Genomic DNA, 112,485 nt, shown 5'->3' with positions numbered 1-112,485 from the left:
CGACGCCATCAGGACGGCGACCCCCGAACCCCGCCCCCCGCGTCAGCAGTGCGCCCACGCCCCCCGATCCCGGGCCATAGCGTGCAGTGCCTCCACGTCCGCCGGTTTCAGGACCCCGCCCAGCCGTCCCAGTTCCGCCAGGTCCGTGTCCCGCAGGACGCGTACCTCGCGCGGCGGAACCGTCACGCGCAGATCGGCCGGTCCGACGAGGGCGAGGACCGGGCGGACCTCGGCGGTCAGGGCGTAGGAGGCGCGGTCGGCGGCCGCGCGGGCCCGGCGCAGCAGCGGCCGGGGCTCGTGCCGCCCGAGGCCGACCATCGGGTCGGCGACCAGCACCCGCTGCTTGCGGGCGTACAGCGCGAGGACCGCGAAGAGTCCGCCGGGGCCGATCGTCAGGTGGTGGATCCGGTCGCCGCCGGGCAGCGGGATCGAGTGCAGGGTGTGCCAGCCAGCCCCGTCCAGCCGGTCCAGGGCGTCGCCGACGGCCTGCTCGGCGCCGAGGGCCTTGCGGCGCGGGTCGGCGCGCAGCCGGTGCGCGGGGGCCGGATCGCGGTCGAGGTCGACGAGGAGGGCCTCGCCGGGCCGGTTGGGGGCCAGGTCGTCGTCCGGATGGAGGGAGAGCCTGGCCAGCTCGGCGGGGGTCGGCACCGGGGGCGGGCCGACGGTGACCGGGCCGGCCAGGAAGGGTCCGAGGGCCTCCAGGACGTCCTCCCGGCGATCGTCGCCGATCAGGTTGACCCGGCCGGCCTCACGGTCGTACCAGGCGATGTTGCTGCCGTCCGGGAGGCAGACGTAGAGCCGCTCCTGGCCGTGCCGCCAGGTCGGTATGACGCGCAGTGCGCTCATGCACCATCACCCCAACGACCATGGGAACAGGTGGGTGCTCCAGGGGCAAGAAGGCGGCTACCTTTGGAGGGAGTTGGGCAGGCCCGAGGCCTTGTGGAGGCGCTGTTGCGGACCCGCAGGAATGCACCCGATGTACCGGCCCCCGACAGTGCGTGGAGCGAGGTCGTGCCTGGTCTGTGGATGGGCGGGCATGAGTTTCGCGGGCGCACGGGGCGAGTCGAGTTCGCCGTCGTAGGACACGAGTTCGATCTGGTGCAGACGCTGCTGCGGCTGCCCGGGCACGGACCGGATCCAGGGGTCGAGCACCAGGTGTGGCCGATCCCGGACGGCCCCCTGGACGGCACCCAGCTCGCGGGCGTGATGCGGCTGGCGCAGGCGGCGGGCGACGCGCTGGACCAGGGGCGCAGCGTGCTGGTCCGCTGCTACCACGGATACAACCGCTCCGGCCTGGTCATCGCCCACACCTTGGTACGCCGGGGGCACACGGCCGAGGAGGCCATTCGGCTGATACGGTCTCGGCGCTCGCCCTGGGCGCTGCACAACGAGCTGTTCGTGGAGTACCTCAGGGCCGGGCTGTCGACGGCCAGACTGCTGGAGGAGCTGGCCGAGTAATCGTTTCGGCACTCTCGTCCGGCGGTGGCGGCACGCCTCGCGACCCTGGACGCCCGGTGGCTCCCCCACACCCACCACCAGTACGCAAAAAGGACTTCCCTACGAATATGGTGTACGGGGCAGTCGACCCGTCATGTACCACAGGAGCCCCGTGTCCCTCAGCCGTCCCGTCCGCCTCACCCTCGCCGTCGCCCTGCTGGCCCCGGCGGCCGTGGCCTGCGGCGACAACGGCGGGCTGCGCGGCGCGGGCGCGACCCCGACGGCGACCAGCCCGGCCCGGCTCTGGCCCGAGCTGACCCCGGCCTCCAGCCCCGCCTACAGCATCGACGAGGCGGACACCGAACCGGTCAAGGGCGTCACCGTCCCGGGTGACGACATCCGCAAGGTCGACCCGGCCGCCATCGTCCGGGCCGAGATCGCCGCACACCCCGAGGACTACGACGGTGCCAAGGCGCCGTACCGCGAGACCGCCCGCCTGATGGACCACTGCACCACCGGCGACGACCGGTGCCCCGTGCTGCGGCCCTACTACCGCGACCTCACCGGCGACGGCCGGCCCGATCTGACCCTCGGCTTCCGGCTGCTGCCCGGCGACGCCCCGGACCTGACCGCCGTACGCGTCTACACCGTCGACAAGCACCGGCTCCTGCGGGTGATGAACTGGGAGGACGCCGTCAGCGCGGTCGAGCTGGCCGGCCGGTCGGTGATCATCCGCTCGCCGTCCGACCTCGCGGACTACGAGTACCGGCTCCAGTGGACCTGGGACCCCGACGAGAAGGCGATGCTCCTCACGCACGACGAGATGCTGCGCACCCGCGGCGAGCACCACCCCTCACCGTCGCCGTCCGGGAAGCCGACCTCGTCCGGAAAGCCGTCCCCGTCCGGGAAGCCGTTCCCGAGCGCCTCCCCCAGCCCCTCGGCGAGCCGCGGATGAGGCGCGCGCTCCCCCAGTGGGCCGGCACGCTCGCCGTGAAGTCGGCCGTCTTCATCACGGTGATGTGCTGCGCGCTCGCCGCCCTGCTCGGCGTCCTGGTGCACGTCCAGGTCACCGACCAGACCGTCGGCGAGGCCCGCGACCTCGCCCTGTCCCGGCTGGAGGACGCGACGGAGGCGTACGAGGCCGGCGACACGCTGCTGCCCGGCGCCGGCGTCGACCCCCGGGAACTGCCGCCGCGGCTGCGGGAACTCGCGCGGCGCGGCAAGCGCGGCACCATGGTCGCCGAGCACCACGGGCGGCCGACGATGTGGGCGGCCGGCCCGGCGGACGGCGGGCGGGTCCTGGCCGTGGCCGTCGACTACGGGCAGCAGGCCAGCACCATCCAGGGGTTGGACAGCGCCATCCTGTGGTCCTCGGGGCTGGCGATCGGGGCGACGCTGCTGGTGGGCGCGTTCGCGGTGACGCGGGTGACCGCGCGGCTGCACACCACCGCGCGGGTGGCCCGGCGGATCAGCGCCGGCGATCTCGACGCGCGCGTCGACGATCCGCGCACGAAGGATCCGACGCGGCCGCAGGACGAGGTGGCCGCGGTGGCCGCGGCGCTGGACTCCATGGCGTCGTCGTTGCAGAGCAAGCTGCAGGCCGAGCAGCGGTTCACCGCGGATGTGGCGCATGAGCTGCGGACGCCGTTGACGGGGTTGCACGCGGCGGCGGAGCTGCTGCCTCCCGGCCGGCCGACGGAACTGGTGCGGGACCGGGTCGCGGCGCTGCGGACGCTCACCGAGGATCTGCTGGAGATCTCGCGGCTGGACACCGGGCGGGAACGGCTGGAACTGGACACCGAGGAGGTGGGGGCGCTCGCGCGGCGGGTCGTGCGGGCGTCCGCGACGCAGACCGAGGTGAGGGTCGTACGGGACGCGTGGGTGGAGACGGACCGGCGGCGGCTGGAGCGGGTGCTGGGGAACCTCGTCTCCAATGCGCATCGGCACGGGAAGGGGCCGGTGGTGCTGACCGTCGACGGTCCGCGAGTGAGCGTCCGGGATCATGGGGACGGGTTTCCGGAGTACCTGATCGCTCATGGACCGCAGCGGTTCCGGACCGAGGGCGGGGCTCGGGGGCATGGGCTCGGGCTGACCATCGCGGTGGGGCAGGCGGAGGTCCTCGGGGCGCGGCTCACGTTCGCCAACGCGGCGGACGGGGGGGCCATCGCCGTGTTGAGCCTGCCGACGAGTGAGCCTTTCACACTTGGCCCAACTGGAAGGGCACCCGGCACTCATCACTCCTAACGTGGCGATTAGTCAGATTCGCCCCGTTCATGGAGGTATGCCATGGCCCTGCGCTCCCGTCTCGTCCCCCTCGTCATAGCCGCCGCCCTCGCCTCCGCAGCAACCGTCACTCCCGCCGCCGCCGACGGCGACTGGGGTAGTGGCGGCGGTGACGGGCAGGGCGGCTGGCAGCAGAACAGCTCACAGAGCAGTTCGCAGAACAGCTCACAGGGCCGCCCGCAGAACAGTTCGCAGAACAGTTCGCAAGGCCGCCCGCAGACCAGTTCGCAGGGCCGTCCGCAGAGCAACAACTCGCGGTTCTACCAGGGCGTCGTGACCGCCAACAGCGGGCTGCTGCTGCGCAGTGCGCCGAACCGGTCCAGTCAGGTCATCCGGGTCGCCGCCCGGGGTGAGCACGTGTCCATCTTCTGCCGGACGGGCGGTGAGAGCGTCCTCGGCAACCGGCTGTGGTACCTCCTCGCGGACGGCACCTGGGCCTGGGGCTCGGCGCGCTACATCGCCGTCATCGGGGCGACTCCGCGCTGGTGCTGAGACCCGGTCAGCCCCGAAAAACCATCCAAGGCTCACAAGGAGCCCTATTTGGGTAAGTTCCGGACATGATGCAAGCCGGAGCCGGAACCACCGTGGCGGTGGAGGCACCCGCCCCCGCGGTACGCCTCCCCCGGCGCCGTGGCGTCGAACTCGCCCTCATCGTCGTGGCCGTCCTGCTGTCGGTGTACGGCTACTGCGCCGTGGGCCTCGCCCGGCACGGCACGGTCCCGCCCGGCGCCGCGGGCTACGGCGCCGGGCTCGGCGTGCTCGCGCTGCTGGCGCACTGCGCGGTGCGGCTGCGGGCGCCGTACGCCGACCCGCTGCTGCTGCCGATCGGCGTGCTGCTCAACGGCATCGGGCTGGTCCTGATCTACCGGCTGGACCTGGAGACGCCCGGCGACCGGGCCGCGACCACGCAACTGGTGTGGTCGACGCTGGGCGTGGCCCTGTTCGCCTTCGTGGTGGCGGCCCTGCGCGACCACCGGGTGCTCCAGCGGTACGCGTACGTGTGCGTGGCCGCCGCCCTCGCCCTGCTGACGCTCCCGGTCCTCTTCCCGGCCGTCAACGGCGCCCGTATCTGGATCCGGATCGCCGGATTCTCCATCCAGCCGGGCGAGTTCGCGAAGGTGCTGCTGGCGGTGTTCTTCGCCGCGTATCTGGCGGCCAACCGCACGGCCCTGGCGTACGCGGGCCGCCGGATCTGGTTCATGCAGCTGCCCACCGGGCGGGTGCTCGGCCCGGTGATGGCGATCTGGCTGCTGAGCGTGGGGGTGCTCGTGCTGGAGCGGGACCTCGGCACCTCGCTGCTGTTCTTCGGACTGTTCGTCGTCATGCTGTACGTCGCCACCGGCCGCATCGGCTGGATCGCCGTCGGTCTGCTGCTCGCGGCGCTCGGCGCGGTGGCCGTCGGCTGGCTGGAACCGCATGTGCACAGCCGCGTCGAGGACTGGCGTCACCCGTTCGCGTCGATCGAGGCCGGCCGGGGTCCCAACCAGCTCGCCCAGTCGCTGTTCTCCTTCTCCGCGGGCGGCATGCTCGGCACCGGGCTGGGCCGGGGCCACTCGGTGCTGATCGGCTTCGCGGCGAAGTCGGACTTCATCCTGGCGACGGCGGGCGAGGAGCTGGGCCTGGCCGGTCTGTCGGCGCTGTTCATCCTCTACGCCCTGCTCGTGGAGCGCGGCTACCGGGCCGGCCTCGACCTGCGCGACCCCTTCGGCCGGCTGCTGGCGGTGGGGCTCGCGTCGATCGTGGCGCTCCAGGTGTTCGTCATCGCGGGCGGGGTGACCGGGCTGATCCCGCTGACGGGCATGGCGATGCCGTTCCTGGCGCAGGGCGGTTCGTCGGTGGTCACCAACTGGGCGATCGTGGCGCTGCTGATCCGGGTGAGCCACAGCGCGCGGCGGCAGTACGACGGGAAGGAGCCGACGACGTGACGGTCAGGCAGGGGGTGCCGGAGTGACCCGGCACATCCGGCACGCGGCCTTCTTCTGCGCCCTGCTGCTCGTGGCACTGCTGGTGAACGCGGCGCGGGTGCAGGTGGTGCAGTCCGGTCGCTACGACGACAACCCGGCCAACCGCCGTGCCTCGATCGCCCGTTACGGTCAGCCGCGCGGCGACATCCTGGTCGGGGGCGCCCCGGTGACCGGCTCCCGGGACACCGGGGAGCAGCTGCGCTACGAACGCACGTACGCCGACGGCCCGTTGTACGCGCCGGTGACCGGCTTCGCCTCGCAGGTGTACGGGACGACGTTCCTGGAGCACGCCGAGGACGGGGTGCTGTCCGGGGCGGATCCGCTGTTGTCGCCGTTCCCGCTGCTGGACGACGTGACGCGGGCCCGCCCGCCCGGCGGTGACGTGGTGACGACGCTGAACCGGCGGGCGCAGCGGGCGGCGTACGAGGGGCTGGGCGGCCGTATGGGCGCGGTGGCGGCGGTGGAGCCGGCGACGGGGCGGGTGCTGGCGCTGGTGTCGTCGCCGTCGTACGACCCGGCGGCGCTGTCCGGCAACGACGCGGGGACCGAGCGGGCGTGGGCGCGGCTGAACGCGGATCCGGCGAAGCCGATGCTCAACCGGGCGGTGCGGCAGACGTATCCGCCGGGGTCGACCTTCAAGGTGGTGACCGCGGCGTCGGCGCTGGACGCGGGTGTGGTCACCGATCTGGACGCGGCGACGGACTCCCCGGACCCCTACCGGCTGCCCGGGACGACGACGCGCCTGACGAACGAGGGCGAGGGCTGCGCGGACGCGCCCCTGCGGTCGGCGTTCGAGTGGTCGTGCAACACGGTGTTCGCCAAGCTGGGCGTGGACGTCGGGGTGGAGCGGATGGCGGCGACGGCCGAGGCGTTCGGCTTCAACGACACGAAGGTGCGCATCCCGTTCTCGGTCGCGCCGAGCACCTTCGACACGACCCTGGACAAGGCACAGCTGGCGCTGTCGTCGATCGGGCAGTACAACACGCGGGCGACGCCGTTGCAGATGGCGATGGTCGCGGCGGCGGTGGCGAACGGCGGGCAGCTGCGCACGCCGTATCTGGTGGAGCGCACGACGCGGCAGGGCGGGGCGACGGTGGCGACGGCGGGGTCGCGGCCGGCCCGGCAGGTGATGCGGCCGTCGACGGCGCTGCGGCTGCGGGAGTTGATGGAGGACGTGGTCCGGGAGGGCACGGGCACGATGGCGGCCATCCCCGGCGCGACGGTCGGCGGCAAGACGGGCACGGCCCAGCACGGGGTCGGCAACTCCGGTGTCCCGTACGCCTGGTTCGTGTCGTGGGCGCGGGGCGAGCGGGAACTGGAGCCGAGCGTGGCGGTGGCGGTGGTGGTGGAGGACGCCTCGGCCGACCGGAACGGGATCACCGGCGGCGGGGTGGCGGGGCCGATCGCGCGGGCGGTGATGGAGGCGGTGCTCACTTCCTGAGACGGGGGGTGTTCGCCCGGGGCGCCCCGACCTACCGTTCGGCCATGACGGATGCCGCCACGTACGAACTCGCCCAAGTGAACATCGCCCGCCTCAAGTTTCCTCTGGACTCGCCGGAGTTGAAGGACTTCGTGGACAACCTCGACCCCGTGAACGCCGATGCCGACGCGGCGGACGGATTCGTCTGGCGGCTCCAGTCCGAGGAGGGAGACGCCACGGACATCCCGGTCTTCGGCGACGAGTGGCTGATCATCAACATGTCGGTGTGGCGCGACAGCGACGCCCTGACGGCGTACATGTACCAGGGCCGCCACCGCGGGATGCTCGCCCGGCGGCGCGAGTGGTTCCAGAAGGTCGCCGAGGCGATGGCGACCCTGTGGTGGGTTCCGGCGGGCCACCGCCCGACGGTCGCCGAGGCGGAGTCCCGCCTTCTGCACCTGCGCACGAACGGCCCGACCCCGTACGCCTTCACCCTCCGCACGTCCTTCCCGCCCCGGAGCGCACAGCCGATCACGCTGGAGCTGCCGGACGACCTGGGCTGCTCGGTCTAGGGCCTCTCTTTCGGATCCTGCCGGGGTCGCGGGGTCCGGCAGACCCTAGGCGACCTGGGTCCCGCCGCTCCCGGGCAGTGCCTCCCGTCGTTCCAGCCAGGTGTGCGGCACGTCGGTCACGCCCGTGCGGGCGGCCACGATGCCGCCGGTGATGGCGCAGGTGGTGTCGACGTCGCCGAACCCCTCGGCGGTGCTCCACAGGGCGGCGACCAGGTCCTCCGGGTGCCGGGCGGCGGACCAGACGGCGAACGGCACGGTGCCGTCGGCGCGGATCCGCTGCCCGTTGCCGAGCAGGTCGGACGCCTTCCACGGCTCGGTGGAGAAGGGCACGTCGGCGGCGCGGCGGAGCCCTTCGCGTACGGCGCTGTCCGGGGTCAGCTCCGCCACGCCGGCGATGCTCAGCCGTCCGAGCGCGGAGAGCGCGGCCGCGACGGCCACGGCGACCGCGCCGGCGACGCCCTCGGGATGGGCGTGGGTGACCTCGGCGGACAGGGCGGCCTGTTCGACGACGCGCGGCAGGCCGTCGCGGTGGAACCAGGCGCCCAGGGGGGCCACGCGCATCGCGGCGCCGTTGCCGAGGCTGCCCTCGCCGCCGAACAGGTCGCGGGAGAACTCCGGCCAGCGATCGGGCTCCTGGAGCAGACGGGGCAGCAGATCGTGCATGCCGTGCCCGTAGCCGCGCCCCGGATCGGCGTCGTGACCGAGCGCGAAGGCCAGGGCCAGTTCCCGCCGGCGTATCTCGCCGTACTGGTCGAGGACGCGCAGGATCCCCAGCGCCATGGCCGTGTCGTCGGTCCAGTGCCAGTCGCGCTCCGGGGGCACGCGGCGGGCGCGGACCTCCTGGTAGGCCTGGCGCGGCTCGCGGAAGAGCGGGAACCAGCGCTCGCCGAAGGCGTCGCCGAGGGCGAGCCCTTCGAGGCTGCGGCGCGCGGCGCGTCCGTTCGCGTCTCCGCCTGTCTCCTCGCTGCCTGTCTTCTCGCTGCCTGTCTTCACGAAGTCTCCCTACCCCTGAGTCGACAAGTGCAGCACAGGGGATTGACGGCCTTGCTGACAAGCAGTCTCATAAGGCCATGACGACCCTCACTGACGCCGAGGCGCTCGACGGACTGCGCGACGCCCTCGGGCTGCTCAAGGACCGGGAGCAGGTCGCCGAGCGGCTCCTCGCCTCCTCCGCCAAGCACTCCTTCGACCCGGACCGGGAACTGGACTGGGACGCGCCCTTCGAGGAGGGCAAGTGGTTCTGGCCGCCCGAGCTGGTCTCGCTCTACGACACACCGATGTGGAAGCGGATGAGCGAGGAGCAGCGGATCCTGCTCTCCCAGCACGAGGCCGCGGCGCTGGCCTCGCTCGGCATCTGGTTCGAGATCATCCTCATGCAGCTGCTCGTCCGGCACATCTACGACAAGGCGGCGACGAGCGCGCACGTGCGGTACGCGCTCACCGAGATCGAGGACGAGTGCCGCCACTCCAAGATGTTCGCCCGGCTGATCTCCCGCGGCGGCACCCCCTGGTACCCGGTCGGCCGCGTCCACCAGAACCTCGGCCGCCTCTTCAAGACCATCTCGACGACCCCCGGCTCCTTCACGGCGACCCTCCTCGGCGAGGAGGTCCTGGACTGGATGCAGCGCCTCACCTTTCCGGACGAGCGGGTCCAGCCCCTGATCAGGGGCGTCACGCGCATCCACGTGGTGGAGGAGGCACGGCACGTGCGCTATGCCCGCGAGGAGCTGCGCCGCCAGATGCTCACCGCCCCGCGCTGGTCGCAGGAGTTCACCCGGGTCACCTCGGGCGAGTTCGCCCGCGTGTTCTCGGTGGCCTTCGTGAACCCGGACGTCTACACGAACGTCGGCCTGGACAAGCGGGAGGCGATGGCCCAGGTGAGGGCGAGCGGGCACCGGCGGGAGGTCATGCAGACCGGCGCGAAGCGTCTGACCGACTTCCTGGACGACATCGGCGTGCTTCGGGGTGTCGGACGGCGGCTGTGGAGGTCATCGGGGCTGCTTGCGTGAGGCGGGGTGCGGGTGGTCCGTGGCTGGTCGCGCAGTTCCCCGCGCCCCTTTCGGGTGGGTCCACGCGCCGGCGCGATTACGCTGCACCCATGACCCCCGCCGCCCCGGCCTACCGCCGCCTCTCCGTAGAGGCCCGCCGCGCCCAGCTCCTGCGCGCCGCTCTCGCGGAGTTCGCGCACCGCGCCCCCGAGGAGGTCTCCCTGGACGACGTGGCGGAGGCGGCCGGGGTGTCCCGGCCGCTCGTGTACCGGTACTTCCCCGGCGGCAAGCAGCAGCTCTACGAGGCCGCCCTCAGGTCCGCCGCCGAAGAGCTCCGGCTCTGCTTCGACGAGCCCCACGAGGGCCCCCTCCTCATCCGCCTGAGCCACGCCCTCGACCGCTATCTCACCTTCGTCGACCAGCACGACGCCGGCTTCAGCGCCCTGCTCCAGGGCGGCAGCGTGGTCGAGACGTCCCGTACGACGGCGATCGTGGACGGCGTACGACGGGCCGCCGCCGAGCACATCTACAGCCATCTCGGGATCACGGACCCCGGGCCCCGGCTGCGGATGACCGTACGGATGTGGATCACGTCGGTGGAGGCGGCCTCCCTGATGTGGCTCGACGAGGGCAAGGAGCCGCCGGCCGACGAGCTGCGCGCCTGGCTGGTGGAGCAGTTCATGGCGCTCCTCGCGGTGACGGCGGGCCGGGACCCGCAGACGGCCGACGTGATCGCCGCCCTGTCCGCCGCCCCGTGACCGGGTGACCGACACTGGTGCCGTGAGAAGCGAAGACACCCCCTTCGAGGGCGGCCCGATGGACGGCCGTGTGCTGCCCGTGCTGCTGGGGCCCACCGGCCAGCCGCCCAAGACGTACCGCATCCCGGTCCCGGACGCGGCCGGCGGCCCCCCGACCGTGCTGGTCTACCGCCGGGTGCCGCGCGGCCACAGCAAGCGGCTCGGCATCCCGAGGGGCTGGAAGTACACGTTCGCCCCCGAGGGCAGGGCCACCGGCGGACCGAGGTGGCCGTGGTCCAAACCGGCCACGCGTCCCGGCGCCACGCCGACCGGCAAGGCGGATGACGCCGACGAGTGACCCCTTTGCGCCGAACCGCGCACGCCCGGCGCGCGCGCCGCTCTCCCGCGTCCGATGCTCGCCGTGCGGGGTGGAGGGGCCGCCCCGCGCCGGAGGTGATGACGTGTCAGGAAGGTTGCTGCGCCTGGTCTGCACGGCGGCGATCGCCGCACACGCCGCCCTGGCCCCCGGGGCCACCGCCCTCGCCACACCGAAGCCGTCCTACCCCGGGGCCGCCGTCGAAGTACCGGAGCCGTCCGACCCCGGCACAGCCCTCGCCGCCCCGGACCCGTCGGACCCCGGCACCGCCCTCGGAGTACCGGACACCGACCTCGCCGTGCCGGCGTCGCCGGACGCGTCGGCCGGGGCTCGTTCCGTCGCCGATCTGCTGGCGGATCTCCGGGGGCTGTACCGCGCTGCCGAGCAGGCCACCGAGGCCTACAACGCCACCGAGGAACGGCTGAGGAAGCAGCGCGCCGAGGTGGCCCGGCTGGACGACGAGCTCGCCCGCGCGCGTCTCGCCCTCAGCGACAGCCGGGGGGCGGCCGGCCGGCTGGCCCGACAGCAGTACCAGTCGAGCACCGACATCTCCCCCTACGTCCGCCTGCTGCTGGCCCGCGATCCCCAGCACGCGCTCGACCAGGGTCATGTGATCGGCCGGCTGGCCCGGGAGCGGGCCTCGACGACGACGCGGCTGGAGAGCGACGAGCGGCGCCGTGACGATCTCGCCCGCCGGGCCCGCGCGGCCCTCGACGCCCAGCTCACCCTCACCGAGCGGAAGAAGAGGGAGCGCGACGGCGTACGCGAGCGGCTCGCGGCGGTGGAGGAGCTGCTCGCCTCGCTGAGCGCCGAACAGCTGGGGCGGCTGGCCGAGTTCGAGCGCGGCGGGATCGCCGAGCGGCAGCGGGAGTTCATGGCCTCCGGCTCGCTCGGCGACGACGCCAAGCCGTCCGCCGGGGGCGAGCGCGCCCTGCGCTACGCCGTGCGCCAGCTGGGCAAGCCGTACGAGTGGGGGGCGGAGGGGCCGGCGTCGTACGACTGCTCGGGGCTGACGTCGACGGCCTGGGAACGCGCGGGGACGCCGATCCCGCGCACCAGCCAGGAGCAGTGGGCCGAACTGCCCCGCATCCCGCTGGGCGAGCTCCGGCCCGGCGACCTCGTCGTGTACTTCCCCCAGGCCACGCATGTGGCGATGTACCTCGGCGACGGCATGGTGGTCCAGGCGCCCCGGCCCGGCGCCCGGGTGAAGGTCTCGCCGATCGCGGCCAACCCGGTGCTGGGCGCCGTACGCCCCGACCCGGACGGCGAGCCGCTGCCCCGGTACACGCCCCCCGAGCTGCCCGAGGGCGCCCTGGACGGCTCCGACGAGGGCTACGCGTCCGGCGCCCCCGACTTCGCGTAGTCCGTCAGGCCGGTCCGGGCGGTGTCGATGGCCTCCTCCAGGACCTCCCGGGAGCGGGCCAGGTCGGCCATCAGGCGGTCGATGCGGTCGCGTTCGGCGATCAGCTCCGTGACCAGTTGGCCGTCGGCGCGCTCGTTGGGGCCGCCGTCCTCGTCGCGCATGCAGGGCAGCAGCCGGGCGATCGTGGCGCTGTTGAGGCCGGCCGCGTACAGCGCCTGGACGCGGATGACCCGGTCGACCGCCCACTCACCGAACTCGCGGTGGCCGCCCGGGGTACGCTCGGCGCGCAGCAGCCCCTGCTGCTCGTAGTAGCGCAGGGAGCGTTCACTCACCCCGCTGCGCCGGGCCAGTTCACCGATCCGCACGGCCCGCCCCCTCGCCTCGACGGCTTGAACCTGACATGAGTGTCAGCTTCTACGGTACCGGCATGACGAAGACCACCGAACTCTTCGAGCCCGCCCGCCTCGGCCCCCTGGACCTTCCCAACCGGCTGGTGATGGCGCCGCTGACCCGCAACCGCGCCGGGGCCGACGGGGTCCCGCTGCCGATGATGACCACGTACTACGCCCAGCGCGCCTCCGCCGGACTGATCATCGCCGAGGCCACCACGCCCACCCCGGTCGGGCAGACCTACCCGAACATCCCGGCGATCCACGGCCCGGAGCATGTGGCCGGATGGCGGCGCGTCACCGACGCGGTGCGGGACGCCGGGGGCCGGATGTTCCTCCAGTTGCAGCACGGCGGGCGAGTCGGACACCCCGACAACAGCGGGCTGACGCCGATCGCCCCCTCGCCCGTCGCGCTCCCGGAGACCATCCACACCCCGGGCGGACGCCGGCCCTCCGTCGTGCCCCGCGAGATGACCGCCGACGACATCCGCTCCACCGTCGCCGACTTCGCCTCGGCCGCGCGCAACGCGATCGACGCGGGCTTCGAGGGGGTGGAGGTGCACGCGGCCAACGGGCATCTCCTGCACCAGTTCCTGGCCGCGAACACCAACCGGCGCACCGACGCCTACGGCGGTCCCGTCGACCGGCGGATCCGGTTCGTGGTGGAGGTGGTGCGCGCCGTCGCCGAGGCGATCGGACCCGATCGGGTGGGGCTGCGCGTCTCCCCCGGCAACACCGTCAACGGCATCGCCGAGGGCGAGACCGACGAGATCTACCCGGCCCTGGTCTCCGCCCTCGCGGGCGACGGGCTCGGCTATCTGCACCAGGTGCTCGCCGACCCCGACCAGCCGCTCTTCGCGGAACTGCGGCGGCTGTGGCCGGGCGCGTTCATCGCCAACCCGGTGCTCGGCGCCGGCGGGGACCCGGTCCGCGAGGGCGGGCGGCTGCTGGCAGCGGGGGCCGACCTGATCGCGCTGGGCCGCGCGTTCATGGCCAACCCGGACCTGGTCGAGCGGCTCCGCCGGGGCGCACCCCTCAATCCCGTGCGGGACGCGTACGCCATGTACACGGGTGGGGAGACCGGCTACACCGACTACCCCACCCTCGTCGAAGCCTCCTGATGCGCCGTCAGGAGAAGGACGCCAGGTACGCGGCCGTCTTCTCCGGCTCGTAGAAGAAGTTCTCGAAGTCCGACGGGTCGTCGAAGGCGTTGGCGAAACGGTCCGCCACCGGGGGGATCTGGCCGGCGGCGCCGAGGAGGTTCACGATGTGCTCCGGCGGCGGGGCAAGCATCGCGTTGGTCCACTTGGTGACGTGCTGGGCTGTGGTCCAGTAGCGGTCGAAGGTGGCCCGCATCCACTCCTCGTCGAACTCCTTCTCCCCGCGCTCCAGGATCGAGGCGAGATACGCGGCGGCGCACTTGGAGGCGGAGTTGGAGCCCTGGCCGGTGATCGGGTCGTTGGCGACGACCACGTCGGCGACGCCGAGGACCAGCCCGCCGCCGGGGAGCCGGCCGATCGGGTTGCGCACGGTCGGTGCGTACCGGCCGCTCAACACACCGCCCGCGTCGGTCAGTTCGACCTTGGTGGCCCGCGCGTGCTCCCAGGGGGTGAACCGCTCCATGAGTTCCAGGGTCAGGGAGAGGTGCTCCGCCGGGTCCTTGACGCCGTTGAAGACGTCGAGCGGGCCGCCGGGTATGCCCTCCCAGAACAGGATGTCGGCGCGGCCGGAGGTGGTCAGCGTCGGCATCACGAACAGCTCGCCGACGCCCGGGACGAGATTGCAGCGCACGGCCTCGGTGTCCGGGTGCTCCGGGCGCGGGCCGAGCCCGTGCACATAGGAGACCGCGAGGGCCCGCTGCGGCTCGCTGTACGGGGAGCGCTCCGGGTCACGGGCGAACATCGACACCAGCTCGCCCTTGCCGGCCGAGACCAGCACCAGGTCGTAGGTGCGGGAGAAGTAGTCGAGGTCGGAGACCGCCGCGCCGTGGATGACCAGCTGGCCGCCGCGCTGGGCGAAGGTCTCCATCCAGCCGGCCATCTTCACCCGCTGGTCCACCGACTGCGCGTACCCGTCGAGCCGGCCGAGCCAGTCGATCGCCCGCTGCGTCGGACCGGGGTCGTGCGAGCCGGGGGCCGCCACCGAGACACCGAGACCCTCGATCTTCGGGGCCTGGTGCTCCCAGAAGTTCAGCTGGAGATCGCGCTCGTGCGAGAGCGCCGTGTCGAACATGCACTGCGTCGACATGACCCGGCCGGAGCGGATCTCGTCCGCCGTCCGGTTGGACATCAGGGTGACCTCGTACCCGTGCGACTGGAGGCCGAGGGCGAGCTGGAGTCCGGACTGGCCGGCTCCGACGACGAGTATCTTCCGCATGCGGGTGGTGTCTCCTCGGGGGGATCGGGGACTACTCGGGGGTTTCGTCGAGCGCGTGACCGACGAGGGCCAGCAGGGTCTCGATCACCGAGATCCGGCGCCGCGCGTCCATGATCATGACAGGTACGTGCGCGGGAATCGTGAGGGCTTCGCGCACGTCCTCCGGCTCGAACAGCTCACTGCCGTCGAAGTGGTTGACCGCCACGACATACGGCAGTCCGCAGCTCTCGAAGTAGTCCAGCGCCGGGAAGCAGTCCTTCAGCCGACGCGTGTCGGCCAGTACGACCGCGCCGATCGCGCCGCGCACCAGGTCGTCCCACATGAACCAGAACCGCTGCTGGCCCGGCGTGCCGAACAGGTAGAGCACCAGGTCGTCGTCGAGGGTGATACGGCCGAAGTCCATGGCCACCGTGGTGGTCAGCTTCTGCGGCGTGGCGCTGAGGTCGTCGTGGTCCTCGCTGGCCTCGGTCATCAGCGCCTCCGTCTGGAGAGGGGTGATCTCCGAGACGGCGGTGACGAGGGTGGTCTTGCCGACGCCGAAGCCGCCGGCCACGACGATCTTCGTGGCGATGGGGGCGCGGGTGCGGTCCGTCTGCCAGGGCCGCAAGGGCTCGTCGAGTTCGGCGAGCGGGGAGACGCGGGAGGCGTCAGAGACGGCGGAGTCCACTCAGCACCCTTTCCAGCAGAGCGCGGTCCGGGCGGCCGGTGCCGTGCCCGGTGCCGGTTCCGTACACACGGATCTTTCCCTGGTCCGCGAGGTCGCTGAGCAGCACCCGGACCACACCGAGCGGCATCCTCAGCAGCGCGGCGATCTCGGCCACCGTGCGCATGCGGCGGCACAGTTCGACGATGGCCCGCATCTCCGGCATGACCGATGTCTTCAGCGAGCCCTTCGGCAGCTCCTTGCGCTCCTCGGGCGCCTCCAGCGCGGCCGTGCTGCCGACGAAGGTCTCCACCAGCAGGACGTGGCCGAAGCGGGTCCGGCCGCCGGTGAGCGAGTAGGGGCGCACCCGGGCGGGCTTGCGATCGCCGCCGCGCACGGGGAGCTTCTGCCTGCCGGTCCTGCCGCTGTTGCTGCCGTTCTTGTCGCCGGTCGCCTTGGTCATCGGGTGCTCCCCGCCGACTCGGTCTCCAGGGATTTACGGAGTTCGCTGCGGAGTTCGGGGGTCAGGACGTGACCGGCGCGGCCGACGAAGAGGGCCATGTGGTACGCCACCACGCTCATGTCGCAGTCGGCGGAGCCGTGCACTCCGAGCAGGGAGCCGTCGCTGATCGACATGACGAAGAGGCTGCCCTCCTCCATGGCGACCATCGTGTGCTTCACCCCGCCGAACTCCATGAGCCGGGCGGCGCCGATGGTGAGGCTGCCGATGCCGGAGACGATGGTGGCGAGGTCGGCGGCGGAGCCGCGCGGGCCTGAAGGTTTCTCCCCGCGCGCCACCCGGGCTTCCTCGTTGCGTCCCGGGTCGGAGGAGAGCAGGAGCAGGCCGTCGGAGGAGACCACCGCGACCGACTGGATGCCCGGCACCTCCTCGACGAGATTGGTCAACAGCCAGTGCAGATTGCGGGCTTCACTGCTCAGTCCGAAGGTACTGGGCGCGGTCAACTGCTTGCCTCCTCGACTGTGCCCCCCGTGTCTTCTCCGGCGTGTTCTGGTGACGGGACCTTGTTCCGGGCCGTCTCTTCGGCGATCTCGACTTCGGCGTCGCGGTAGCCGGCCTGGGCGCCCTGGCGGAAGCCGCCGAGGCGGGCGCGCAGGGCTTCCGCGTCGACGGAACCGGGCCGCCGGCGCGGGGCCTGGGCGGGTTCGGTGATCCTGGGGGTGCGCTTGGGCAGGCCCTTGGCGGTGAGGGGTTCCTCGTCGTCGGGCGTACGGGCGTGCTCGGCTTCGCCTTCGCCGTCGGCGGCCGCCGGATCCACCGCCGCCACCTCCGTACCCCGCGTCTCTTCCTCCCCTTCCGCTTCCGCTTCCCCGTGCGGATTCGGGAGGAGGAGTTCCATCGTCGTCTCGGCCGGGGTCTCGGTCGCCGTCCGGCGTACCGCCTTCTCCGCCAGCTCCACCAACGGATCCGCCGAGGCCGAACGGCCCGGCAGGACATTGGAGTTGGCCTCCGCGTCCGCGCCCGGCAGGGTGACGGACTGGGGCGTGCCCGAGGCGGACGGCGAGCTCGCGACCGCCGACGGCGGGGCCGCGGCGAGCAGTCCCGTGGGCAGCACCACGACCGCCGCGACACCGCCCTGCTTCTGCTCGCGCAGCCGCACCCGCACCCCGTGCCGATGGGCGAGCCGGGCCACCACGTACAGGCCGAGGCCGAGCCCCTCCTCGCCCTCCTGGTCGTACGGCGTCTCCGGGTCGAAGTCGGCGAGGCGGGCGTTGAGGCGGGTCAGCCGCTCCTCCGTCATGCCGATGCCCTCGTCCTGGACGGAGAGCATGACCTCGCCGTTCTCCAGGAGCCATCCGGAGACCTCGACGGGCAGGTCCGGCGGGCAGAACGACGTGGCGTTCTCCATGAGTTCGGCCAGCAGATGACTGAGGTCGTCCGCGGCGAAGCCGGCCACGTGCGCGTGCGGCGGCAGCGCGGCGATGCGGACGCGCTCGTACCGCTCGATCTCGCTGACGGCGGCCCGTACGACGTCGACCAGCGGGATCGGTCCCGGGTGCTGCTGGACGTGCTCGGTGCCGGCGAGGACCAGCAGGTTCTCGCTGTGCCGGCGCATGACCGTGGCGAAGTGGTCCAGCTTGAAGAGGGTCGCCAGGCGGTCGGGGTCCTGCTCGCGCTCCTCCAGCCCCTCGATGACGGCGAGCTGCCGCTCCACGAGCCCGAGGGTGCGCAGGGCGAGGTTGACGAAGGTGGAGCCGATGCTGCCGCGCAGCCGCTCCAACGCGGCCGTCGAATCGGCGAGTTCGGCGCGCAGCTCCTCGCGGGAGTCGGCCATCATCTGCCGCTGCCCGACCAGGTGCTTGCGGTCGGTCTCCAGGGTGCCGATGCGCTCGTGCAGGGCGACGGTGTGCGCGTGCAGGGCGTTGACGGCCCGCACCACCTGCGCGAACTCGTCGTTGCGGCCGGTGAACTTCACCGGCTCCTCGGCCCCCGGGTGCTCCGCCTCGGCCAGCCGGGCCGCGCCGCGCCGCACGGCGGACAGCGGGCGGGTCAGGCTGCGGGCCATCGCGGTGGCCACACCGACGGCGAGCAGCATCAGCGCGCCGACCACGCCGACGTGGATCTCCAGCGCCGCGAAGTCGTCGTCGCGGAGCTTCTCCAGCTCCTTGGTGCGCCCGTCGTACAGGGACGCCTCCGCGCCCCGCATGAGGTCCACGCGGGCGGACAGCGCGGCGGCCAGCTTCCCGGTGTCGGTGTTCAGCTCGCCGTCGTCCAGCGTCGGCTGGTCGGTGAGGGCGGCGAGGTACTTCTCGGCGGTGTCCACGTCGCCGCCGGTGACCGTGTCGTCGTACGACGACACCGCGGACTCGGGGGCGTTGGCGTGGAAGTCGGCGAGGCCCGCGTCGGAGCGCAGCCGGGCCTGCTGGGCGGCGGCGGTCAGCGCGTCGCGCACCTTCGTGTCGGCGCCCGAGGAGGTCTTGACCTTGGTCGTACGGCCCGTGACGGGGTCGTAGACGGACTCGGTGGACGTCGGCACGTTCAGCGCGGCCAGCAGCAGCCCGCGCGCCGCGGCGGCCTGTTCGACGGCCGTGTCCAGTTCGGCGAGCGCGTGGGCGCCGGCGCCCGCGCGGGTCGGGGTCCGCTCCGCCAGCCGCTCGGCGAGCCGGTGCAGTTCGGCGATGGCGGCCGAGTACGCCTGGTGCGTCTGGAGCGCCGTGTCCTTGCCGGTCAGCGCGGAACGGCGGACGGCCGCGATCGCGTCGAGGTCCTCGCGCAGGTCGGCCGGGGTGTCGGTGTCGGCGCGCAGGTCCTCGACCTGGCGGTCGACGCGCGCGCTGCTCTGCTCGGCGGGCGCCATGGACTTGGGACGGCCGGCCGCGACATAGGAGGTGACCTCGTCGCGCTCGTCGGCCAGCGACTGGGCCAGCGCGAGCGCGTCCTGGGTCTGCTCGGCCAGGGTCACCAGGTCCTGCGAGTCCTTCAGCTGCCCGGAGGCGGCGAGCACCGAGGGCGCTCCGGCGCCGGCGATCGCGGCGGCCACCACGGCCACGGCGACGATCAGCCGGTTGCGTACGTGGGTCGGGCGGCCCTTGCCGACGGGGTTCCGCGCCTCCGTTGCGGAGGCCGACTGCCGGTCTGTGCGCCGAGGCCGCGTCTTCTGCACCGGTGCTCGCATTCCTGACTCGTGTACCCATGGGTCCGGGTGACGCTCCGTCAATCGGTGCATACGCCCGGTACGGTTCCGGTTCCCGACCCTCCCAGTGCCGGTGGGCCGTCAGCGCTCATCGCCTGACCCGCCACCCGAAGGAGTGAACATCGGAGGGGAGTTGGCGGGCAAGTTCCTCTGGCGTGTGCGGCGGCCTTGCGCGGCGGGCCGGTTGGACGTCTGCGGCGGGCTTTGACAGTATTCGCCGCCACGCCTTCCCGGAGGCTTTCATTCCCTCCCAAAACAGGCGTCTGACCTGCGTGAGTGCGGTCGTTCGGCGAACGGTGCCAGCCTTTCGCGGACGGTGTGAAGGGGTCGTGCAGACTGGCCGAATGCATACGGAACTCGTGACCGAGCCCGGCGATGCGAGCCGCCCCAACGAGGACTTCGCGAGTGTCGGACTTCCCGCTTCCGGACAGGGCGGTTCGCTCGTCGTCCTGGACGGCGTCACGCCGCCGCGAGGTGTCACCGGCTGTCTGCATTCGGTCCCCTGGTTCACGGCGCGGCTGGGCGGGGCGCTGACCGAACTGACCGTTTCCCTACCGGATGTTCCGCTTCCGGAGGCCCTCGCCCGCGCCATCGCGTCTACCGCCGCGGCCCATGCGGAAACCTGTGACCTTTCTCACCCGCGCACGCCGCAGGCAACCGTGGTCCTCGCCCGGTGGTCGGACCGGGCGCTGGAGTACCTGGTGCTGTCCGACTCCGCGCTGCTCCTCGCATCGCCCGACGGCAGGGTCACGCCGGTCCTCGACGACCGCCTCTCGCGGCTGCCCCGCGCCCTGCTGGCGAGCGACGAGATCGCCGACGCCCGGGCCCGCAACAAGGAGGGCGGCTTCTTCACGGCGGCCGCGGACCCCTCGGTGGCCGAGCGGGCGGTGACGGGGACCGTGCCGCGCGCCGGGGTCCGCTCGCTGGTGGCGCTGACGGACGGGGCGGCGCGCTGGACGGAGAAGTTCCACGAGGGCGACTGGTCGGACCTGTTCACCTTCGTCCGCAAGGCGGGCCCGAGAGCCCTGGTGGAGCGGGTACGGCAGCTGGAGCGGGCGGACGCGCGGGACCGGGCGTTCCTGGGCCGCAGCAAGCTGCACGACGACGCGACGGCGGTGTACGTGAGTCTGTGAGCCGGCGTAGGGAGGACGCCCTCCGCGCCGCTACTTCTCCTTCTCCATGCCCAGGTTGAGCTGGTGCAGCAGTCGGGCCAGCTCGGCGACCTCGGCGCGGTTCCAGTGGGCGAGCTGGCTGACGTATCGCGCGCGGCGGGCGTCGCGCACCCGGCGGACGCGGGAGCGGCCCTCGGGGGTGAGGTCGACGAGCCAGGCGCGGCCGTCGGCCGGGTCGGGCTCCCGGGCGACCAGCCCGAGGTCCTCCAGGGCGCGCAGCTGCCGGGACATGGTGGCCTTGCCGACGCCGATGTAGGCGGCCAGCTCGGTGGCCCGCTGCCGCCCGAGCTCCTCCAGCCGGATCAGCAGCCCGTACGCGGCCGGCTCCAGGTCGGGGTGGACCTCGCGGGCCATCTCGCCCTGGTTGGCCCGGGCGCGGCGCAGCAGCACGGTCAACTCCCGCTCCAGCGACAGGAACTCGGGGTCCGCGCCCGGGGTCACGGGCGGGGTCGCGGGTGAGGTCACGGGCTGGTCCACACCACTCATGGACACTCCCGATTCGCCTCGACGTCCGTCGCCGTTGTCGTCCTCGTGCACGTCAGCACCCCTGATCGGTTTCCCGTCGCTGAAAGTTTTCGCCAGTTCCGGCCATCGCCGCAGCTCCGTCAGTATTTCGCAGGCGTAGACCAACGGCGGCTCTCAGCCCCTCTTCCCAGCATGACGTCTACGTGCGTAGCGTTCCAGACAGGGCGTGATGATGGCATGCCCACGCCACGCCACCGCTCACCGCGCAGCACATGATCCGCACTCCCCCCACCGATTCCCGGAGGTACGTCATGCTCGCGCACCGATCCCCCCGCCCCGGCACCCGAAGAACCGCGGCCCTCGCCCTGGCCGCCCTCGTGTCCGCCGTCGCCCTCCTCCTCCCCTCGCCGGCGAACGCGGCGGACGTCCCCGCCCGCGGCACCGCCTCCATGGGCATGGGCGTCCTGGCCCACGACGGACAGAACGGCAGCCCCGTCCCCGGCGACGCCACCCAGACCGAGGGCGTGGACGTCTCCGCCCACCAGGGCAACGTCGCCTGGTCCACCCTGTGGGGCAGCGGCGTGAAGTGGGCGTACGTCAAGGCGACGGAGGGCACGTACTACCAGAACACCTCCTTCGCCCAGCAGTACAACGGCTCCTACAACGTCGGCATGATCCGCGGCTCGTACCACTTCGCGACCCCCGACACCACCGGCGGAGCGACCCAGGCCAACTACTTCGTCGACCACGGGGGCGGCTGGTCCCGGGACGGCAAGACCCTCCCCGGCGCCCTGGACATCGAGTGGAACCCCTACGGCGCGGCCTGCTACGGCAAGAGCCAGAGCGCCATGGTCGGCTGGATCCGCGACTTCCTGACCCAGTACCGGGCCCGTACGGGGCGGGACGCGGTCATCTACACGGCCACCAGCTGGTGGACCCAGTGCACCGGCAACTACAGCGGCTTCGCGTCCACCAATCCGCTGTGGATAGCCCGCTACGCCACCGACCCGGGCACGCTGCCGGCCGGGTGGGCGTACTACACCATGTGGCAGTACACGTCGTCCGGCCCGACCGTCGGCGACCACGACAAGTTCAACGGGGCGCTGGACCGCGTACAGGCGCTGGCCAACGGCTGACCTCCGCACGGCGAAGGCCCGGGCCTCCCTCACGGGACCCGGGCCTTCGGTCATCCGGTCGCGTCCGTCACGCCGCTACCGGAACCTCGGGGGCCGCGCCGTTCGTGGCCGGCGCCAGCGCCAGTTCCAGGACCTGGCGGACGTCCGTGACGGTGTGGATCTCCAGCTTGTCCAGCACCTCCGCCGGGACGTCGTCCAGGTCGGGTTCGTTGCGCTTGGGGATGATCACGGTGGTCACGCCCGCGCGGTGGGCGGCCAGGAGCTTCTGCTTCACGCCGCCGATGGGCAGGACCCGGCCCGTCAGGGAGACCTCGCCCGTCATCGCCACGTCCGTGCGGACCAGCCGGCCGGACAGCAGGGACGCCAGGGCCGTGGTCATCGTGATGCCCGCGCTCGGGCCGTCCTTCGGGACCGCGCCCGCCGGGAAGTGGATGTGCGCTCCCCGGTCCTTGAGGTCGGCCACCGGCAGCTCCAGTTCGGCCCCGTGGCTGCGCAGGAAGCTCAGCGCGATCTGCGCCGACTCCTTCATCACGTCGCCCAGCTGGCCGGTGAGGGTCAGGCCCGCCGCGCCCGTCTCGGGGTCCGCGAGGGACGCCTCGACGTACAGGACGTCACCGCCCGCGCCCGTCACCGCGAGGCCCGTCGCCACGCCCGGCACCGCGGTGCGGCGCTCCGCCGGGTCCTGGGCCGACTCCGGGACGTGGTGCGGGCGCCCGATCAGCGCGCGCAGGTCCTCGTCCTTGATCGTGAACGGCAGTTCCCGCTCGCCCAGTTCGTGCTGCGCGGCGACCTTGCGGAGCAGCCGGGCGATCGAACGCTCCAGGTTGCGGACGCCCGCCTCGCGGGTGTACTCGCCGGCGAGCTTGCGCAGGGCGCTCTCGTCGAGCGTGACCTCGTCCGCGCCGAGGCCCGCCCGCTCCAGCTGGCGCGGGAGCAGGTGGTCGCGGCCGATGACGACCTTCTCGTCCTCGGTGTAGCCGTCCAGGCGGACCAGCTCCATGCGGTCGAGCAGGGCCTCCGGGATCGCCTCCAGGACGTTGGCCGTGGCGAGGAACACGACGTCGGACAGGTCGAGTTCGACCTCCAGGTAGTGGTCGCGGAAGGTGTGGTTCTGCGCCGGGTCCAGGACCTCCAGCAGGGCCGACGCGGGGTCGCCGCGGAAGTCGGAGCCCACCTTGTCGATCTCGTCGAGCAGGACCACCGGGTTCATCGACCCGGCCTCCTTGATCGCCCGGACGATCCGGCCGGGCAGCGCGCCGACGTACGTACGGCGGTGGCCGCGGATCTCCGCCTCGTCGCGCACGCCGCCGAGGGCGACACGGACGAACCTGCGGCCCATGGCGTGGGCGACGGACTCGGCGACCGACGTCTTTCCGACGCCGGGCGGACCGACCAGTGCCAGGACGGCACCGCCGCGGCGGCCGCCCACGACACCCAGGCCGCGCTCGCTGCGGCGCTTGCGCACCGCCAGGTATTCGGTGATCCGCTCCTTCACGTCCTCCAGGCCCGCGTGCTCGGCGTCGAGGGTCGCCTTGGCGCCCTGGATGTCGTAGGCGTCCTCCGTCCGCTCGTTCCACGGGAGTTCGAGGACGGTGTCGAGCCAGGTGCGGATCCAGGAGCCCTCGGGCGACTGGTCGCTGGACCGCTCCAGCTTGTCGACCTCCTTCAGCGCCGCCTCGCGCACCTTCTCGGGCAGGTCGGCGGCCTCCACGCGGGCGCGGTAGTCGTCGGACTCCTCCCCTTCCGTCTCGCCGTTGAGCTCGCGCAGCTCCTTGCGCACGGCCTCCAGCTGGCGCCGCAGCAGGAACTCGCGCTGCTGCTTGTCGACGCCCTCCTGGACGTCCTTGGCGATGGTCTCGGCGACGTCCTGCTCGGCGAGGTGGTCGCGCAGCTGCTGGGTGGCGATCTTGAGGCGGGCGACCGGGTCGGCGGTCTCCAGGAGCTCGATCTTCTGCTCGGTGGTCAGGAACGGCGAGTAGCCGGAGTTGTCGGCGAGGGCGGAGACGTCGTCGATGGCCTGGACGCGGTCGACGACCTGCCAGGCGCCGCGCTTGCGCAGCCAGGCGGTGGCGAGGGCCTTGTACTCCTTGACCAGTTCGGTGACGTGGCCCGGCAGCGGCTCGGGCACGGTCTCGTCGACGCGGGTGCCCTCGACCCACAGGGCCGCACCCGGTCCGGTGGTGCCCGCGCCGATCCGCACCCGGCCGCGGCCCCGGATCAGGGCGCCGGGGTCGCCGTCGGCCAGCCGGCCGACCTGCTCGACGGTGCCGAGCACACCGGTGGCCGCGTAGGTCCCGTCGACGCGTGGCACGAGGAGGACCTTGGGCTTTCCGGGCTGGGACCGGGCGGCGGCCTGGGCGGCCTCCACCGCGGCGCGTACATCGGTGTCGTTCAGGTCCAGCGGAACCACCATCCCGGGCAGCACGACCTCGTCGTCGAGCGGCAGCACAGGCAGGGTGAGCGGTGTGGACGTCGAAGCCATGATCTCCCCTTCGGCAGTCAAGTTGAGCTATGCAGACTCAATGAATGGGAGCCGGGGAATGTTCCCATGCATATGTTCGCTCTGAGCGATCAAGACTCGGGGGCGGGGCGATCAAGCGCGTAGGGGGCATGGGTGGACGGCTGGGCCGGGCTGGTGGGTGGATCCCGAGCCGGGGTATCTGATGACGGTCCCCCTGGCCGCGACCGCCGACCCCGCGAGCCGCCCGCCGGTCACCCCCTGCGCACCTGGACCCGCGGCGGCGTCACCCGCGTCCTGGTCGCCGCCCCGGACGGCCCCCTCGCGCGGACGGGGGCGCTGGCCGGCACTCCGGTGGGACGGGCCCTGTACGCGTCGCTGGGCTGGACGGTCGTGGCGCCGCTGACCAGCGCGAAGTTCACGGGCCGCCAGGACGCCTGAGCTTCGCGGTACCGGCCGGACGGTCGACCCTCGCGGCCCCGCTCGGGCGGGAACCGGTGAACCACGCGTTCCTCGCCCCCCGTTCGCCGTCCCAGCGCCGTACGGCCGGCCACAGCGCGACCCCGATCGTCAGGGCGATGACGTGACCCCAGTTCGTCAGCGGGTCGTAGTAGGCGAGGAGGTCCCGGAGCAGGAGGGCGCCGAAGGCGGCCAGCACCGGTCCGCGCAGCCAGGGCCGAAGGAGGCCGGCGAGGGCGCCGACGCTCGCTGCGACGCCGTAGCTGATGCCGTAGTCGAGGCGGTACAGGGAACTGCCGGGCAGGTGTCCGGCCAGGACGGCGAGGCCCACGGGGACCTCGGTGGCGAGGGTGGCCAGCACGTGCCCGAGCAGGAAGACGGCGGCGGTGCGCGCTCCGCCGAGGCGCCGCTCCAGCGCCGTCAGGACGACGAGGAAGCCGAACATGAAGGGGGAGGCGATTCCGCCGGCCACCCACAGCGCGCTGGCGACCAGCACCAGCACGGGTGAGCGGAGCAGATGGGCGACGTCCGTGCTGGAGGCCTCGTACAGCCTCCCCACGAGGTCGGGGTCGGCGTGGGCGGCGACGTAGGACGTGACGGCGAGGACGAGGCCGTAGGAGAGCGTGAAGGGGACGGGGAGGCGGCCGAGGAGGGACGGCTTCGGCGGTGCCGCCGGCGCCGAGGGGGTCCGTACCGGTGCCGGTGGCGCGGCCGCCGGTGTGCGCTGGCGGGGCACGCCGTCCAGCAGGACGGAGACGTCCGGCGGCCTGATGGGGGCCGTCGGATCGACCGCGGGGGTCCGTTCCACGAGGGGGCGCTCCTTCCGTCACGCCCCACCCTTCGTGCCGCACCCGCCCCCTGTCTGTGATCGGCGCCACGTGAACGCCGATTCACAGCAACCTCTCAAGGTTCACCGGCTCTTTACCCCGCTCTTGACCCCGCGCCGCGCCTCGCACCTTCGGATGACGTTCGGAAAATTGAGTCAACGATCCGTCAGACCGGTGCCACGATGGATCGATGCCCCTCTCGTACGACACCTTCGACACCTTCGACACCCCTGTGGTCCTGGACCGTCGCGAGGGCCCGCACGGCGAGGTCGTGCTGCGCCGGCAAGGGGAGTTGCTCCAGATCATCGCGAACGGCTGTTTCCTGATGGACACCTCGGACGGCCGCTCGGAGCGGCGGCTCATGGACGCGGCGCTGGACGCGCTCGACGGACGGCCGCGGCCGCGGGTGTTGATCGGTGGCCTCGGCGTCGGGTTCTCGCTCGCACACGCCGCCGCCGACCCCCGCTGGGGCGGCATCACGGTGGTGGAGCGGGAGGCCGCGGTCATCGACTGGCATCGGGACGGACCGCTGCGCCCGCTGTCCGGGCAGGCGCTGGCCGATCCCCGCGTCTCCCTCGTCCATCACGATCTGATCGCTTATCTCGATGAGACATCGGACACGTTCGACGCCCTGTGCCTCGACATCGACAACGGCCCCGGCTGGACCGTGACCGAGGGCAACGACGGGCTCTACGGTCCCGCCGGACTGGCAAGCTGCGCGCGGGTGTTGGAACCGGGCGGGGTGCTCGCCGTGTGGTCGGCCGAGCCGTCTCCGGAATTCGAGGGAACCTTGGGGAATGCCGGGTTCCAACAGGTGCGTACCGAAGAGATCCCCGTTGCCCGAGGCGTGCCGGACGTCGTGCACCTCGCCGTCCGACCTGGATAGCAATGGCGAGGTGACTCCGGGTACGTTGCTGACCTGACGCCGATCATTCAAGCGTCAATCGCGAGTCCGCGCAGACAGGAGCACGGGCGAGGGATCACCCCACGGATTCCGAAAAGCACACTTCAGGGGCGGGCGATGGAGCAGACACACACCTCGCACAGCGGCACGACGACGGCTTCCCCGGGCGCACAGCGCCGCGTCCTGGTCGTCGAGGACGACCCGACGATCGTCGACGCCATCGCGGCCCGCCTGCGCGCCGAGGGATTCCTCGTGCAAACGGCGGGTGACGGTCCGGCGGCGGTCGACACGGCCGAGGCCTGGCAGCCGGACCTGCTGATCCTCGACATCATGCTGCCGGGCTTCGACGGCCTGGAGGTCTGCCGGCGCGTGCAGGCCCAGCGGCCGGTGCCGGTGCTGATGCTCACCGCGCGCGACGACGAGACCGACATGCTGGTCGGGCTCGGCGTGGGCGCCGACGACTACATGACGAAGCCGTTCTCGATGCGGGAGCTCGCGGCCCGCGTGCACGTGCTGCTGCGCCGCGTCGAGCGGGCCGCGCTGGCCGCCGCGACGCCGCGCTCGGGCATCCTGCGCCTGGGCGAGCTGGAGATCGACCACGCGCAGCGGCGCGTGCGGGTGCGCTCGGAGGACGTGCACCTGACGCCCACCGAGTTCGATCTGCTGGTCTGCCTGGCGAACACCCCGCGCGCGGTGCTCTCGCGCGAGCAGCTGCTGGCGGAGGTGTGGGACTGGGCGGACGCCTCCGGCACCCGGACCGTCGACAGCCACATCAAGGCGCTGCGGCGGAAGATCGGCGCCGAGCGGATCCGCACGGTGCACGGCGTGGGGTACGCGCTGGAGACCCCGACGCCATGACCGGCGGGCCGGACGGACCGAGAAGCCCCGGGGAGCCCTTCGGGGGCGTACGCCCGTTCTCGATCAAGACCAAGCTGGGCGCGCTGGTCGTCTCCTCGGTGCTGATCACCACGGGTCTGTCGATGATCGCGGTGCGCACCAAGACGGAGCTGCGGTTCATCACGGTCTTCTCGATGATCGCCACGCTGCTGATCACGCAGTTCGTGGCGCACTCGCTGACCGCTCCGCTGGACGACATGAACACGGTGGCCCGCTCGATCTCGCAGGGCGACTACACGCGCCGGGTGCGGGAGAGCCGCCGGGACGAGCTGGGCGACCTGGCGCAGACGATCAATGTCATGGCGGACGAGCTGGAGGCGCAGGACCGTCAGCGCAAGGAGCTGGTGGCGAACGTCTCGCACGAGCTGCGCACCCCGATCGCGGGTCTGAGAGCCGTCCTGGAGAACGTGGTCGACGGCATCGCCGAGGCCGACCCGGAGACGATGCGGACGGCGCTGAAGCAGACCGAGCGCCTGGGCCGCCTGGTGGAGACGCTGCTCGACCTGTCCCGGCTGGACAACGGCGTCGTGCCGCTGCGCAAGCGGCGTTTCGAGGTGTGGCCGTATCTGTCGGGCGTGCTGAAGGAGGCCAACATGGTCGCCTCCGCGCGCGCGGGCATGGCGTCCGGCTCCGGCAGCCACACCCGGACGGACGTCCATCTGCATCTGGACGTGTCGCCGCCGGAGCTGACCGCGCACGCGGATCCGGAGCGCATCCACCAGGTCGTCGCCAATCTCATCGACAACGCGGTCAAGCACAGCCCGCCGCACGGCCGGGTGACGGTGAAGGCGCGGCGCGGCACGCTGCCGGAGTCGCTGGAGCTGGAGGTCCTGGACGAGGGGCCCGGCATTCCGCGCTCGGAGTGGCATCGCGTCTTCGAGCGCTTCAACCGGGGCGCGGTCCGCCGGCCGCACGGCCCGGGCAGCGACGGCGGTACGGGTCTGGGGCTGGCGATCGCGCGCTGGGCGGTGGATCTGCACGGCGGCCGGATCGGGGTGGCCGAATCCGAGCGGGGTTGCCGGATTCTTGTCACACTTCCGGGAGAGCCGTCCGCGGCGAGTTGACGTACAGTTCGATCAAGGTCCGCACTCATAGGGTGCCGGACCTGCACTGTCGTACGCGTTTCACAGTGGAACCACGCTTGTTTCCCGCCATTTCCGGCACCGAAACACGCTGTCCAATGTGACTTACACGACGATGGGGCGGCCCAGCCTGACCTTCCTGGTCTGGGAGGCGTAGCCTTTATTCCCGCTGTCCATCACCTTGTGAAGCGGAAGAGGGCGGTTGCCGCCGTGTCGCCACAGTCCCCCAGTAACGCATCGAGCGCTCCTGCTGCCGAAGCGGACCAAGCGGGCAAGAACCCCGCTGCCGCCTTCGGTCCCAACGAGTGGCTCGTCGACGAGATCTATCAGCAGTACCTCCAGGACCCGAATTCGGTAGACCGAGCCTGGTGGGACTTCTTCGCCGACTACAAGCCGGGAGCGGCCGCCGCTCCGGCTGCGGCGGGTACTGCGGCCGCGGGGGCCGCAGGGACCACCACCACCCCGGCCCCGGCGGCGCCCGCCGCCCCGGCCGCCGCCCCGGCTCCCGTGCAGGCCGCCCCCGCGGCCGCCGCGCCGGCTCCGGCCGCCCCGAAGCCCGCGGCCGCCGCCCCGGCTCCCGCGAAGGCCGCTCCGGCCGCGCCCGCCGCCAAGCCCGCGGCCGCCCCGGCGGCTCCGGCCGCCCCGGCCGAGGGCCCGGAGCTGATCACGCTGCGCGGCCCGGCCGCCGCGGTCGCGAAGAACATGAACGCCTCGCTGGAGCTGCCGACGGCCACCTCGGTCCGCGCGGTCCCGGTGAAGCTGCTGTTCGACAACCGCATCGTCATCAACAACCACCTGAAGCGCGCCCGGGGCGGGAAGATCTCCTTCACGCACCTGATCGGCTTCGCGATGGTGCAGGCCATCAAGGCCATGCCGTCGATGAACTGGTCGTTCGGCGAGAAGGACGGCAAGCCGACCCTGGTCAAGCCGCCGCACGTCAACCTCGGTCTCGCCATCGACCTGGTCAAGCCCAACGGCGACCGCCAGCTGGTCGTCGCGGCGATCAAGAAGGCCGAGACGCTGAACTTCTTCGAGTTCTGGCAGGCCTACGAGGACATCGTCCGCCGCGCCCGCGACGGCAAGCTGACGATGGACGACTTCACCGGTGTCACGGTCTCCCTGACCAACCCCGGCGGCCTCGGCACCGTCCACTCCGTGCCGCGTCTGATGCCCGGCCAGTCGGTGATCATGGGCGTCGGCTCCATGGACTACCCGGCGGAGTTCCAGGGCACCTCCCAGGACACCCTGAACAAGCTCGGCATCTCGAAGGTCATGACGCTCACGTCGACCTACGACCACCGGGTCATCCAGGGCGCCGCCTCCGGCGAGTTCCTGCGCCAGGTCGCCAACCTGCTGCTCGGCGAGAACGGCTTCTACGACGACATCTTCGAGGCGCTGCGGATCCCCTACGAGCCGGTCCGCTGGCTCAAGGACATCGACGCGTCGCACGACGACGACGTCACCAAGGCCGCCCGCGTCTTCGAGCTGATCCACTCCTACCGGGTCCGCGGCCACGTCATGGCCGACACCGACCCGCTGGAGTACCGCCAGCGCAAGCACCCCGACCTGGACATCGTCGAGCACGGCCTCACCCTGTGGGACCTGGAGCGCGAGTTCGCCGTCGGCGGCTTCGCCGGCAAGTCGATGATGAAGCTGCGCGACATCCTCGGCGTGCTGCGCGACTCGTACTGCCGCACCACCGGCATCGAGTTCATGCACATCCAGGACCCCAAGCAGCGCAAGTGGATCCAGGACCGGGTCGAGCGCCAGCACTCCAAGCCGGAGCGCGAGGAGCAGCTGCGCATCCTGCGCCGGCTGAACGCCGCCGAGGCGTTCGAGACGTTCCTGCAGACCAAGTACGTCGGCCAGAAGCGCTTCTCCCTGGAGGGCGGCGAGTCGGTCATCCCGCTGCTGGACGCGGTCCTGGACAGCGCGGCGGAGTCCCGTCTCGACGAGGTCGTCATCGGCATGGCCCACCGCGGCCGGCTGAACGTGCTCGCCAACATCGTCGGCAAGTCGTACGCGCAGATCTTCCGCGAGTTCGAGGGCAACCTCGACCCGAAGTCGATGCACGGCTCCGGCGACGTGAAGTACCACCTGGGCGCCGAGGGCACCTTCACGGGCCTGGACGGCGAGCAGATCAAGGTCTCCCTGGTCGCGAACCCCTCGCACCTGGAGGCGGTGGACCCGGTCCTGGAGGGCGTCTCGCGCGCCAAGCAGGACATCATCGGCAAGGGCGGCACGGACTTCACGGTCCTGCCGGTGGCGATCCACGGCGACGCGGCCTTCGCGGGCCAGGGCGTGGTGGCCGAGACCCTGAACATGTCGCAGCTGCGCGGCTACCGCACCGGCGGCACGGTCCACATCGTCATCAACAACCAGGTCGGCTTCACCGCGGCCCCCGAGTCCTCGCGTTCCTCCATGTACGCGACGGACGTGGCCCGCATGATCGAGGCCCCGATCTTCCACGTGAACGGCGACGACCCCGAGGCCGTCGTGCGCGTCGCGCGGCTCGCCTTCGAGTTCCGCCAGGCGTTCAACAAGGACGTGGTGATCGACCTCATCTGCTACCGCCGCCGCGGTCACAACGAGTCGGACAACCCGGCCTTCACCCAGCCGCTGATGTACGACCTGATCGACAAGAAGCGCTCGGTGCGCAAGCTGTACACCGAGTCCCTCATCGGTCGCGGCGACATCACCCTGGAAGAGGCCGAGCAGGCGCTCCAGGACTACCAGGGTCAGCTGGAGAAGGTCTTCACCGAGGTCCGTGAGGCCACCTCGCAGCCGGCGGGCGGAAACGCCCACGAGCCGCAGGACGGCTTCCCGGTCGCGGTCCCGACCGCGGTCTCCACCGAGGTCGTCAAGCGGATCGCCGAGTCGCAGGTCAACATCCCCGACCACATCACCGTCCACCCGCGTCTGCTGCCGCAGCTGCAGCGCCGGGCGGCGATGGTCGAGGACGGCACCATCGACTGGGGCATGGGCGAGACCCTCGCGATCGGCTCCCTCCTGCTGGAGGGCGTGCCCGTCCGGCTGGCCGGCCAGGACTCCCAGCGCGGTACGTTCGGCCAGCGCCACGCGGTCATCATCGACCGTGAGACCGGCCAGGACTTCACGCCGCTGCTGTACCTCTCCGAGGACCAGGCCCGGCTGAACGTCTACAACTCCCTGCTGTCCGAGTACGCGGCGATGGGCTTCGAGTACGGCTACTCGCTCGCCCGTCCCGACGCGCTCGTGATGTGGGAGGCCCAGTTCGGCGACTTCGTCAACGGCGCCCAGACGGTCGTGGACGAGTTCATCTCGTCGGCCGAGCAGAAGTGGGCCCAGACGTCCGGCGTCGTCCTGCTGCTGCCGCACGGCTACGAGGGCCAGGGCCCGGACCACTCGTCCGCCCGCCCGGAGCGCTTCCTGCAGCTGTGCGCGCAGAACAACATGACGGTCGCCATGCCGACGCTCCCGTCGAACTACTTCCACCTCCTGCGGTGGCAGGTGCACAACCCGCACCACAAGCCGCTGGTCGTCTTCACCCCGAAGTCGATGCTGCGTCTGAAGGCCGCCGCGTCGAAGGCGGAGGAGTTCACCACGGGCGGCTTCCGTCCGGTCATCGGCGACGCGTCGGTGGACCCGGCCGCGGTGCGCAAGGTCGTCTTCTGCGCGGGCAAGGTCTACTACGACCTGGAGGCCGAGCGGCAGAAGCGCGGTGTCACGGACACGGCCATCATCCGTCTGGAGCGCCTGTACCCGCTGCCGGGTGCCGAGCTCCAGGCCGAGATCGCCAAGTACCCGAACGCCGAGAAGTACCTGTGGGCCCAGGAGGAGCCGGCCAACCAGGGCGCCTGGCCGTTCATCGCCCTGAACCTGATCGACCACCTGGACCTGGCGGTCGGCGCCGACGTCCCGGCCGGGGAGCGCCTGCGGCGCATCTCCCGTCCGCACGGGTCGTCCCCGGCGGTGGGTTCGGCCAAGCGTCACCAGGCGGAGCAGGAGCAGCTGGTGCGTGAGGTGTTCGAGGCGTAGTCCTCGTCCGGCACGGAAGGGCCCGGCCCCGGAGATCTCCGGGGCCGGGCCCTTCCGTCTGTCCGTCGGTCAGGTCGCCTGCGGTTCGAAGTCCCAGTACGGGCGGTTGCGCGAGCGCGCCGAGATGGTGTGGACGTGCTGCTTGCCCAGGGTCGCCTCCAGGTCGGACAGGGCCTCCTGCTCGACCTTCTCGGCCTGTTGGCGGTCCCTCAGGCCCCGCAGGTCGGCCGCGTGGGCCACCCGGGCGGACAGGGTGAGGGGGTGGAGGCGGCCGAGGCTCTCGGTGGCGCGGGTGACGGTGTCCCGGCTGAGGGCGGCCGCGCTCTCCGTGTCGCCGACCAGGTTGCGCAGGGCGGAGGCGTTGATGGCGCAGCCCAGCGTGTAGGGGTGGTTCTCGCCGACCGCGGCGGTCATGTCGGCCAGCGCCTGCTCGACGAGGACGTGCGCGTGGTCGCGTTCGCCGACGCTGCGCAGGACGAGGGCGTGGTTGGCGCGGGCGCCGGCGATGAACGGGTGCCCCTCGGTGAGGAGTTGCTCGTAGCGGGCGAGGACGGACTCACTGGACTCGCGGGCCTGGTCGATGTCGCCGTGCTCGCGGGCGAAGCAGCTATGGCTGACGGCGGCGGCCAGGGTCTCCGGGTGCCGGTCGCCGACCTTGCGCTCGTAGCGTTCCAGGACGCGCGTCAGCAGGGCGCCGGCGGCGGCCCGGTCGCCGCTGCGCAGCCGGCACAGGGCGAGGTTGTGCTCGGCGCGCAGGGTGCCGGGGTTGTCGGGACCCATCACGATGCGGTGCTCGCGCACGTTCTTCACCTGCACGGACTCGGCGTCGGTGTAGCGGCCGAGCAGCCGCAGGTCCATGGCGTAGGACACCTCCGAGAACAGCGCCCAGGGGTGGCGTGCCTTCAGCAGGCGGCGGCGCAGGTCCAGGGTGGTCTCGTCGATGGTCAGGGCCTCCTCGTAGCGGCCGAGGAGGCGGTGCGAGAAGCCCAGGTTGTTGAGGGCGTTGAGGGTGCGGGAGTCCTCTTCGCCGAGGAGGTCGCGGTAGGTGGGGTAGAGCCACTGGTAGAGCTCCAGGGCCTCGTCGTAGCGGGCCAGTCCCCACAGGTCGGCGCCGAGGCCGTTGGCCGCCCGGAGGTGGTCGAGGTCCCGCTCGCCGCGTTCCGCGCGCAGGCGTTCGACGGCTTCCCGCTCGATGGCCTCGGTGCGTACGTAGTCGCCGGAGGAGCGCAGCAGGTTGGCGTAGTGGTAGATCAGGTCCCAGATCCTGGGGTGGAACTCGCCGAGCCGCTCCCGCCAGGCCGCGAGGGCGCGTTCTCCGAGCTTGACGCCGGAGGTGTACTCGCCGGCGAACCACATGTAGCGCAGGCAGTTGAGGACGAGTTTCTGCACCTGGCGGTCGTCGCTGTTCAGTACGTCGGCGTACTTCAGGTGCGGGACGATCTCGGCGTAGGCGTCCCACAGCCGGGTGTCGGTGGCGCGGCCGGGGTCGGCGGCGGCGAGGGCGCGCCGGACGACGTCGATGAACTCCCGCCGGTCGGTCTCCGGCATGTCCTTGCGGACGATCTGGTGGACCATGCGGTGCAGATAGAGCGACTCGCCGGTGGACGCGCCGGGTTCGGCGGCCGTCTCGTGCGACTCCAGGCGCACCACGGAGTACTGGCGCAGCTGGTTGATCGCCCGGTTCCACAGCAGGGGGTCGTCGAGCAGTCCCGTGAGCTGTTCGGGCAGGTCGTCGTGGGGCATCTCCTTCAGCAGCCGTACGGGGATGAAGCCGGGCGCGAAGAAGGTGCACAGGCGCAGCAGGTCGACGGACTCCGGGACGGTCTCGCGGAGCTTGTTCAGCAGTATCGACCAGGCGGTCTGGAAGGCCACGGGGAAGTCGGCGGAGACCTTGACGACGTCCTGGTCGACGCCGTCCTCCAGCAGGGCGATGTAGTCGTCGACGGACAGGTCGGAGTCGTTGAGCCAGCCGGCCGTCTGGTCCAGCAGCAGCGGCAGGTCCTCCAGGGCCTCGGCGAGCTGGTCGGCGTCGCTGTCCGACAGGCGGGGCGCGCGGCGCCGGATGAAGGCGACGGACTCGTCGCGCTGGTAGACGGGCACCTGGATCAGCCGGCTGTTGTGCTCGCCCCACTGCGGGTTGCGGGAGGTGATGACGACATGGCCGGGGCCGGTGGGCACGAGGTCCCAGATCTGGTCGGGGTCGTCGGCGCCGTCGAGGATGAGCAGCCAGCGGGAGTACGGCTCGCCCCGGCGCAGCGCGTCCCGGACGGCGCGCAGCCGCTCGCCGTACTCCGCGCCCGTGGTCAGGCCCAGTTTCGGGGCGAGTTCGGCGAGCAGGCGGCGGTAGGACACCCGCTTCTCGGCGTTGATCCACCACACCACGTCGTACTCGGAGCTGAACCGGTAGACGTACTCGGCGGCGAGCTGGGTCTTGCCCACGCCGGACATGCCGTACAGGGTGAGGACGCCGGCGCCGGACTCGCTGCCCTGGAGCAGGTGGTAGGCGTCGTTGAGGAGGGGATCGCGGCCGGTGAAGCGGGTGTTGCGGCGCGGCACTCCGCCCCAGACCTCGGGCATGGCCAGCGGGAAGCGGGGTCCGCGGCGGCCGTCGGCGGGCTCGGGCAGGGGTTCCTGCGGGAGGTCGAGCCGGTCGACGAGGCGTCGTTCGGCCTCGTCGGGGCCGGTGTTGACGAGGTCGACGGGCGCGAGGACGGCGGTCGCGGTCGGCACGGACGCGGTGGTCACGGAGACGGCGGCGAAGCGGGACGGGTCGGGGGCGACGACCTCGCGCAGCGCGGCGTTCCACTCCTCGAAGGTGCGCGGGCCGAGCTTGAAGTACCACTCGCTGATGAGGATCAGGATGCGGCCGTCGGCGAGGCTCAGGTCGCGCAGCAGGTCGGTCAGCGGGACCTCGGCGGGCGCGTCCCAGCGCAGGTAGACCACGCGCAGGCCGCGCCGCTCCAGACGGTCCCCGATCCAGGCCGCCCAGGCCCGGTTGAACCCGGCGAAGCTGATGGTGACGGTCTGCCTCGCGGCCCCCCTTTCGGGTGAGCCGACCGGCCTACGAGTTCCAGACATGCGGCGGCCTCCCGGACGCGATTTTAAAAGCTGGACACGGCTGCGGGAAGGCGCGCAGAGGCGCCCGTGCCGTCGCTCGTGGTCCGCATCTTTCCCGCAAGGGCAACGATCTCCACCTTCCAACGCAACGTTCTGGCCCGGTCGTGCCGCTCAGTCGCCCAGGTGGCGCACGTCCGGCGGCCGGCGCTGGGCCCACAGGCGCCGGGCGGCGCGTACGTACTCGCGGGCGCGGACCGCGTGCGCCCGGGGGGCCGGCTGTCCGGCCATCCGCTCGTGGGCGCCGACGAGGGCCTCGATGAACTGGCGTCCGTGCGCGGTGAGATCGCCCGATCCGACCAGGGCGGGCAGGGCGGCGCCCACCTGCTCGTGGTAGCGGGCGAAGAGCGCCCAGGCGGACTCGCGCCGCGCGGGGCCGCTCTCGTCCAGCGCGCGCCGCTGGAAGTAGTCGGCGAGCGCCAGATGCGAGTACGCGCCCTGCAACAGGCCGTCGTACGGGCGGGGATCAGACCGCCAGGGCGCGAAGTGCCGTGCTGTCGCGTCCGCTTGATGGAGCGTCACCATCTCACTCAACACAATGAGCTTGGCGTGCTGCAACTCGTGGACGAGCGTGGCGGCGAAGTCGGTCGCGGTGGGCGGGGTGCTGCTGAGGACCGCTCCGAACGCCTCCCGGCGGGTGGCGCTGCAGGTGCCCTGGATCCGGCCGTCCGCCGCGTCCCCCTGCGGCACGGCGAGCGGCACGAGGCAGCGCAGCAGGGCGGTCGCCTCGGTGAGGCGCTGCTCGCCGCCCCGCCGCAGCGCGGTCGCGGTGCCGGACCAGGCGTGCAGCCAGCGTTTGCGTTCGGCGTCGTCGAGGGTGACGGGGCCGCTGAGTCCGTAGTAGTGCGATCCGTCCGGCTCGGTGCGGTAGGGGTCGAGGTCGTCGAGGGGCGTCGGCGGGGCGTCGGGCACGAGCCCCGGGAGGGCGTACGCGGCAGTCCACGCGCGCGAGCCGGACCAGGCGCCGTGGCCGTCCTCCAGGTGGACGTGGAGGTCGGCCTCGCCGGGCTGCCTGAGGGTGAGGCGGCCTCGGCGGTGGGTGAGGTCGACGCGCGTGGACCTGGTGGTCAGGACGCCCAGGGAGGGGAGGACGAGTCTTCCGTCGTACGGGGTGAGGCGCAGGGAGAAGGAGAGGCCCGCGCGGGAGGCGGTCACCGCCGCCACCGCACTGAAGTGGGCCAGATCCGGGGCGGGTTCGACGCCGCGCGTCTGGAGGTTCCGCAGGACGCGGGCCGCCCAGGGGCCCAGCAGCGGATGCAGGAGGCGCGCCCGGACCGGAGCCGCCGTGCCGACCGCCTCCGCCTCCTCCAGCAGCGCCCAGTCCTCCCGCAGGCGGGGCGACTCCGTCGCGTCCAGGATCGCGCGCAGCGTCAGCAGGCGGCGGGTGTCCTGGTCCCGGGTGAGACGGGCCAGGGTGTCCGGTGAGCCCTCGGTGCGGCCGAGTTCGGTGAGGGCGTGGTCGGGGAGGGGCGGGAGTGTCACGGGGTGCCTCCTTCGGCCGAGGAGGACGCCGGTACGCCCGTCGCGTCCTCGGTGAGCCGTCCCGCCACGTGCCGGATGAACCGCTGGAGGTCGGCGCAGTACACGGAGGGGTGGGCGAAGCCGTGCCCGGCCCGGTAGCGGTGGGCGTAGTGGCCGCCGCCGCACACGTGCAGCAGCGGGCAGGTCCGGCACACGGCGGCCAGCCCGTCCACGCCCGCCTGTCGCGCCGCCACCGCGGGATGGCGCAGCGCCTCGTCGAAGGGGTGCCGGAAGACGTCGAGGCCGGTCTCGGCCGCGCCCTCGTAGCAGGATTTCAGCGCGTCGACCTGCTCGATGCTCCCGTCGGTCTCCACGACGACCGCGTCGAAGGCCGCGAGGCCCAGCTGTTCGGTGGCGGCGGGCAGGCCCAGGAGCAGGGCCACGCACTCCTCGAAGAGGCGGACGCGGGTCTCCCGCCGGCCGGCCCGCCACCAGCGGTCGAAGACGTCGCACAGCCACCGGCCATGAGCCTCGTCGCCGTGGTGGGGCGGCGGCGCCGACCAGTTGCCGTGCGGCAGGAGGAGGTCCAGCGCGGGCGGGCGCAGGGCGAGCAGCGACTCGTACGTCTCGACGGGGTCCAGCGTCGGGTCCACGACGGTGAGGATCCCGGCGTAGGTCTCCGGGAAGCGGTCGGCGACCAGCCGCGCTCCGCGTGCCGCGGCGGGCCAGGACGGCCGTCCGGAGTGGTCGACGCGGCGCGCGTTGTGACCGGGCAGTCCGCCGTCGAGGCTGACGCCGACGCGGATGCCGGCCCCGGCGAGGACGGTCAGGCGCCGCTCGGTGAGGAGGGTCGCGTTCGTCTGCACGACCGGGTGGACGGTGGTGCCGGCGGGGACGCGGTCGCGGACCAGACCGGTGAAGCGGGCGAGGGTGCCGGCCCCGGCGAGCAGGGGTTCGCCGCCGTGCAGGACCAGGGAGACGGCGGTCAGGCCGTGGGCGCGGGCGTGCTCGGCGATGCGGGTCGCCGTGCGGTCCAGTACGGCGGGGGGCGCGGCGGCGGGGCGGGTGCGCCAGGTGCGGTCGGGGCCGGCGTAGAGGTAGCAGTAGCGGCAGGCGAGGTTGCAGCGGCCGTGCAGCTTCACGATGAACTGGCGGAAGGGGTGGGGCGCGCGGGTGCGGGTGCGGGCGCGGGGATCAACGTCGTACGACACTCGTCACCCCCATGCCCTTGGCCGTACGGGCCGCATTCCCGGGCGGGACAGCGGCAAACTCCGGTGGTTCGCCCCGGGCCGGCAAGTCACGCACCACCGGCCGGAACTGGCTTGTGTCCGACCGGATTTGATCCCTCGCCGCACCACGTCGAGGCGCCCGGCGCGCCCCGACGATCAGAGGGAACTCTGGAACCCCCAGAGCATCTCCCCCGGCCGCGCGGCCCGCTCCCGGAGGTCCGCCAGGACCTCGCTCAGCACCGGATGCTCGGCGGTCCTCAACTCGGCCAGATCCATTCCCAGTACGTCCGGCAGCGGCTCCTGCGACACCGCCTCCGTGGGCTCCGTGCTCATGTCCTCCCCCTCCGTCACTCCAGCTCGGCGAGCCTGCGCGCGGTGTCCCCGGCCGTCGGCCCGGAGCCGGCGACGGTGTCCTCCGGCAGCCGCTGCCACTCGGCGCGGGCCGCGCGGTAGGCCTCGCGGGCGGCCCGCGGGCGTGCGGCCGCCTCATAGGTCCTACCCCGCCAGTGGTGTGCCTGAGCGCACAACTCCACCGCTTCCTGCCGGCGCCGCTCGGTCCCGGCCTCCGCCTCGGCGGCCCGGGCGGCCTCCGTCGCCTCCCGGAAGACGTCCGCGGCCGTGTCGAGCCGGGCCGGCCGCCCGAGCCCCCGGTAGGCCTCGAACTGGGCCCGGCCGAGCGCCAGCAGACAGCGGGCCTCCAGCAGCGCGTCCGCCGCCTCGGCCGCCGCGAGGCCGAACAGGTGCTCCGCCTCGCGCAGATCCACCGGGTCGCCCCGGGTGCCGTAGCGGGCCATCAGGGCGCGGCCCAGCAGCAGCAGACGGTGGGCGAGCCGGGCGTCCCCGGACGGCGTCTCCGTACGGCACTCGCGCAGCACGCGGATCGCCCCGGACAGCGCCCCGAGCGCCCGGGAGCCGCCCTCCAGGTCCGCCAGCCGCAGCAGCGCCTCGCCCCACTCGGCGAGGACGTCCGCGTGCGTGGGCGCGTCGCGGGGCATGCCCCGGGCGGCCTCCTCGAACCGGTCGGCGGCGGCGCGCAGTTCCCGCACGTCGCCCGCATCCGCGTGCCGGGCCACGCCGATACGGCCGGAGCGCACCAACAGGGCGGAGCGCAGGGGCCGTTCCGGGGTGAGCCCGAGCGCCTCGTCGACCCGGTCCTGCGCCTCGTCCAGCGAGCCGCCCGACGCCAGCAGCGCGTCGACGAGGTCGAGCCGTATCCGTACCCCGTCGCGCCGCTCCCGCGTCGGGGCCTCGGTGTCCAACGCGTCCCGCAGCGAGCGCGCCGCCTGCTCGGCGTGCCCGCGCGCCTGCTCGGGATCGACGGTGGCGTCCGCGAGGCGCAGCAGCACCCGGCCGTGCGCGAGGGGCAGTTCGGGCGGGCGCCGGGTGCGGTCCGGCCAGGCGTCGGCGAACGCCTCCAGCATGCCGACCGCGCCCTGCAGCAGCGCGCTGTCGCCGCCGAGCCGCCACTGCGCCTCCAGGGCGGCCACGCGTTCCAGGGTGAGGCCGAGCGCCTCGTCCTCCGCCAGGTCGGGGGCCGCGCAGGCCACGGCGTACTCGCGGTCGGCGCGGCTGAGCAGGCCCAGCGCGCCGTGCGGGTCGCCGCGCCGTCTGCGGTCGACGGCGGCCGCGTGCAGCACCCGCGCCAGGACGGCCCGTTCCCGCAGGGCGTGCGGATGGGCGACGGCCCGCTCGGCGGCCCGCTCCGCCTCCCGCAGCAGCTCCGGGCCGCCCTGCACCTCCCACAGCCGCAGCGCGCTGAGCGCGTACTGCGCCCAGGTCTCGGGGTCCGCGGCGGCGCCGCGCTCGTGCTCGGTGGCGCCGCGCAGCAGCTGCACGGCGTCGATCAGGTCCTGCACCATGCCCTCCTCGTCGAACCGCGCGACCAGCGAGCGGGCCCGCACGACGGCCTGATGGGTCGGGCGCTCCTCGGACAGCCCGGGCGTGGCGCGCACGGCGTGGACCGCGAGCGGCTCGGGCAGCGGCATGAACCGCTCCAGGACGCGCGCGGCGACCTCCGCGAAGGGCTGCGGCACGAGGGTCGCGTCGCCGTTGTCGCGGGCGCGGCCGCCGGGCGCGTACGGCCGTCCCGAGCCGCCGTTGCCGAGCTGGGCGAGGGCGAGGGCGGGAAAGTTGGGGCCGCCCTTGCCGTACCGCTGCTCGATGTACTCGGAACAGTGCTTGAGGACCAGCACCGCCTCGTCGCGGCCGAGCGTGGACAGCAGCGCCTCCTGTACGTCGGGCCGCATCTCGTACCACTGGACGCCGTCGTCGCCGTGCTCCTCGGCGGACCGTGCGACCAGGCCGCTGAGCAGCACCTCGGCCAGCTCCGACGGGCCGGAGCCGGGCAGCATGGTGCGCTGCACGAGCTGCATCACCGGCAGGCACAGCGGGGCCGCCGCGAGATAGACCGCGAGCCGGCCCGCGGCCGGGGAGGCCGTGGCGCGGAACCGGCCGACGCGCTCCACCCAGGAGCGCGGCCGGGCGGAGCCCGTGGCGGGGGCGGGCGGCTGATCGGCGCGCACCCAGCCCACGGCACCGGCGACCGGCGCCGACCCGGCCCCCGACAGCAGCCGCGCCCACACGCCGAGCGCCACCGGGTCGGGCGGCAGCACGGGCAGCGGCAGCCCCGGGGAACGGCCGCCGCCGGGCGGCCGTCCGGGCGCCCCGGACGGGGTGCGCACCCGCAGCACGGCGGCCCCGCCCAGCGTCTCGCCGCGCGTCAGCTCGCCGTACGTCACCGGCAGCCGGGTCCGGCTCCACAGGCGCTGCGGAAGCGGCTGGAGCACGGCGGCGGGGGCCTGCCGGGCCAGGTGGTGCAGCAGGCGGTGGGCCCGGCCGCTGCGCCACAGCGGGCCCGCGCAGTCGCTCACCAGGAGTGTGATCCGGCGTCCGGTGGGGTCGCTGAGCCGGTCGGCGCCGTGCAGCGGGGCGGCGTGGGCGTCGGCGCTGCGGCTGACGACGGGTTCGCCGTCCGGTCCCTCGTGCAGATGGCTGACCTGGACGTCACCGAAGGCGCCCAACTGGGCGAAGACCTGCTCCAGTTCGGCGAAGAGCCGGTCCCACACGCGCATCGACGGCGAGGCGTCGAGGACCAGTTGCAGCCGCGTGTCGCCCCGGGTCACCGCGCGATGCACCGGCATGACCAAGCCACCCGCGCGGGCGCTGAGTTCGGCGGTGGCGATCTCGTCCAGCTCGGTCCGCAGGGGCGGGGCGGCGCTGCGGTAGCCCTGCAACGGGCGTAAAGCGCGCTGGAGTTCGAGCGGGGAGGGCAGCACGGAGGCGGCCGGCACTCCGACGGGCAGCGCCGCCCCGCGCCCCGCCCCACCCGTGCGGCCGCCCCGCGTCGGCGGGTAGAGCGCCACCCGCCCCTCGGCCTCGGTGTCGTACGACGGCGGCGCGGGCGCTCCGGTCCGGGAGGCGTCCGGGGGCGCCGGGGTCGGGGCGCGGTCGGTGCGGGCCTGGTCCGAACCGCGGGACCCCTCCGCTCCCCCGCCGTCGGGCGCCGCCCCGCCGTCATCCGCCCCACCGCCGACGGGCCGCACCCACTGAGCCAGCCAGAGGGCGTCACTGACCCCCTCGACATCGGGATCGAGCCCACCCTGCCGCAGCCGCGCGACGAGGGCGGCGATGGGGTCACCGGAGGAGACCTGCCGGCCGGGGTCCGGCGGCCCGGTCGGTGTCCGGGTGGGGGCTGGGCCGCGGCCGGGGGCCGTGGGGTCGCCCGGCGCCGGGGCGGGCCGGCCGGGGTGCGCCGGCTCGGGGCCTGGGGATGCGGCTGGCATCAGCGGCTCACCTCGGGCGGTCGAGCCGCTGGATGAGCAGGTCGGCCAGGCGGTCGCGACTGGGGGGCGCGGCCGCGTCGGTGAGGTAGATGGCGTTCAACAGCTGGTCGGCGGCGAGGAGTTCGGAGCGCGAGCGCTCCAGGAAGCGGGTGATCAGATCGTCGCCCGCGCGTGCCGCCTCGTCGCCGAGATGCGCGCGGACGAACGTGGCGAGCCGATTGTGGTCGGGCCGCCCCAGCTCCAGATGGATGCACCGGCGCATCAGCGGGGCCGGGAAGTCCCGCTCGCCGTTGCTGGTCAGCACGACGAACGGGAAGGCGCGGCAGCGCACCCGGCCGTCACGCACCCGCACCTTCGTGCCGTCGGCGGTGAGCACCTCCGCCTCGCCGTCGGGCAGCCGGTCGGCGATGCGCTGGAGCTCGGGGATCTCGAACTCCCCCTCCTCCAGCACGTTCAGCAGGTCGTTGGGCAGGTCGATGTCGCTCTTGTCCAGCTCGTCGATGAGCAGCACGCGCGGCGTGTCGGAGGGCAGCAGGGCGGTGCCGAGCGGGCCCAGCCGGATGTAGCTGCCGATGCTCTCCACCGCGCCGGGGCTGCCGGCCGCCGCGCCGAACCCGCCCTGCGCGGCGATCTGCACGTCCTGGAGCCGGGCGATGGCGTCGTAGTGGTAGAGGCCGTCCTGGAGCGCGGAGCGGCTGACGATGGACCAGCGCAGCACCTCGCCCAGCCGGAGTTCGTACGCCACGGAGTGGGCCAGGGTGCTCTTGCCCGCGCCGGGGCTGCCGGTGACCAGCAGCGGACGCCGCAGATACAGCGCCGCGTTGATCATCTCCAGCTCCTCGGCGCCCGGCCGGTGCAGCTCGGCCAGATGCCGGTTCAAGCCGAGCCTGCGGTCCTGGGAGCCGTCGCCGGGGCCCGCCGCGTCGCGGCCCGCGAAGTCGCGCCAGGGCGGCGGCGCGGGCAACCGGTCCATCCCGTCGTGGGGTTCGCCGGCGCCTCGGTAGATGAGCCACTCATTGGAATCGGTCATGGTCCGGTCCTCGTCGTCAACGCGTCCATGGCAGCCGTCGAACGTGCATCACGGTATCGACCCGTCGTGGGCCTGGTAAGAGGCCAGGGCGCCTGGTGGGCGGCCGTCGGCCGGGCAGGGGGCCGGAAGGCGCGGGCGCGTCGCGTCACGGCGCCTCCAGGAGGTCGCCGGTTCCGGGCAGGAGGTCGTGCGGATCGTCGTAGTAGAGCGCTATGCCGTCGGCCCAGAACGCCTCGGTCAGGCCGGCGTGCAGCTTCGTGCGCATGGCGTGCACGACATCGGGCAGCAGCTCGGCGCTGACGCCGTCGTCGACGGCCTGGCGCGCGCCCCGGTGGAACTCTCCGCAGACCGCGTCCGGCCGGCCGGGCCAGCGGCGCCACAGGGCCACGCCGAAACCGGCGTGCAGGATACGGACGAGGGCCGCCCCGTCGTCCTCGTAGCGGTGGTCGCCGTAGCGGCACAGCACCGGGACCGTGCGGTGGGCGAGGCCGCGCAGGTCCGACACGGGCGGCACGGGCTGCCGGATGCCCTCGTCGCAGTCGAGGACCTCCGCGCGCGCGTCGTGCGCGTGCAGCCAGCGCCAGCGGTCCCGGCGTTCGTGGTGTCCCTCGTCGCCGTCGGGGACCGGCTCCTCGTCGTCCGGTAACTGGTCGCGGTCGGAGCAGCGCACCACGACCGGCCGCTGCACGCCCAACGGGGGCTCGCCCTGCCGCAGTTGCCAGGAGTCCACCGGCAGGCCCAGCAGGAGGTGGGGCAGGGCGGCCTGGAGGATCGCGGGGCGGTCGGGCTCGTCGCAGCGCCGGAACGCCTCGACGAGATGCTCGGCGGCCTCGGCGTGCAGCCGGTCCAGCGGGGTGCGCTCGGCCTCGTGCAGCCGCTGCACGTCCCCGTCGGAGCGGGCAACGGAGACCGACCAGTCACACCGGTCGGGCTCCCAGCCGCGTCGGATGACCTCCAGGAGCACGGAGAGACGGGGCGGGGCGGCGGGGGCTGGAACGGTGACCGATCGGTCACCGGTGGGGCGGTCGGGGGCCTGTCGTCCGTCTCCCTGGCGTCCGTCTCCTTCGGTGAGGGGTGTGCCCCCTACCTTGGTCGCCTGGGTCCGCTGGCGCCTGCGCTGGGCCGACCACTCGGCCCACTGGCGCGCCAGACTGCTGCGGTAGCCGCTGTCGAGGCCGGCCGCGGCCTGCCGCACCCAGTCCCACAGCGCCCGCTCCGCGTTCAACGAGCTGGGCGTGGGCGGGCGTTCGGCGCGGATGACCCGCATCGCGTAGTCGAGGACCAGCTTGAGGGTGCCGTCGTCGGAGGCGTTCTCGTAGAGCATGCCGAGGCCGTCGCGCCAGCCGCGCGGGGCGGGCAGCTGATGCGAGGGCTCGAAGCCGTGCAGCGAGTCGACGATGTCGAGCAGGGCGCGGGTGCTGACCGGCGGCGGCAGGGCGGCCAGCCGGCCCAGCAGCTCGCTGCGCTCGTCGGGGCTGAGCGCGCGGCCCGGCCGGACACCGAGCCGGCTCTGCGCGTCGGCCCAGGTGGGTCGGCGGGAGTCGGAGAGCAGTTGGCGGTCGCGGTGATAGCGGTCGTGGGCGTGGAAGACGGCCTGGTAGACGTCGTCGTACTCGGCGGCGACCGCCCCCTGCGGCACGGGCAGGGTGCGCAGCCGTCCGATCCCGGTGGAGGTGCCGCCCTGACCGTGGTCGGCGCGGGACTTGAGGATGCCGATCACCTCACCGCGCGCGGGGTCGAGCACGGGGCCGCCCGAGACGCCCGGCGGCAGGTCGTTGTGCCCGAGGCGCATCTGTACGCCGGTGGACGGACCGGCGATGATGCCCTGCACGTCGATCGGTCCGTAGAGGATCTGCAGCTGTCCGCCCACCACGGTCCAGCCCGCGTACAGCACCGAGCCTCCGCTGTAGTAGGCCGTCGAGCGCTCGGACACGTACGCGCAGTCGTGGCCGACGGGTTCGCGCAGCCGGACGAGGGCCAGGTCGGGGGCGGGCCAGCCGCCGCTCGGGGGCCCGGCGAGCAGCTCGGGCAGCATGGCCGCCACTTCGCCGGAGACGACGCACTCGCCCTGCTCCGGCCCGCTCTGATAGACCACCGCGACATCGCCCCCCTCCCCGCCGTGCACGACATGTGCGCAGGTCAGCACCCAGTTCGGGGCGATGAAGAATCCGCTGCCGAGGAAGCTGCCCGGTTCGTCAGGGGCATACCCGACGTCTGTGCGATGGATGCGCACGGTGGCCGTCATGACGAGGTCATGCAGCGCACGGTGGGCGGCATCGGAGCCGCCGGGTGCGCCCCCCTCGTGCCGCTCCGTCATGCCCCGGTCCCGCCAGTGGCACCGTCGGCGCCCCCGTGCACCGGGGCGCCGGGAGACGCGCCCGCACGCGCCGGGGCGTCCGGGTCCGGCGGGCCGCTGCTCCAGGTCAGGGTGACCGTGATGCCGGCCTTCGCCTCGCCGTCGGCGAGCAGGCCGACGACCTTCCCGGCCTTCGCGGTGAGCTCGATCCCGAAGGCGACGCTCACCTCGTCGGGCCGCACCGCGCGCAACGGCTCGGCCAGCGAGCGGGCGACCCCGGTGATCAGCGAGTGCAGGCTCTCCACGCTCGCCTCGACCCGGTCGGTGAACCCGGTGTCGCTGTACGACAGCTGCCCCGAGGGCGCGGTCAGCTCCTCGGTGCCGGAGATACGGGCCCAGACGGGGGTCCCGTCCGGCAGGGCGATCCTCGCTACCCGCGTCACTTCCTGGCTCATGGCATCCCCCCGTCCCGGCGGCCGCCCACCCGACCGCTGCGCACGCTGCGCCTATCCTTTTCCTGTTACCTCCAACGGAGCACAGGGCCTTTTCTCTCCCGTTCCCTCCCGTCCCGGAACCGCGGAACAAAGGTCCTTCCCCCGGAGGCGCGTCCCAACCCCTTCGACCCACCCACGGAGCACGATCCATGTACTTCACCGACCGCGGCATCGAGGAACTGGAGAAGCGGCGCGGCGAGGAGGAGATCACCTTCGAGTGGCTCGCCGAGCAGCTGCGCACCTTCGTCGACCTCAACCCCGACTTCGAGGTGCCGGTGGAGCGCCTGGCGACCTGGCTGGCCCGCCTGGACGACGAGGACGACGAGTAGGACGCGTTCCGCGACCCCGCGGCTCTACGACGGGGTCGGCGCCGTCAGTCGCGCGGTCGCCCCAGGTCGTAGACGAGGCCCAGCGCGCCGTGGGCCAGCAGCAGGACGCCCGCCACGATCCAGCCGGGGCTGCGGCGCCGCAGGCCCCAGGCGGTGAGCGGCAGGCCGGCCGTCACCTGGGCGAGGGCGAGGACACGCGCGCCTGGCGTGCCCGACCAGGGCAGCCAGGGGCCGAGGGAGGCCCCGCCGATGGCGTCGAGTTCCGCCCGGACGGTCTCCCGCCGACCCAGTCCCTCGACCTGCCGGACGCCGTGGGCGGTCCGGGCGGCCTCGCGCAGGCGGTGGGCGGGCTCCCCCGGGGCGAGTCCTTCGGGGAGGAAGACGCCCGCGCGGGTGAGCACGGCGAGCAGTCCGCGCAGGCGGGCGCGCGCATCGGCCGCGCTGTCGGGCCGGGTGAGTTCGTCCAGGGCCTGCATGCCGAGGACGGGGTCGAGCCCGAGGCGGGCGGCGAAGGTGCGCATCGCCTCGTCCTCGCCGACCGGGGTGCCGGGGGCGAGCCAGACGTAGCCGACGGGGCGGCGGAAGCCGGAGGCGAGGGTGTAGCCGGCCCGGTCGGCGTCCCACCACAGGGCGAGGACGGGCCAGGGCGCGCCGACGGCGAGGGCGGTGGCCCAGCCGGTGAGGACACGGTCGACGGGTTCCGCGCCCGTCTGCCAGGGCGCGCCCTCGGGGACGAGGACGCTCCATCCGGTGCCGGCCGGGGTGAGCAGCATGCGTTCGCGCAGGAGGCCGGCGGTGGGGGCGACGGAGTCGGGTTCCGCGCCGCACAGCAGGAGGGCTCCGGGGGCGGTGTCTTCCGTCGGCATGCTCACACGCTAGGACAATTCATCATCATTCGACGGTCGGCGATCACCCGTGGGCGGGTGGCGATCGCCGAAACGAGTGTCTTGACTTCGCCAGTCCACGATATATCGTGTTTCTCGTAGGACGCGATATGGCGCGTCGCGACTCCCGGTCGTGCGCCGCCCGCGCCCGTCGCCCGCCGTGCCGAGGAGGTCCCACCATGTCCGAGTGGTCCGTCGCCGAGCCCACGAAGCTCACCTTCGACGCGCCCGTGAGCGAACTGCACGTCCGCATCGTCAACGGCACGGTCAACGTGGTGGGCACCGACGAGGGTTCCGCGCGTCTGGAGGTCTCCCGGATCGAGGGACCACCGCTGATCGTCACCCACCGGGACGGCACCCTGACGGTGGCGTACGAGGACCTGCCCTGGAAGGGCTTCCTCAAGTGGCTCGACCGCAAGGGCTGGCGGCGCAGCGCGGTCGTCTCCCTGGCCGTCCCGGCGGACACCCGCGTGGAGGTCGGCGTGGTCAGCGCGGCCGCGGTGGTCTCAGGCATCGACGGACACACCGAGGTGAAGGGCGTCTCCGGGGACACGACCCTGGTGGGGCTCGCGGGACCGGTCCGCGCGGACACCGTCTCGGGCAGTCTGGAGGCCCAGGCCCTCACCGGCGACCTGCGCTACAACTCCGTGTCGGGCGACCTGACCGTGGTGGAGGCGGGCTCCTCGGTGAAGGCCGACTCGGTCAGCGGCTCGATGATCGTCGACCTGGACCCGGCGAGCCGCCCCACGGACATCGCCCTGACCAGCGTCTCCGGTGAGATCGCCATCCGCCTGCCGCAGCCGGCGGACGCCCGGGTGGAGGCGAACACGGCGAGCGGCTCGGTCTCCAACGCGTTCGAGGACCTCAGGGTCAGCGGCCAGTGGGGTGCCAAGCGCATCACGGGCCGGCTGGGCGCGGGCAACGGCCGACTGAAGGCGACCACCGTCTCCGGCTCGATCGCCCTGCTGCGACGCCCACCGGCGGAGGAGGCGCCGTGGGAGGCGGAGCCGCCGGCGAGGGAAGCGCCGTGGGAGGCGGAGTCGCCGTCCGGGGCGGCCCCGGAATCGGGGGACAATTCCGGTCCCGGCCCCTCCAACTCCTCCCCCGACACCCCGGCCGACGGCACGACCGACAAGAAGGTGCTCTGACATGCCCCCCGTCTTCGCCCACGGCCGCCTGCGCCTGTATCTGCTGAAGCTGCTGGACGAGGCCCCGCGCCACGGCTATGAGGTGATCCGCCTCCTGGAGGAGCGCTTCCAGGGGCTGTACGCGCCCTCGGCGGGCACGGTCTACCCCCGGCTGGCCAAGCTGGAGGCCGAGGGCCTGGTCACCCACACCACCGAGGGCGGCCGCAAGGTGTACGCGATCACGGACGCGGGCCGCGCCGAACTGGCCGACCGCAGCGGCGAGTTGGCCGACCTGGAGCTGGAGATCCGGGAGTCGGTCGCGGAACTGGCGGCGGAGATCCGGGCCGATGTGCGGGGGGCGGCCGGTGATCTGCGGCGCGAGATGCGCGCGGCGGCCTCACAGGCCCGCACCGGGCCGGCGTCCGGCGAGGCAGGCCCCCTGGGCGACTTCTCCGACCAGGGGGACAAGGACGCCTGGCGCGCGGCCAAGGAGGAGATGCGCCGCGCCAAGCAGGAGTGGAAGGAACAGGCCCGCCGCGCCAAGGACGAGAGCCGCCGCGCCCGCGAGGAGGCCCAGCGGGCCCGCCGTCAGGCCAAGGAGGCCCAGGACCGCGCCCGCGCCCAGGCCCAGGAGGAGGTCCAGCGCATCGCCCGCAAGGTGCAGGAGCAGGTCCAGGACCACTTCGCCCGGGGCGACTGGCCGACGGGCGTACGCGAGGGCCTGACGGAACTGGCCCGGGAGTTCGGCGACTTCGGCAAGGACTGGGGCAAGGAGTTCGGCTTCGGCCGTACGGCGGGAGAGGGCCCGGCCGGACCGGCGTCCACCGCGAAGACGGCCCCCGAGCCGACGTACACGATCACCCCGGAGGACTTCCCGGCCGGCTATGAACCGGCGTGGGCGCACGAGCCCTCCAGCGGCGACCCGGTCCGTGACCTGGACCGCCTCCTGGACCGCTTCCGCGACGACATCCGCGACGCGGCCCGCGACCACGGGGTCACCCCCGAACAGCTCCGCGAGACCCGCGGCCATCTGTCGACGGCGGCGGCCCACATCGGGGCGATACTGCGGGCGCCGAAGGTCTGAGCCACCCCGCACACGACCGCCCCCGCCGATCGCCCCGCACGCGACGGCGAGGGTCAACGGGGGCGGTCGACTCCCGGGCGCCGCTCAGGAGTTGGTGAGCACGATCTTCCCGAACTGCTCGCCGGACTCCAGCCGCTCGAACCCTTCCCGGGCCCGGTCCAGCGGCAGCACCTCGTCGATGACGGGCCGCACACCGGTGGCGGCGCAGAAGGCGAGCAGGTCCTCCAGCTCGTCCTTGGTCCCCATGGTCGACCCGACGACCTTGAGCTCCAGGAAGAAGATGCGGGTCAGCTCGGCGTGCGAGGGCCGGTCACCGCTCGTGGCACCGGAGATCACCAGCGTGCCGCCGGGCCGCAGCGACTTGACCGAGTGGGACCAGGTGGCGGCGCCGACGGTCTCGATGACGGCGTCCACGCGCTGGGGCAACCGGGCCCCCGGCTCGACGGCCTCCACGGCACCGAGCTCCAGCGCCCGCTTGCGCTTGGCCTCGTCCCGGCTGGTGGCGAAGACCCGCAGCCCCGCGGCCTTGCCGAGGACGATGGCGGCGGTGGCGACCCCTCCCCCGGCCCCCTGCACGAGCACCGAGTCACCGGGCCGCACCCCGGCGTTGGTGAAGAGCATGCGGTAAGCGGTGAGCCAGGCGGTGGGCAGACAGGCGGCCTCCTCGAAGGAGAGCTCCTTCGGCTTGGGCAGCACGTTCCAGGTGGGCACGGAGACCTGCTCGGCGAAGGTCCCCTGGTAGCGCTCGGTGAGGATGGACCGGGGTTCCCGGGGCCCGACGCCGTGCCCGCTCTGCCCGATCACGGGGTGCAGGACCACTTCATTGCCGTCCTCGTCGACCCCGGCGGCGTCACAGCCGAGGATCATGGGCAGCAGCTCCTCGGAGAGCCCGACCCCGCGAAGCGACCAGAGATCGTGGTGATTGAGCGAGGCGGCGCGGACGTCGACGGTACTCCAGCCGTCCCGGCGCACGGGAGCGGGCCGCTCCCCCAACTCCAGTCCGGAGAGCGGCTGATCACGGTCGATACGAGCGGCGTAGGCAGCGAACATGCAGCCGACGATAGGCCGCGCGACGCCCCCGGAGAACCAGCCGCGCATGTGAGACACGCCCTCTTGCCGAGGGCGCGAAGGACGGGAACGCGAGCGAACGCGCCCCGAAAGGGGCGCGGGGAACTGCGCGCCCGGCCACGACGAACGCCGCGGCCACCGACGCACAGTCCCCCGCACAGGAGACGCCCACCCTCCAGTCACCCGAACGGACGGGCGGGTGGGTAAAAAAATCCCTAACGCCGAGCGACGCCCTCGGCCCGAGCGGCGGCAGCCACCGCCGCCGTGACCGCGGGAGCGACCCTCTCGTCGAACGGCGACGGAATCACGTAGTCGGCGGCGAGATCGTCCCCGACCACCTCGGCCAGAGCCTGCGCGGCGGCAAGCTTCATGCCCTCGGTGATCCGGGACGCCCGCACCTGGAGCGCGCCCGCGAAGATCCCCGGGAACGCCAGCACGTTGTTGATCTGGTTGGGGAAGTCCGACCGCCCGGTGGCGACCACGGCCGCGTACTTGTGCGCGACGTCGGGGTGCACCTCGGGGTTGGGGTTGGCCATGGCGAACACGAACGCGCCCTTGGCCATGGACGCCACCGCCTCCTCGGGCACCGTGCCGCCGGAGACGCCGATGAAGACGTCCGCGCCGGCCAGCGCGTCCTCCAGGGACCCGGTGAGCCCGGCCTTGTTGGTGAAGGAGGCCAGCTCCCGCTTGACGTCGGTGAGGTCCTCGCGGTCCGCGGAGACGATGCCCTTGCGGTCGGTGACCGCGACATCCCCGATACCGGCTCCGACCAGGATCTTCGCGATGGCGACCCCGGCCGCCCCGGCGCCCGAGATCACGGCCCGCAGCTCCCCGAGCTCCCGCCCGCTGAGCCGCGCGGCGTTCCGCAGCGCCGCCAGCGACACGACCGCCGTGCCGTGCTGGTCGTCGTGGAAGACCGGGATGTCCAGCGCCTCCTGGAGGCGGCGCTCGATCTCGAAGCACCGCGGCGCCGAGATGTCCTCCAGGTTCACACCGCCGAAGGAGGGGGCGAGCCGGACCACGGTCTCGACGATCTCGTCGACGCCGGTGCAGTCCAGCGCGATCGGGACGGCGTCCACGCCACCGAACTGCTTGAACAGAATCGCCTTGCCCTCCATCACGGGGAGGGAGGCCTCGGGCCCGATGTCACCGAGGCCGAGCACCGCCGTACCGTCCGTGACGACGGCGACGACGGAGGACTTCCAGGTGTAGTCGTTGACCAGGTCCGGCTGCTCGGCGATGGCGGTGCACACCCGCGCGACGCCGGGCGTGTACGCCAGGGACAGGTCGTCCTTGTCACGGACCGGGACGGTGGCCTGAATGGCCATCTTCCCGCCGCGGTGCAGCGCGAAGGCCGGGTCGAAGCTGTCGAGGGGCTCCGCACCGCCCTCGGGGCCCGTATGACCGGCCTGGTCCGCTGCGCTCTCGCTGCGAGGATTGACGATCTCCGCTGCCACTGTGTCTTACCCCTTAGGTCTGCATGCTTTTGAGGGTGGCCGCTCCTGGTTGAGGAGCGGGCGGGACCGCGTACCGCCCTGTCGATGCGTACGGGCAGGTGCGCGACGGGCGCGCCGCACACGCGCCCTGAGCCCCGGATGAGGGGTGTAAAGCTCTTTCTTACCGGACGGACATCACCCGCGACGAGTCCATTCCGTGCAAGGTCACATCCCGCGCCCTGTGGGCGTCCCACAGAAACGGGGCATGGGCCCCCTTCTACCGGGTCAGGACCGTCCCGTCTCGGTGACATGACTCATGGACGAAATTGCGCCCATGTGCTGGACAAGCCCTTGACGTGGACTCAAGCGGAACAAGGCACTTCGCTTGTATCGGCCGCGTGGCGGGATGAACCGAAGATCTTGCGGCCGGAGCAGGGGATTCCCGTAGAAGGTCCGGTCGTGATGTACCGGAGTGATGGGGTTCGGGGGTCGCCCGTTATCCGATTTTGACATAGCTGCGCCCCTGAATGGCGCAGTCCGAATGGCAAGATGCCGTAATCACACGAGGTCGCGACACCCGAAGGTGTGTGTTCTCGTCGACCCATCGGCAACTCCATCCATCCGCCGGAGGAACCCACCATGACCGCACGCTCCACCCGACGTACGACCGCCGCGGCCACTCGCCTGGCAGCGGTCGGTTCTCTCGCGGTCGCGGGCGCCCTGCTGCTCTCCGCCTGCGGTGACCAGACCAACGACAACGGCGGCGGCTCCTCCAGCGAGTCCGCGGGCAACGGGGCGAGCACCGCCCCCCTCTTCTCCAAGCTTCCGGCGGAGATCCAGAGCAAGAAGGTCATCCAGGCCGGCACCAACGCCGAGTACGCGCCCATGGAGTACCAGGAGGGCGGCAAGATCGTCGGTGTCGACATCGACATCGCCAACGCGCTCGGCGAGAAGCTCGGCGTGGACTTCAAGTTCACCTCTGGCTCCTTCGACGGCCTGATCACCGCCCTGAACTCCGGTCGCTACGACATCGCGATCTCCTCCATGACGGACACCAAGCAGCGTCAGGAGGGTCTGGACGACAAGGGCAAGAAGCTCGGCCCGGGTGTCGACTTCGTCGACTACTTCAAGGCCGGCACCGCCGTCTACGTCCAGAAGGGCAACCCGAAGGGCATCAAGTCCATCGAGGACCTGTGCGGCCAGACCGCCGCCGTGCAGCGCGGTACGACGTACGAGGCCGCCCTGCAGAAGCAGTCCAAGGCCTGTACGGGCGCCGGCAAGAAGGCGATCGACATCGAGTCGTTCGAGAACGACACCGAGGCCCAGACCCGCGTGAAGTCGGGCGGCGCCGTCGCCGGTGTCAACGACTACCCGGTCGCGGTCGACCTGGCCCGCAAGGCCGACGGCGGCAACGCCTTCGAGGTCATCGGCGAGCAGGTCGACGCCGGTCCGTTCGGCATCGCCGTGGCCAAGGAGGACAAGCAGCTCACCTCCGCGCTCGAAGCCGCCGTCAACGCGATCATCCAGGACGGCACCTACAAGAAGATCCTGGACAAGTGGGGCGCCCAGTCCGGCGCCATCGACAAGGCCGCGATCAACGGCGGCAAGTGACCGTCCAGTACCACTGAAGGGCAGTCACAGTGACTGACAAGTTCGACAAGGAGCCGGCCGACGACAAGCCGTCGGCCGCTCCGGTGGAGACCACGGTCTCCAAGGAGAGCGGCGTCACGCCGCCCGAGGCGATCAAGGCCATCCCGGTCCGCCACTGGGGCCGTTACGTCAGCGCGGTCATCGTTCTCGCGCTGGTCGGCCTGCTGATCAACGCCTTCGCCACGGCCGAGAAGATCCAGTGGCACGCGGTCGGCGACTACGTCTTCGACTCCACGGTCCTCCAGGGCGCCGGCCGCACCCTGCTGATCAGCGTCCTCGCCATGGTCATGGGCGTGGTCCTGGGCGTCGTCCTGGCCGTGATGCGGCTGTCGAAGAACCCGGTGACGAGCTGGGTGGCCTGGGTCTACATCTGGTTCTTCCGCGGCACGCCGGTGTACGTCCAGCTGCTGCTCTGGTTCAACCTCGCGCTGATCTTCCCGGTGCTGAATCTCGGTCCGATCTACAAGGACGAGATGGTCGACGTCATGACGCCGTTCATGGCCGCCCTGCTGGGTCTGGGTCTGAACGAGGCCGCGTACATGGCGGAGATCTGCCGCGCCGGTCTGCTGGCCGTCGACGAGGGCCAGACCGAGGCCGCGCACGCGCTCGGCATGAGCCACTCCAAGACGCTGCGCCGGATCGTCATCCCGCAGGCGATGCGGGTGATCGTGCCGCCGACCGGCAACGAGTTCATCAACATGCTGAAGACCTCGTCGCTGGTGTACGCGGTGACGTACAACGAACTCCTGCGCGCCACCTCGACGATCGGCAACACGTCCTACGCCGTGATGGAGCTGCTGTTCGTGGCCTCCATCTGGTACCTGGTCATGACCAGCGTGTTCAGCGTCGGCCAGTACTACCTGGAGCGCCGTTTCGCCCGCGGTTCGACGCGTAGCCTGCCGCCCACGCCGTGGCAGAAGATCAAGGCGAACCTGCGTTCGTTCAGCCGCGAAAGGGGTGCGGCATGACCGCCATGGTGAAGGCCGAGGGCGTCCACAAGTCCTACGGCGCGATCGAGGTCCTCAAGGGCATCGACCTGGAGGTGCAGACCGGTGAGGTGTTCTGCCTGATCGGCCCCTCCGGCTCCGGCAAGTCGACCTTCCTGCGGTGCATCAACCACCTGGAGAAGATCAACGCCGGCCGGCTGTACGTCGACGGCGACCTGGTCGGCTACCGCCAGAAGGGCGACAAGCTCTACGAGCTCAAGGACAGCGAGGTCGCCCTCCAGCGCCGGGACATCGGCATGGTGTTCCAGCGGTTCAACCTGTTCCCGCACATGACGGCGCTGGAGAACGTCATGGAGGCGCCGGTCCAGGTCAAGGGCGTGAGCAGGGCCCAGGCCAGGGAGCGCGCGCGGGAGCAGCTGGATCGCGTCGGACTGTCCGACAAGGCCGGCAACTACCCCTCGCAGCTCTCGGGCGGCCAGCAGCAGCGTGTCGCGATCGCCCGGGCGCTCGCCATGGACCCGAAGCTGATGCTGTTCGACGAGCCGACCTCGGCCCTGGACCCGGAGCTGGTCGGTGACGTCCTCGACGTCATGCGCGACCTCGCCGAGTCGGGTATGACGATGGTCGTCGTCACCCACGAGATGGGCTTCGCCCGCGAGGTGGGCGACAGCCTGGTGTTCATGGACGGCGGTGTGGTGGTCGAGGCCGGCAACCCGCGCGAGGTCCTGACGAACCCTCAGCACGAGCGCACCCAGGCGTTCCTGTCGAAGGTGCTGTAACCCGCTTGCGCGGAAGGGGTGGTACGGATTCCGTACCACCCCTTCCGCGTTTCCCGCACCGCCCCTCACGGCCGGCGCGGGTCGCGTGGCGGGATCACTTCAGCGCGAGGAGCAGGGTGTCCGACGGGGAGGCCCACACCGGCCGGGCCTCGGCGAAGCCCTGTTCGCGCAGGGTCCGGGCGTGCCAGGCGGCGGAGGGCGTCTCGCCGTCGGCGTGGTCGCCGTAGATCTCGAAGCGGCGGGCGGTCGGACCGGCGAGCACGGGGTCCTTGGCGGCCAGGGCCCACCATTCGGCCCAGTCGAGGGCACCGTCGCGCTTGGCCTGATCCCTACGGGCGCGGCGTTGGACGGCCTCGGCCGCGTTGATCCGGGGCGTGGTGTCGTCGATCATGTGGTCGGCGTTGAGGAAGACGCCGCCGGGTCGGACGAGGTCCGCGAGACGACCGTAGAGCTCCTGGAGGGGGCCGGTGCGCAGCCAGTGAAGCGCCGTCGCGGTGAGGACCGCGTCATACGAGTCGTACGGCAGCCGTGCGGGCCAGTCCGGGTCCATGAGGTCGGCCTCGACGAGGGTGACCCGCTCGTCGCCGGCGAAGGTGCCCCGGGCGATGGTGAGCAGCGCCGGATCGAGGTCGACGCCGGTGCTGACGGCGCCGGGGAAGCGGTCGAGGAGGCGTGCGGTGATGCTGCCGGTGCCGCAGGCGAGGTCGAGGACGCGCGGCTCGGAACCGGTGAACGCCTCGACCATGTCCAGCATGACGCGGAAGCGGTCCTCCCGGTCGGGCATGTACCACTCCTGCTGCCGGTCCCAGCTCTCCTGCCAGGCCCGCCAGTCGGTCCGCGAGGCGACAGTCCCCGTGTCGGTCATCGCTACCCCTCCCACGACGCGCGTACGTAATACCCTGGAAGCACGATCGTCTGTTACTCGACCGCACTCACGACCATAGAGCCCCTCCGTAAGGACTACAAGTGGAACTGGCCTATTACTCGGACTACGCCGTACGCCTGGTCAACAGCGAGGAACCGGCCCGAGGCAAGGACGCGCTGACCTCGGTCGAGGCCGTCCGCGATCTGTTCGGCGTCAACGCCACGGCCGCCCGCCGCGCCACCGACGCCGATGTCACCCGCTTCCGCTCGGTCCGGGCGAGGCTGCGCGCGGTCTTCGAGGCGGCGGACAGCGGCGACGAGACCCTCGCCGTCGACCTGCTGAACTCGCTCCTGCTGGAGTTCCCGGTCAGCCCGCAGATCTCCGGCCACGACCACCGCGACGACGACGGCCGCCCGCTGTGGCACATGCACCTCGCCGACCACCCGTCGAACGCGACGGCCGGCTACGCGGCCATCGCGGCGATGGGCCTGGCCTTCCACCTCACCGAGTACGGCGTGGACCGCCTGGGCCTGTGCCAGGCGGCCCCCTGCCACAACGCCTACCTCGACACGTCCACCAACCGCTCCCGGCGCTACTGCTCCGACCGCTGCGCCACGCGGGCGAACGTGGCCGCCTACCGCGCCCGCAAGCGCCTGGAGGCGGACCGGTCGGAGAAGACCGGCCTGGCCGCCGACAGCGCCCAGCGCAGCGCGGCCATCAGCGAGCGCTGACCCGGCTTCGGCGGCCGGTAGCGGAACCGCACCCGGCCCAGGATCAGCTCGTCCGGCACGGCCCCGTAGTCGGTGCTGTCACCCCCGGCGAAGGCGTTGTCCCCGAGCACCCACCAGCCCCCGTCCCGGCGCTCCACGGCCCGCTTGACGACGAGCAGATCCTGCTGGAAGGGATGCCGGAGCACGATGACGTCCCCCGCCCGGACCCTGGCGCCGTACCGTACGAGCAGCTGATCCCCCTCGTACAGCGTGGGCACCATCGACGGACCGGTCACCTCGGCCAGCCCGAAGGGGGCGGCCGCCCGCCCGTGCCCGGTCTCCTGCGACAGCTCCGGCATCGCCGGCACCTCCCCTGTCCGTTCCTCCACCAGTCCCAGTCTCACCCCGGACTTTTGTCCTAAGCCCAAGGGGGCACTCGCGAAAACCCGTCCCTCAGGGAGTAATGTCCCACCTGAGAAGACGATCACGAGGAAGGAACGCTCCATGCTTTCCCGCCTGTTTGCCCCCAAGGTCAAGGTCAGCGCGCACTGCGACCTGCCCTGCGGCGTGTACGACCCGGCCCAGGCCCGCATCGAGGCGGAGTCGGTGAAGGCCGTGCAGGAGAAGATGGCCGCCAACGACGACCCGCACTTCCAGGCGCGTGCCACGGTCATCAAGGAGCAGCGCGCCGAGCTGGCCAAGCACCACGTGTCGGTCCTCTGGAGCGACTACTTCAAGGCCCCGCACTTCGAGAAGTACCCCCAGCTGCACACGCTGGTCAACGACACCCTGAAGGCCCTGTCGGCGGCGAAGGCCTCCACGGACCCGAAGACGGGCGAGAAGGCCCTTGAGCTGATCGCCGAGATCGACAAGATCTTCTGGGAGACCAAGAAGGCCTGACGGTCCCGTCGACTGACCGGCGGTTGGTGCACCACCGCGGGTCATCAGGCGTTCAGAAGGGGCTCGGCAGCCCGGTTGCCGGGCCCCTTCGGCTTGTCCGTTGAACCGCTCGCCCGGCGGCCGCGTACCAGTGGCTGCGGGCGGTGCCGTGCGGCAGACTCGGTGCCCTGGGACAAGGGATTGAACGATTTCAGTGGATTCGGGCCGTCCGGTCAGCAGCACACTCGACGTGGTCGCCCCGGCGGGGCAGGACGAGCAGCCGGGCGGAGCACCCGTCCGCGGTCCCGTACCGGGGCTGGACGGTCTGCGCGGCCTGGCGGCGCTGTACGTGGTCCTGTTCCACTGCTGGCTGTACACCTTCCCGGGGTACCCCGACAGTTCGGCGCCGGGATGGCTGGACGGGCTGATGTTCGGGCGCCTCGCCGTCGTCTTCTTCCTGGTGCTGTCCGGCTTCTCCCTGGCGATCTCCCCCGCGCGCCACGGCTGGCGATCGGGCGGCGTCGCCCGCTTCCTGCGCCGACGGGCCTGGCGCATCCTGCCGCCGTACTGGGCGGCGCTGGCCATGAGCCTGGTCGTCTCCGCGCTCGTGGTCCCGGCCTCCCACTTCGGCCCGCCCACCGGCGAGTCGATCCTCGTGTACGGCCTCGTCGCCCAGGACATGATCACCGCCCCCACCCCCAACGGGGCGTTCTGGTCGATCGGAGTGGAGGCCGAGCTCTACGTCCTCTTCCCCCTGCTCCTGCTGGCCCGCCGCAAGCTGAACGCGGCGGCCGTGGTCGCCTGCGTGACCCTCCCGGTGATCGCCGGTGGGCTGATGGCGCCCGGCGCGAACCCCGTCGAGGGCGACAACTGGCTCACCCCGCACCTCGCCCCCGTGTTCGTCGCGGGCCTGGTGGGCGCGGGAGTGGTCGCGGCACCCGCCAGGATCCAACGCCTCCCCTGGGCATGGTTCGCCGCGCTGGCCGCCCTGCCCGTGCTGGTCCTCGGCGTCGTCCAGGGCTCCGTCTGGACGGTGCGCCACTACTTCTGGATCGACCTCGCCGTCGCCCCCGCCATGACGCTGCTCCTCACCGCCGTCGCCACCGGCCGACCCGCCGCCCTGATACGGCTCCTGACCACACGCCCCATCCAGAGCCTCGGCAACTTCTCCTACAGCCTCTACCTGATCCACCTGCCGATCGTCCTGACCGTCATCCGCCGGGTGGCCCCACAGATCGTCTCCCCCGGCCTGCCCACCTTCTGCCTCACCCTCGCCCTGGCCCTGCCGACATCGGTGCTCGGGGCGTGGCTGTTCTCCCGGATCTTCGAACTCCCCTTCAAGCACAACAGGTCCTGGTCCTCCATGACCGCGGCCTGGCGGTCCCGGACCGCGGGGCGTTCCCGCGTCACCGACTGAGGACCGTGCCAAGGTTGAGCGCATGAGCATTCGCTGGACCTACGCCTTCATCGACCGCCCGGCCGCGCGCTTCCAGGAGGCCGGCGCGTTCTGGACCGCCGTCACCGGCACCCGGATGTCCGAACCACGCGGCGAGAAGGGCGAGTTCACGACCCTGCTGCCGGAAGCCGGCGACGCCTGCGTGAAGCTCCAGGGCGTCGACGACCCCGAGGGCGGCGCGCATCTGGACTTCGCCGTGGAGGACGTACGGGGATTCGTCGGGCGGGCGCTCGGACTCGGCGCGACGACCGCCGCCGAACACGACGGCTGGGCCGTACTGCGCTCCCCCGGCGGACAGTTGTTCTGTGCGGTGCCCTGGCACGGGGAGTCGGTCCGGCCGCCGGTCGTCGCGGGCAGCCGCCTCGACCAGGTCTGCCTGGACATCCCGCCCTCGCGCTACGGCGCCGAAGTCGCCTTCTGGAGCGGGCTGCTGCCCGACTGGACCTCCCGGGCGGGATCGCTGCCGGAGTTCCACGTGGTGGCGCCGCCGACCGGGCTGCCGGTGCGCGTCCTCCTCCAACGGCTGGGTGCGGAACGGCCCCTGTCCGCCCACCTCGACCTGGCCTGCGGTCCGGACATCCCGGCGGTGCGCGCCCGTCATGAACGGCTCGGCGCGACCCTCGTCGCCGAGGGCGCCCACTGGAACGTGATGCGCGATCCGACCGGCGGCCTCTACTGCCTCACGGGCCGCGACGCGCAGACCGGCGGACTGGCTCCGCGCTAGAGCCTCTCTGCCGGAGCCGCCGTCGCGGGGAGCCGGCCGGCGGAACGGCTAGCGATCCGTCGGCCGGTCCGTCATGACGACGCAGATCACGCGCTCGGACCGGCCGTCCGGACACGGATTCGCACCGTCGTCCCGGCGCGGCGAGGACGCGGTCGGCGAGGGGGTCTCCTCGTACCACCCGTACGGTCCCGGCGGCTCGGCCGCGTCCCGCAGCCACAGGGTGAGACCCCCGGCGACGGCGACCACGACCGCCCACGCGAGGACGACCCACCGCCATAAGGAGGCGCGCCGACCGGTCACCTCCCCCACTCCTCCACCGCGACCACGGCGGCCACCGGAAGCGGCCCGTACAGGTGCGGGAACTCCTCGCCGCCGGGCTGGACGGCCTCGTACTTCAGCGGTGCGTCGAGCCGGGCCGGATCGACGACCAGGACCACCAGGTCGTCACGGGTGCCCGCCTCGCCGTACAGGAAGGCGGCGACGCGCGGGAGTTGGGCGCGGGTGGAGAGATGGATGAAGCCCTCCTCCTGGAGCGTGCGGCCACGGGTGGACCACTCGTACGCGCCCCGGGCGCGCGCCGCCTCCCAGAGCGGACGCTCGGTGATGTGGACGATGTACGGCGGCTGGGTCTCAGACATGGGCCCAAGCTACCCCGGGCCGCCGGTGGTCCCGTGCTCCCGTTCGCGCTCGGCGCCCTCCGGGACGTATGCCTCGCACTTGGGGTTGCGGCACGGGCCGGGCACCCAGCGCGGCACCCACGCGCCCAGGGTCTTGTGCCGGTGGACCACCGTCGCGACGGGCTGCCCGCAGACCGGACAGACCTGCTCTTCCCTGTCCATACGCCCAGGGTAGGGCGGCGGAGCGCTCAGCGCTTCCTGCGGTACGTCCGCACCAGCGCGCCGTTGCCGAAGGAGCGCACGCCGTCGAGGGTGAACTCGGCGATGTCGAAGCCGGTGCGGAACATCGGCGTCCCCGCGCCGTACACCAGCGGATACGTCTTGATGACGAGCTCGTCGATCTCGTCGACCAGTTCACCCGCGAGCTGCGCGCCTCCGCACAGGTAGATGTCCAACTCTCCTTCCCCGGCCTTGAGTTCACGGACCTTGCCGACGACGTCGGCGGCGACGATCTCGACGTCCGGGTCGGGTGACTCGCCGAGGCTACGGGAGGCGACGTACTGGCGGAGATGGGCGTAGGGGCTGGTCACGCCCTCCTTGAGGGCGAGGTCGTAGCTGCCGCGGCCCTGGATGACCGTGTCGAACCGCCGCAGCGGCCGGTCGTCGATGCCGAAGGAGCGGCGGGCCGAGGTGGGCAGGGTGTCGGGCCACTCGGTCTTCAGATAGTCCAGGAACTCCGCGTCCAGGAAGGCGAACATCGCGGAGCCGTCGCCCTCCGGGTCGCCGATGTATCCGTCGAGCGAGCAGGCGACGTAGTACGTGAGCTTTCGCAAGCTGGTCTCTTTCCGTAGGCTGACCGCGTTCCGCGGACCACGACAGTTGTAGTACTTCAGTTGTAGTGGTCGCAAGAGAGTTACGGGTATCCGTCGTAAGTGAGAGAGGGGATTCCGCATGGCCGGGAATCCGGAGCGCAGGGCGGCCCTGCTGGACGCCGGCATAGCGGTGCTCGCCCGGGAGGGCGCTCGCGGGCTGACCTTCCGCGCGGTGGACACCGAGGCCGGTGTGCCGACCGGCACCACATCCAACTACGTCGCCTCACGCGACGATCTGCTGCGCCAGATCGGAACCCGGCTGCACACACGGCTCGCGCCGGACCCGGACGTCCTCGGCGCGCTGATGGCGAAGCCCCGGGACCGGGCGCTGGTCGCCGCGCTCATGCGGGACCTGATGACGCGGGTCGTGCGCGACCGCACCGGCTACCTCGCGCTGCTGGAGATGCGCCTGGAGGCCACCCGGCGGCCCGTCCTGCGGGCGTCCTTCACCGAGTCGGTGCGCGGGGAACTGGTGGCGGGGATGGGCTTCCACCGCGAGGCGGGGCTGCCCGGCGGCGACGACACGGTGGTCGTGCTGTATCTGGCCATGCTCGGCCTCATCCTGGAGCACCTCACCCTGCCGGGGGTGCTGGACGGAGTGCTGCCCGGGGTGGCGGTGCCGGAGGGATGGGTGGAACGGATCGTGGCGGCGGTGGTGCCGGAGGAGGGGTGAGGGCCGACCTGGAGAGGGAAAAAGGGGCGGGGCCCGCACACCGTGGGGATGTGCGGGACCCGCCGGCCGGGGTCCCGGGGGCCCGTGCGGAGTCAGGAGCCGCACGGGCCCGGGGGCCCCGGTGTCTCAGGTGCTGCGCCGCGTGACGAACTCGGCCAGCGCCAGCAGGCCGCCCGCCGCCTCGGGATCCGGGATCGCCCGGGCCAGCTCGTCCATCGCGTGGGACATCCGGTCGGCCGCCTGATCCTGCGCCCAGTCCCGCCCCCCGGCCCGTTCGACCGCGAGAACCGTGCGCGCGATGCCCTCCTCGTCCTCCTTGTCGTACGGCAGCGCGTACAGCGCGGCCAGTTCGGCGGCGGCCGGGGTGCCGGAGGCCAGCGCGGCGACGACCGGCAGCGACTTCTTGCGGGCGGCGAGGTCGGCGCCGGCCGGCTTGCCGGTGTGCCGCGGGTCGCCCCATATGCCGATGACGTCGTCGATGAGCTGGAAGGCGAGCCCGGACTCCCGTCCGAACGCGTCCAGCGCCGCCACGTCCTCCCGCGCCGCTCCCGCGTACAGCGCGCCGACGGCGCAGGCGCAGCCCAGGAGGGCGCCGGTCTTGGCCTCGGCCATGGTGAGCACCTCGGCGAGGGTGACCTCGTCGGGGCCGCGCCGCTCCATGTCCGTGTCGGTGTGCTGGCCCTCGCACAGCTCGACCACACAGGCCGCGAGCCGGGCGGCCGCCTCCGGGGCGGCGGGGTGCGGATCCTCGGCGAGCAGCATCAGCGCGCGTGCCTGGAGGGCGTCCCCGGCGAGGATCGCGTCGGCGTCGCCGAACACGGTCCAGGCGGTGGGGCGGTGCCGGCGGGTGGTGTCGCGGTCCATCACGTCGTCGTGCAACAGCGTGAAGTTGTGGACCAGTTCGACCGCCGCGGCGGCGCGGACCGCCGCCGCACGGGCCGCGGGTCCGCCGAGCGCGGCGGCCGCGGCGAGCACCAGCGCGGGCCGGATCGCCTTGCCGGCCGGGCCCGTCGAGGGCGTGCCGTCGGCCTGCTCCCAGCCGAAGTGGTAGCGGGCGACCCGCCGCATCGCGCCGGGCAACGCGTCGACGGCCGCGCGCAGTTCGGGGTCCACCGCCACCCGGGCGGACTCCAGGATCGCCGGCGCCTCCTGTCCGTCGAGCGGGCCCGGCCGGCTGTCGGTCTGGCTGCCGATGGGTGTCCGCCTCTCCGGTGGCGCGACGGGGTGCCGCGCCGCGTCATCGTGCGGCCTGGCCTCCGTCATGAAGTCGGTCATGAACTCCCCCTCGTCCCCCTGGTCACCCTCATGGGGTGCGCGGACGGCGACGCGTCCGCCGGCACGGGGCGCGTACGCCCCGGGTGTACCCGCCCCGGAGGGCGGGAACACGGCGTGCGGGACGGGGAGGTCACCGCCAGCGGCCGATCTCGACGTTCTCCAGGACGCCGAGCGCGTCCGGGACCAGCACCGCTGCCGAGTAGTAGGCCGTGACCAGGTACTTGATGATGGCCTGTTCATTGATGCCCATGAACCGCACCGACAGGCTCGGCTCGATCTCGTCGGGGATGCCGGACTGGCGCAGGCCGATGACGCCCTGGTCCTTCTCGCCGACACGCATCGCGATGATCGAGCTGGTACGGGCCTCGGTCACCGGGATCTTGTTGCACGGGTAGATCGGCACGCCGCGCCAGGTGGGGATGCGGTTGCCGCCCACGTCGATGGTCTCCGGCACCAGTCCGCGCTTGTTCAGCTCGCGCCCGAACGCGGCGATCGCACGCGGGTGGGCGAGGAACAGCTTGGTGCCGCGCCGCCTGCTGAGCAGCTCGTCCATGTCGTCGGGGCTGGGCACGCCGTCGTGCGGCTGGAGGCGCTGGTCGTACTCGCAGTTGTGCAGCAGGCCGAAGTCGCGGTTGTTGACCAGCTCGTGCTCCTGGCGCTCCTTGAGCGCCTCGACCGTGAGCCGCAACTGCTGCTCGGTCTGGTTCATCGGCTGGTTGTAGAGGTCGGCCACGCGCGAGTGGATGCGCAGGACGGTCTGGGCGATGCTCAGTTCGTACTCGCGGGGCCGGGCCTCGTAGTCCACGAAGGTGTGCGGGATGTCGGGCTCGCCGGAGTGGCCCGCGGCGAGGTCGACCTCCTTCTCGCCGTAGCGGTTGGTGCGCTGCTCGGGGATCGCCCGCAGGGCCTGGAGGTGCTCGCGCAGGGAGTCGGCGCGCTCCGCGACCTGTTCGACGTCCTGGCGGGCCAGGATCAGCACGGTGGTGGCGGTGTCCGCGCGCGCGGTGTACTCCCAGATGGCGTCGGCGTCGAGGAGCGCCTGGTCGCCGAAGTAGGCGCCGTCGGCGAGGACGCCGAGGACCTGGTCGTCGCCGTAGGGTCCGGTGCCGACCTTCTCGACCCTGCCGTGCGCCAGCAGGTAGACCTCCTCGGTCTGGCTGCCGAAGGAGGTGATGAGCTCGCCCGGCGCGAACTCCCGCTGCCGGCAGCGCTGGGCCAGCTCGGCGAGCACCTCCCCGTCCTCGTAGCCGCGCAGTGCGGGCAGCTCGCCCAGCTCGGCGGGGATGACCTCGACGCGGTCGCCGGTCTTCACGAAGGTGATGCGGCCGTCTCCGACGGCGTACGTCAGTCGACGGTTCACCCGGTAGGTGCCGCCCTGGACGTCGACCCAGGGCAGGGTGCGCAGCAGCCAGCGCGAGCTGATCTCCTGCATCTGCGGAACGGATTTGGTGGTGGTGGCCAGATTCCGCGCGGCATCGGTGCCGAGGCTCTGCTGCGGCCGGTTCTGCTCTGTGCGGATCTCTTCGCCTACCGACATGAGGGAAAGCCCTTCCACATACGTGCACCGGCGCCATGGTGCGCCGGGCATCGAATCTCACGGCAAAGCCTTCCATCACTCAGTGTGCCGGTGCTATTACACGAAAGAGCGGGATTGGATCATCGGACGACTGGGCACGCGGGGGGATTCCGTGGACCGCTCCGTGATGAACACCCCATCATTCGGCCGGAATATACGACTTGTCCGGATTCGCTCGCACGCAATACGAACGATCTAGCCCCGATCCGTCCCTTTTCGGTACAAGCAGCGGTACGAGACGGCCGCGACCGGCGTCCGTCGTCGGGGCACAGCGCGAACGGGCGCTCAGGAGACAGCATGGCCACTCCCATGTCCGCGGACGGCTTCCTGCACCAGCTCAGGCAAGAGGGCCTGACCGTCGTCGAGGTCGGCGACTGGCGTCATCACCATCGCAATCACAAGGGCCCGTGGGGGCCCGTGCACGGCGTGATGATCCATCACACGGTGACCAAGGGCGCCGAGCACACGGTGGCGCTCTGCCGCACGGGGCACGACGACCTGCCCGGTCCGCTCTGCCACGGCGTGATCACCAAGGACGGCACCGTCCACCTCGTGGGCTACGGCCGCGCCAACCACGCGGGCGCCGGCGACGACGACGTGCTGCGGGCGGTGATCGCCGAGGAGGCGCTGCCGCACGACAACGAGGCCAACACCGACGGCAACCGCCACTTCTACGGCTTCGAGTGCGAGAACCTCGGCGACGGCAAGGACCCCTGGCCGGAGGCCCAGCTGGAGGCGATCGAACGGGCCGCGGCGGCGATCTGCCGGCACCACGGCTGGTCGGAACGGTCGGTCATCGGCCACCTGGAGTGGCAGCCGGGCAAGGTGGACCCACGAGGCTTCACGATGACGTCCCTGCGCGACCGGATCCGGGCCCGCCTCAACTGACCGGCCGACGCGCGCGGGGGCCGGGACAGCTCAACCGGCCGGGGCGGACGCGCGACCGGGCTCGGGGCGAGTCCACCGACCGGCCGGACGCGCGATGGGGCCCGGGGCGGCTCCACGGACAGGCCGGACGCGCGACCGGGGTGGCTCCACCGACCGGCCGGACGCGCGGCCAGAGTGGCTGCACCGACCGGCCGGGCGCGCGACCTGTGTGACGTCGCCGGACAATGGCGGGGTGACCAGCGCCGAGAGTCTCGCCCCCCGTCTGCCGTCTCCGCTCCAGGAGGCGGCGGACGAGCGCTTCGCGCGGTACGGCGTCCGTCTCCTGCTCAAGCGGGATGACCTGATCCACCCCGAGCTGATCGGCAACAAGTGGCGCAAACTCGCGCCCAACCTCGACGCGGCGGCGGGCCGGATGGTGCTCACCTTCGGCGGCGCCTACTCCAACCATCTGCGCGCCACCGCCGCCGCGGGCCGGCTGCTCGGCCTGCGCACGGTCGGCGTGGTGCGCGGCCAGGAACTCGCCGAACGCCCACTGAATCCCTCCCTCGCCCGGTGCGCGGCCGACGGCATGGAACTGCGCTTCGTCGACAGATCGACGTATCGCCACAAGGCGGACCCGGACACCCTCGCCCGCGTGCTGCGCGCGACCGGCGCCGAGGACGCGTACGTCGTCCCCGAGGGCGGCAGCAACGCCGCGGCCGTACGCGGCTGTACGGCGCTCGGGGAGGAACTGCGCGGCCGGGCCGACGTGATCGCGCTGGCCTGCGGGACCGGCGGCACCCTCGCCGGCCTGGCGGCGGGCCTGGCGCCGGACCAGCGAGCGCTCGGCATACCCGTCCTCAAGGGCGGCTTCCTGGCCGCGGACATAGAGGCCCTCCAGAAGCGGGCCTTCGGCGGACGGCAGGGCACATGGACCCTGGACGACCGCTTCCACTTCGGCGGGTACGCGCGCGTGGCGCCCGAACTCGACGCCTTCGCGGAGGACTTCGAGCAGCGGCACGGGCTGCCCGTCGAGCGGCTGTATGTCGCCAAAATGCTCTACGGTCTGGTCGCCCTCGCCGCCGAAGGCGCCTTCCCGCGCGGGACGCGCCTCGCGGCCGTGATCACCGGCCGGCCCTTCGCTCCCTGACCGCCGACCACGCCCGACGGCACCGCGGGACTACGTGGCCTCCCGGTACGCCGCCGCCTCCTCCAGGTCCAGCCTGCGCAGCAGCGTGCGCAGCATCTCGTCGTCGATGTACCGGCCGTCACGCAGCCGCACGAAGACCTCCCGCTCGGCGCTGATCATCTCCCGGGACAGCCTGCGGTAGGTGTCGTCGACGGACTCTCCGGTGATGGGGTTGGTCTGCCCGAGCCGCTCCCAGACGGAGTCGCGGCGCCGCTCCATGACCGTGCGCAGCCGGTCGGCGAGCGGCCCCGGCAGGACGTTGCGCTCATCGGTGAGGAGTTCGTCGAGGCGCCGCTCGGCGGCCCGGGATGCCTGGGCCTGGGCGTTGGCCTCGGCGAGGGTCTCGGCCTGCGCGTCGGGCCTCGGGAACCTCACCAGGCGGATCAGCGGGGCGAGCGTGAGGCCCTGCACGACCAGGGTGCCGATGACCGTCGTGAAGGTCAGGAAGAGGATGAGGTTGCGCTGCGGAAAGGGTTCGTCGCTGTCGTGCAGGGTGAGCGGGATCGAGAAGGCGATGGCAAGGGAGACCACCCCGCGCATCGCGGCCCAGGAGACCACGGCGGGCCCCCGCCAGGTGGGGGCCTTCTCGCGTTCACGCACGCGTGCCGACAGACGCGGCAGGAAGATCGCGGGATACACCCACACGAACCGCGCGGCGACGACCACGAGGAAGACGGCGACCGCGTACCAGACGGCGTCCAGGCCCTCGTACTCCCCGAGGCCCTTGAGTACGAACTGCAGCTGCAGCCCGATGAGCGCGAACACCGCGCTCTCCAGCAGGAAGGCGACCATCCGCCATACCGCGTCCTCCTGGAGCCGGGTGGCGAAGTCGACCTCCCACGCGCGATGGCCGAGGTAGACGGCGACCACGACCACGGCGAGGACGCCGGAGGCGTGCACCTGCTCGGCGGCCGCGTACGCGACGAAGGGGATCAGCAGGGAGAGCGTGTTCTGCAGCAGCACCTCCTTCAGATGCGTGCGCAGCCAGTGGATCGGCACCATCAGCACCAGTCCGACCAGGACCCCGCCGACCGCCGCCAGCAGGAACTCGCCGACGCCCTCCGCCCAGGACACCCCCTCGCCGATCGCGGCCGCCACGGCCACCCGGTAGGCGGTGATCGCCGTCGCGTCGTTCAGCAGGGACTCGCCCTGAAGGATCGTGGTGATCCGGGACGGCAGCCCGACCCGGCGCGCGATGGCCGCCGCCGCGACCGCGTCCGTCGGCGCGACCACCGCGCCCAGCACCAGCGCCGCGGTCAGCGGCAGCCCCGGTACGACGAGATAGGCGACCCAGCCGACGACGACGGTCGCGAAGAGCACGTACCCCACCGACAGCAGCGCCACCGGCCGCAGTTGCGCGCGCAGGTCGAGGTAGGAGCTGTCGGTGCCCTCCTTGTACAGCAGCGGGGGCAGGACGAGCGGCAGGACGACGTCGGGGTCGAGGGTGTAGTCGGGCACTCCCGGCACGTACGACACGGCGAGCCCGACCGCGACCAGCAGCAGGGGTGCCGGCACCGGGGTGCGCCGGGCGCCGGCGGCGATCGCCGCGCTCCCCGCCACCAGCAGCAACAGTGGCATCACGTCCATGTCTCGCCCGCCCTCGTTTTTCCGCGCGGTCGTCCGCACAGCCGTCGTAATCTGGCAATCATGAAACAGTGCACGCACGCCGACGCGCTGCCTCACCCGGAACCGCAGGCGCTCAGCGAGACCTGCCCGGAGTGCCAGCGCAGCGGTACCCATCCGGTACAGCTGCGGATCTGTCTGACGTGCGGCCACGTCGGCTGCTGCGACTCCTCGCCCGGCCGGCACGCCTCGGAGCACCACGACGACACCGGGCACCCGGTGATGCGGACCTTCGAGCCGGGCGAGGCCTGGCGCTGGTGCTTCGTGGACCATGTCCTCGTGTAAGCCTTGACGGGAGGCTACGGAACGAGCGGAACCGGCACCACCGGGTACGGTTCGACCGTCTGACGTCTGGGTACGTCAACCCGGCGCGCGCTCTTCCCATTTGGGCCCGCAAACCCCCTAGACACGGAGCGTGTCCACAGCTTTACTGTGAGTGACGCCAGGGGGTTGGGGTCCCGGGACAGGAAAGTTCAGAGCGCGATAGCGTCACCGCGGTACCACACATCGCGTTACCCCGGGGGGCGACCCCTCGGCCCCGAACAGCTTGTACCACCATGGAGGTGAGGGTGTCCCAGATCGCAGGCGAGCCCGCGGCGAACCAGGACTTCGTGGAAGTCCGGCTGCCGGCGGCGGGTGCCTACCTGTCGGTGCTGCGGACGGCCACGGCCGGCCTCGCGGCCCGTTTGGACTTCACCCTGGACGAGATCGAGGACCTGCGCATCGCGGTGGACGAGGCCTGCGCGATCCTGCTCCAGCAGGCCGTGCCCGGCTCTGTGCTCAGCTGTGTGTTCCGGCTGGTGGACGACTCCCTTGAGGTCACCGTCTCGGCCCCGACCACCGACGGCCACGCGCCCTCGCGCGACACCTTCGCCTGGACCGTGCTGTCGGCCCTCGCGGGCAAGGTCTCGTCCGCCGTCGACAAGGACAAGACCGTTTCGATCAGCCTCTACAAGCAACGCGGCGCCGGACCCGGTCCGGCGTGAGGGACGGGGACGGTCCGGTGCGGGACGAAGAGCGCGGCACACGGGAGCTGCCGGCCGCAGGGGACGAGGTCTCTCCGGGTGGTTCCCGGCGCATGGCGGACGGCATCGACGGCATCCCCGAGCAGGCCCGGCCGCATCCGGAGGACACCTCCGCACAGGAGGGCTACCTGGACGACGACGGGCAGCGGACACGGCAGGGTGCCGTACAGGGCGCGCCCCGGGCACGGCGCGACGGGGTCACCCCCGGCCGGACGGGGGCGACGGCTCGACAGAGGGCGACGGGCGGGACGATGAGCGAGCACGAGCGAGACGACGAACAGAGCGTGCCGGGCACGCAGCACGAGCCTCAGGATCGCAGCGGGGCGCGCGCGCTGTTCGTCGAGCTGCGCACGCTGAAGGAGGGCAGCCCGGAGTACGCGGAACTGCGCAACCAGCTGGTCCGGATGCACCTGCCGCTCGTCGAGCACCTCGCGCGCCGCTTCCGCAACCGCGGCGAGCCGCTGGACGACCTCACCCAGGTCGCCACCATCGGTCTGATCAAGTCGGTGGACCGTTTCGACCCCGACCGCGGCGTGGAGTTCTCGACGTACGCCACCCCGACGGTCGTCGGCGAGATCAAGCGCCACTTCCGCGACAAGGGCTGGGCGGTCCGCGTCCCGCGGCGGCTCCAGGAGCTGCGGCTGTCGCTGACCACGGCGACGGCGGAGCTGTCCCAGCAGCACGGCCGCTCCCCCACGGTCCATGAGCTCGCCGAGAAGCTCGCGATCTCGGAGGAGGAGGTCCTGGAGGGCCTCGAGTCCGCCAACGCCTACTCCACGCTGTCCCTGGACGTCCCCGACACCGACGACGAGTCGCCGGCGGTCGCGGACACGCTGGGCGCCGAGGACGAGGCGCTGGAGGGGGTGGAGTACCGGGAGTCGCTCAAGCCGCTCCTGGAGGACCTCCCGCCCCGGGAGAAGCGGATCCTGCTGTTGCGCTTCTTCGGCAACATGACCCAGTCGCAGATCGCGCAGGAGGTCGGCATCTCCCAGATGCACGTGTCGCGCCTGCTGGCCCGCACGCTCGCCCAGCTGCGGGAGAAGCTGCTGGTGGAGGAGTAGCGGCGCGGGACCTCCCGGCCGGGCGGAAGGTTCCTACTGGTCCTGTGCCCTGCCGGGTCCCCGGATGCCGAGGGCCCGGGTCGTCTCACCGTTGACGAGCAGCACGAGCGCGGTGATGGAGACGACGGCGAGGACGATCCCCGCGGGGATGGCGAGGCTGTCGGCCTGGAGCAGGCTGTAGGCGATGGGCAGGGCCATGATCTGCGTGATCACGGCGGGCCCGCGGCTCCAGCTCCGCCGGGCCAGCAGCCCGCGCGCGGCCAGCAGCGGCAGCAGCGCCAGCACGACGAGCGTCACCCCCAGGGTGACCGCCTGCTGCCGGTCGTCGGGGTCCCCGGCGATCCCGAGTGTCAGGACCACCACGCCGCCCACGGCCAGCGCCAGCCCTTCCAGCCCGGCGAGGGCGGCGGCGTACGTCAGCCGCCGGGGACGTACGGCGTCCGCCGCGGGGGTTTCGGGGGCGTCGTGATTCTGCTCAGCACTCACACCTGAAGGGTAGCCGCCGAGGGCGGGGGCGCTCGGGGCGCCCCGGGAGCCCCGCCGGGCGCCCCGTGTCCAGGGTCACGCCCCTGATCTCTTACCCGATCCCTACCTCGGGTGTGCCCGGTACCACCCAGTAGGTACGCTGCCATCCATGCGTGCACTTCTTGTGGTCAACCCGGCAGCAACCACTACGAGTGCACGGACGCGCGACGTCCTGATCCACGCCTTGGCCAGCGAGATGAAGCTGGAGGCGGTGACCACGCAGTACCGCGGGCACGCACGGGATCTGGGGCGGCAGGCCGCGCAGAGCGACGACATCGACCTGGTGGTCGCGCTCGGCGGCGACGGGACGGTCAACGAGGTCGTCAACGGGCTGCTCCACGACGGACCGGACCCCGATCACCTGCCCGGTCTCGCGGTCGTCCCCGGCGGCTCCACCAATGTCTTCGCCCGCGCCCTCGGTCTGCCCAACGACCCCGTCGAGGCCACCGGCGCCCTCCTCGACGCCCTGCGCGAGGGCGGCGAGCGCACCGTCGGGCTCGGGCTGGTCTCCGGCACACCCGGCACGGAGGACGAGGCCGTACCGGACCGCTGGTTCACCTTCAACGCCGGGCTCGGTTTCGACGCGGGGGTCGTCGGGCGGGTGGAGCAGCACCGCGAGCGCGGCAAGAAATCCACACACGCTCTCTACGTCCGCCAGGCCGTCCGCCAGCTGCTCGGCGAGTCGCACCGCCGGCACGGGACGATCACCCTGGAGCGACCGGACGCCGAGCCGGTGACCGATTTGGTGCTGTCCATAATCTGCAACACGGCTCCGTGGACCTATCTGGGCAATCGTCCGGTGTACGCGTCGCCTAAGGCCTCGTTCGATACCGGCCTCGACGTATTCGGTCTGCGCCGCCTGTCCACCGCCGCGGTTGCCCGGTATGGCACCCAGTTGCTCACTTCGTCCCCCGAGCGGGGCCCCCATGGCAAGCATGCGGTCTCACTCCATGACCTGGAGGGGTTCACCTTGCATTCGAAGGTGCCCCTGCCCCTCCAGATGGACGGAGACCACCTCGGACTGCGCACCAGCGTGACGTTCACAGGCGTACACCGTGCACTGCGTGTGATTGTGTGAGCAGAAGAGGCCAAAGTCCTTTCACTCGAACGTTTAGGCCAGCATCCACCCCATGGAAGTACGGCTGTGACCTAGTCGACACCGAGGAATCAAAAAAAACTTTCCAGAAGGGGTTGTATCCGCCGCTGAGGTTTGCGAGTCTCTACGTGGCGATCGGGACGGCCCGCAACACCGGCCTCCACTGATCACCGGAACCCCTCTTCAACTCACAGGACCTCGCCAGGGAACCTGGCGGTCGGCCCTTCACTTGTTGAGGGATTCGTGAAAGCGTTCACATTCACAAGCAACCTGCACGTAATACCAAGGAGAGGTAGCAGCCATGGACTGGCGTCACAACGCCGTTTGCCGCGAGGAAGACCCCGAGCTCTTCTTCCCCATCGGCAACACCGGTCCTGCGCTGCTGCAGATCGAGGAAGCCAAGGCCGTCTGCCGTCGCTGCCCCGTCATGGATCAGTGTCTGCAGTGGGCGCTCGAGTCCGGCCAGGACTCCGGCGTCTGGGGTGGTCTCAGCGAGGACGAGCGCCGCGCCATGAAGCGCCGCGCCGCCCGCAACCGGGCCCGTCAGGCCTCCGCCTGACCCACCCGCCCCGCAACAGCCTGAGCTTGGCGGCGCGTACAGCGAGTACGCATCTCCCGCCCCCGAGCCGCAGCGCGCAGTACCCCCGATGCGCTGAGTAACAGCAGCAGGGAGCACTAGCCCTGGACCGTATGGTCCGGGGCTCTTTGCTTTCCCCGGCGGGGCAGGCCCCTACTTCTGCGCCCGCACCGGGATGTCGAGGATCACCTGCGTGCCGCGCTCCGGCGCCGGAACCATGTCGAAGGAACCCCCCAACTCCCCCTCCACCAGCGTCCGTACGATCTGCAGGCCCAGGTTTCCCGAGGTGTGCGGGTCGAATCCCTCGGGCAGGCCCACGCCGTCGTCCTGGACGGTGACGAGCAACCGGGCCTCCTTCGTCGTACCGCCGCGGACCGCCGAGACCTCGACCGTGCCGGTTTCGCCCTGACGGAAGCCGTGCTCCAGGGCGTTCTGCAGGATCTCGGTGAGAACCATCGACAGCGGGGTGGCGACCTCCGCGTCGAGGATGCCGAAGCGTCCGGTGCGGCGGCCGGTCACCTTGCCCGGCGAGATCTCGGCGACCATGGCCAGCACACGGTCGGCGATCTCGTCGAACTCCACGCGCTCGTCCAGGTTCTGCGAGAGCGTCTCGTGCACGATCGCGATGGAGCCCACGCGGCGGACCGCCTCCTCCAGGGCCTCCCGGCCGCGCTCGGACTCGATGCGGCGGGCCTGGAGCCGCAGCAGGGCGGCGACCGTCTGGAGGTTGTTCTTCACCCGGTGGTGGATCTCCCGGATGGTGGCGTCCTTGGTGATCAACTCGCGCTCGCGGCGCCGCAGTTCGGTGACGTCCCGGAGCAGGACCAGCGAACCGATGCGGGTGCCCTTGGGCTTCAGCGGGATGGTACGGACCTGGATGACGCCGTCGTTCGCCTCGATCTCGAACTCGCGGGGCGCCCAGCCGCTGGCGACCTTGGCGAGCGCCTCGTCCACCGGGCCCCGGGTGGGGGCGAGTTCGGCGGTGGTCTGGCCGAGGTGGTGGCCGACCAGGTCGGAGGCGAGGCCCAGGCGGTGGTAGGCGGAGAGGGCGTTCGGGGAGGCGTACTGGACGATGCCGTCGCCGTCGACGCGGATCAGGCCGTCGCCGACGCGCGGGGCGGCGTCCATGTCCGTCTGCTGGCCGGCGAACGGGAAGGAGCCGGCCGCGATCATCTGTGCGAGGTCGGAGGCGCTCTGCAGGTAGGTCAGCTCCAGCCGGCTCGGGGTGCGCACGGTGAGCAGATTGGTGTTGCGGGCGATGACACCGAGGACGCGGCCCTCGCGCCGCACGGGGATGGACTCGACCCGCACGGGGACCTCCTCGCGCCACTCCGGGTCGCCCTCGCGCACGATCCGGCCCTCGTCGAGGGCGGCGTCGAGGAGGGGGCGGCGGCCGCGCGGGACGAGGTGACCGACCATGTCGTCCTGGTAGGAGGTGGGGCCGGTGTTGGGGCGCATCTGGGCGACCGAGACGTACCGGGTGCCGTCGCTCGTGGGGACCCACAGGACCAGGTCGGCGAAGGAGAGGTCGGAGAGCAGCTGCCACTCCGAGACCAGCAGGTGGAGCCACTCGAGGTCGGAGTCGTCGAGGGCTGTGTGCTGGCGTACGAGTTCGTTCATGGAGGGCACGTCTGCGAGCGTACCTGTGGGTCTGTGCGTGGCCTAAACACGACGGACGGGCGGGCCGGGCTCGGACGGCGGGTGGAAGCCGACGACGGCGCGGGCTTTACGGCCGCGGCAAGCCGACGACGGCGCGGGCGCTTACGGCCCCGGAAACACCCGCGGGCCGCGGCGCCTGAGAGGGACCCTCAACCCTCCCGGCACCGCAGCCCGGAGCAATATCGGCCGCGGGGTGTGCGGTCCCGGTCGGCCGAAGGTGAGGAACCGGGGCAGTCAGGGCAGAGAGCTCCGGATCCTCGGTCCGCCTTCCTGTGCGGGGAAGACGGAAGTCCGCTGATCTCCCGCGTCTGCGCGGGACTTTCCTTGCCTACGCATTGTGGACTAGACCACTCGGCGTGTCCATGCGTGGGATGGTGCTGTTTGGTGTCGCTCAGAAGCCGGGCCGACCGGACAGCCCGGCGACCTGATATGCACAACGCAGCCTAACGCGTGGGGGTTCCCGCGCGGGGCCAGATGGACAGGGCAATTTCGGCGACCGCCGCCAGTTCCTCCCGGCTCGCCCCGTCCCGGGCCTGTTGCGACATGCCCTGGAAGACGGCGGCGGCATGACGGGCGAGCCCGCCGGCGTCGGCGTCCACCGGCAGCGCACCCGCGGCGAGGTCCGCGCGGATCCGGCTCTCGATGGCGGCGATGTTCGCGTTGCGCTGCCGGCGCAGGACCTCCTCGACCTCCGGGGTCGTGCAGTTGGTGGCGGCGTGGATCACCAGGCACCCGTGCGGGTGGCCGGGGGCGGTGAACGCGGTCGCGGCCTCGCGCAGCAGCCGCGCCACGGCGTCCCGTGCGGTGGGCTCCTCCTCCAGGGCGCGCGCCGAGAAGGCGCCGTACGTCCCGCCGTAGACGCGCAGGACCTCGTCGAAGAGGGAGCGCTTGTCGCCGAAGGCGGCGTAGAGGCTGGGGGCGCCGATGCCCATGATCCGGGTGAGGTCGGAGACGGAGGTCGCCTCGTACCCGTGCTCCCAGAAGGCCATCACCGCCTTCTCCAGGGCGGTCGCCCGATCGAAGGAGCGGGGTCGGCCACGGGGCCTGACCTGGGGCTTCGTGTCCTCGCTGCGCACCATGGAGTGCATTTTATAGCGGGGACTAGAGAAATGTCGGCGGGCGGGTGTACGGTTTTTTTGTAGCGACCGCTAGGGAATTGCGGAGGGGCTTGGCATGGGTGTGCGCGAGGGTGTGCTCACGGGCAGGACGGCGCTCGTCACGGGGGCGAGCAGGGGGATCGGCCGCGGCATCGCCGAGCGGCTGGCGCGCGACGGGGCGACCGTCGCGGTGCACTACGGCAGCGACGAGGCGGCGGCGAAGGAGACGGTGGCCGCGATCGAGGCGGAGGGCGGCTCGGCGTTCGCCCTCGGGGTGGAGCTGGGCGTGCCGGGGGACGCGGAGCGACTGTGGGCCGGCTTCGACCGGCACGCGGCCGAGCGAGGGCTCGAGGGCCTGGACATCCTGGTGAACAACGCGGGGATCGGCACCTCGCGTTCCTTCGAGGAGATCACCGAGGAGGAGTTCGACCGCCTCTTCGCGGTGAACGTGCGGGCGCCGCACTTCATCACCCGGCTCGCAGCCGGGCGGCTGCGGGACGGCGGGCGGGTGGTGAACATATCGTCCGGCCTCGCCCGTGCCGCCGCGATGCCGCAGATCATGGCCTACGCGATGACCAAGGGCGCGCTCGACGTCTTCACCCGGGATCTGTCCAAGGTGCTGGGGCCGCGAGGGATCACGGTGAACTCCGTCGCGCCCGGCATCGTCGACACCGATGTGAACGCCGACTGGCTGCGGGCGAGCGAGGAGGCCTGGCAGGGCGCGGCCGCGTTCTCGGCCCTGGGCAAAGTGGGCACCCCGGCCGACATCGCCGACGCGGTGGCCTTCCTGGTGTCGGAGGACGGCCGCTGGGTGACGGGGCACTGGCTGGACGCGACGGGGGGTTCGCTGACGTGACCGCCGGGCGGACGGCCACGGAGGGGGCGGCCGGCGAGGGGGTTACGAGGGTGTGAGGCGTTTCCCGTCTCTTCACCCGATGTAACACACGAGCCCGGCCCCGCGCAGGCCGCCTCTGCTAGATTGGTCTAAACCACATAGCCCTTCAGAACGGCAGGCCCAGCGTGGAAGTTGTCATCGTTCCGGACGCCGCGGCGGGTGGCGAGCTGATCGCCGAGGCCATGGCGCGGCTCCTGCGGCGCAAGCCCGACGCCCTGCTCGGTGTGGCCACCGGCTCGACCCCGCTGCCCATCTACGAGGCGCTGACGGCGAAGGTGCGGGCCGGGTCCGTGGACGCCTCGCGGGCGCGGATCGCCCAGCTCGACGAGTATGTGGGGCTGCCCGCCGAGCACCCGGAGTCCTACCGCTCGGTGCTGCGGCGCGAGGTGCTGGAGCCGCTGGGCATCGGCATGGAGCAGTTCATGGGGCCCGACGGCACGGCGGAGGACGTCCAGGGCGCCTGCGAGGCGTACGACCGGGCGCTGGCCGCAGCGGGCGGCGTCGACCTCCAGCTGCTGGGGATCGGCACCGACGGGCACATCGGGTTCAACGAGCCGTGCTCCTCGCTCGCCTCGCGCACCCGGATCAAGACGCTGACCGAGCAGACCCGGGTGGACAACGCGCGCTTCTTCGACGGCGACATCGAGCAGGTCCCGCACCACGTGATCACCCAGGGCATCGGCACCATCCTGGAGGCCCGCCATCTGGTGCTGCTCGCGACGGGCGAGGGCAAGGCGGACGCGGTCGCCGCGACCGTCGAGGGCCCGGTGGCGGCGGTGTGCCCGGCCTCGGCGCTCCAGCTGCACCCGCACGCCACGGTGGTCGTCGACGAGGCCGCCGCGTCCAAGCTGAAGCTGGCGGACTACTTCCGGCACACCTACGCCAACAAGCCGGAGTGGCAGGGAATCTAGGGCCTCTCCTTCGGGCGGGTCCTGCCGGCGTCGCGGGCCCTGGCCCGGCCGAGCGGCGGCGCCTACCCTGTGGTCGAGGTGTGTCGGTGACGGGGACGGGGGTTCGGGCGTGTTCGAGCTGGGTCTGGTGCTGGGGCTGCTGGTGAGTGTGGCGCTGGTGCTGATCGTGGTCCTGCTGCGCCGGGGCAACGGCGCGACGACCAACGCCGACGGGCTGCGCATGGAACAGGAGCGGCGGACGCGGGCGCACCTGGAGCGCTCCTCGTACAAGTCCGGGACCCTGCACGGCAACTCGCCCACGATCAGCGATCACTACCGGCCTTGAGCCACACCCGGCACGCGTGTGGCATGCGCCTGGCGCAGGCCCAGCGCCGTCCGGCACGCGCCTCGCCCCGGCCCGAAATGCGCCTGACCTAATGCGCCTGACCTACGCCCGGCACGCACCGGGCTCCTACACCGCTCGCAGGCCGCGGCAGGTGAAGGCGCCGAGCCCCTCGCGGGGAGCCGGCGCCTTCGTCCTGTCGTAGGGGTCAGTGGCCCGCGATGACCTCCGCCGCGGCCAGGCCGGAGACGCGGGACGCGCCGTGGGTGGCGATGTGGAGGGCGCCGCGCGGCGGGGCCTGGGGGACGCCCATCTCGACCACGATCGTGTCGGGGCGGGCGGTCAGGAGGGTGTCGAGGGCCGTGGTCATCCAGGGGTGCCGGTGTTCGTCGCGAAGGACGGCGACGATCCGCCGCTCCCCCGCGGCCACGATCGCCGCGTGTCCGGCGTCCTCGCCGGCGAAGCTGCCGGTCTCCGTGCCGGGCAGCGAGCGGACCAGGTGGGCCGCCACCCCCCAGGGGGTCTCGTCCCCGACGGCGATATTGGCGACCGGGGCGAAGGTGGCGACGTAGGGCGCCTCGGTGAGAGGGCTGAAGACGTCCCCGCCGGTGACGCGCAGGGCCCGCCGGGCGGCGACGAGCCCGACGTCGGCGCGCACGCCACCCACCCCGCCCGAGCTCACCTGGGCCTCCTGCGCAGGAATCCGCGCTGCGGGGGACGCCGTCCAGCGGGCCAGTGCGCGGACGCGTTCCGCCGCGTCGGACAGACGGGACTCCGGGAGGTCGCCCGAGCGGACCGCCGCGACGAGGGCGTCGCGCAGGCGTCGTACCGTCTCGTCGTCGGCGAGGCCGCCGCCCACGCAGATCGCGTCCGCGCCCGCCGCGATCGCGAGGACGCTGCCGCGTTCGATGCCGTAGGTCGCGGCGATGGCCCGCATCTCCATGCCGTCGGTGACGATCAGGCCGTCGTAGCCGAGTTCGCCGCGCAGCAGCTCGGTCAGGACCCGGTGGGACAACGTTGCCGGGCGGTCGGGGTCCAGGGCGGGGACGAGGATGTGGGCGCTCATCACCGCCCGCGTGCCGGCGCTGATCGCCGCCCGGAAGGGGAGCAGGTCCCGCTCGGACAGCACCGTCGCGTCGGCGTCGATGCGCGGCAGCGCGTGGTGGGAGTCGACGGCGGTGTCGCCGTGGCCCGGGAAGTGCTTGGTGCAGGCGGCCACGCCCGCCGACTGGAGGCCGGTGACGTAGGCGGCGGTGTGGCGGGCGACCCGTTCGGGGTCGGCGCCGAAGGAGCGGACCCCGATCACCGGGTTCTCGGGGTTGGAGTTCACGTCCGCGGACGGGGCCCAGTTGAAGTTGACCCCGCACTCGGCGAGGCGGCGGCCCAGTTCGTGCGCGACCTGACGGGTCAGGTCCACGTCGTCGACGGCGCCGAGCGCGTGGTTGCCGGGGAAGGAGGAGCCGGTGCGGACCTCCAGGCGGGTCACATCACCGCCCTCCTCGTCGATCGCGACCAGCACGTCGTCCCGCTCGGCGCGCAACTGGGCGGTGAGCGCGGCCAGTTGCTCGGGCGAGGCGATGTTGCGGCCGAACAGGCCGACGGAGGCGAGGCCCTCGCCGAGCCGGCGCAGCAGCCAGTCGGGGGCGGTGGTGCCGGGGAAGCCGGGCTGGAGGACCGTCAGCGCGTCGCGGGTGAGCGTGTCGGTGCCGCTGGCGAATGTCGTCATCGGGTGGCGTTATCCCTTCACGGCGCCCGCGGTCAGACCCGCGGCCATCTTGCGCTGGACGAGGAGGAAGAGGACGACGATCGGGACGGCCATCATGGTGGCGCCGGCCATCATCGGGGCGTACTCGGTGCCGTGCTTGGTGGTGAAGTTGCCGAGCCAGACGGTCGCGGTCTGGTTCTGCTGGCTCATCAGCATCAGCGCGTAGAGGTACTCGTTCCAGGCCTGGATGAAGCCGTAGACCGAGGTGGCGACCATGCCGGGGGCGAGGAGGGGGAAGACCACGCGGATGAAGGCACCCGTGCGGGAGCAGCCGTCGACCATGGCCGCCTCCTCCAGTTCCTTCGGGATGTTGACGATGAAGCCGCGCAGGGTCCACACGGTGAACGGGAGGATGAAGGTCAGATAGGTGAGGATCAGGCCGGTGAGCTTGTCGTACTGGTCCAGGTCGTTCAGGAGCAGGAAGACCGGGATGATCATGGCGACGAGCGGGACCATCTGGACGGCCAGGATGCCCACGATCACGATCTTGCGGCCCCGGAAGGCGAACCGGGAGATGGCGAGCGCGGCGAGCATGCCGACGACGACGCCGATGGCCACGACCGCCAGGGAGACGACGAGGCTGCGGCCGACCGGTCCCCAGAAGTCGGCGATGTCCAGCGCGCGGCGGAAGTTGGACAGCGTCAGGCCGGTGGGGAACAGGCTCGGATCGGGGTCGATGGCGTCCTTCGCCGGCTTGAACGCGGTGTTGAGCATCCAGTACACGGGGAAGCCGGCGATCGCGAAGACGAGGAGGCCGAGGAGGTTCCACCCGAGGCGGGAGCTCCTGCGGGGCGCGAGGGTGCTCATTCGACCTCTCCGATCTTCAGCATCTGACGCATGTAGACGGCGACCACGGCGAGCAGCAGCGCCACGGTGATCAGGGCGATCGCCGAGCCCTGCCCGTAGTCGTTGACGACGAAGGCGCGGTCGTAGGAGTACGTCGTCAGGATCTGGAACTCGGCCTCCGGGTGGCCGTTGCGCATGACGAAGACCTGGGGGAAGACGCCCATGTCCCAGATGACCGAGAGCGTCGTGAGCATCACGACGATCGGCTTGAGGATGGGCAGGGTGACGAACCGGAAGACCCCCCAGGCGCCGGCGCCGTCGAGCCGGGCGGCCTCCTCCAGCTCCTTGGGGACCTGGGTGAGGCCGGCGCTCAGGGTGATCACGACGAAGGGCACGGCGCCCCAGACCACCAGCAGCATGATCACGGCGAGGCCCTGCGGTCCGCTCGCGAACCAGTTGTGGCCGATCAGTTCCACGCCGGGCAGCTTGCTCAGCAGGGCGTTGAGGATGCCGTAGTCGGAGTCGAACAGCCATTTGAAGACGGTGGTGGCGACGATGACGGGCATGCCCCAGCTGGCCACCAGCGCGATGTTGACCAGGGTCTTCACCCAGCCGGAGACCCGCTGGAGCAGCAGTGCGATCAGCATGCCGAGGACCATCGTGAAGATCACGCAGCCGGCGGCGAAGACGACGGTGCGGACGACGACCTGCCAGAACTCGTCGTCGCCGAGCACCTTGGTGAAGTTCTCCACGCCCGCCGACTCGGCCGGCTGGAAGCCCCACAGCTGGGACTGGCCGAACTTCTGGAAGGACAGGGTGACCAGGCGGACCAGCGGATAGCCCATCACCAGGGCGAGGATCAGCAGCGTGGGCGCGAGCAGCAGCCACGGGGTGCCGGCAGCGCCCTTGGCGCGCGGTCTGCCGGGCTTGCCCGCCGCTGTCGGTGGCGGCGCCTGCCGCGGCGGCGGCACCTTGGCAGGGGTGGTCGTGTCTGCGGCACTCATCGCGCGCTCCTCAGCGGTCCCTCAGGTCGTACGAAGGCTTCGGTCCCGTGCGGCGGAACACGCACGGGACGCAGGGCCCGCCGCCGAAACCCCCCGGGTCGACGGGCCCTGCGCTCAGGTCACTTGTTGTTGATGACCTTGTCGATCGCGGCGTCGGCTTCCTTCGCGGCGTCCTCGACCGACTTCTTGCCGGTGCCGATGTTCTGCAGCATGGTCTGCAGGATCTGGGCCTTCTCGACCTGGCCCCAGCCGGGCGCCATCGGGACGAACCAGTTGAGCTCGGCCGCGGTGGCCGGGACCGCCGTCGCGGGGTCGTTCTTCAGGGTCGCGAGGTCGGTCTTGTTGTTGGGCAGGTTGCCCTTGGCGATCAGGCCCTTCTGGCCGGAGGCGCCGGTGAAGGCGTTGATCCACTCGGCGGCGACGGCCTGCGCGTCGGACTTGACCGGGACGGCGAGGTCGGAGCCGCCGAGGAAGACCGGGAGGTTCTTGCCGGACGGGCCGGGCATCACGAAGTTCTCGACGTTGCCCTTGAGCTTGCCGGTCTTGTCGTTCTTCGGGTCGGCGGCGGTCGCGCCCTCCCAGGCGGGGGCGAAGATCATGCCGGAGTTGCCCTGGCCGTAGACGATGTAGCGGTCGGACTCGTCCTTGGTCTTGTCGCCGTGCATGTACTTGTCGACGACGTTCTTGAACTCGGTGAGGCCCTTGAGGGACTCGGCGGAGGAGAGGTTGGCCTTCCACTGGCCGCCCTCCTCCTTGGCGATGGAGCCGCCGGCGTCGTAGACGAAGGACATGGCGGCGTACCAGTCGCGGGAGGGCTGGTACCAGGCGGAGAACTTGTCGCCCTGCTTCTTCTGGACCTTGTCCAGCGCGGCGGTCAGCTCGGCGTAGGTCTTCGGGGCGGTCTTCTGGCCGGCGGCCGCGAAGAGGTCCTTGCGCCAGTTGGCGACGCGGCCGCCCGCGTAGTACGGCACGCCGTAGGTCTTGCCGTCGTAGGTCACCGAGGCCTTGAGGCCGTCCAGCCAGGCGGCGGAGTTGTCGAACTTCGTCGCGTCGAGCGGGGCGAAGGCGCCCTTGACCATGTAGCCGAGCATCTCGGTGTTGCCCATCTCGACCACGTCGGGCGCCTTGTCGGTGGCGAGGACGGCGTCGAGCTTGGTGTTCTTGTCCGGCCAGCCGTAGTACTCGTGCTTGATGGTGATGCCGGGGTGCTGCTTGGTGACCGCGTCGTCGGCGGCCTTGACCAGCTCGGGCCAGTTGTTCTGCGCGTCGACGGTGAGCCAGACGGTCAGCTCCTTGGCGTCGCCGCCCTTCGCGTCGCCGCCCTTGTCGTCGCTGTCCCCGCACGCCGCGATGGAGACCATCATGCCCGCGATACCGATCGCGGCTATCAGCTTGCGCTTCACGCCACCCTCCTCAGGGATGCCAAAACCCCCCTGGCTCCCCTGCGGTGAACGTTGACGCCGTACCGCCCGTGGGGCCGGGACCTGGACCAATGGTGTAGACCAGTGCCCGGAGTTTGGCTCAGACCAATAGGGCTGTCAAGGGTCCGCGAGAGGGCTCCGACCAGCCGTTATGGGACCTACATATGCAGGAACCTTTAGATAAGAACCCGTCGAAAACAGCGGTCGGGTGCGGGACACTTCAGGTAGACCACTTGGACGTTGTGGACTAGACCAAGAAGGTCCCCGACGGTATACAGAGGGGATCACTCGATCGCGCGGGAAGTCGTGCGGGAAACCGGGAAGGCGGAGCATGAGCACCGACGTCAGCAGTGCGGAGAGCGAGGGCGGGGCGGCCGTCCGTACCGCGCGCGTGCCCAAGTACTACCGCCTGAAGAAACATCTGCTCGACATGACGGAGACCCAGGCTCCCGGCACCCCGGTCCCGCCCGAGCGCACCCTCGCCGCCGAGTTCGACACCTCGCGCACCACCGTCCGCCAGGCCCTCCAGGAGCTCGTGGTCGAGGGCCGGCTGGAACGCATCCAGGGCAAGGGCACCTTCGTCGCCAAGCCGAAGGTCTCCCAGGCGCTGCAACTCACCTCGTACACCGAGGACATGCGCGCCCAGGGACTCGAACCGACCTCGCAGCTGCTGGACATCGGCTACATCACCGCCGACGACCGGCTCGCCGGCCTCCTCGACATCACCGCCGGCGGCCGCGTGCTGCGCATCGAGCGGCTGCGTATGGCCAACGGCGAGCCGATGGCGATCGAGACGACCCATCTGAGCGCCAAGCGCTTCCCCGCGCTGCGGCGCAGCCTCGCCAAGTACACGTCCCTCTACACCGCGCTCGCCGAGGTCTACGACATCCACCTCGCCGAGGCCGAGGAGACCATCGAGACCTCGCTGGCCACCCCGCGCGAGGCGGGCCTGCTCGGCACCGACGTCGGCCTGCCGATGCTGATGCTCTCCCGTCACTCCCTGGACAAGGAGGGCCGGCCGGTGGAGTGGGTGCGGTCGGTCTACCGGGGCGACCGCTACAAGTTCGTGGCGAGGCTGAAGCGGCCTCAGGAGTAGCAACCGCTTCCGCCGCCCCCGACCGTCCCAAGATCGATATTCGGACGAGGTCTTCCGCTCGGCTTTATCGGTCACTTACATTGCGTGCGCGTTCAGCATGTGACCTGGGTGAAGGGACGGAGCCGTCCGATGTCTGAAGGTACGGAAGTGACCAGAGGGCCGGTGGTGACGCCTGCGCGCGTCGTCATCACCCTCTGCTTGATCGCGCCCTTCGTGGCGATGCTGTGGGTCGGTTCGTACGCCAAGGTGGACCCGAAGTTCATCGGTATCCCGTTCTTCTACTGGTACCAGATGCTGTGGGTGCTGATCTCGACCGCGCTCACGGTGATCGCGTACCAGCTGTGGCTGCGCGACCAGCGCTCCCGCAAGGCCCAGGGCGGGGGTGACGCGAAGTGAAGAACGACGTCAACGGCGTGGCACTCGCCGTCTTCATCTTCTTCTTCCTGGCCGTCACCGTCATGGGCTTCCTGGCCGCGCGCTGGCGCAAGGCCGACAACGAGCACAGCCTCGACGAATGGGGCCTGGGCGGCCGGTCGTTCGGCACCTGGATCACCTGGTTCCTGCTCGGCGGCGACCTCTACACGGCGTACACCTTCGTCGCCGTACCGGCGGCGATCTACGCGGCGGGCGCGGCCGGCTTCTTCGCCGTGCCCTACACGATCCTCGTCTACCCGCTGATCTTCCTGTTCCTGCCCCGCCTGTGGTCGGTGTCGCACAAGCACGGATACGTGACGACCTCGGACTTCGTGCGCGGCCGCTTCGGCTCGCGGGGCCTGTCGCTGGCGGTCGCGGTGACCGGCATCCTCGCGACGATGCCGTACATCGCGCTGCAACTCGTCGGCATCCAGGCGGTGCTGGACGTGATGGGCGTCGGCGGCGGCGACGACGCGAACTGGTTCGTCAAGGACCTCCCGCTGATGATCGCCTTCGGCGTGCTTGCGGCGTACACGTACTCCTCCGGCCTGCGGGCCCCCGCGCTGATCGCGTTCGTGAAGGACACGCTGATCTACATCGTCATCGCGGTGGCGATCATCTACATCCCGATCAAGCTGGGCGGCTTCGACGACATCTTCGCCAAGGCGGGCGACGCGTTCAGCCAGATCAACCCGAAGACGGGCAAGCCGCGCGGCGCGCTGACACCGCCGGAGGCGGGCCAGTGGACGTACGCCACGCTGGCGTTGGGCTCCGCGCTGGCGCTGTTCATGTACCCGCACTCGATCACGGCGACGCTCTCCTCCAGGAGCCGTGAGGTGATCCGCCGCAACACCACGATCCTGCCGCTGTACTCCCTGATGCTGGGCCTGCTGGCCCTGTTGGGCTTCATGGCGATCGCGGCGGGCGTGAAGGTCAAGAACGCCCAGCTGGCCATCCCGCAGCTGTTCGAGGACATGTTCCCGGACTGGTTCGCGGGCGTGGCCTTCGCGGCGATCGGCATCGGCGCCCTCGTCCCCGCGGCCATCATGTCGATCGCGGCGGCGAATCTGTTCACCCGCAACATCTACAAGGACTTCATCAAGCCGGACGCGACGCCGGCCCAGGAGACGCGGGTCTCCAAGCTGGTCTCGCTCCTGGTGAAGGTCGGTGCCCTGGTCTTCGTCCTCACCATGGACAAGACCGTCGCGATCAACTTCCAGCTGCTGGGCGGCATCTGGATCCTGCAGACCTTCCCGTCCCTGGTGGGCGGCCTGTTCACCCGCTGGTTCCACCGCTGGGCCCTGCTCGCCGGCTGGGCGGTCGGCATGATCTACGGCACGGTCGCCGCGTACGGGGTGGCGTCCCCGACGCAGAAGCACTTCGGCGGCTCGTCGAAGGAGATCCCGGGCATCGGCGAGATCGGCTACATCGGTCTGACGGCGTTCGTCCTGAACCTGACGGTGACGGTGGTCCTCACGCTCGTCCTGAAGGCGGCGAAGGCCCCGGAGGGCGTGGACGAGACCAGCCCCGAGGACTACACGGCGGACGCGGGGGACCCCGGCGTCCAGGCGGAGCTGCCGCCCGCCACGGCGGGGGCCGCCCACTGAGGATCACGGCGATCAGCGGGCCGTCGGCATGTCCGGCGGCCCGTCGGCGTTCTACCGGTCGTGCACCCTCACCCGCGTCGTGCACACTCACCCGCATGGACATCGTCATCCGGACAGCGGACCCGGCCGAGTACGAAGCCCTCGGCGAGATCATCGCCCAGGCCTACCTCCAGGACGGCCTCCTCGCCTTCGGCGACAGCGACTGGTACCTCGGCGAGCTCAGGGACGTGGCCAAGCGGGCGTCGGCCGCCGACGTACTGGTCGCGGTCCAGGGCGAGGACATCCTCGGCGGCGTCACCTACGTCCCCTCCCCGGGCCCCATGGCCGACCTCGCCCGCGCGGGAGAGGCCGAGATCCGCATGCTGGCCGTCGGCGGCGCGGCGCGCGGCAGAGGCGCCGGAGAAGCCCTCGTACGCGCCTGCGTCGACCGGGCCAGAGCCACGGACGGCTGCACGGGAATCGTCCTGTCGACCCAGCCGACGATGCACAGCGCCCACCGCATCTACGAACGCCTCGGCTTCGTCCGTGTCCCCGAGCGCGACTGGCACCCGATCCCGGAGGACCCCGACTTCACTCTCCTCACCTATCAGTTGACGCTCTGAAACCGGCGCGGCCACAACATCTGGGGGTGCTACCCGGACCCGGCACAAGATGTATGCTCATGCTCGCTGTCGCCGCAGGGGAATCCGGTGCGAATCCGGAACTGTCCCGCAACGGTGTACCGGTGCGCGTCCGCGCGCCGGAGTCAGTCCGAGGACCTGCCGACAGCACGCCCGTACCGTCCCGGTCCGGGTGTCCTGACGTCCGGGCCTCGCGGAGTGGGCCGGTGGACGCGACGCCGCGTGCGCTCGTGTGCCGCCCCCTGCCCTCCCCCTGGCCCCCCTGCCGAGCGAGGGAGAGCCTCCACGTGACCATCGCGCCAGCCGATCCGGCCTCAGCCACCCAGCTGGACACCGACGGTCCCGGTACCGCCCTTCTGCGGACCCTGACCGAGCTGACCGCCGACCTCCCCGACGCCGACCCCGGCCGGGTCGCCGCCGCCGCGCTGCGCGGCCGCTCCGCGCGGGCGGACGAGTCGGAACTGCGCGAGCTGGCCACGGAGGCGGCCGCGGGCCTCATCTCCGAGGACCCCGCCTACAGCAGGCTGGCCGCCCGGCTCCTCACCATCGGCATCGCCGCCGAGGCCGCCTCGCAAGGCGTCACGTCCTTCACCGAGTCGGTCGCCGTCGGCCACCGCGAGGGCCTGGTCGCCGACCGCACCGCCGACTTCGTACGACAGCACGCGGCCCGTCTGGACGCGCTGATCGACCCGGCCGCCGACGACCGCTTCGGCTACTTCGGGCTGCGCACCCTGCACAGCCGCTACCTCCTGCGCCACCCCCTCACCCGCAAGGTCGTGGAGACGCCCCAGCACTTCCTGCTGCGGGTGGCGAGCGGCCTCGCCGAGGACGACACGACCCGCTCCGTCGACGAAGTCGCCGCGCTCTACGGGCTCATGAGCCGCCTCGACTACCTGCCGTCCTCCCCCACGCTGTTCAACTCCGGCACCCGGCACCCCCAGATGTCGTCCTGCTACCTCCTCGACTCCCCGCTGGACGAGCTGGACTCCATCTACGACCGCTACCACCAGGTCGCCCGCCTCTCCAAGCACGCCGGCGGCATCGGACTGTCGTACTCCCGGATCCGCAGCCGCGGTTCGCTGATCCGCGGCACCAACGGCCACTCCAACGGCATCGTCCCGTTCCTGAAGACCCTGGACGCCTCGGTGGCCGCGGTGAACCAGGGCGGCCGGCGCAAGGGCGCGGCCGCGGTCTACCTGGAGACCTGGCACTCCGACATCGAGGAGTTCCTGGAGCTGCGCGACAACACCGGTGAGGACGCCCGCCGTACGCACAACCTGAACCTCGCGCACTGGATCCCGGACGAGTTCATGCGCCGGGTCAACGCCGACGAGCAGTGGAGCCTGTTCTCCCCCTCCGACGTGCCCGAGCTGGTCGACCTGTGGGGCGAGGAGTTCGACGCGGCCTACCGCAAGGCGGAGGCGGCCGGTCTCGCCAAGAAGACCATCCCGGCCCGTGACCTCTACGGCCGCATGATGCGCACCCTCGCGCAGACCGGCAACGGCTGGATGACCTTCAAGGACGCCGCCAACCGCACCGCCAACCAGACGGCCCTGCCCGGCCATGTCGTCCACTCCTCGAACCTCTGCACGGAGATCCTGGAGGTCACGGACGACGGCGAGACGGCGGTCTGCAACCTGGGCTCGGTCAACCTCGGCGCCTTCGTCGTCGACGGCGACATCGACTGGGAGCGGCTCGACGAGACGGTCCGCACCGCCGTGACCTTCCTCGACCGGGTGGTCGACATCAACTTCTACCCGACCGAGCAGGCGGGCCGGTCCAACGCCAAGTGGCGCCCGGTCGGACTCGGCGCGATGGGTCTGCAGGACGTCTTCTTCAAGCTGCGCCTGCCCTTCGACTCGGCCGAGGCCAAGGCGCTCTCGACGCGGATCGCGGAGCGGATCATGCTCGCCGCGTACGAGGCGTCCGCCGACCTCGCCGAGCGCAGCGGCCCGCTCCCGGCCTGGGAGAAGACGCGTACGGCCCAGGGTGTCCTGCACCCCGACCACTACGACGTCGAGCTGACCTGGCCGGAGCGCTGGGCGGCCCTGCGCGCCCGGATCGCCGGCACCGGCCTGCGCAACTCCCTGCTGCTCGCCATCGCCCCGACCGCCACCATCGCCTCGATCGCCGGCGTCTACGAGTGCATCGAGCCGCAGGTCTCCAACCTGTTCAAGCGCGAGACGCTGTCCGGCGAGTTCCTCCAGGTCAACTCGTACCTGGTGCAGGACCTCAAGGACCTCGGCGTGTGGGACGCCCGCACCCGGGAGGCGCTGCGCGACTCCAACGGCTCGGTGCAGGACTTCGCGTGGATCCCGGAGGAGGTCCGGGCGCTGTACCGCACGGCGTGGGAGATCCCGCAGCGCGGCCTGATCGACATGGCCGCCGCCCGCACCCCGTTCCTGGACCAGTCCCAGTCCCTGAACCTGTTCCTGGAGACGCCGACCATCGGCAAGCTCTCCTCGATGTACGCGTACGCGTGGAAGCAGGGCCTGAAGACGACGTACTACCTGCGCTCGCGCCCGGCGACGAGGATCGCCCGCGCGGCACAGGCCACCGTCCCCGTACAGCAGGCCGCCGACCCCGAGGCCGTCGCCTGCTCCCTTGAGAACCCCGAGTCCTGCGAGGCCTGCCAGTAATGAGTTCCACCGAGAAGAACCTGCTCGACCCGGGCTTCGAGCTGACTCTGCGTCCCATGCGCTACCCGGACTTCTACGAGCGCTACCGGGACGCCATCAAGAACACCTGGACCGTCGAGGAGGTCGACCTCCACTCGGACGTCGCGGACCTCGCCAAGCTGAGCCCCGAGGAGCAGCACCTCATCGGCCGGCTGGTGGCCTTCTTCGCGACGGGCGACTCGATCGTCGCGAACAACCTGGTGCTGACGCTGTACAAGCACATCAACTCCCCGGAGGCGCGCCTGTATCTGTCGCGCCAGCTGTTCGAGGAGGCCGTGCACGTCCAGTTCTATCTGACGCTGCTCGACACCTATCTGCCGGACCCGGACGACCGTGCCGCCGCCTTCGCGGCCGTGGAGAACATCCCGTCCATCCGCGAGAAGGCCGAGTTCTGCTTCAAGTGGATCAACGAGGTCGAGAAGCTGGAGCGCCTGGAGTCCAAGGCCGACCGCCGCCGCTTCCTGCTCAACCTCATCTGCTTCGCCGCGTGCATCGAGGGCCTGTTCTTCTACGGCGCCTTCGCGTACGTCTACTGGTTCCGCAGCCGGGGTCTGCTGCACGGCCTCGCCACGGGCACCAACTGGGTGTTCCGCGACGAGACCATGCACATGTCGTTCGCCTTCGACGTGGTCGACACCGTCCGCAAGGAGGAGCCGGACCTCTTCGACGACGCGTTGCAGCAGCAGGTCACCGACATGCTGCGCGAGGCCGTCGAGGCGGAGCTCCAGTTCGCCCGTGACCTGTGCGGCGACGGGCTGCCGGGCATGAACACCGAGTCGATGCGCCAGTACCTGGAGTGCGTCGCCGACCAGCGGCTGACCCGCCTGGGCTTCGCGCCGGTCTACGGCTCGGCGAACCCGTTCTCCTTCATGGAGCTCCAGGGTGTTCAGGAGCTGACCAACTTCTTCGAGCGCCGCCCCTCGGCGTACCAGGTCGCGGTGGAGGGCACGGTCGACCTCGACGAGGACTTCTGAGTCACCCCGCCCTTCAGCTGGCGGTCGATCCGGCGCTCGTGGACCCATCCCACGAGCGCCGGAGCCGCGAGGAGGAGGGCGAGGATCAGGACGGTCGCATACGCGCTGAATGAGTTCATGCGGTAAGCCTCGTACAGCGAGAACACTCCTGACAGTGGCAGGACTGCCGTACACCCTCGAATTACTGCCAGAACCGAGGCACACTGGCAGCATGCTGAAGAACGTGGCGTGTGTCCTGCTCGACGGTGTGCACCCCTTCGAGCTGGGGGTGGTCTGCGAGATCTTCGGCCTGGACCGCAGCGACGACGGCCTGCCGGTGTACGACTTCGCGGTCGTCTCCGCCGAGGGACCCACCCTGAGGTCCCATGTGCCCGGCTTCACCGTCTCCACCCCCTACGGCCTCGACCGGCTGGCGGAGGCGGACCTGATCGCCGTTCCGGCCTCGGACGAGAACGTCACCCGCGCCTATCCGCCCGACCTGCTCGCCGCCCTGCGCGCGGCCGTGGAGCGGGGGGCGCGGGTGCTCAGCGTCTGCTCCGGGGTGTTCGTCCTCGGCGCGGCCGGACTCCTCGACGGCCGGCGCTGCACGGCGCACTGGCGGCAGGCGGACATCCTCGCCCGCCACCACCCGCGCGCGATCATCGAGCCCGACGTGCTCTACGTCGACGCTGACCCGGTGATCACCTCGGCGGGCACGGCCGCCGGGATCGACGCCTGTCTGCACCTGGTGCGCAAGGAGCAGGGACCCGAGGTCGCCAACAAGATCGCCCGGCGGATGGTCGTCCCGCCGCACCGGGACGGCGGTCAGGCCCAGTTCATCGAGCGCCCGCTGCCCCGCACGACGTGCGACACGGTCGGCGAGACGCTGGCCTGGATGGAGCGCAACCTCCACGAGGAGGTCACCGTCGAACAGCTCGCCGCCCGCGCGCACATGGCGCCACGCACCTTCGCCCGCCGCTTCCACCAGGAGACCGGCACGACGCCGTACCGGTGGATGCTGCGCCAGCGGGTGCTGCTCGCGCAGCACCTGCTGGAGGCGACGGACGAGACGATGGACACCATCGCCTGGCGCACCGGTTTCGGTACGGCGGCGGCCCTGCGCCACCAGTTCACCAGAGCGCTGGGCACCACGCCGAACGCCTACCGGCGCACCTTCCGGGGACCGGCCGCGGTCACCGGGGTATCGCCCTGAGCCGCAGGTCACGCGGCCGCAGGGTGATACCGATGCGCGGCCGGCTGTCGGAGCCGGGCGCGTGCTCGAACGTGAACGCGGCGGCGATCGCCGCGGTGACCAGCGTCAGCTCGGCCATCGAGAAGTGATCGCTCGGGCACTTCCGGTTGCCCACGCTGAACGGGTTCATCGCGTACTTGGGCACCTCCTTCGCCCGCCCCGGCAGCCAGCGGTCCGGGTCGAACTCCTCGTGCCGCTCGTAGGAGCGGGGGTCGCGCTGGATCGCGTACGGGCTGTACACGATGTCGGCACCGGCCGGAATGCGGTACCCGCCGAGCTCGGTGTCGGTGACCGCCCGCCGCGTCAATATCCATACGGCCGGGTACAGACGCATTGTCTCGACAATGAGATTCGCGGTGTACCTCAGCTTCCGCACGTCGTCGAATGCGATCGGCCGGTCACCGACGACGGTTTTCACCTCGTCCCGGATCTTGTCCGCGAGATCCGGATGCTCCGTGAGGACCAGCAGCAGCGACATGACCATGGAGCCCACGGTTTCACTGCCGGGGGTGAGGATAGCGATGACCTGGTCGTGGATCTCCTGCTCCCCGATCGGTTCGCCATTCTCGTCCTTCGCCTCCAGCAAAGCCGTCAGCAAATCGTCCGGCTTTTGACCGCTTGCCCGGCGGTCGGCGACGATCTCGTCGACCAGGAGATGCAAATCGGCCAGCGCCCGGTTGAATTCGCGGTTGGCCGGAAGCGGCACCCGATAAAGAGGGCCGAGGGGGACGACCATGCGTTGGTACATACCGCTGAACAGGGTGGCGAGCGCGGCGCAGATGCGTTCGGCCCGGCCGTCCATGTAGCTGCCGCGCATCAGGCAGCGCGCGGAGATCCGGACGGCCACCCGGAAGGACTCGGCGGTGACGTCGAGGACCTCGCCGGAGCGCCAGCGCTCGACGAGGGCGTGCGCCTCCTCCTCCATGATCGGCCCGTATCCGGGGATGGCGTCGAGCCGGAACGCGGGCTGGATGGTGCGCCGCTGGCGCCGGTGCAGCGGGCCGTTCGCGGTGGCCACGCCCTCCTTGCCGAGCAGGCTCTCCAGGGACTCCCACAGCGGCCCGGCGATGATGTAGTCGGGGCTGAGGGCGACGGCTCCGGTGAGTTCGGGGGAGGTGACGGCGTACACCGTCTTGGGTCCGAGCCTCAGTCGTACGACGTCGCCGTGGTCGCGCAGCTGGGCCAGGAAGGCCAGCGGGTCGCGGGCCAGTTTCCAGCCGTGGCCGAGCAGCGGAACGCCGCCGCCGGCGAACGGCGGAGCAACCGGTTCCCGCGTTTCGGGTGTCGCGGGCTTCACCGACTCCAGAGTCATTTCTCACCTGCCGCCTCGTTGTTGACGTACGGGGGTGTGGCGCGGTCGTCCCAGCTGTCGACCATGTATCGGCCGGACTCGTGATGGAACCAGTAAACGGAGCTGAACCAGTTCCGCATGTTCGCCAGACAGGCTCGGACGGCGGCGGAGAGTTCTTTTCCGTACACCGTTCCGTCGTCGAGGCTCTCGGCGAAGAACAATGCCTCGCGTTCGGCGTCGAGGAAATCGGATATGCAGTTCTCGACGCGCCGCCTTACTTCGTCCACGGCCTCTTCGAGGGTCAGGCCCTCATGGGTGATGAGACTGATTCCGAGATTGTGCACCTCGTCGCCCGCTATTTCCTTGGGCAGCGAGCAGAGATCGTTGTACCAGGCGGCGAATTCCTGGCTGAGCAGCGCCGCCCGGTGGAACGCCGGATTCTTCCGTACCCGGGCCGGGAGTTCCCGGCCGGCGCTCGGCTCCAGCAGGTCCGTCCAGATCCAGTGCGCGAAGGTGAGCCGGCGCAGGGCGAGGTACTCCTCGACGGGGGGCACCCGGCCCGTGGCCCGGTTGCGGAACTCCCGGTCGTACGCCTCGATGACCCGGTGGAAGTCCCGTGCGAAACGGGCGTTCCAGGTGGCGGGCAGGAAGGAGAACAACCGGGTCACGCTGTCCGCGAGCCCGGCGACCAGGGGATCCTCGTGGTGCAGGTGCTTCGCGGGGGAGTCCAGTGCGGCATGCAACCGGAACCTCAGCCGCCGCCAGGCGGCCGCGCGGCCGTGCACGATGTCGCGGTCGTGCCGGTCGTCCCAGACGAAGAACCACGCGCTGTAGTCGGCGATGGCCTGCAGTACCTCGTCCGGGGCGCCGAGGTAGTAGCCGGCCATCAGGTCGGTGTAGCACAGGCCGTCGGCATATTCCGCGACCTTGTCCGCCGGCATGAGCCGTTTTTCCAGCAGCCAGACGCGTGTCTTCTCCTGCAACTGCGGCCAATACGGGTGCAGTTGCCGGGGAAACGCCGCCTCGATGACCGGGAGAGAGAGCGAGGGCGGGACCGCGATCGCGGTCGCCGTGGATGTGGTGCTGCAAGTGGTGCCGTATGGGAAAGCTGGCACGAACAACCCCTCTCAGCCGCCAGTGGCCGCACGCCCCTCCCGCCGTGCCGGGCGTGCGCCGTTGCGTATCCCCGCACATCCCATTCAGCACTACAACTGACCGTTCTGGGAACGGATTTGCGTCATTCACTACCCCAACATGCTGAGATTCCCCCCCAACATGACTGGTTATGGATCAGCAGATGTGCGTAAGCGATCGAACGTGCGTCGGACATACGAACGACGCCTGGCCGGGACGATGTCCCGGCCAGGCGTCGTGAAGCAGCAGGTACGGCTCAGTCGTTGGGTACGACGGGGTAGCGCGGCTCGTTCTCGGCCATCTGCCGCAGGGCGTCCTTGCGTTCGCGCTTGGACAGACGGTCGATGTACAGGTATCCGTAGAGGTGGTCGGTCTCGTGCTGCAAACACCGAGCGAAGTAGCCGGTGCCGCGCACCTTGATCGGGTTGCCCTTCTCGTCCTGCCCGGTCACCTCGGCGTAGTCCGGGCGGGCCAGCGGCGCGTACGCCGTCGGCACCGACAGGCAGCCCTCATTGCTGTCGTCCAACCGGCGCCGCTCGGCGGGCAGTTCGACCAGCTTGGGGTTGCAGACCACACCGGTGTGGCGGACGCCCTCGTCGTCCGGGCAGTCGTAGACGAACACCTTCAGGTCGACGCCGATCTGGTTGGCGGCGAGGCCCACGCCCTCGGCGGTGTGCTGGCTGGCGAACATGTCGTCGACCAGCTTCGCCAGCTCGTCGTCGAACTCGGTGACGTCCTTGCACTCCTTGTGCAGCACCGGGTTCCCGACGACGGTGATCGGCCGCGAGGTGCCGCGCTCGCGGTACGCCCGCTCGCGCTCCTCCGTGTCCTCGGTGTCGATGACGAAGCCCTCGTCGTCCACGGGGAGCACGCCCGCGTGCTGCTGATCGGTGTCCTGCTGCGCCATGACCGACGTATGCCTTCCTGCAAGCCAGAGAGATATCGAGATATGTGGAGTACAGCCTAAAGGTGTCGGCGGTCCGCCTCAGCAGACCTCTTCGAGGTCACGCCAGTCCCGGGAGTCCGGGCTGTCCGCGACCCACCCGTCCAGCAGCCCCCGTACCAGCGACGCCGGCGCGGCGACGCCGCACTCCCGCTCCGGGACCCACAGCTGCCCGTCCGTCCGGTGCCCCAGCGGCCCCGGATGCCCCGGCTCGCTGTGATCATGCGGGTCCAGATGAACCCCGTCGCCCTCGTCGGACGGCATGCGCGACTCCGAGCACATCCGGCACAGCAACCGCACCGACGACGACCAGTCCTCCGCCGCGAACCCGGCGTCGGCCGCCAGCTGCTCCAGCGCGTCCCGGTCCGCCTCGGTCGCCGCCTCCAGCAGCACCACCCAGGTCGGGACCGGCGACGGCGCCCACAGCTCGATCTCGTCGAACACGGGGTACGAGTGCCCGGCGGACGTCGTCCGCTCCCCGTGCGGCACCCCGTCGTGCAGGACGACCTCGCCCCAGCGCCGACCCGACGACGGCAGCGGAATCGACAGCACCTCGATCCGCGCGGGATCCAGCCGCCGCCCCCACACGACCTCCGCCTCGCCCTCCGGCGACAGCCGTACGGCCGCGCTGCCCAGCTCCATCCCCACGGGCTCCCCGGACACGGCCGCCCCGCCCGGCACCGGCAGCCCGTACGCCTGCCAGGCGCGGCGGGCCAGCGGCCAGTCCTGGAGTGCCGTGGCCGCGATGCCGACGTTCCACCAGTCGGGCGCCCCGGTCTCCCGGTCGAGCAGCGCGACCGCGCGCAACCCGGCGGTGCGCGCCTGCTCCCAGTCGTGCCGGAACTTGTGCAGCAGGGCGAGGTTGAACCAGGACTCCGACAGCCAGGGCTCCAGATCGGCGGCACGTGTCAGCAGCGCGCCCGCGTCCTCGTACCGTCCGTCCCCGATCAGCGTGAACGCGCGATCGGTGGCCTGCCGCCACGAGGCGGAGGGCCGGTGCCGTCCCTTGCCGAAGATCCTCACGATTCCCGCCTGCCAGTTCCGTGGAGTGGGCTGGCTGATGCCCCCGGACACCCTCTCATTCGCATCCAACCACGTGCGGCTGGAAGGGCGCTCATTACCCATGGGTTACCCACCGGCGGGCAGGCTCAGACGACCGTGGGCGAGGACCCTGGCCAGCGCCTCCACCACTTCCGGCGCGTACTCCCCCGCCGTCTGCAGCCGCAGTTCCGCCAGCGCGGTGAGCGGCCCGCCGGGACCGGCGTCGCGCACCTTCTCCTCGTAGGCGTTCACCACCCGGACGATCCGCGCGGCCACCGGCTGCTCCGAGCAGGGGTCGGCCTGCCGCTCCACGACGGCCGCGACCTGGGCGCCGGCCCCGGTCTGCCGTACGACGGCCCCGCCCAGCAGGGCGATGCGCCGCTGCTGCGGCAGGGGCAGGCCGGAGGTGGCGCCGCCCGGGACCGGGTCGACGAGGCTGAGCTGGCCGATGTCGTGCATGAGGGCCGCGTACTCCAGGACGGTGAGCTCGGGCTCGGACAGACCCAGGTCCCGGCCGACGGCCTGGCTGAGCGCGGCGACCCGGCGGGCGTGCCCGGCCGGCGTGCAACCGGCGATCTCGGTCGCCCGGGCGAGGGAGGCGATGGTCTGCCGATAGGTGGCGCGCACGGCCGCGTACCGGCGCAGGGCGAGCTGGGTGAGCAGCAGCGGCAGGGAGAACAGGGGCAGCGCCCACAGCCCGGTGACGGCGACCGCCGGCGCCATGACCGCACCGGTGGCGCACACCGCCGACCCGACCCCGGGCACGGACCGCAGCTCGTCGCGCAGCAGGGGACAGTACGGCCATCCGGTGCGGGAGTGCGCCAGCGCGGCGGCGAGGACGGCGTCGCACAGCACGGTGAGGACGAGCAGCGCGAGCAGCAGCAGCGCGTACGCGGGGCCGGGCCACGCCTGGAAGAGCCCCTGGTTGAACAGCGGCTGGAAGCAGACGGCGGCGAAGGCGGCGGCGAGGACGCGGCGCGCCAGATGATCGGTCACCGGTCCGTGTCCGCGCGCTATGTGCGGCACACAGCCGAGCAGCGAGGCCACGGCGACGACGGACACGACCTGCGCGGCCCCGTGCCCGGTGGGGCGGCCCGCGTTCTCGCCGAGCAGGGCGTACGCCAGCGATCCGGCGGCGCCGAGCGGCGCGGTCGCCCGGGGGCCCGGTCCGCCCCACCGGGTCAGCTCCCCGAGTGCGATCAACGCCCCGAAGGCCAGCGCGACGGGCCGCTCCACGAGCCCCGCCCGCAGGGTGAGCAGCAGCGAACAGCCGACGACGAGGCCGGCCGCCGCGTGGATGAGGACCAGGGGACGGCGCGTACTCGTGGGGCGGTGAGCTCGCGGCGCCCCCTGAGTCACGGGGTCACCCCCGGTCGCCGCGAGGACCGCGCGGGGGCCGGGATCGTCGGGGACGGCTCGTCCGCCGTGACGCGGGGGTGCCAGCCGTGCCGGTCCAGGGCGCGGGCGAGGGCCGTGACCATGCGCGGGTCGAACTGGGCGCCGGCGCACCGGCGGAGTTCCTCCAGGGCGGTCTCGACCGGGCGGGCCCTGCTGTAGGAGCGGGTCGACGTCATCGCGTCGAAGGCGTCGGCGACGGCCACCACGCGCGCGCATTCCGGGATCTGACGGCCCACCAGCCCGTAGGGGTAGCCGCTGCCGTCGAGCCGCTCGTGGTGATGGAGGATCGCCGAGCGGGCCTCGCCGAGGAAGCTGATGCCCCGGGTGATCTCATGGCCGTACTCGGGGTGCAGTTCGATGATCCGCCGTTCGTCGGGGGTCAGCGGCCCGTCCTTGCGCAGCAGCCGCGTCGGCACGCCGAGCTTGCCCACGTCGTGCAGGATCCCGGCGAAGCGCAGCACCTCGATCCGCTCGGCGTCCATGCCCAGTTCCCGGGCGATCATCATGGACGCCTGGCCGACCCGCTCGCTGTGCCCGCGCGTATAGCCGTCCTTGATGTCGACGGCCTGCACGAGCGCCCGGATGGTGGCCCGGTGCGCGGCCCGCTCCTGGTGGTACTGGGCGAACACCCACCAGGCGACGCCCATCGGGAAGAGCACGAGGAGCGCGGCGACCGGCCCGTAGGGGCTGCGCCACAGCACGGCCATCATCAGCCCGGCGAGCCCGTGCACGGCGAGCGGGGCGAGGGAGCGCGGGAAGAGCCCGTGCCAGGCGCGGCGGACGGGGAGGCGTTCGGCGAGGGCGAGGATCCCGCCGTCCAGCAGGGCGAGCACCGCGCAGAACGCGAGCACGGCCGCACCGGCGGGCAGCAGCGCGTAGGGGAAGTCGGCGGCGGCGACGGCGTGACGGCCGCCGAGTGCCCCGTGCACCCAGGAGGCGGCCCACACGGCGAGCGCCGACTCGGCGGCCCGCCAGATCCGTCGCGGCCCGGCCGGCCGCTGCTCGACGCGGGACAGCAGCGCCCCGGGCAGCGGGACGAGCGCGGCGGCGGCCGGCGGCAGCAGGAAGGCCCCGGCGAGCAGCACGGGGTGGAAGGTTCCGGCGAGCCGGCGCCGGGCGAGGTGCTCACCGCCGGCGTAGAGCGCGGCGAACAGGGCGACCTCCCACCACGACGGGTGCGCGGTGAGCGCCGGGGAGAGACAGACCAGGGCGAGAAGGGCGACGCAGCCGACGTAGGCGCGTGCCCGCCCCGGAATCCCCTCCATGCCGCCCTCCCCAGCCCGTACAGGTCCGGGCTGGGAGCCTAGGGTCGGCGGGGGGAGTCCGCGGGCGTATCACCCGCCGGTTAGCACGTTCGAGTGACGGCAGCCCGTCCCGGGGGCTACGACTCCTGCGGGGTGGCCGTGATGTCGTGTTCCGGGACGGCCTGACCCGAGCGGATCAGGTCGAGCCGGCCCATGACCTTGGCGCGCAGGTCCGTCGGCACGTCGTCATGACCGCAGCACCGCTTGACGAGCTTCTTCACGGCCTCTTCGAGACCGTACTTCTCCAGGCAGGGCGAGCACTCACGGAAGTGCTGCTTGAACTTGTCGCGATCGACGTCCGGCATCTCACTGTCGAGGAACTCGTACAGATGGTCGAGGACCTCACTGCAGTCCGTCTCGTGCGGCTCTCCGCAGCTCATGAGCCCGAGCCTTTCGCTTCGTTCGACTCTCCGGCGCCCGCCGGGACCAGCCCGCGCTCACGGGCGTAGTCCTCCAGCATCCCGCGCAGTTGACGGCGGCCCCGGTGCAGCCGGGACATCACCGTACCGATGGGTGTCCCCATGATGTCCGCGATCTCCTTGTACGCAAACCCCTCGACGTCCGCGAGATACACGGCGATGCGGAACTCCTCCGGGATGGCCTGGAGCGCTTCCTTCACGTCCGAGTCGGGCAGGTGGTCGAGCGCCTGCGACTCGGCGGAACGCAGACCGGTCGACATGTGCGACTCGGCGCGCGCCAGCTGCCAGTCCTCGATCTCCTCGGCCGCGGAGCGCTGCGGTTCACGCTGCTTCTTGCGGTACGAGTTGATGAAGGTGTTGGTGAGGATCCGGTACAGCCAAGCCTTCAGGTTCGTGCCCTCGCGGAACTGGTGGAACGACGCGTACGCCTTGGCGTAGGTCTCCTGCACCAAGTCCTCGGCGTCGGCCGGGTTGCGCGTCATGCGCAGCGCCGCGGAGTACATCTGGTCGAGGAATTCCAGCGCGTCCCGCTCGAAGCGCGCGCTGCGCTCCGCGGTCGTCTCCGTGCTCACGTCCGCGCTGACGCCCTGGCCCTCGGGCAGCTCCGCCTGGCCGTTGTCGGTCCCTGCGTCGGTACCGGGAACCGGACCCACCTCCTCAAGATTCCGGGCAGGGCCGAAACCGGACCCACCAGAATCGGAGGATAGACGACTATCCGTGCCCGCCGCCGCTCGAATAGGAGCGGTCTTCGCCGCGTGCAGCACCGTCCACTCCAGGTCGGTGCGGCTGTCGCGGGCCGGGCAGATGGTCGAACCCATGCGGCGGACTTCCTCTCCCATGACATCCGTGCCGGATGTTCAGCACGCTCCGTGCCGCGTGTTCAGCACGTCTGTGCCCCACAACAGTGGTCCGCCGCCGGGCATTCCCGGGCGTTCACCCGAGTGACCCGGTCCACTTCACCACGTGGCCGGTGATGACCTCCAGGGCCTGTTCCTGGGTGATGTCCGCCCGCTTCGGCACGGCGAAGCCGTGATCGCCATGCGGCACCTCCACGAGCTCGTGGTCGCCCTCGGGGAACTCCGCCGGCTTCCCGAAGGGATCGTTGCCGCCCTGGACGACGAGGGTGGGCACGCCCGCGCCGAGCAGCTCGCCGGCCCGGGACTTCTCGGGCCTGCCCGGCGGGTGCAGCGGGAAACTCAGGGCGAGGACGGCGACCGCGCCGAGCTCCGTCGCCGTACGGCAGGCGACCCGCGCCCCGGCGGAGCGCCCGCCGGCGATGACCGGCAGACCGGGCCGGGCGAGCGCGGGCCAGATGCCGCGCCAGCCGGTGTCGAGGGTCTTCGGCGCGGGCGCGACCTTCTTGCCGGCCACGCGCCAGGGCTGCTCCACGAGGGCGACGGTCACGCCGTGCGCGGGCAGCGCGGCGGCCAGGGCCCGCAGATCGCGGGCCTCGACACCACCGCCGGCGCCATGGCTCACGGCGAGGACGAGCCGGGCCTTCCTCGCCCTGTGCCAGGTGATCCGGGCGGTCCCGGCGTCGGTGTCGACGGTCTCGACGGTCTCGACGACTCCGGCCTCGCTGGTCCCGGTGCTCTCGCCGGTCCCGGTGTTCTCGGTGCTCTGGGGGGTCACGTCAGAACAGTGTGCCCTCCTCCGGTCCCTCCAGCTCCTTCAGCAGCTCCGGGCCGTTGTTGCGGACGTTGCTGACGGAGGTGGAGACCGGGTAGGCGCGCATGAGCCCGGCCGGCGGGGCTTCGAGCAGGGACCGCAGGTCCTCGACGTCGGTGCGGGCCGGGTCCAGCCAGGCGTCCCAGCGGTCCGGGGTGAGCATGAGGGGCATCCGGGGGTGGATGTCGGCGAGCGCGTGCGGCCCCTCGGCGGGCGCGACGGCCAGCGGGGTCGCCTCAGCCTCGGTGGTGATCACGGAACAGGTCACCCACCACGCCTGCGGATGGTCGTCGGGCAGCGTGCGGTCGCGCCAGAACTCGTACAGCCCGGCCATGGCGAACACGGATCCGTCGGCCGGCAGCACGAAGTACGGCTGCTTGCGCGGCCGCTTCTTCTTCCCCTCGACCTCCAGGTCGCGCTCCTGCTGCCCGGTGACCCACTCGTAGTAGCCGTCGGCGGGCAGGATGCAGCGCCGGGAGGCGAAGGCGCGGCGGTAGGCGGGCTTCTCGTGCACGGTCTCGGCCCGCGCGTTGATCATCCGCGCCCCGCCCTCGGGCGTCTTGGCCCAGGAGGGCACGAGTCCCCACTTCAGCTTGCGCAGCTGGCGAACCGGGCGGGGATCGCCGGCGTCTTTCAACGGGCGGTCCAGGACGGCGTAGACCTCCTTGGTCGGCGCGATGTTGTAGTCGGGCGCCAGGGTCTCCTCGGGCTCCCACCTCTCGATGTCAAAGATTCCCGCGAGATCCTCGGGCCTGCGACTCGCTGCATACCGTCCGCACATACGTGCCACACTGCCAGGCCCGCCCGTCACCCGGCCACCACGAGAGGGAGCCACCGCAGAACATGGAGAGCATCGCCGCCCTCGCGCTGCCCGACCTCTGGGACCGGCTCACCGGCACCCAGCCCGACCCGGACCTGTGGGTGGTGATCGCCACGGCGGTCGCGGCGCTCGCGGTCGTGGTCCCGCACAACCTCTGGCGCCTCTCGCGCAACGCCATCACCATCGCCCACGAGGGCGGCCACGGGCTCGTCGCCCTGCTCACCGGCCGCCAACTCACCGGCATACGCCTCCACTCCGACACCAGCGGCCTGACGGTCAGCCGGGGCAAGCCGCACGGCCTGGGCATGATCCTCACGGCGGCGGCGGGCTACACCGCACCGCCGCTGCTGGGTCTGGGCGGCGCGGCCCTGCTCGGCGCGGGCCGCATCACGCTGCTGCTGTGGCTGGCGACGGGGCTGCTGGTGGCGATGCTGGTGATGATCCGCAACGCGTACGGCGCGCTGACGGTGGTGCTGACGGGCGGCACGTTCGTGCTGGTGTCGTGGCTGGCGGGGCCCCAGGTGCAGGCGGCGTTCGCGTACGCGGTGGTGTGGTTCCTGCTGCTGGGCGGCGTACGGCCGGCGTTCGAACTCCAGGCGAAGCGGTCGCGGGGCGGCGCGGGCGACTCGGACGCGGACCAGCTGTCGAGGCTGACGCACGTACCGGCGGGGATGTGGCTGTTCCTGTTCCACGCGGTGTCGCTGTGCTCGTTGATGGGCGGGGGCAGGTGGTTGCTGGACATGTGATGTGACCGCACCGCGGACAGGTGATGCCGCCGCCCAAAGACATGTGTTGCCGCCCCGCACGGCGCCGCACCCGACGGACGGCCCACGGAACGCCCTCCTTATAGAGTGGGCCCATGGCCCAAAACCCCGCGCAGACCGCCCTCTGGCCGGCCCCCCACGCTCGCGGAGCCGTCGACGCGACGGTCCACGTGCCGGGGTCCAAGTCCGTCACCAACCGCGCCCTCGTCCTCGCCGCCCTCGCCAGCGAGCCCGGCTGGCTGCGCCGCCCCCTCCGCTCCCGCGACACGCTCCTGATGGCCGCCGCGCTGCGCGCCATGGGCATCGAGATCGAGGAGGGCATCGGCCCCGACGGCACGGGCGAGGCCTGGCGCGTCCTGCCGGCCGGTCTGCGCGGCCCGGCCACGGTGGACGTCGGCAACGCCGGCACGGTGATGCGGTTCCTCCCTCCCGTCGCCGCCCTCGCCGACGGCGACATCCGCTTCGACGGCGACCCGAGGTCGTACGAGCGTCCCCTGCACGGAGTGATCGACGCGCTGCGCGTCCTCGGCGCGCGGATCGACGACGACGGCCGGGGCGCGCTGCCGCTGACGGTGCACGGCGGGGGCGCCCTGGAGGGCGGCCCGGTGGAGATCGACGCGTCGAGCTCGTCGCAGTTCGTCTCCGCGCTGCTGCTGTCCGGTCCGCGCTTCAACCAGGGCGTCGAGGTCCGTCACATCGGCTCCACGCTGCCCTCCATGCCGCACATCCGGATGACCGTGGACATGCTGCGCGCGGTCGGCGCCCAGGTGGACACCCCGGAGTCGGGCGGCGAGCCGAACGTCTGGCGGGTCACGTCGGGCGCGCTGCTCGGCCGGGACCTGACGATCGAGCCGGACCTGTCGAACGCGCAGCCCTTCCTCGCGGCGGCCCTGATCACGGGCGGCAAGGTGCTGATCCCGGACTGGCCGGCGCGCACCACCCAGCCGGGTGACAGGCTGCGGGAGATCTTCACCGAGATGGGCGGTTCCTGCGAGCTGACCGAGTACGGCCTGGAGTTCACCGGCTCGGGCGCGGTCCACGGCATCGATGTCGACCTGGGCGACGTGGGCGAGCTGACCCCCGGCGTCGCGGCGGTCGCCGCCCTCGCGGACTCCCCCTCGACGCTGCGCGGCGTGGCGCATCTGCGCCTGCACGAGACGGACCGGCTGGCGGCGCTCACCAAGGAGATCAACGAGCTCGGCGGTGACGTGACGGAGACGGCCGACGGCCTGCACATCCGCCCGCGCCCGCTGCACGGCGGCACATTCCGCACGTACGACGACCACCGCATGGCCACGGCCGGCGCGATCATCGGCCTCGCCGTGGAGGGCGTGCTCATCGAGAACGTGGCGACGACGGCGAAGACCCTTCCGGACTTCCCGGACCTGTGGACCGGGATGCTCGGGGCATAGGGGATCCGCCATGCGCCGCTACGGCAAGCACACCGACGAGGACGACATCCGCACCCGCCCCAACCGCCGGGGCAACCGACCGCGTACGAACATCCGGCCCAAGCACGAGGACGCCGCCGAGGGCATGGTCCTCACCGTCGACCGGGGTCGGCTGACCTGCCTCGTCGAGGACCGCACGATCGTCGCCATGAAGGCCCGTGAGCTGGGCCGGAAGGCGGCGGTGGTCGGCGACCGGGTGGCGCTGGTCGGCGATCTGTCCGGCAAGAAGGACACGCTCGCGCGCATCGTCCGTATCGAGGAGCGTTCCTCGCTGCTGCGGCGGACCGCCGATGACGACGACCCGTTCGAGCGGGTGGTGGTCGCCAACGCCGACCAGCTGGCCATCGTCACGGCCCTCGCCGACCCGGAACCCCGCCCCCGCCTGATCGACCGCTGTCTCGTCGCGGCGTACGACGGCGGCCTGGAGCCGCTCCTCGTCCTGACGAAATCCGACCTGGCCCCGCCGGACAAGATGCTGGAGCTCTACGGCGACCTGGACATCCCGTACGTCGTCACCAGCCGTGAGGAGCTGGAGAACGGCGACGCGGCCGACCGGGTGCGCGAGCAGCTGGCCGACCGGGTCACGGCGTTCGTCGGTCATTCGGGCGTCGGCAAGACGACGCTGGTGAACGCGCTGGTCCCGGAGGAGCGGCGCCGGCTGACGGGGCACGTCAACGCGGTGACGGGCCGGGGCCGGCACACCACCACGTCGGCCCTGGCGCTTCCGCTCCTGGGCGCGGAGGGCTGGGTGATCGACACGCCGGGTGTCCGTTCCTTCGGCCTCGCCCACATCGACCCGTCGCGCGTGATCCACGCCTTCCCCGACCTGGAGCCGGGGACGGAGGGCTGCCCGCGCGCGTGCAGCCACGACGAGCCGGACTGCGCGCTGGACGAGTGGGTGGCGCAGGGCCACGCGGATCCGGCCCGGCTCTACTCGCTGCGGCGGCTGCTGGCGACGCGGGACCGCACGGAAGGCGACTGACGGGAACCGGCCACCCGTGCGGCGTGGGGCCGGTTGACCTCCGCGTTGTTTGCGTCTGTGCGAGTCCGGTAAGTGCATACTCGCACCGAGCCTGACCAACGGGAGGACAGCACATGGCGTGGCTGCTGGTGGTCGTGGCCGGTCTGCTCGAAACAGGATTCGCCGTCTGCCTGAAGCTCTCCCACGGTTTCAGCCGCCTCTGGCCGACCGTCGCCTTCTCCATCTTCGCCCTCGGCAGCTTCGGCCTGCTCACCCTCTCCCTGCGCAAACTCGACGTGGGGCCGGCGTACGCGGTGTGGACCGGCATCGGCGCGGCGGGCACGGCGATCTACGGGATGATCTTCCTGGGCGATCTGGTGTCGACGCTGAAGATCGTGTCGATCAGCTTGGTGATCGTGGGGGTGATCGGCCTCCAGCTGTCGGGTTCGGCGCATTAGGAGGACTCGGGGGTGACTCGGGGGTGGGGGCCGGGGCACGGCTGCCCGGCTGGGCGTCTGTAGGGCCGGTGCCCAGGAGAGCTGGGCGTCTATAAGGGCGGTGCCTAAGAGGGCTGGGCGGCCGGGCGGGGCAGGGCGCTGCGGACGAGGTCGGTGACGCCGCCCTCTCCCGGTGGCGCGGCCACGCACGACAGCGCCAGCCGGACCGCCAGCTCGCAGGACCTGGCCAGGTCGGCGGCGTCGGGTTTGGCGGCGCCGGGACCGGTGAGGACGGTGACGGCGCGGTCGCGTACGAGCGTCACGAAGTCGCCGGGCGAGGGCAGCGGGCCGTCCGCCCGCCGCTGGGCCGGTACGGCGGAGGTGGAGGGGACCGGCCGAAGAGTGGGGGCGGGCAGGCGCTCGCTCCAGCAGCCGGTGAGAAGGGCGCGGACGAGGGCGTTCTCACGGGCGGCGGCGGTGGTCCACTCGGCCGTGGCGGTGAGCCGCTCGCGTACGTCCCCGTGCACGGCGAGGGCCCGCTCGACGCCGGCGAGATACCCGTCGGCCTCCCTGCGCACCAGCGCCCGGGCGAGCCCGTCCTTGCTGCCGAACTCGTTGTAGAGGGTCTGCCGGGAGACCCCGGCGGCCGCCGCGACGTCGACCATCCGCACGGCCGACCACGGCCTGCGCGCCAGCGCCCTGAAGGCGGCATCCAGAAGGGACTCCCGCGCTGCAGGCATCATCGCCTCCCCGGACCGACCGGCAATGCGCCCAGATTTGACGCCCCCGAATGCACTGTCAAGGGTTGCGGAGCGGACCGGGGCGGGGGCGGCTGTATCCAGCCGGGGGGCGCGGGAAACCCGTCCACGCCCCCCACAACCCCCGCTAGCCCCGCGTCCCCGCGGCCGGATACCGTTCCTCACATGCCCGACTACCTCGACGACCTCCGCCTCGCCCACGTCCTCGCGGACGCGGCCGACGCCGCCACCATGGACCGCTTCAAGGCCCTCGACCTGAAGGTCGAGACCAAGCCGGACATGACCCCGGTGAGCGAGGCGGACAAGGCCGCCGAGGAACTCATCCGCGGCCAGCTCCAGCGCGCCCGCCCGCGGGACGCGGTCCTCGGCGAGGAGTACGGCATCGAGGGCACGGGCCCCCGCCGCTGGGTGATCGACCCCATCGACGGCACGAAGAACTACGTCCGGGGCGTCCCCGTCTGGGCCACTCTCATCTCCCTGATGGAGGCCGCGGAGGGCGGCTACCAGCCCGTCGTCGGCGTGGTCTCCGCCCCCGCCCTCGGCCGCCGCTGGTGGGCCGCGAAGGGCCACGGCGCCTACACCGGCCGCAGCCTCTCCTCCGCCACCCGCCTGCGCGTCTCCCGCGTGGCGAACCTCTCCGACGCCTCCTTCGCGTACTCCTCCCTCAGCGGCTGGGAGGAGCAGGGCCGCCTGAACGGCTTCCTCGACCTGACCCGCGAGGTCTGGCGCACGCGCGCGTACGGCGACTTCTGGCCGTACATGATGGTCGCGGAGGGTTCCGTCGACTTCTGCGCCGAGCCGGAGCTGTCCCTGTGGGACATGGCGGCGAACGCGATCGTCGTCACCGAGGCCGGCGGCACCTTCACCGGCCTCGACGGCCGCCCGGGCCCGCACAGCGGCAACGCGGCCGCCTCGAACGGCCTGCTCCACGACGCGTTGCTGGGGTATCTCAACGGGCGCTACTGAGCACCCCGGTACGCACAGATGAGCGCGCACGCCCTCAATCGGCCGCACGCGCCCCCTTGTTGACTCCCGCTTTACCTGCCACTCTGAAGGTCCCCCCACTTGTGAACTTGTGAAACGCTGAACAAGCCACACCAAGCCCGTTCAGTCCGCGCAAGCTCCACAAGCCGCACCGGACGCACCGGCGGGGAACTCAGGAGGTGGCTCCACCCATGCTCGTCCGCGACGCCATGAGCACAGTCGTCCTCACCATCGGCCCCGACCACACCCTTCGCCAGGCCGCGGCGCTGATGTCCGCCCGCAGGGTCGGCGCGGCCGTGGTCCACGACCCCGACGCCGGTGGCATCGGCATCCTCACCGAACGCGACATCCTCAACTCCGTCGGCCTGGGCCAGAACCCCGACACGGAGCGCGCCCACGCCCACACCACCACCGACGTCGTCTTCGCCGCCCCGTCCTGGACCCTGGAGGAGGCGGCCCGGGCGATGGCCCACGGCGGCTTCCGCCACCTCGTCGTCCTCGACCACGACGAGGTCACCGGCATCGTCTCGGTCCGCGACATCATCCGCTGCTGGGCGCCGGTACGGCAGCACGTACCGGCCTGATCCCGCCTCCTGACACGGACCCGATCCGGTAGTGGACACTGTCCAACTCCGGCAGCGCTCCAAAGTCACACCTGTTCGGAACTCGGGCCTCTCTGCTGTTAGGCTGGTGTTCATGAGTGACCTTCTGGAACGGCTGCGCGGACGCGGATGGCGGATGACCGCGCAGCGGCGCGTAGTGGCCGAGGTCCTCGCCGGTGATCACGTCCATCTGACGGCCGACGAGGTGCACTCCAGGGCCGTCGCCAAGCTGCCCGAGATCTCCCGGGCGACCGTGTACAACACGCTGGGTGAGCTGGTCACCCTCGGCGAGGTCATCGAGGTCACCACCGACAAGCGAGCCAAGCGCTACGACCCCAACGCGCACCGGCCGCACCACCACCTCATCTGCGCCCGCTGCGGCGCCATCCGTGACGTGCACCCCACGGGCAACCCGCTGTCCGACCTCCCCGACTCGGAGCGCTTCGGCTTCAGCGTGTCGGACGTCGAGGTGACGTACCGGGGCATCTGCCCGAACTGCGCGAGCGCGTAGCAGCGCGTAACCCGGCACAACGAACCGAGGGCCGGAATCCAGTTGGATTCCGGCCCTCGGTCTTCAGTAGCGGGGACAGGATTTGAACCTGCGACCTCTGGGTTATGAGCCCAGCGAGCTACCGAGCTGCTCCACCCCGCGTCGGTGAATGCAACGTTACGTCAAGGACGCGGAGAGAAGCAAATCGCTTCAACGGCAGCACACGGCGCACGCACCCCAGCCCCCTCCCACGGCGCCGCACGCCCCCTCGCTCCCGCCGGACGAACAACGCCCCGCCGACCGAGCGCCCCGCTAGGCGGACAGCACCCCGCCAGCCGGAAAGCGCCCCACTGGACGGACGGCACCCCGCCGGACGGACAGCACCCCTGGCAGACAGGGCGCCCCGCTGGGCAGAGTCCCGCCCCTCCAGCCGAGCGCCCCACTGCGCGGACAGCACCCCCCGCCGGACGGACAACGCCCCGCCAGCCGAGCGCCACACTGGGCGGACACCCCCGCCAGACAGGGCGCCCCGCCCCCGGACACCGCCCGCTAAGCCGACAGCTCCTCCCGCAGCGCGTCCCGTAGGCGCGCCGCCCGTTCGGCCACCTCCGCCGGGCCGAGGGCCGCCGCGCGGTCCGCCCAGCGCTGTCCCTCGACCAGCTCGCCCTGACGCGCGTAGACGAGGGCCAGCCGCAGCGCCGCCCGCCCGTGCCCGTCTTCGGCCGCCCGGGTCCACCACACGACCGCCTCCGGCTCGCTCCCCTCCCGCGCGAGCAGCAGCCCGAGATTGAACGCCCCGTTGCGCGAACCGGCCTCGGCGGCCTCGCGGTACCACCGCGCCGCCTCCACGACGTCGCCCCGCGCGGCGGCCAGCATCCCGACCCGGACCTGCGCCCGGCGGTGCCCCTGGGAGGCGGCCCGCTCGTACCACTCCTCGCACTCGGCCTTCTCGTGCACGGCCTCCCCGAGCTCGTGCGCGGACGCGCGCGGCCGCCGGGCGTCGAGCACGGCCGCCAGCCGGTACGCGGCCTCCGCGCTCCCGCCGCCCGCCGCGCACCGCAGATGCCGCTCGGCCTCCTGCTCGTCCCCCTCGCGCAGCCGCGCGATGCCGACCTGGAGCGCCGCCTCGGTGTGCCCGGCGGCGGCCGCCCGCTCGTACCACCGCAGGGCGGCCGCGTCCTCCCCGCGCCCGGCGTACAGGATCCCCAGGTTGAACGCGGCGTCGACGCTTCCCGCCTCCGCCGCCTTGGAGAACCACGGCTCGGCCCCGGTCGTGTCGCCGCCCTGCAGCAGCAGGATGGCGAGCGCGTTCGCCGCCTCGCGGTGACCGGCGTAGGCCGCGCGCCGGTACCACTGCTCGGCCTGCGCGACCCGGCCCTGCTCGGCGCAGAGCAGTCCGAGGTTGTAGGCGCCGTTGTCGTCACCGGCGTCCATGGCCGCCCGGTACCACCGCTCGGCGGTCTGCGTCTGGCCCCGCTCGGCGTGCAGGGCACCGAGCGCGTTCGCCGCGTTGCCGTCGCCGTCCTGTGCGGCCCGCAGCCACCAGATCGCCGCGTTCTCCGTGTCCCCGGCGTCGCGCAGCAGGAACCCGAGCGCGCAGGCCGCCCGCGCCTCGCCGTCCTTGGCGGAGGTCAGATACCAGCGACCGGCCTCCTTCAGCTCCCCCCGCCGCTCCAGGATCGCCCCGAGCTGCAACGCGGCCCGGCGATGCCCGCGCGCGGCGGCCTGCCGGTACCACTGCTCGGCCTCGCCGACTACCGACCCGTCCACGACAGCGGCGGACGCCCCGGAGCCGTCCGCCCCGGGAGATCCGTCCGACCGACCGGTGCCGGCCGAGCCGCTACGGCCACCAGCGGCACCCGGAACCGGACCAGCGGAGTCACCGGCGCCCCCGAAGACACCGTTGTCACCGCCACTCTGCCGCCCGCCGGCCGTCACCCGGCCGCCGATCGGCCCCTCGGCCGCGGCGCTCTCCCCGCCGGCCGCGCGGTCCAGGGCGCGCGCCAGCCGATACGCCGCCTCGCGGTGCCCCCGCTCGGCCGCGACCCGCATCCACTGCTCGGCCCCGGGGTCCCCGCGGTGCTCCAACAGGTCGGCCAGCGCGTAGGCGCCCAGCACATGTCCCTGCTCGGCGGACTGGCGCAGCCAGTACTCGGCGGCCGGTTCGTCCCCACGCTCGCGGTGATGCCGTCCCAGCGCGTGCGCGGCCGCCGTGGAACCGGCGACGGCGGCGACCCGCCACCATCCGGCGGCCTCCTCGGCGTAGCCACGCTGGTGGAGAAGGACGCCCAGGTTGTTGGCCGCGGCCCGGTCGCCGGCGGCGGTGGCGGTACGCAACTGGGGCTCGGCCCCGTCGAGGTCGCCCCGGCGCAGCAGCATGGCCCCGAGGACACTGGCGGCCTCGGCGTCGCCGGTCTCGGCGGCGAGCCGCAGGCGCACCTCCTCGGCGGCCTCCCCCATCTCGTCCGCGGTCTCCACAGGCGCCTGGTCCTCCTCAGAAGCACCGGCAGCACCGGCGGCACCGGAAGGCTGCACAAATCGCCCTGTCTCGAACAGAGTTGCCTTGTCCCCCATAACGTCCATCGTCGCACCACCTGCAACCTGGGTACACCCGGTATACCGCAGCCCGTGAGGTCACTTCAGCGTTTTGTCGACATGCCCACAGAGAGACAAGTCAAACACAGCTCACCCCAACTCCCCCCGGCGGCGCGGCCACTCCTCCCTCGGCACATGCGTTCGCACACCACGAAGGCCCGGATCCCTGAGGATCCGGGCCTTCGCCTTCAGTAGCGGGGACAGGATTTGAACCTGCGACCTCTGGGTTATGAGCCCAGCGAGCTACCGAGCTGCTCCACCCCGCGTCGTGTGTGACAACCGTATCACGACGCGGAGGGCACCTGTTGATCAGCCGCTACCGGCGGTACCGCCTGGACTCGGACCGGCACTGGGACCGGCGCTCGCGCCGGCCCGGGGGCTCGCGGTGGCGCTCGGGCCGGCGCTGGGGCGGCTGCTCGCGCCGCTGCCGCCCGTCGTGCCCTTGCTCGCCTTGGCCTGCGCGTCGGCGGCCCGCTGGAGCGCGGCCTGAAGGTCCTTCTGCGCCTTGCCGTACGCCTCCCAGTCGCCCTTCTTCAGGGCGTCCTGGCCGGCCGTGAACGCCTTCTGGGCGTCCTGCAGGGCCTGTTGGACGGTCGCGTTCCCGGTCGGCGGCGGGGTCGTCCCACCGCCCTCGTCCGGCGGCTGGGTCGGCGAACCGTTCGCTCCGAAGACCTTGTCGAGCGCCTGGTCGAGGGTGTCCTCGAAGGCGGTGTTGCCTCCGTAGGTCACCAACACCTTGCGCAGGAGCGGGTACTTCAGTCCACCGCCACGTACGTAGACCGGCTCGACGTAGAGCAGTCCGCCGTCGAGGGGCACCGTCAGCAGATTGCCGTACTCCACCTCGGAGTCGCCGCCTCTGAGGAGCCTGATGGACTCGGCGATGTCCTGTTCGGAGTTGAACTGGCTCTGCACCTGTTTGGGTCCGTCGACGGTCGTGCTGGTCGGCAGTTTCAGGATTCTGATCTTGCCGTAGTCCGCCGTGCCCGCCTCGGAGTCCACCGCCATGAACGCGCTGAGGTTGTCCCGCCCGTTGGGCGTGAACGTCGTCGTCAGCGAGAACGCCTGCGCCTGCTGGTCGGGCATCTTCATGCTCAGGTAGTACGGCGGCACCGCGTCGCCCGACTTGTTGGTCGGGTCGTCCGGCACCTGCCACACCTCGCTGCCGCTGAGGAACGTCGTCGCGTCCTTCACGTGGTAGCGGCTGAGCAGTTCGCGCTGCACCTTGAACAGGTCCTGCGGGTAGCGCAGATGGGCCATCAGCGACGGCGAGATGTCCGACTTGGACTTCACCGTGTGCGGGAACGCCTTCATCCACGTCTTGAGGACGGGGTCCTCGGTGTCCCACTGGTAGAGCTTGACCTCGCCGCTGTACGCGTCGACGGTCGCCTTCACCGAGTTGCGGATGTAGTTGACCTGGTTCTGCTGGGCCACCACCGCGCGGTTGTCGTTGGTCGCGGTCAGCGAGTCGGCCGTCGTGTCGCCCAGGGTCGTGCGCGAGGCGTACGGGTAGCCGTTGGTCGTGGTGTACGCGTCGACGATCCACTGGATCCGGCCGTCCACGACCGCCGGATAGGCGTCGCCGTCGATGGTCAGCCAGGGGGCGACCGCCTCGACGCGGTCCTTGGGCGTGCGGTTGTACAGGATCCGCGAACCCTCGCCGATCGCGCCGGAGTAGAGGATCTGCGGCTCGCCGAACGCCACCGCGTACGCCGCCCGGTTGACCGGGTTGGAGAGGTTGACCCCGCTCTTGCCGGTGTAGCTGGTGGTCTTCTCGCCCTTGTCGTCGGAGTAGTCGATCTCCTTCTGGGGACCGCCGACGATGGAGTACGTGGTCGTCTTCTCGCCGTAGTAGATCCGCTGTTCGTACGTCCCGAGGTCGCCCTGCGAGGGCAGGTCGGACTCGGTGAAGACGGGGCGGCCCTCGGCGTCGGCGGTGGTGCCCTTGGCGGCGACCACGCCGTATCCGTGGGTGTAGCGGAAGTGGTTGTTGATCCAGTTCTGCTTGTC

105 protein-coding genes, 2 tRNA genes and 1 riboswitch (1 of these 108 only partly in view) are annotated in these 112,485 nt (G+C 71.8%); of the genes, 54 read left to right on the top strand and 53 right to left on the bottom strand.

Annotated elements, in window-relative coordinates:
• Window positions 1-42: 42 nt before the first annotated feature.
• Window positions 43-846 carry a nuclease-related domain-containing protein gene (locus ACZ5NW_RS17660; RefSeq protein ID WP_468744738.1) on the bottom strand — a complete coding sequence of 268 codons (804 nt, stop codon included), beginning with the start codon at window positions 844-846 and terminating at the stop codon, window positions 43-45.
• A 105-nt stretch (window positions 847-951) separates the two neighbouring features.
• On the opposite strand from ACZ5NW_RS17660, the gene ACZ5NW_RS17655 reads away from it, so the two are divergent.
• The 7 genes from ACZ5NW_RS17655 (at window position 952) to ACZ5NW_RS17625 (ending at window position 7,676) form a co-directional block, all read left to right on the top strand.
• A complete protein-coding gene (locus ACZ5NW_RS17655; RefSeq protein WP_468744737.1) occupies window positions 952-1,458 on the top strand; it encodes a protein-tyrosine phosphatase family protein in 507 nt (168 codons plus the stop codon).
• A 133-nt stretch (window positions 1,459-1,591) separates the two neighbouring features.
• Window positions 1,592-2,392, top strand: a complete 801-nt coding sequence (locus tag ACZ5NW_RS17650) for a hypothetical protein (protein ID WP_468744736.1) — start codon at window positions 1,592-1,594, stop codon at window positions 2,390-2,392.
• Window positions 2,389-3,681, top strand: coding sequence for an ATP-binding protein (locus ACZ5NW_RS17645; protein WP_468744735.1), 1,293 nt, complete (start codon window positions 2,389-2,391; stop codon window positions 3,679-3,681). Before ACZ5NW_RS17650 ends, ACZ5NW_RS17645 begins: the two co-directional genes overlap by 4 nt.
• A gap of 42 nt (window positions 3,682-3,723) precedes the next feature.
• On the top strand, window positions 3,724-4,212 hold the full coding sequence (locus ACZ5NW_RS17640) for an SH3 domain-containing protein (RefSeq protein WP_468744734.1): 489 nt from the start codon (window positions 3,724-3,726) through the stop codon (window positions 4,210-4,212).
• Window positions 4,213-4,277: 65 nt separating this feature from the next.
• Window positions 4,278-5,645 carry an FtsW/RodA/SpoVE family cell cycle protein gene (locus ACZ5NW_RS17635; protein ID WP_468744733.1) on the top strand — a complete coding sequence of 456 codons (1,368 nt, stop codon included), beginning with the start codon at window positions 4,278-4,280 and terminating at the stop codon, window positions 5,643-5,645.
• 22 nt (window positions 5,646-5,667) lie between these two features.
• Complete coding sequence (locus ACZ5NW_RS17630; RefSeq protein WP_468744732.1) at window positions 5,668-7,125, top strand: penicillin-binding transpeptidase domain-containing protein; 1,458 nt, start codon at window positions 5,668-5,670, stop codon at window positions 7,123-7,125.
• 44 nt (window positions 7,126-7,169) lie between these two features.
• A complete protein-coding gene (locus ACZ5NW_RS17625; RefSeq protein WP_468744731.1) occupies window positions 7,170-7,676 on the top strand; it encodes a DUF3291 domain-containing protein in 507 nt (168 codons plus the stop codon).
• 45 nt (window positions 7,677-7,721) lie between these two features.
• Here the strand turns inward: ACZ5NW_RS17625 and ACZ5NW_RS17620 are convergent, their stop codons facing one another.
• Complete coding sequence (locus ACZ5NW_RS17620) at window positions 7,722-8,669, bottom strand: ADP-ribosylglycohydrolase family protein (protein WP_468744730.1); 948 nt, start codon at window positions 8,667-8,669, stop codon at window positions 7,722-7,724.
• A 77-nt stretch (window positions 8,670-8,746) separates the two neighbouring features.
• On the opposite strand from ACZ5NW_RS17620, the gene ACZ5NW_RS17615 reads away from it, so the two are divergent.
• The 4 genes from ACZ5NW_RS17615 to ACZ5NW_RS17600 all read left to right on the top strand — a co-directional run bounded on the left by ACZ5NW_RS17615 (window position 8,747) and on the right by ACZ5NW_RS17600 (window position 12,140).
• The gene (locus tag ACZ5NW_RS17615) at window positions 8,747-9,685 is read left to right on the top strand and encodes an AurF N-oxygenase family protein (protein ID WP_468744729.1); all 939 of its coding nucleotides are present in this window, start codon (window positions 8,747-8,749) and stop codon (window positions 9,683-9,685) included.
• An 89-nt stretch (window positions 9,686-9,774) separates the two neighbouring features.
• Window positions 9,775-10,422, top strand: a complete 648-nt coding sequence (locus tag ACZ5NW_RS17610; RefSeq protein WP_468744728.1) for a TetR/AcrR family transcriptional regulator — start codon at window positions 9,775-9,777, stop codon at window positions 10,420-10,422.
• Between the two features lie 22 nt (window positions 10,423-10,444).
• Window positions 10,445-10,759, top strand: a complete 315-nt coding sequence (locus ACZ5NW_RS17605) for a hypothetical protein (protein ID WP_468744727.1) — start codon at window positions 10,445-10,447, stop codon at window positions 10,757-10,759.
• 103 nt (window positions 10,760-10,862) lie between these two features.
• A complete protein-coding gene (locus ACZ5NW_RS17600) occupies window positions 10,863-12,140 on the top strand; it encodes a C40 family peptidase (protein ID WP_468744726.1) in 1,278 nt (425 codons plus the stop codon).
• On the opposite strand, the gene ACZ5NW_RS17595 is transcribed toward ACZ5NW_RS17600, so the two are convergent.
• The gene (locus ACZ5NW_RS17595) at window positions 12,110-12,505 is read right to left on the bottom strand and encodes a MerR family transcriptional regulator (RefSeq protein WP_468744725.1); all 396 of its coding nucleotides are present in this window, start codon (window positions 12,503-12,505) and stop codon (window positions 12,110-12,112) included. The genes ACZ5NW_RS17600 and ACZ5NW_RS17595 overlap by 31 nt on opposite strands.
• A gap of 62 nt (window positions 12,506-12,567) precedes the next feature.
• Here ACZ5NW_RS17595 and ACZ5NW_RS17590 point away from each other — a divergent pair, with 62 nt between their 5' ends.
• Window positions 12,568-13,650 carry an alkene reductase gene (locus tag ACZ5NW_RS17590; protein WP_468744724.1) on the top strand — a complete coding sequence of 361 codons (1,083 nt, stop codon included), beginning with the start codon at window positions 12,568-12,570 and terminating at the stop codon, window positions 13,648-13,650.
• Between the two features lie 7 nt (window positions 13,651-13,657).
• Here ACZ5NW_RS17590 and ACZ5NW_RS17585 read toward each other — a convergent pair whose 3' ends face one another.
• Genes ACZ5NW_RS17585 through ACZ5NW_RS17565 form a run of 5 tightly spaced genes read right to left on the bottom strand, consistent with a single transcriptional unit; the run spans window position 13,658 to window position 19,171 of the window.
• Window positions 13,658-14,905 carry a styrene monooxygenase/indole monooxygenase family protein gene (locus ACZ5NW_RS17585; protein WP_468744723.1) on the bottom strand — a complete coding sequence of 416 codons (1,248 nt, stop codon included), beginning with the start codon at window positions 14,903-14,905 and terminating at the stop codon, window positions 13,658-13,660.
• A gap of 31 nt (window positions 14,906-14,936) precedes the next feature.
• Window positions 14,937-15,572, bottom strand: a complete 636-nt coding sequence (locus tag ACZ5NW_RS17580; protein WP_468744722.1) for a GTP-binding protein — start codon at window positions 15,570-15,572, stop codon at window positions 14,937-14,939.
• On the bottom strand, window positions 15,553-16,011 hold the full coding sequence (locus ACZ5NW_RS17575) for a DUF742 domain-containing protein (RefSeq protein ID WP_468744721.1): 459 nt from the start codon (window positions 16,009-16,011) through the stop codon (window positions 15,553-15,555). The genes ACZ5NW_RS17580 and ACZ5NW_RS17575 overlap by 20 nt, the downstream gene beginning before the upstream one ends.
• Window positions 16,008-16,511: a roadblock/LC7 domain-containing protein gene (locus ACZ5NW_RS17570; RefSeq protein ID WP_468744720.1), complete on the bottom strand. Its 504-nt coding sequence runs from the start codon at window positions 16,509-16,511 to the stop codon at window positions 16,008-16,010. The genes ACZ5NW_RS17575 and ACZ5NW_RS17570 overlap by 4 nt, the downstream gene beginning before the upstream one ends.
• Complete coding sequence (locus ACZ5NW_RS17565) at window positions 16,508-19,171, bottom strand: sensor histidine kinase (protein ID WP_468744719.1); 2,664 nt, start codon at window positions 19,169-19,171, stop codon at window positions 16,508-16,510. Before ACZ5NW_RS17565 ends, ACZ5NW_RS17570 begins: the two co-directional genes overlap by 4 nt.
• 374 nt (window positions 19,172-19,545) lie before the next feature.
• Between ACZ5NW_RS17565 and ACZ5NW_RS17560 the strand changes: the two genes are divergently transcribed.
• Window positions 19,546-20,334 carry a protein phosphatase 2C domain-containing protein gene (locus ACZ5NW_RS17560; protein ID WP_468744718.1) on the top strand — a complete coding sequence of 263 codons (789 nt, stop codon included), beginning with the start codon at window positions 19,546-19,548 and terminating at the stop codon, window positions 20,332-20,334.
• A gap of 30 nt (window positions 20,335-20,364) precedes the next feature.
• Here the strand turns inward: ACZ5NW_RS17560 and ACZ5NW_RS17555 are convergent, their stop codons facing one another.
• Window positions 20,365-20,910, bottom strand: a complete 546-nt coding sequence (locus tag ACZ5NW_RS17555) for a MarR family winged helix-turn-helix transcriptional regulator (RefSeq protein WP_468744717.1) — start codon at window positions 20,908-20,910, stop codon at window positions 20,365-20,367.
• A gap of 239 nt (window positions 20,911-21,149) precedes the next feature.
• On the opposite strand from ACZ5NW_RS17555, the gene ACZ5NW_RS17550 reads away from it, so the two are divergent.
• Complete coding sequence (locus ACZ5NW_RS17550; RefSeq protein WP_468744716.1) at window positions 21,150-21,974, top strand: lysozyme; 825 nt, start codon at window positions 21,150-21,152, stop codon at window positions 21,972-21,974.
• A 67-nt stretch (window positions 21,975-22,041) separates the two neighbouring features.
• Here ACZ5NW_RS17550 and lon read toward each other — a convergent pair whose 3' ends face one another.
• Window positions 22,042-24,456 (bottom strand): endopeptidase La, encoded by a 2,415-nt coding sequence (gene lon, locus ACZ5NW_RS17545; protein ID WP_468744715.1) that lies wholly within the window; start codon window positions 24,454-24,456, stop codon window positions 22,042-22,044.
• Window positions 24,457-24,588: 132 nt separating this feature from the next.
• On the opposite strand from lon, the gene ACZ5NW_RS17540 reads away from it, so the two are divergent.
• A complete protein-coding gene (locus ACZ5NW_RS17540; protein WP_468744714.1) occupies window positions 24,589-24,873 on the top strand; it encodes a hypothetical protein in 285 nt (94 codons plus the stop codon).
• Here ACZ5NW_RS17540 and ACZ5NW_RS17535 read toward each other — a convergent pair.
• A complete protein-coding gene (locus tag ACZ5NW_RS17535) occupies window positions 24,851-25,699 on the bottom strand; it encodes a rhomboid-like protein (RefSeq protein ID WP_468744713.1) in 849 nt (282 codons plus the stop codon). The genes ACZ5NW_RS17540 and ACZ5NW_RS17535 overlap by 23 nt on opposite strands.
• 209 nt (window positions 25,700-25,908) lie before the next feature.
• Here ACZ5NW_RS17535 and ACZ5NW_RS17530 point away from each other — a divergent pair, with 209 nt between their 5' ends.
• The 4 genes from ACZ5NW_RS17530 to ACZ5NW_RS17515 all read left to right on the top strand — a co-directional run bounded on the left by ACZ5NW_RS17530 (window position 25,909) and on the right by ACZ5NW_RS17515 (window position 32,618).
• Entirely contained in the window at window positions 25,909-26,604 is a 696-nt protein-coding gene (locus tag ACZ5NW_RS17530; protein WP_468744712.1) for a spermine/spermidine synthase domain-containing protein, read from the top strand.
• 135 nt (window positions 26,605-26,739) lie between these two features.
• Window positions 26,740-27,480, top strand: a complete 741-nt coding sequence (locus ACZ5NW_RS17525; RefSeq protein WP_468744711.1) for a response regulator transcription factor — start codon at window positions 26,740-26,742, stop codon at window positions 27,478-27,480.
• Entirely contained in the window at window positions 27,477-28,583 is a 1,107-nt protein-coding gene (locus ACZ5NW_RS17520; protein WP_468744710.1) for a sensor histidine kinase, read from the top strand. Before ACZ5NW_RS17525 ends, ACZ5NW_RS17520 begins: the two co-directional genes overlap by 4 nt.
• A gap of 228 nt (window positions 28,584-28,811) precedes the next feature.
• On the top strand, window positions 28,812-32,618 hold the full coding sequence (locus tag ACZ5NW_RS17515; protein WP_468744709.1) for a multifunctional oxoglutarate decarboxylase/oxoglutarate dehydrogenase thiamine pyrophosphate-binding subunit/dihydrolipoyllysine-residue succinyltransferase subunit: 3,807 nt from the start codon (window positions 28,812-28,814) through the stop codon (window positions 32,616-32,618).
• Between the two features lie 69 nt (window positions 32,619-32,687).
• Here ACZ5NW_RS17515 and fxsT read toward each other — a convergent pair whose 3' ends face one another.
• The 8 genes from fxsT to ACZ5NW_RS17475 form a co-directional block, all read right to left on the bottom strand.
• Entirely contained in the window at window positions 32,688-35,696 is a 3,009-nt protein-coding gene (fxsT, locus tag ACZ5NW_RS17510) for an FxSxx-COOH system tetratricopeptide repeat protein (RefSeq protein ID WP_468744708.1), read from the bottom strand.
• A 150-nt stretch (window positions 35,697-35,846) separates the two neighbouring features.
• Window positions 35,847-37,214 carry an aKG-HExxH-type peptide beta-hydroxylase gene (locus ACZ5NW_RS17505; protein WP_468744707.1) on the bottom strand — a complete coding sequence of 456 codons (1,368 nt, stop codon included), beginning with the start codon at window positions 37,212-37,214 and terminating at the stop codon, window positions 35,847-35,849.
• Window positions 37,211-38,404: an FxsB family cyclophane-forming radical SAM/SPASM peptide maturase gene (locus ACZ5NW_RS17500; RefSeq protein WP_468744706.1), complete on the bottom strand. Its 1,194-nt coding sequence runs from the start codon at window positions 38,402-38,404 to the stop codon at window positions 37,211-37,213. The genes ACZ5NW_RS17505 and ACZ5NW_RS17500 overlap by 4 nt, the downstream gene beginning before the upstream one ends.
• A gap of 174 nt (window positions 38,405-38,578) precedes the next feature.
• Entirely contained in the window at window positions 38,579-38,755 is a 177-nt protein-coding gene (fxsA, locus tag ACZ5NW_RS17495) for an FxSxx-COOH cyclophane-containing RiPP peptide (protein WP_468744705.1), read from the bottom strand.
• A gap of 14 nt (window positions 38,756-38,769) precedes the next feature.
• Window positions 38,770-42,204, bottom strand: coding sequence for an SAV_2336 N-terminal domain-related protein (locus ACZ5NW_RS17490; RefSeq protein WP_468744704.1), 3,435 nt, complete (start codon window positions 42,202-42,204; stop codon window positions 38,770-38,772).
• 7 nt (window positions 42,205-42,211) lie between these two features.
• Window positions 42,212-43,234, bottom strand: coding sequence for an AAA family ATPase (locus ACZ5NW_RS17485; protein WP_468744703.1), 1,023 nt, complete (start codon window positions 43,232-43,234; stop codon window positions 42,212-42,214).
• A gap of 145 nt (window positions 43,235-43,379) precedes the next feature.
• Window positions 43,380-45,551, bottom strand: coding sequence for a VMAP-C domain-containing protein (locus ACZ5NW_RS17480; protein WP_468744702.1), 2,172 nt, complete (start codon window positions 45,549-45,551; stop codon window positions 43,380-43,382).
• Window positions 45,548-45,985 carry a CU044_2847 family protein gene (locus ACZ5NW_RS17475; RefSeq protein ID WP_468744701.1) on the bottom strand — a complete coding sequence of 146 codons (438 nt, stop codon included), beginning with the start codon at window positions 45,983-45,985 and terminating at the stop codon, window positions 45,548-45,550. Before ACZ5NW_RS17475 ends, ACZ5NW_RS17480 begins: the two co-directional genes overlap by 4 nt.
• Window positions 45,986-46,173: 188 nt before the next feature.
• Here ACZ5NW_RS17475 and ACZ5NW_RS17470 point away from each other — a divergent pair, with 188 nt between their 5' ends.
• Window positions 46,174-46,353 carry a DUF6104 family protein gene (locus ACZ5NW_RS17470; protein ID WP_028420339.1) on the top strand — a complete coding sequence of 60 codons (180 nt, stop codon included), beginning with the start codon at window positions 46,174-46,176 and terminating at the stop codon, window positions 46,351-46,353.
• Between the two features lie 44 nt (window positions 46,354-46,397).
• Here ACZ5NW_RS17470 and ACZ5NW_RS17465 read toward each other — a convergent pair whose 3' ends face one another.
• Window positions 46,398-47,219 (bottom strand): hypothetical protein, encoded by an 822-nt coding sequence (locus ACZ5NW_RS17465; protein WP_468744700.1) that lies wholly within the window; start codon window positions 47,217-47,219, stop codon window positions 46,398-46,400.
• Window positions 47,220-47,416: 197 nt separating this feature from the next.
• On the opposite strand from ACZ5NW_RS17465, the gene ACZ5NW_RS17460 reads away from it, so the two are divergent.
• Both ACZ5NW_RS17460 and ACZ5NW_RS17455 read left to right on the top strand, forming a co-directional pair.
• Window positions 47,417-48,385: a DUF4097 family beta strand repeat-containing protein gene (locus ACZ5NW_RS17460; RefSeq protein ID WP_468744699.1), complete on the top strand. Its 969-nt coding sequence runs from the start codon at window positions 47,417-47,419 to the stop codon at window positions 48,383-48,385.
• A 1-nt stretch (window position 48,386) separates the two neighbouring features.
• A complete protein-coding gene (locus ACZ5NW_RS17455) occupies window positions 48,387-49,448 on the top strand; it encodes a PadR family transcriptional regulator (RefSeq protein WP_468744698.1) in 1,062 nt (353 codons plus the stop codon).
• An 84-nt stretch (window positions 49,449-49,532) separates the two neighbouring features.
• Here ACZ5NW_RS17455 and ACZ5NW_RS17450 read toward each other — a convergent pair whose 3' ends face one another.
• Together ACZ5NW_RS17450 and ACZ5NW_RS17445 are read right to left on the bottom strand one after the other, a co-directional pair.
• Entirely contained in the window at window positions 49,533-50,498 is a 966-nt protein-coding gene (locus tag ACZ5NW_RS17450; RefSeq protein WP_468744697.1) for a zinc-binding dehydrogenase, read from the bottom strand.
• A 233-nt stretch (window positions 50,499-50,731) separates the two neighbouring features.
• Complete coding sequence (locus ACZ5NW_RS17445) at window positions 50,732-51,973, bottom strand: NAD(P)-dependent malic enzyme (protein WP_468744696.1); 1,242 nt, start codon at window positions 51,971-51,973, stop codon at window positions 50,732-50,734.
• Between the two features lie 618 nt (window positions 51,974-52,591).
• On the opposite strand from ACZ5NW_RS17445, the gene ACZ5NW_RS17440 reads away from it, so the two are divergent.
• From ACZ5NW_RS17440 to ACZ5NW_RS17430, 3 genes are read left to right on the top strand one after another with little or no spacing between them, the layout of a single operon-like run.
• Window positions 52,592-53,563 carry an ABC transporter substrate-binding protein gene (locus tag ACZ5NW_RS17440; protein WP_468744695.1) on the top strand — a complete coding sequence of 324 codons (972 nt, stop codon included), beginning with the start codon at window positions 52,592-52,594 and terminating at the stop codon, window positions 53,561-53,563.
• A 29-nt stretch (window positions 53,564-53,592) separates the two neighbouring features.
• Complete coding sequence (locus tag ACZ5NW_RS17435) at window positions 53,593-54,570, top strand: amino acid ABC transporter permease (RefSeq protein ID WP_468744694.1); 978 nt, start codon at window positions 53,593-53,595, stop codon at window positions 54,568-54,570.
• On the top strand, window positions 54,567-55,328 hold the full coding sequence (locus tag ACZ5NW_RS17430; RefSeq protein ID WP_468744693.1) for an amino acid ABC transporter ATP-binding protein: 762 nt from the start codon (window positions 54,567-54,569) through the stop codon (window positions 55,326-55,328). The genes ACZ5NW_RS17435 and ACZ5NW_RS17430 overlap by 4 nt, the downstream gene beginning before the upstream one ends.
• 94 nt (window positions 55,329-55,422) lie before the next feature.
• Here ACZ5NW_RS17430 and ACZ5NW_RS17425 read toward each other — a convergent pair whose 3' ends face one another.
• Window positions 55,423-56,193: a class I SAM-dependent methyltransferase gene (locus ACZ5NW_RS17425; protein WP_468744692.1), complete on the bottom strand. Its 771-nt coding sequence runs from the start codon at window positions 56,191-56,193 to the stop codon at window positions 55,423-55,425.
• Between the two features lie 101 nt (window positions 56,194-56,294).
• Between ACZ5NW_RS17425 and ACZ5NW_RS17420 the strand changes: the two genes are divergently transcribed.
• Window positions 56,295-56,924 carry a CGNR zinc finger domain-containing protein gene (locus tag ACZ5NW_RS17420; RefSeq protein ID WP_468744691.1) on the top strand — a complete coding sequence of 210 codons (630 nt, stop codon included), beginning with the start codon at window positions 56,295-56,297 and terminating at the stop codon, window positions 56,922-56,924.
• On the opposite strand, the gene sodX is transcribed toward ACZ5NW_RS17420, so the two are convergent.
• Window positions 56,828-57,262: a nickel-type superoxide dismutase maturation protease gene (sodX, locus tag ACZ5NW_RS17415; protein ID WP_468744690.1), complete on the bottom strand. Its 435-nt coding sequence runs from the start codon at window positions 57,260-57,262 to the stop codon at window positions 56,828-56,830. The genes ACZ5NW_RS17420 and sodX overlap by 97 nt on opposite strands.
• 145 nt (window positions 57,263-57,407) lie before the next feature.
• Between sodX and sodN the strand changes: the two genes are divergently transcribed.
• From sodN to ACZ5NW_RS17400, 3 genes are all read left to right on the top strand, one after another.
• Window positions 57,408-57,803 (top strand): superoxide dismutase, Ni, encoded by a 396-nt coding sequence (gene sodN, locus ACZ5NW_RS17410; RefSeq protein ID WP_468744689.1) that lies wholly within the window; start codon window positions 57,408-57,410, stop codon window positions 57,801-57,803.
• A gap of 193 nt (window positions 57,804-57,996) precedes the next feature.
• Window positions 57,997-59,199, top strand: a complete 1,203-nt coding sequence (locus ACZ5NW_RS17405; RefSeq protein ID WP_468744688.1) for an acyltransferase family protein — start codon at window positions 57,997-57,999, stop codon at window positions 59,197-59,199.
• A gap of 22 nt (window positions 59,200-59,221) precedes the next feature.
• On the top strand, window positions 59,222-59,962 hold the full coding sequence (locus ACZ5NW_RS17400; RefSeq protein WP_468744687.1) for a VOC family protein: 741 nt from the start codon (window positions 59,222-59,224) through the stop codon (window positions 59,960-59,962).
• Between the two features lie 48 nt (window positions 59,963-60,010).
• Here ACZ5NW_RS17400 and ACZ5NW_RS17395 read toward each other — a convergent pair whose 3' ends face one another.
• The 4 genes from ACZ5NW_RS17395 to ACZ5NW_RS17380 are packed head-to-tail and all read right to left on the bottom strand — an operon-like array spanning window position 60,011 to window position 61,412.
• Window positions 60,011-60,262: a hypothetical protein gene (locus ACZ5NW_RS17395; protein ID WP_468744686.1), complete on the bottom strand. Its 252-nt coding sequence runs from the start codon at window positions 60,260-60,262 to the stop codon at window positions 60,011-60,013.
• On the bottom strand, window positions 60,259-60,600 hold the full coding sequence (locus tag ACZ5NW_RS17390; protein ID WP_468744685.1) for a DUF952 domain-containing protein: 342 nt from the start codon (window positions 60,598-60,600) through the stop codon (window positions 60,259-60,261). The genes ACZ5NW_RS17395 and ACZ5NW_RS17390 overlap by 4 nt, the downstream gene beginning before the upstream one ends.
• A 9-nt stretch (window positions 60,601-60,609) precedes the next feature.
• Window positions 60,610-60,801: a hypothetical protein gene (locus ACZ5NW_RS17385; protein ID WP_468744684.1), complete on the bottom strand. Its 192-nt coding sequence runs from the start codon at window positions 60,799-60,801 to the stop codon at window positions 60,610-60,612.
• A 26-nt stretch (window positions 60,802-60,827) separates the two neighbouring features.
• Window positions 60,828-61,412, bottom strand: coding sequence for a dihydrofolate reductase family protein (locus ACZ5NW_RS17380; RefSeq protein ID WP_468744683.1), 585 nt, complete (start codon window positions 61,410-61,412; stop codon window positions 60,828-60,830).
• Between the two features lie 118 nt (window positions 61,413-61,530).
• On the opposite strand from ACZ5NW_RS17380, the gene ACZ5NW_RS17375 reads away from it, so the two are divergent.
• Window positions 61,531-62,124, top strand: a complete 594-nt coding sequence (locus ACZ5NW_RS17375) for a TetR/AcrR family transcriptional regulator (protein WP_468744682.1) — start codon at window positions 61,531-61,533, stop codon at window positions 62,122-62,124.
• 126 nt (window positions 62,125-62,250) lie between these two features.
• Here the strand turns inward: ACZ5NW_RS17375 and ACZ5NW_RS17370 are convergent, their stop codons facing one another.
• Both ACZ5NW_RS17370 and ACZ5NW_RS17365 read right to left on the bottom strand, forming a co-directional pair.
• Entirely contained in the window at window positions 62,251-63,387 is a 1,137-nt protein-coding gene (locus ACZ5NW_RS17370; RefSeq protein WP_468745093.1) for a family 2 encapsulin nanocompartment cargo protein polyprenyl transferase, read from the bottom strand.
• A 142-nt stretch (window positions 63,388-63,529) separates the two neighbouring features.
• Window positions 63,530-64,936 carry a family 2B encapsulin nanocompartment shell protein gene (locus ACZ5NW_RS17365; protein ID WP_468744681.1) on the bottom strand — a complete coding sequence of 469 codons (1,407 nt, stop codon included), beginning with the start codon at window positions 64,934-64,936 and terminating at the stop codon, window positions 63,530-63,532.
• A gap of 336 nt (window positions 64,937-65,272) precedes the next feature.
• Between ACZ5NW_RS17365 and ACZ5NW_RS17360 the strand changes: the two genes are divergently transcribed.
• Window positions 65,273-65,863 (top strand): N-acetylmuramoyl-L-alanine amidase, encoded by a 591-nt coding sequence (locus ACZ5NW_RS17360; protein ID WP_468744680.1) that lies wholly within the window; start codon window positions 65,273-65,275, stop codon window positions 65,861-65,863.
• A 208-nt stretch (window positions 65,864-66,071) separates the two neighbouring features.
• Entirely contained in the window at window positions 66,072-66,992 is a 921-nt protein-coding gene (locus ACZ5NW_RS17355; protein ID WP_468744679.1) for a 1-aminocyclopropane-1-carboxylate deaminase/D-cysteine desulfhydrase, read from the top strand.
• Window positions 66,993-67,022: 30 nt separating this feature from the next.
• Here ACZ5NW_RS17355 and ACZ5NW_RS17350 read toward each other — a convergent pair whose 3' ends face one another.
• Entirely contained in the window at window positions 67,023-68,618 is a 1,596-nt protein-coding gene (locus ACZ5NW_RS17350) for a Na+/H+ antiporter (RefSeq protein WP_468744678.1), read from the bottom strand.
• 60 nt (window positions 68,619-68,678) lie between these two features.
• Here ACZ5NW_RS17350 and ACZ5NW_RS17345 point away from each other — a divergent pair, with 60 nt between their 5' ends.
• The 3 genes from ACZ5NW_RS17345 (at window position 68,679) to ACZ5NW_RS17335 (ending at window position 70,740) form a co-directional block, all read left to right on the top strand.
• Window positions 68,679-68,939: a UBP-type zinc finger domain-containing protein gene (locus ACZ5NW_RS17345; protein ID WP_468744677.1), complete on the top strand. Its 261-nt coding sequence runs from the start codon at window positions 68,679-68,681 to the stop codon at window positions 68,937-68,939.
• Between the two features lie 284 nt (window positions 68,940-69,223).
• Complete coding sequence (locus ACZ5NW_RS17340; RefSeq protein ID WP_225823325.1) at window positions 69,224-69,640, top strand: ATP-binding protein; 417 nt, start codon at window positions 69,224-69,226, stop codon at window positions 69,638-69,640.
• The gene (locus tag ACZ5NW_RS17335) at window positions 69,637-70,740 is read left to right on the top strand and encodes an RNA polymerase sigma factor SigF (RefSeq protein ID WP_468744676.1); all 1,104 of its coding nucleotides are present in this window, start codon (window positions 69,637-69,639) and stop codon (window positions 70,738-70,740) included. The genes ACZ5NW_RS17340 and ACZ5NW_RS17335 overlap by 4 nt, the downstream gene beginning before the upstream one ends.
• Window positions 70,741-70,773: 33 nt before the next feature.
• Here ACZ5NW_RS17335 and ACZ5NW_RS17330 read toward each other — a convergent pair whose 3' ends face one another.
• Complete coding sequence (locus ACZ5NW_RS17330) at window positions 70,774-71,226, bottom strand: hypothetical protein (protein ID WP_468744675.1); 453 nt, start codon at window positions 71,224-71,226, stop codon at window positions 70,774-70,776.
• A 148-nt stretch (window positions 71,227-71,374) separates the two neighbouring features.
• Between ACZ5NW_RS17330 and ACZ5NW_RS17325 the strand changes: the two genes are divergently transcribed.
• Window positions 71,375-72,343, top strand: a complete 969-nt coding sequence (locus ACZ5NW_RS17325) for a diacylglycerol/lipid kinase family protein (RefSeq protein WP_468744674.1) — start codon at window positions 71,375-71,377, stop codon at window positions 72,341-72,343.
• A 319-nt stretch (window positions 72,344-72,662) separates the two neighbouring features.
• Window positions 72,663-72,920: a WhiB family transcriptional regulator gene (locus ACZ5NW_RS17320; protein ID WP_006142322.1), complete on the top strand. Its 258-nt coding sequence runs from the start codon at window positions 72,663-72,665 to the stop codon at window positions 72,918-72,920.
• Window positions 72,921-73,091: 171 nt separating this feature from the next.
• Here the strand turns inward: ACZ5NW_RS17320 and ACZ5NW_RS17315 are convergent, their stop codons facing one another.
• Window positions 73,092-74,558, bottom strand: coding sequence for a sensor histidine kinase (locus tag ACZ5NW_RS17315; RefSeq protein ID WP_468745092.1), 1,467 nt, complete (start codon window positions 74,556-74,558; stop codon window positions 73,092-73,094).
• A 482-nt stretch (window positions 74,559-75,040) separates the two neighbouring features.
• Entirely contained in the window at window positions 75,041-75,676 is a 636-nt protein-coding gene (locus ACZ5NW_RS17310; protein WP_468744673.1) for a TetR/AcrR family transcriptional regulator, read from the bottom strand.
• Window positions 75,677-75,770: 94 nt separating this feature from the next.
• Here ACZ5NW_RS17310 and ACZ5NW_RS17305 point away from each other — a divergent pair, with 94 nt between their 5' ends.
• From ACZ5NW_RS17305 to ACZ5NW_RS17295, 3 genes are all read left to right on the top strand, one after another.
• On the top strand, window positions 75,771-76,550 hold the full coding sequence (locus ACZ5NW_RS17305) for an SDR family oxidoreductase (RefSeq protein ID WP_468744672.1): 780 nt from the start codon (window positions 75,771-75,773) through the stop codon (window positions 76,548-76,550).
• A 164-nt stretch (window positions 76,551-76,714) separates the two neighbouring features.
• The gene (gene nagB / locus ACZ5NW_RS17300) at window positions 76,715-77,500 is read left to right on the top strand and encodes a glucosamine-6-phosphate deaminase (protein WP_468744671.1); all 786 of its coding nucleotides are present in this window, start codon (window positions 76,715-76,717) and stop codon (window positions 77,498-77,500) included.
• A gap of 109 nt (window positions 77,501-77,609) precedes the next feature.
• Complete coding sequence (locus ACZ5NW_RS17295) at window positions 77,610-77,825, top strand: hypothetical protein (protein ID WP_468744670.1); 216 nt, start codon at window positions 77,610-77,612, stop codon at window positions 77,823-77,825.
• 205 nt (window positions 77,826-78,030) lie between these two features.
• On the opposite strand, the gene ACZ5NW_RS17290 is transcribed toward ACZ5NW_RS17295, so the two are convergent.
• From ACZ5NW_RS17290 to ACZ5NW_RS17275, 4 genes are all read right to left on the bottom strand, one after another.
• The gene (locus ACZ5NW_RS17290; RefSeq protein WP_468744669.1) at window positions 78,031-79,548 is read right to left on the bottom strand and encodes a glycoside hydrolase family 3 protein; all 1,518 of its coding nucleotides are present in this window, start codon (window positions 79,546-79,548) and stop codon (window positions 78,031-78,033) included.
• A 9-nt stretch (window positions 79,549-79,557) separates the two neighbouring features.
• Window positions 79,558-80,394, bottom strand: a complete 837-nt coding sequence (locus ACZ5NW_RS17285) for a carbohydrate ABC transporter permease (RefSeq protein ID WP_468744668.1) — start codon at window positions 80,392-80,394, stop codon at window positions 79,558-79,560.
• Complete coding sequence (locus ACZ5NW_RS17280; RefSeq protein ID WP_468744667.1) at window positions 80,391-81,377, bottom strand: carbohydrate ABC transporter permease; 987 nt, start codon at window positions 81,375-81,377, stop codon at window positions 80,391-80,393. Before ACZ5NW_RS17280 ends, ACZ5NW_RS17285 begins: the two co-directional genes overlap by 4 nt.
• Window positions 81,378-81,496: 119 nt before the next feature.
• Complete coding sequence (locus tag ACZ5NW_RS17275; protein WP_468744666.1) at window positions 81,497-82,780, bottom strand: extracellular solute-binding protein; 1,284 nt, start codon at window positions 82,778-82,780, stop codon at window positions 81,497-81,499.
• A gap of 349 nt (window positions 82,781-83,129) precedes the next feature.
• On the opposite strand from ACZ5NW_RS17275, the gene ACZ5NW_RS17270 reads away from it, so the two are divergent.
• From ACZ5NW_RS17270 to ACZ5NW_RS17240, 7 genes are all read left to right on the top strand, one after another.
• Window positions 83,130-83,894, top strand: a complete 765-nt coding sequence (locus tag ACZ5NW_RS17270; RefSeq protein ID WP_468744665.1) for a GntR family transcriptional regulator — start codon at window positions 83,130-83,132, stop codon at window positions 83,892-83,894.
• 129 nt (window positions 83,895-84,023) lie between these two features.
• A complete protein-coding gene (locus tag ACZ5NW_RS17265) occupies window positions 84,024-84,290 on the top strand; it encodes a DUF3311 domain-containing protein (RefSeq protein ID WP_468744664.1) in 267 nt (88 codons plus the stop codon).
• Window positions 84,287-85,915, top strand: a complete 1,629-nt coding sequence (gene mctP, locus ACZ5NW_RS17260; protein WP_468744663.1) for a monocarboxylate uptake permease MctP — start codon at window positions 84,287-84,289, stop codon at window positions 85,913-85,915. The genes ACZ5NW_RS17265 and mctP overlap by 4 nt, the downstream gene beginning before the upstream one ends.
• Before the next feature lie 95 nt (window positions 85,916-86,010).
• On the top strand, window positions 86,011-86,517 hold the full coding sequence (locus ACZ5NW_RS17255) for a GNAT family N-acetyltransferase (protein WP_468744662.1): 507 nt from the start codon (window positions 86,011-86,013) through the stop codon (window positions 86,515-86,517).
• 53 nt (window positions 86,518-86,570) lie between these two features.
• A riboswitch (cobalamin riboswitch) is annotated at window positions 86,571-86,695 on the top strand.
• Window positions 86,696-86,822: 127 nt separating this feature from the next.
• Entirely contained in the window at window positions 86,823-89,174 is a 2,352-nt protein-coding gene (locus tag ACZ5NW_RS17250) for a ribonucleoside-diphosphate reductase subunit alpha (protein WP_468744661.1), read from the top strand.
• Complete coding sequence (locus ACZ5NW_RS17245; protein WP_468744660.1) at window positions 89,174-90,187, top strand: ribonucleotide-diphosphate reductase subunit beta; 1,014 nt, start codon at window positions 89,174-89,176, stop codon at window positions 90,185-90,187. The genes ACZ5NW_RS17250 and ACZ5NW_RS17245 overlap by 1 nt, the downstream gene beginning before the upstream one ends.
• 211 nt (window positions 90,188-90,398) lie before the next feature.
• Complete coding sequence (locus ACZ5NW_RS17240; RefSeq protein ID WP_468744659.1) at window positions 90,399-91,379, top strand: helix-turn-helix domain-containing protein; 981 nt, start codon at window positions 90,399-90,401, stop codon at window positions 91,377-91,379.
• Here the strand turns inward: ACZ5NW_RS17240 and ACZ5NW_RS17235 are convergent.
• The 10 genes from ACZ5NW_RS17235 to ACZ5NW_RS17190 form a co-directional block, all read right to left on the bottom strand.
• The gene (locus tag ACZ5NW_RS17235; RefSeq protein WP_468744658.1) at window positions 91,360-92,730 is read right to left on the bottom strand and encodes a bifunctional albaflavenone monooxygenase/terpene synthase; all 1,371 of its coding nucleotides are present in this window, start codon (window positions 92,728-92,730) and stop codon (window positions 91,360-91,362) included. The two genes, ACZ5NW_RS17240 and ACZ5NW_RS17235, sit on opposite strands and share 20 nt — an antisense overlap.
• Window positions 92,727-93,824, bottom strand: coding sequence for an epi-isozizaene synthase (gene cyc1, locus ACZ5NW_RS17230; RefSeq protein ID WP_468744657.1), 1,098 nt, complete (start codon window positions 93,822-93,824; stop codon window positions 92,727-92,729). The genes ACZ5NW_RS17235 and cyc1 overlap by 4 nt, the downstream gene beginning before the upstream one ends.
• Window positions 93,825-94,099: 275 nt before the next feature.
• Window positions 94,100-94,750, bottom strand: coding sequence for a peptide deformylase (def, locus tag ACZ5NW_RS17225; RefSeq protein WP_468744656.1), 651 nt, complete (start codon window positions 94,748-94,750; stop codon window positions 94,100-94,102).
• A gap of 78 nt (window positions 94,751-94,828) precedes the next feature.
• Complete coding sequence (locus ACZ5NW_RS17220) at window positions 94,829-95,809, bottom strand: tetratricopeptide repeat protein (RefSeq protein ID WP_468744655.1); 981 nt, start codon at window positions 95,807-95,809, stop codon at window positions 94,829-94,831.
• Window positions 95,810-95,914: 105 nt separating this feature from the next.
• Window positions 95,915-97,186, bottom strand: a complete 1,272-nt coding sequence (locus ACZ5NW_RS17215) for an HD-GYP domain-containing protein (protein WP_468744654.1) — start codon at window positions 97,184-97,186, stop codon at window positions 95,915-95,917.
• Window positions 97,183-98,490 (bottom strand): HD-GYP domain-containing protein, encoded by a 1,308-nt coding sequence (locus ACZ5NW_RS17210; protein ID WP_468744653.1) that lies wholly within the window; start codon window positions 98,488-98,490, stop codon window positions 97,183-97,185. The genes ACZ5NW_RS17215 and ACZ5NW_RS17210 overlap by 4 nt, the downstream gene beginning before the upstream one ends.
• A gap of 116 nt (window positions 98,491-98,606) precedes the next feature.
• Window positions 98,607-98,909 (bottom strand): mycothiol system anti-sigma-R factor, encoded by a 303-nt coding sequence (rsrA, locus tag ACZ5NW_RS17205; RefSeq protein ID WP_468744652.1) that lies wholly within the window; start codon window positions 98,907-98,909, stop codon window positions 98,607-98,609.
• Entirely contained in the window at window positions 98,906-99,601 is a 696-nt protein-coding gene (locus tag ACZ5NW_RS17200) for a sigma-70 family RNA polymerase sigma factor (protein WP_468745091.1), read from the bottom strand. Before ACZ5NW_RS17200 ends, rsrA begins: the two co-directional genes overlap by 4 nt.
• Window positions 99,602-99,881: 280 nt before the next feature.
• The gene (locus ACZ5NW_RS17195; RefSeq protein ID WP_468744651.1) at window positions 99,882-100,580 is read right to left on the bottom strand and encodes an alpha/beta hydrolase family protein; all 699 of its coding nucleotides are present in this window, start codon (window positions 100,578-100,580) and stop codon (window positions 99,882-99,884) included.
• 1 nt (window position 100,581) lies between these two features.
• A complete protein-coding gene (locus ACZ5NW_RS17190) occupies window positions 100,582-101,397 on the bottom strand; it encodes an SOS response-associated peptidase (protein ID WP_468744650.1) in 816 nt (271 codons plus the stop codon).
• A 62-nt stretch (window positions 101,398-101,459) separates the two neighbouring features.
• On the opposite strand from ACZ5NW_RS17190, the gene ACZ5NW_RS17185 reads away from it, so the two are divergent.
• From ACZ5NW_RS17185 to ACZ5NW_RS17170, 4 genes are all read left to right on the top strand, one after another.
• On the top strand, window positions 101,460-102,182 hold the full coding sequence (locus tag ACZ5NW_RS17185) for a M50 family metallopeptidase (protein WP_468744649.1): 723 nt from the start codon (window positions 101,460-101,462) through the stop codon (window positions 102,180-102,182).
• 113 nt (window positions 102,183-102,295) lie between these two features.
• Window positions 102,296-103,612, top strand: a complete 1,317-nt coding sequence (aroA, locus tag ACZ5NW_RS17180) for a 3-phosphoshikimate 1-carboxyvinyltransferase (RefSeq protein WP_468744648.1) — start codon at window positions 102,296-102,298, stop codon at window positions 103,610-103,612.
• A 10-nt stretch (window positions 103,613-103,622) separates the two neighbouring features.
• Window positions 103,623-104,633, top strand: a complete 1,011-nt coding sequence (gene rsgA, locus ACZ5NW_RS17175; RefSeq protein ID WP_468744647.1) for a ribosome small subunit-dependent GTPase A — start codon at window positions 103,623-103,625, stop codon at window positions 104,631-104,633.
• Window positions 104,634-104,746: 113 nt separating this feature from the next.
• Entirely contained in the window at window positions 104,747-105,070 is a 324-nt protein-coding gene (locus ACZ5NW_RS17170) for a DMT family transporter (RefSeq protein ID WP_468744646.1), read from the top strand.
• A gap of 104 nt (window positions 105,071-105,174) precedes the next feature.
• Here the strand turns inward: ACZ5NW_RS17170 and ACZ5NW_RS17165 are convergent, their stop codons facing one another.
• Window positions 105,175-105,792: a TetR/AcrR family transcriptional regulator gene (locus ACZ5NW_RS17165; protein WP_468744645.1), complete on the bottom strand. Its 618-nt coding sequence runs from the start codon at window positions 105,790-105,792 to the stop codon at window positions 105,175-105,177.
• 180 nt (window positions 105,793-105,972) lie between these two features.
• Between ACZ5NW_RS17165 and hisN the strand changes: the two genes are divergently transcribed.
• The 3 genes from hisN to ACZ5NW_RS17150 all read left to right on the top strand — a co-directional run bounded on the left by hisN (window position 105,973) and on the right by ACZ5NW_RS17150 (window position 107,904).
• Entirely contained in the window at window positions 105,973-106,773 is an 801-nt protein-coding gene (hisN, locus tag ACZ5NW_RS17160) for a histidinol-phosphatase (protein ID WP_468744644.1), read from the top strand.
• Between the two features lie 209 nt (window positions 106,774-106,982).
• Entirely contained in the window at window positions 106,983-107,375 is a 393-nt protein-coding gene (locus ACZ5NW_RS17155) for a CBS domain-containing protein (RefSeq protein WP_468744643.1), read from the top strand.
• A gap of 112 nt (window positions 107,376-107,487) precedes the next feature.
• A complete protein-coding gene (locus ACZ5NW_RS17150; protein ID WP_468744642.1) occupies window positions 107,488-107,904 on the top strand; it encodes a Fur family transcriptional regulator in 417 nt (138 codons plus the stop codon).
• Window positions 107,905-107,971: 67 nt separating this feature from the next.
• Here the strand turns inward: ACZ5NW_RS17150 and ACZ5NW_RS17145 are convergent.
• From ACZ5NW_RS17145 to ACZ5NW_RS17130, 4 genes are all read right to left on the bottom strand, one after another.
• Window positions 107,972-108,045 (bottom strand) — tRNA-Met (locus ACZ5NW_RS17145).
• 387 nt (window positions 108,046-108,432) lie between these two features.
• The gene (locus ACZ5NW_RS17140) at window positions 108,433-110,466 is read right to left on the bottom strand and encodes a tetratricopeptide repeat protein (protein ID WP_468744641.1); all 2,034 of its coding nucleotides are present in this window, start codon (window positions 110,464-110,466) and stop codon (window positions 108,433-108,435) included.
• 204 nt (window positions 110,467-110,670) lie between these two features.
• A tRNA-Met gene (locus ACZ5NW_RS17135) sits at window positions 110,671-110,744 on the bottom strand.
• Between the two features lie 43 nt (window positions 110,745-110,787).
• Window positions 110,788-112,485, bottom strand: the 3' portion of a protein-coding gene (locus tag ACZ5NW_RS17130; RefSeq protein ID WP_468745090.1) for a UPF0182 family membrane protein. Its footprint extends 1,293 nt past the window's final position; 1,698 of the gene's 2,991 nt are visible here — the last part of the coding sequence; its start codon lies off the right edge, out of view; it ends in the stop codon at window positions 110,788-110,790.

The organism is Streptomyces sp. NPDC032126 (assembly GCF_055580085.1).
The sequence above is the reverse complement of the archived record's forward strand: the minus strand, read 5'-3'. Positions and strand labels throughout refer to the sequence as shown.

Coding starts and splice junctions, on each gene's coding strand:
- ACZ5NW_RS17635 (WP_468744733.1), top strand. CDS start 4,278: ATGATGCAAGCCGGAGCCGGAACCACCGTGGCGGTGGAGGCACCCGCC.
- ACZ5NW_RS17345 (WP_468744677.1), top strand. CDS start 68,679: ATGAAACAGTGCACGCACGCCGACGCGCTGCCTCACCCGGAACCGCAG.
- ACZ5NW_RS17610 (WP_468744728.1), top strand. CDS start 9,775: ATGACCCCCGCCGCCCCGGCCTACCGCCGCCTCTCCGTAGAGGCCCGC.
- ACZ5NW_RS17525 (WP_468744711.1), top strand. CDS start 26,740: ATGGAGCAGACACACACCTCGCACAGCGGCACGACGACGGCTTCCCCG.
- ACZ5NW_RS17170 (WP_468744646.1), top strand. CDS start 104,747: ATGGCGTGGCTGCTGGTGGTCGTGGCCGGTCTGCTCGAAACAGGATTC.
- ACZ5NW_RS17575 (WP_468744721.1), bottom strand. CDS start 16,011: ATGACCAAGGCGACCGGCGACAAGAACGGCAGCAACAGCGGCAGGACC.
- ACZ5NW_RS17650 (WP_468744736.1), top strand. CDS start 1,592: ATGTACCACAGGAGCCCCGTGTCCCTCAGCCGTCCCGTCCGCCTCACC.
- rsgA (WP_468744647.1), top strand. CDS start 103,623: ATGCGCCGCTACGGCAAGCACACCGACGAGGACGACATCCGCACCCGC.
- ACZ5NW_RS17235 (WP_468744658.1), bottom strand. CDS start 92,730: ATGACTCTGGAGTCGGTGAAGCCCGCGACACCCGAAACGCGGGAACCG.
- ACZ5NW_RS17470 (WP_028420339.1), top strand. CDS start 46,174: ATGTACTTCACCGACCGCGGCATCGAGGAACTGGAGAAGCGGCGCGGC.
- ACZ5NW_RS17590 (WP_468744724.1), top strand. CDS start 12,568: ATGACGAAGACCACCGAACTCTTCGAGCCCGCCCGCCTCGGCCCCCTG.
- ACZ5NW_RS17640 (WP_468744734.1), top strand. CDS start 3,724: ATGGCCCTGCGCTCCCGTCTCGTCCCCCTCGTCATAGCCGCCGCCCTC.
- ACZ5NW_RS17155 (WP_468744643.1), top strand. CDS start 106,983: ATGCTCGTCCGCGACGCCATGAGCACAGTCGTCCTCACCATCGGCCCC.
- fxsT (WP_468744708.1), bottom strand. CDS start 35,696: ATGTCTGGAACTCGTAGGCCGGTCGGCTCACCCGAAAGGGGGGCCGCG.
- ACZ5NW_RS17245 (WP_468744660.1), top strand. CDS start 89,174: ATGAGTTCCACCGAGAAGAACCTGCTCGACCCGGGCTTCGAGCTGACT.
- ACZ5NW_RS17150 (WP_468744642.1), top strand. CDS start 107,488: ATGAGTGACCTTCTGGAACGGCTGCGCGGACGCGGATGGCGGATGACC.
- rsrA (WP_468744652.1), bottom strand. CDS start 98,909: ATGAGCTGCGGAGAGCCGCACGAGACGGACTGCAGTGAGGTCCTCGAC.
- sodN (WP_468744689.1), top strand. CDS start 57,408: ATGCTTTCCCGCCTGTTTGCCCCCAAGGTCAAGGTCAGCGCGCACTGC.
- ACZ5NW_RS17140 (WP_468744641.1), bottom strand. CDS start 110,466: ATGGACGTTATGGGGGACAAGGCAACTCTGTTCGAGACAGGGCGATTT.
- ACZ5NW_RS17560 (WP_468744718.1), top strand. CDS start 19,546: ATGCATACGGAACTCGTGACCGAGCCCGGCGATGCGAGCCGCCCCAAC.
- ACZ5NW_RS17625 (WP_468744731.1), top strand. CDS start 7,170: ATGACGGATGCCGCCACGTACGAACTCGCCCAAGTGAACATCGCCCGC.
- ACZ5NW_RS17165 (WP_468744645.1), bottom strand. CDS start 105,792: ATGATGCCTGCAGCGCGGGAGTCCCTTCTGGATGCCGCCTTCAGGGCG.
- ACZ5NW_RS17190 (WP_468744650.1), bottom strand. CDS start 101,397: ATGTGCGGACGGTATGCAGCGAGTCGCAGGCCCGAGGATCTCGCGGGA.
- ACZ5NW_RS17475 (WP_468744701.1), bottom strand. CDS start 45,985: ATGAGCCAGGAAGTGACGCGGGTAGCGAGGATCGCCCTGCCGGACGGG.
- sodX (WP_468744690.1), bottom strand. CDS start 57,262: ATGCCGGAGCTGTCGCAGGAGACCGGGCACGGGCGGGCGGCCGCCCCC.
- ACZ5NW_RS17645 (WP_468744735.1), top strand. CDS start 2,389: ATGAGGCGCGCGCTCCCCCAGTGGGCCGGCACGCTCGCCGTGAAGTCG.
- ACZ5NW_RS17465 (WP_468744700.1), bottom strand. CDS start 47,219: ATGCCGACGGAAGACACCGCCCCCGGAGCCCTCCTGCTGTGCGGCGCG.
- ACZ5NW_RS17660 (WP_468744738.1), bottom strand. CDS start 846: ATGAGCGCACTGCGCGTCATACCGACCTGGCGGCACGGCCAGGAGCGG.
- ACZ5NW_RS17585 (WP_468744723.1), bottom strand. CDS start 14,905: ATGCGGAAGATACTCGTCGTCGGAGCCGGCCAGTCCGGACTCCAGCTC.
- ACZ5NW_RS17450 (WP_468744697.1), bottom strand. CDS start 50,498: ATGTTCGCTGCCTACGCCGCTCGTATCGACCGTGATCAGCCGCTCTCC.
- ACZ5NW_RS17285 (WP_468744668.1), bottom strand. CDS start 80,394: ATGAGCACCCTCGCGCCCCGCAGGAGCTCCCGCCTCGGGTGGAACCTC.
- ACZ5NW_RS17360 (WP_468744680.1), top strand. CDS start 65,273: ATGGCCACTCCCATGTCCGCGGACGGCTTCCTGCACCAGCTCAGGCAA.
- ACZ5NW_RS17310 (WP_468744673.1), bottom strand. CDS start 75,676: ATGGTGCGCAGCGAGGACACGAAGCCCCAGGTCAGGCCCCGTGGCCGA.
- ACZ5NW_RS17460 (WP_468744699.1), top strand. CDS start 47,417: ATGTCCGAGTGGTCCGTCGCCGAGCCCACGAAGCTCACCTTCGACGCG.
- ACZ5NW_RS17440 (WP_468744695.1), top strand. CDS start 52,592: ATGACCGCACGCTCCACCCGACGTACGACCGCCGCGGCCACTCGCCTG.
- ACZ5NW_RS17385 (WP_468744684.1), bottom strand. CDS start 60,801: ATGGACAGGGAAGAGCAGGTCTGTCCGGTCTGCGGGCAGCCCGTCGCG.
- ACZ5NW_RS17530 (WP_468744712.1), top strand. CDS start 25,909: ATGCCCCTCTCGTACGACACCTTCGACACCTTCGACACCCCTGTGGTC.
- aroA (WP_468744648.1), top strand. CDS start 102,296: ATGGCCCAAAACCCCGCGCAGACCGCCCTCTGGCCGGCCCCCCACGCT.
- def (WP_468744656.1), bottom strand. CDS start 94,750: ATGGCGCAGCAGGACACCGATCAGCAGCACGCGGGCGTGCTCCCCGTG.
- fxsA (WP_468744705.1), bottom strand. CDS start 38,755: ATGAGCACGGAGCCCACGGAGGCGGTGTCGCAGGAGCCGCTGCCGGAC.
- ACZ5NW_RS17390 (WP_468744685.1), bottom strand. CDS start 60,600: ATGTCTGAGACCCAGCCGCCGTACATCGTCCACATCACCGAGCGTCCG.
- ACZ5NW_RS17320 (WP_006142322.1), top strand. CDS start 72,663: ATGGACTGGCGTCACAACGCCGTTTGCCGCGAGGAAGACCCCGAGCTC.
- ACZ5NW_RS17615 (WP_468744729.1), top strand. CDS start 8,747: ATGACGACCCTCACTGACGCCGAGGCGCTCGACGGACTGCGCGACGCC.
- ACZ5NW_RS17290 (WP_468744669.1), bottom strand. CDS start 79,548: ATGACGACATTCGCCAGCGGCACCGACACGCTCACCCGCGACGCGCTG.
- ACZ5NW_RS17370 (WP_468745093.1), bottom strand. CDS start 63,387: ATGACGGAGGCCAGGCCGCACGATGACGCGGCGCGGCACCCCGTCGCG.
- ACZ5NW_RS17185 (WP_468744649.1), top strand. CDS start 101,460: ATGGAGAGCATCGCCGCCCTCGCGCTGCCCGACCTCTGGGACCGGCTC.
- lon (WP_468744715.1), bottom strand. CDS start 24,456: ATGGCTTCGACGTCCACACCGCTCACCCTGCCTGTGCTGCCGCTCGAC.
- ACZ5NW_RS17365 (WP_468744681.1), bottom strand. CDS start 64,936: ATGTCGGTAGGCGAAGAGATCCGCACAGAGCAGAACCGGCCGCAGCAG.
- ACZ5NW_RS17430 (WP_468744693.1), top strand. CDS start 54,567: ATGACCGCCATGGTGAAGGCCGAGGGCGTCCACAAGTCCTACGGCGCG.
- ACZ5NW_RS17280 (WP_468744667.1), bottom strand. CDS start 81,377: ATGAGTGCCGCAGACACGACCACCCCTGCCAAGGTGCCGCCGCCGCGG.
- ACZ5NW_RS17270 (WP_468744665.1), top strand. CDS start 83,130: ATGAGCACCGACGTCAGCAGTGCGGAGAGCGAGGGCGGGGCGGCCGTC.
- ACZ5NW_RS17400 (WP_468744687.1), top strand. CDS start 59,222: ATGAGCATTCGCTGGACCTACGCCTTCATCGACCGCCCGGCCGCGCGC.
- ACZ5NW_RS17315 (WP_468745092.1), bottom strand. CDS start 74,558: ATGAACGAACTCGTACGCCAGCACACAGCCCTCGACGACTCCGACCTC.
- ACZ5NW_RS17325 (WP_468744674.1), top strand. CDS start 71,375: ATGCGTGCACTTCTTGTGGTCAACCCGGCAGCAACCACTACGAGTGCA.
- ACZ5NW_RS17210 (WP_468744653.1), bottom strand. CDS start 98,490: ATGGAGGGGATTCCGGGGCGGGCACGCGCCTACGTCGGCTGCGTCGCC.
- ACZ5NW_RS17265 (WP_468744664.1), top strand. CDS start 84,024: ATGTCTGAAGGTACGGAAGTGACCAGAGGGCCGGTGGTGACGCCTGCG.
- ACZ5NW_RS17550 (WP_468744716.1), top strand. CDS start 21,150: ATGCTCGCGCACCGATCCCCCCGCCCCGGCACCCGAAGAACCGCGGCC.
- ACZ5NW_RS17425 (WP_468744692.1), bottom strand. CDS start 56,193: ATGACCGACACGGGGACTGTCGCCTCGCGGACCGACTGGCGGGCCTGG.
- hisN (WP_468744644.1), top strand. CDS start 105,973: ATGCCCGACTACCTCGACGACCTCCGCCTCGCCCACGTCCTCGCGGAC.
- ACZ5NW_RS17350 (WP_468744678.1), bottom strand. CDS start 68,618: ATGGACGTGATGCCACTGTTGCTGCTGGTGGCGGGGAGCGCGGCGATC.
- ACZ5NW_RS17480 (WP_468744702.1), bottom strand. CDS start 45,551: ATGACGGAGCGGCACGAGGGGGGCGCACCCGGCGGCTCCGATGCCGCC.
- ACZ5NW_RS17305 (WP_468744672.1), top strand. CDS start 75,771: ATGGGTGTGCGCGAGGGTGTGCTCACGGGCAGGACGGCGCTCGTCACG.
- ACZ5NW_RS17255 (WP_468744662.1), top strand. CDS start 86,011: ATGGACATCGTCATCCGGACAGCGGACCCGGCCGAGTACGAAGCCCTC.
- ACZ5NW_RS17490 (WP_468744704.1), bottom strand. CDS start 42,204: ATGCCAGCCGCATCCCCAGGCCCCGAGCCGGCGCACCCCGGCCGGCCC.
- ACZ5NW_RS17520 (WP_468744710.1), top strand. CDS start 27,477: ATGACCGGCGGGCCGGACGGACCGAGAAGCCCCGGGGAGCCCTTCGGG.
- ACZ5NW_RS17485 (WP_468744703.1), bottom strand. CDS start 43,234: ATGACCGATTCCAATGAGTGGCTCATCTACCGAGGCGCCGGCGAACCC.
- ACZ5NW_RS17455 (WP_468744698.1), top strand. CDS start 48,387: ATGCCCCCCGTCTTCGCCCACGGCCGCCTGCGCCTGTATCTGCTGAAG.
- ACZ5NW_RS17375 (WP_468744682.1), top strand. CDS start 61,531: ATGGCCGGGAATCCGGAGCGCAGGGCGGCCCTGCTGGACGCCGGCATA.
- ACZ5NW_RS17240 (WP_468744659.1), top strand. CDS start 90,399: ATGCTGAAGAACGTGGCGTGTGTCCTGCTCGACGGTGTGCACCCCTTC.